The organism is Chelativorans sp. YIM 93263 (genome assembly GCF_028767125.1).
In the GTDB taxonomy this organism is placed as follows: Bacteria; Pseudomonadota; Alphaproteobacteria; order Rhizobiales; family Rhizobiaceae; genus Chelativorans.
This window is the reverse complement of sequence record NZ_JAKCWP010000012.1, coordinates 1-86,682: the sequence shown is the minus strand read 5'-3', so window position 1 is coordinate 86,682 and position 86,682 is coordinate 1. Positions and strand designations below refer to the sequence as shown.

The window sequence follows — 86,682 nt, the reverse complement described above, 5'->3', positions numbered from 1 at the left end:
AAGCTGCTCAAGCGCCTGTTCAAGAGCGGTGGGTTCCATCATGCGTCTCCCTCGGAAGTAGCCTTCGCCGCCTTGCGCGCTAGCTCCGGCGCCACGTCGAGGCCAGGCTCCGTTCCCCTGGCGGCCGGGGAGACTTCACGATCCACCTCCTCCGCGGCGAAAGCCGGATGCACCACCCTGCCCTCATGGGTCAGCATGGTAGCTTTAACCAACTCATCCTCCGGATCGATGGCTAAGGCCTTGGCCTCCTTATCAACGATCGTCTCAAGGAAGGCGTAAAGGTTCTTGGCATAAAGCAGCGAGGACGAAGCCGCCACACGTCCCGGCATGTTAAGATGGCCAAGGATTTTCACACCACTGTTCGTCGTCACCACCTCGCCAGCCACCGCGCCTTCGACATTGCCGCCGCGTTCGACGGCGAGGTCGACGATGACGGAGCCGGGCTTCATTGAGGCGACCATCTCTGCCGAGATCAGACGCGGCGCCGGGCTGCCTGGGATCAGCGCCGTAGTGATTACGATATCCTGCTTGGCGATGTGCTCGGCTATCAATGCGGCCTGCTTGGCCTGGTATTCCTTTGACATCTCCTTGGCGTAGCCGCCCGCTGTCTCGGCCGCCTTAAACTCTTCGTCCTCCACGGCTATGAACTTCGCGCCCAGCGAGGCGACCTGCTCCTTGGCGGCCGGCCGCACGTCGGTCGCCGTCACCACCGCACCGAGCCGTCTGGCAGTGGCGATTGCCTGCAGGCCGGCCACACCCGCGCCCATGACGAAGACCTTGGCTGCCGGAACGGTGCCGGCCGCCGTCATCATCATCGGCAGTGCGCGGTCATATTCGGCGGCTGCGTCGATAACAGCCTGATAGCCGGCCAGATTGGCCTGCGACGAAAGCACGTCCATCGACTGCGCGCGCGTGATGCGCGGCATGAACTCCATGGCAAACGCCGTGACGCCGGCCTTGCCCATGGCCGCCACGGCCGCCTTGTTGTCATAGGGATCCATCGTCGCGATAATCAGCGCGCCCTTCTTGTAGGTCTCGAGCTCCGCCTCGCTCGGCCGCCGCACCTTCAGCACCACATCGGCTTTGGCGGCATCGGAAGCCTTGCCGATAGAAGCCCCCGCCCTCTCGAACTCAGCATCGGTGATACGAGAGGCTAACCCCGCTCCCGTCTCCACTGCCACGTCCAATCCTAGCCCAACCAACCGCTTCACCGTTTCCGGCGAAGCGGCCACGCGCGGTTCGCCGCTCAGGATTTCAGTTGGAACGAATGCACTGATCATGATTGCAGCCCTGTGTATGCTCGGGATCTGGCCCGGGCCGTTCGCCGAACGAACGTGGAGCAGCCTCGCAAGGTTATGGTTTCCCTGCGCTGGGACGGTGCGACCGTTACGAAGCCAGCCGCTGCCCCGATTCGGCTTCCGGAAAAGTCGGGTAGAGCCCCTTCACACGCCCCATCTGTTGGGCGAGCGCCAAGACACTATCGATGAATGGCGTCTCAAAACCGCCAAGACGCCCCATCTCCTGAACTGAGGACAGAAGGGCATCAAGTTCGATGGGGCGCCCAATGGTGACATCCTGCAGCATCGACGTTCGATGCGCGCCAACACCGGCGGCGCCGTTGATACGACGCTCCACATCGACGCGGAACGAGGCGCCGAAATGTTCGGCGATGCGCTGCGCCTCGATCATCATGTTGCGGGCGAGAACCCGTGTGCCCGGGTCCGTGGCCACCACATCCAATGTTGCGCCAGTCAGCGCCGAAATCGGATTGAAGCAAAGATTGCCCCACAATTTGATCCAGATGTCGTTACGGATGTCTTCGTAGAACCGCGGCTTCAAGCCGCCCGCCTCCAGCACCGAAGCCAACGCCGCGACGCGCGCGCTCTCGCTGCGATCGGGCTCGCCGAGGCCGAATTGGTTGCCGTAGATATGCTTGATGACGCCCGGCTCGACGATCTCGGTGGCCGGATAGACGGTCGCCCCAATGGCGCGCTGCGGACCGATCAGGTTCCATTGCCGGTTGCCCGGATCTACGCTCTGTAACCGCATATCCGAGAACGCCGAACCGAGACCATAGAAGTACCACCAGGGCAGACCGTTCTGCGCTGTCACTACGGAAGTGCCTTCATGGAGCAGCGGAGCCATGTCGGCGGCGGATTCCCATGCTTGGTGTGCCTTTAGCGCAACGATGACATAGTCCTGCGGGCCCATGTCGCTCGGGGTTCTGCTTGCCGGCATGCGTTCGACGATTTCCTCACCGTCGAGCAGCAGCTTGAGGCCGTTCTCCTGAATAGCCTTGAGATGCGGGCCGCGTGCGATTAGCGAGACGTCGGCGCCGCCGCGCTTTAGCATCACCGCCATATAGCCGCCGATCGCGCCCGCGCCAAAAATGCAGATTTTCATGATTTCCTCCTCGGCCAGTCATGGGGGCGCCGGGCATCGCAACCATGTTGGTATTTCTGGTATACATAATTCCAATCTCGTGCCGAGTCAAGAAAAGGTTCAGCCGGAGCACCGGATTGTATCTCGCGCCTCTCGTCGTGCGGTACAAGAAAGCTGGATCTTTAAGCCCCCTCTGGGCAGCGAAACGCACGCCCTCGGAGCGGCTTATGCAGCTTCATCGAGGAAGTGCTGTTTGGTCCTCGGCGCGCTTATGTGCGCCAGCATGAACTGAACGAGATTCTATCTGCCGCCCGCCTATCGCTCGATGTGGGAGGCAATATGAAGAGCACAGGCCCGTTGTCGACAATGCGGGAATCACCCTGAGCTGAGAGCACGCAATCGATAATTATCGAGACGGATGTCGAGGAGCGAGCGGCTTCATATGAGCAGCACGCGGAACTTGAGTGCTGCCCTTGTCAAAAAAAGGGCCCCGTGGGCCCTTTCTGGTTTCGAGTCGCGTGATCAGTACAGTCAGGTAAGGAACTGCAGATAGAGAACATACAAGCTGATTACGGCCAGGCCGATCATACCGGCCCAGGCCCAAGCGAACATGAACTTGGACGGCATGAACTCCAGATCCGGCCCGGAGAAATTGTCCTTGATGGCTTTGATGTTCATCCAGAACAGAAGCGGCGAGAACAAGAGCGCAAGCACAGACGCGACCTGTACGACGAAGATTGGCCGCGGCAGGCCGAAGATAATCGCCGTTCCAGCCACGATCCATAGGATCTGGAACCCGCGGTAGATGAGCTGGCGCGTCTGCGGATCATCCCATCTCCGCCGCAGCCGAACGCAGCATTCCTCGAAGATGCGCGCCTGCCCGTCGAAATAGGTGAAGACGGTCGAGAACAATGCCGCAACGCCACCGGCGATGATCACCGGAAAGATCCAAGCTCCGAACGTATCCGTGTAGATGCGGGCGATGGTCAGGCCCATTTCGCGGCTTTCCGGCACCAGCCCGATCGGATTGAGGACCACGGCGCCGACGATCAGGAACGCCATGCCAGTCACCATTGAGATGACATAGCTGATGTTCATGTCGCGCTTGAAAAGCTTCATGTAGTTGCGCATGTAGCTCGGAGCCATGTTGACCTTATAGCCCTGCCGCTCCAGCTCTCGGACCCTCACCATTCCGCTTTTCTTGTCGACGGCCCAGTTCGATTGCATGGGCGCGACTTCGACCGTGGTGGGGAAATAGCCGAACATGGCGCCGAAGAGGAGCGCCGCACCAATCGGTGGAAGGGTCGGTAACAGACGCGTCATATACTCGGTCGGGTTCGGCGCCTGCAGGACGAAGGCGGTGAGAGAGGCAAGCGCGAAGACGATGATTGCCAGTTTCACAGCGCTTTCGAGGGCGGCGTACTTGCCCGCCCATAGAATGCCCACGCAGGTGACCAGGATCAGGACCGCCCATACCTGCAGCGGAAGAAACGGGAACGCCGCCCAGAGCAATGCTGCGCACCCCAGTGCCCTGCCGGCAATGCCGAACGTGTTCGCCAGGGACTGGAAGCCCAGATACCATAGCGGCCATTTGCCGAAACGCTCGTAAGCCTCCATGATGCTTTCGCCGCGGACAAGTGTGTAGCGGTGGGCGAATTCAAAGGCGCAATACTTCAACAGATACGCCACGGGAATAATCCACAGCAAGGCGTAGCCGTATTGTGCGCCCGCCGTGGGCGCGTGCATGAGATGGCTGGCGCCGATGCCGGTCATGGCGGCAGCAATGCCGGGGCCCATTGCTTTCCAGGTATCTCTCGCCCCCGTGCCCGGAGCCTCAAGATTTATGACGCGGTCCTTGCCAGGAAGCACCGTACTTTCGACGCCGCTGGTGTCTCTCGGAAATACATTTGCATCCGATGATGATGTCGTGTCGCTCATGTGATGAAATCCTCCTCCTACTCCTCCAGTAAAATGCTTATTCCTATGCTGAATGGCTCCTTCGCTGCCCACGATCTTGGTATAATGTATTCTAATCGTGACGGTCAGGCAACGCGTTTTTTCGTATTCGGCTAAGTAGCACCCTTCATCAGCCAATTCTTGCAAGCAAGTTTCCGGTTGACAGCTCCCGCTTGTGGAATACAAAATACCAGAGTTCTGCACAATGGCGGCTTCGGGCTGTCGGCCCTGCAGGCTTATGCCAATTCCGCCGCGTCAGAGGAGACGTAGGCGCCCACCCAAGGAGGAGGAGGATCATGCTCGACAAAACCGTCGTCCGTAACGTTCTGGAAACGGTGCGAACAGAGGGCCGCCAAGCGCTCACGGCTCCCGAAGGCAAGATGCTGTGCGATGCCTACGGGATCACTGTTCCCAAGGAAGGGCTGGCCGCAAATGCCGATGAAGCAGCGAAGCTCGCCTCCGACATCGGCTTTCCGGTGGTGATGAAGATCGTCTCCCCCGATATCCTGCACAAGACGGAAGCCGGCGGGGTCGTCGTGGGAGTCAACTCCGCCGAAGAGGCGCGGGAAAACTACGACAAGATCGTCGCCAACGCCCGCTCCTACAAGTCCGATGCCAAGATAGACGGCGTTCAGGTGCAGCAAATGCTCACCGGTGGCCAAGAGGTCATCATCGGCGCCGTCACCGACGGCAGCTTTGGCAAGCTGGTCGCCTTCGGACTCGGCGGCATTCTCGTGGAAGTCCTGAAGGACGTCACCTTCCGCCTCGCGCCGGTGACAAAGAGCGAGGCGCTATCCATGCTCGACAGCATTCAGGCTGCCGAGATGCTTAAGGGCGTTCGCGGAGGTGACCCGGTCAATCGTGAGGCGCTTGCCGACATGATCGTCCGCGTTTCCGAACTCGTAAACGACTATCCGGAGATTTCCGAACTCGACCTCAACCCGGTCTTTGCCACCGAAGACGGCGCGATAGCCGCTGACGTGCGCATTGTAGTCGATTACGATCAGCCCGAGCCCCGTCATCGCCCGAGCCAGGACGAGATCGTTGAGGCGATGAACCGCATCATGCGACCCAAGGCCGTGGCAGTGATCGGCGCCTCTGCCGAGGACGGCAAGATCGGCAACTCGGTCATGAAGAACCTCATCAACGGAGGTTACAAGGGACAGATCTACCCGATCCACCCCAAAGCCGAGGAAATTCTGGGCCACAAAGTCTATCGCAGCGTCAAGGACGTGCCGGGTGAGATCGATACCGCGATATTTGCTATCCCCGCCAAGCTGGTTGCCAATGCGCTAACCGACTGCGGCGAGAAGGGCATCCCGGGTGCGGTTCTCATCCCCTCCGGCTTCGCGGAAGCCGGCGCCCCGGAACTGCAGGATGAGATCGTCAAAATCGGCCGCAAGTACAACATCCGAATGATGGGGCCGAACATCTACGGCTTCTATTATACGCCGGAGAACCTCTGCGCCACCTTCTGCACCGCCTATGACGTGAAGGGCTCTGCCGCCCTCTCCTCTCAGTCTGGCGGGATCGGCATGGCCATTATCGGCTTCTCCCGCTCGGCCCAGATGGGCGTGTCGGCCATTGTCGGCCTCGGCAACAAGTCGGATATTGACGAGGACGACCTGCTTGCCTTCTTCGAGCAGGACGACAATACGAAAATCATCGCCCAGCATTGCGAGGATTTGAAGGACGGGCGCGCCTTCGCGGAAGTCGCAAAGCGCGTCTCGAAGACCAAGCCCGTGGTCGTGCTCAAGGCGGGCCGCACCTCCGCCGGCGCCAAGGCCGCATCCTCTCACACCGGTGCGCTCGCCGGCGACGACAAGATCTACGAGGATGTCTTCAAGCAGTGCGGCGTCATCCGTGCCCGGTCCCTTCGTCAGCTTCTGGAATTCGCCCGTGGCGTTCCCGTTCTGCCGACGCCGAAGGGCGAAAACGTCGTCATCATCACCGGGGCGGGCGGTTCCGGCGTGCTCCTGTCGGATGCCTGCGTCGATAACGGGCTGGACCTGATGTCGATGCCGGACGACCTTGACGCGGCTTTCCGCAAGTTCATCCCGCCTTTCGGCGCGGCTGGAAATCCGGTCGACATCACCGGTGGCGAGCCGCCCCAGACGTATAAGAACACGGTCAAGCTCGGTCTCGAGGACGACCGCATTCATGCGCTGATCCTGGGCTACTGGCATACCATCGTCACCCCACCCATGGTCTTTGCCAAGCTGATGGTCGAAGTAAAGGAGGAGATGGCGGCGAAGGGCATTGAAAAGCCGATGGTCGCATCCCTGGCCGGCGATGTCGAGGTGGAGGAAGCTGCGGAGTATCTCTACCAGCACGGTATCCCGGCCTACGCCTATTCGACCGAACTGCCGGTCGAGGTCCTGGGCGCCAAATACAAATGGGCGCGCGGCGCAGGCCTTCTGTGATCATCCCAAGCCGGGTTCCGGCCAGTTCCCGGGCGATCTCCCGGGCCAGGCCACAACTGGGCCAGAACCCGGCCTCCGGACTCTTCCGGTGTTATGGAGAGGTAACATCTCGATGCATATTCATGAGTATCAGGCGAAGTCCGTGCTGAAGAGCTTCGGCGTCCCGGTGCCCAATGGCGCGCCGGCAATGGACGCCGAGGAGGCGGTGGGAGTGGCCGCCGGGCTCGAAGGTCCGGTTTTCGTTGTTAAATCGCAAATTCACGCAGGCGGGCGCGGCAAGGGCAAGTTCAAGGAGCTCGGCGCTGACGCCAAAGGCGGCGTGCGACTTGCCGAAACAACCGCCGAAGTACGCGCGCATGCCGTAGAAATGCTGGGCAACACACTAGTCACCGTGCAGACGGGACCGGACGGCAAGGAGGTCAATCGCCTCTACGTGGAGAACGGCTCACGGATCGAAAGTGAATTTTACATCTCGCTCCTGATTGACCGTTCCACGAGCCGCGTTGCGTTCGTCGTCTCCACCGAGGGCGGCATGGACATCGAGACCGTTGCCGCCGACACGCCGGAAAAAGTGATTACACTGACTGTCGATCCGGCCACCGGCTTCATGCCTTATCACGGCCGTCTGGTTGCGAAGGCGCTCGGACTTCAGGGCGATCTCGCAAAGCAGGCGGGTATTTTGGCCCAGCAGCTTTACGCGGCCTTCACCGCCACCGACATGGAGATGCTGGAGATCAACCCTCTGGTGTTGACCAATGAGGGGCGGCTTGTCTGCCTCGATGCGAAGGTCGGCTTCGATTCCAATGCATTGGAGCGGCGGCCTGAACTCGCCAACCTGCGCGACGAGACAGAGGAGGATGCCAAGGAACTCGCCGCCTCCCGCTACGATCTTTCCTATATCGCGCTCGATGGCGATATCGGCTGCATGGTCAACGGCGCCGGCCTTGCCATGGCAACAATGGATATCATCAAGCATCATGGCGGCGAGCCGGCGAATTTTCTCGACGTCGGTGGCGGCGCTACAGCGGAGAAGGTGGCGGCAGCCTTCAAGATCATCACCAGCGACTCGAATGTAAAAGGCATTCTGATCAATATCTTCGGCGGCATCATGCGATGCGATGTGATCGCCGAGGGCGTGGTAAGCGCTGTCAGGGAAGTGGGCCTCGAGGTTCCGCTGGTGGTGCGGCTCGAAGGCACGAATGTCCTCGAAGGCAAAAAGATAATCGAGGAGTCGGGGCTGAACGTGATTGCCGCCGACGATCTTGACGATGCCGCGCGAAAAATCGTTGCTGCGGCCAAGGGAGGAAACTGATGTCGATTCTGGTGAACAAGGACACCCGTCTGCTCTGTCAGGGATTTACAGGAAAAACCGCCACCTTCCACTCCGAGCAGGCTATCGAATACGGCACGCAGATGGTCGGCGGCGTCTCGCCCGGCAAGGGCGGCGCAACGCATCTCGGGTTGCCCGTTTTCGATACCGTGAAGGAAGCACGCGCGGCGACCGACGCCGACGCCACGGTGATTTATGTGCCGCCCTTCGGCGCGGCTGATGCTATTTGCGAGGCGATTGACGCGGAAATCCCGCTAATCGTCTGCATTACCGAGGGGATCCCCGTGCTCGACATGCAGCGGGTCAAACGGGCGCTTGACGCATCCCACTCGCGCCTGATCGGTCCCAACTGCCCGGGTGTGATTACCGCCGGTGAATGCAAGATCGGGATCATGCCGGGTTCCATCTTTCGAAAGGGGTCCGTCGGTATCGTCTCACGCTCCGGCACGCTCACCTATGAGGCCGTCTTTCAGACGTCGCGCAAGAGCCTTGGCCAGACCACGGCCGTGGGTATAGGCGGCGATCCAATAAAGGGCACCGAATTCGTCGACGTCCTTGAAATGTTCCTGGCCGATCCGCAAACCGAATCGATCGTCATGATCGGCGAGATCGGCGGCCAGGCAGAGGAGGAAGCCGCGGCCTTCCTGCTGGACGAGCGGAGACATGGCAGGAGCAAACCGACAATCGGCTTTATTGCCGGCCGCACCGCGCCTCCAGGAAGGCGCATGGGCCATGCCGGTGCGATTATCGCTGGCGGCAAGGGGGGCGCGGAAGACAAGATCGAGGCCATGCGGATGGCTGGCATCCGCATCGCGCCAACTCCGGCCCAGCTTGGCGATACGCTTCTGGAACTGCTCGGTGGGCAGCCGGAAAGTAGCCCTCTGGAAGTCGCATAGAAGCTACCTTGCACCGACTGGAAGGCGGGATGACCAGCAGGCGACCCTTGCATCCGTTGAGAAAGCGCTCCATTGAAGTCTATGGTATTATAGGTTCCAAAATAAATAGCAGGAGACTGATGTGAGCACGAGAAGCCAGTCGCGCTGGCCGATAGCTGGAGAGAGCACTCCGGAACTTGTCCTCGAGCCCGTCTCGGTAGAGCCGAATATCAAGGCGAGAGTCTATGTGACGCTCAAGCGCGCCATCGCCGACATGGACATATATAGCACGCAGGATAATACTTGGCTCGACGAGCGCCTGCTTGCCGAACGTCTCAATGTCAGCCGGACACCGATTCGCGAGGCGATTGCCATGCTGGAGCAGCAGGGTTTCGTCAAATCGATCCCGCGCCGCGGCATCATCGTCCTGCGCAAAACCAAGCGCGAGATCATCGAAATGATCCAGGTCTGGGCAGCGCTCGAAGGCATGGCCGCCCGCCTCATTTCGCTCAACGCGAGCCGCAAGGAAATAGACCAGCTGCGCGAGATTTTCGAGGAGTTCCATGAAGGCCATACACCGGGCGATCACCTGAGCGATTATTCGGAGGCCAATCTGCGCTTCCACCAGACGCTGATTCAGATGACCGGCTCGCAGACATTGAAGCAGATGACCGAGAATATTGTGCTGCATGTGCGCGGCATTCGCAAGATCACCATCGGCCGAGACGACCGGGCAAGCCAGTCGATCAAGGATCACCTGGCTATTATCGACGCTCTTGAAAAGCGCGAGACCGAGCTGGCCGAACAACTCTGCCGCGATCATACGCTCGGCCTTGCCGGTTATGTCGAGAGGCACAGCGAAGGCATTTTCGACTAAAGACCGTGCCATAGGAGAGTGTCTTGACCGTGCTTCCGAAAACCATGTTGGCCGTCTCCATCAGCGAAGCCGGCGGGCCGGAGGTTCTGCATCTGGAAACCGTGCCCGTCCCCTCGCCCGGCCCCACCGAGATCCTGGTTCGCGTGGCGGCGGCCGGCGTGAACAGGCCTGACCTTCTGCAGCGCGCCGGGCTCTATCCGCCCCCGAAAGGGGCATCGGAGATCCCCGGGTTGGAAGTGGCTGGTACAGTGCAGGCGGTGGGTAGCGCCGTTTCGCGCTGGCAGCCCGGCGACCTCGTCTGCGCCCTGGCACCAGGCGGCGGCTACGCCGAATATGCGCTGGTTGATGGATCGAACGCGCTGCCGGTTCCCTCCGGGCTGTCGCTGAAGGAAGCAGCGGCCATTCCCGAAACCTTCTTCACGGTGTGGCACAACGTTTTCGAGCGCGGCGCCCTCAAGTCCGGCGAGACATTGCTTGTCCACGGCGGCGGTTCGGGGATCGGCACGACAGCGATCATGCTGGGCAAGGCACTCGGCGCCACGGTTATCGTCACCGCCGGCTCGGACGAGAAATGCGAGGCTTGCCGGCGACTGGGCGCCGACAAGGCCATCAACTATCGCGAGGAAGACTGGGTCGCCGTCGTCAAGGACGTGACGGGAAACCGCGGCGCCGATGTCATTCTCGATATGGTAGGCGGTCCCTATATCGCAAAGAACTATCAGGCTGCGGCAGTCGATGGCCGCATCGTCAACATTGCCTTCCTGCAGGGTTCACGTGTCGAGGTGGATTATATGCGCCTGATGCTCAAGCGGCTCACGCATACCGGATCGACCTTGCGTGCCCAACCGGTCGAGGCCAAGGCTCAGATTGCGATGCAACTGGAGGAAAAGGTCTGGCCGCTACTTGCCGAAGGAAAATGCCGGCCCTTGATCCACAAAAGCTATCCGCTTGCCGATGTCGCTCAGGCGCATGCGCTCATGGAGAGCAATGCGCATATCGGGAAGATTGTCCTGACGCTCGATTGATGGTGAGTGTTGCGGTGGTCTTCGCTCGCGGAGCCGCCGTTACTGTTACCAAGGTCGTCTAACAACGCCGCAGACTCGGCCCGAGCAGCCATTACGCCGCGCCAAAGGCGCGTGTGGCCAGTGTACCGCTGCCGTTCACGGCGGAGGACGTGCGGCGTCGGTGCCAGAGCGCACATTCACACAAGCCGGACCGGTGCGGACGACTTGATGGCTGCGCTACGCCCATGCCTCAAGCGCTGCGATCGTCGGGAAAATGCTCTCTTGCCGACCTTCCTCCTTACCGCCCCCCAATCCGAGATTCTGCAGATATCCGGCGCGCACCAGGTCGCGACGGGAGCCGGAAAAGGCATTGACTGTACCATATGGACGGTATATGTACCGTCTGGACGGTTAAGCTACAGAGCGATGCAACGACCTCCCAAGGCGTCGCCGTTCGGGAATGCGGGCACGGTTCCGCATTCCCGATTCTTTCACTTGGAGGCGCGACACGAATAGGACCGCCATCCAAACGCTATGCAAGCAGGTGCTGCAGAAGGGCACACGGCAGTGACGAACGAAACGACCAACATGACGGCGCGGGCAGACCGACGCGCCTCGAAGTCCCGCGACGAGATCCTCGATGCCGCCCAGCGCATCGTGGAGCGCGACGGTGCCGGTAATCTGACAATCGACGGCGTGGCACGCGAAGCGGGCTTCAGCAAGGGCGGCGTGCTCTACAATTTCCCCAACAAAGAATGCCTGCTCAAGGGCATGCTCAATCGGATGCTGCAGAACAAAATGCCGCAACTCGATGCCTATCGCGAGGAGTTTGCCGGCGGCCCCCACCCCACGCTGAGGGCCATCATCAAAACAACGGCGAACAAGGAGTGTCTCGATCCGGCGCTCAGCAGGGCCATCCTGGCCGTAGCGGCGGAAGACCCGGACATGCTTGCCCCCCTACATGCTGAACTCGCGAGGCGGTGGGAGCAGGTTCGGGAGGAGTGCGCGGATCGCGACATGGCCGCTCTCTTATGGGCCGCAGCCGACGGTCTCATGTACCATGCGCTAATGGATATCGGCATCTTCCCGCCCGAAAAACGGGCCGAACTTCTCCAGAAACTCGACGAACTCGCTGCAACCGCCTGTAAATAGGATAGGTTCCATGTCCGTATTCTATCGCTCCGGCGCGCTCGCGCTGACTGCCCTTCTTCTTGCTGCTTGCTCGGAAAGCGAGGCCAACAAAGCCGCGGAACCCCAGGTCCAGACCGTGGCGATCGAGCCGGTCTCGCAGTCCACGGCTGTGGGCACGCGCAATTTCGTCGGCCGGCTGGCACCCGTCAGCACGGTCGACGTATCTTTCCGCGTCGGCGGCGAGTTGATCGACCTGCCGGTCAGCGAAGGCGCGACGGTCAAGAAGGGCGCTCTCCTTGCCGCCCTCGACCCGGCTGACTATGAACTTGCCCTGCGCCAGGCACAGCTCTCGGCCGAACTGGCCAAGTCCGATTTCGAGCGCAAGGAAAAGCTACTCGCCACGAGTTCCATCTCGCGCGCCGTTTTCGACCAGTCGAAAACCGACCATAATCTGAAGGAGGTGGCGGTCGAGAATGCCGAGCGCGACCTTTCCGACACTACAATCAAGGCCCCCTTCGACGCGCTGATCACCCGCCGCCTGACCGACGCTTATACGAACGTGCAGCCCGGCCAGCAGGTCCTGCGTATCCAAAATATCAGTGAATTCCGGGTCAAGATCTCCGTGCCGGAAGACGTCCTCCGGTTGGCCGGCGACCCCGAACTTATCCAAGCCGAGGCGGCGATCCCGGGGACGGACAAGCGCTATCCGCTCGAATATCGCGAGCACAATACCGAGGCCGACAGTGTCGCTCAGACCTATGAGGTGACTTTCGGCATGGCGCCGCCTGCTGACATTAATCTATTGCCCGGCATGACCGTCTCCGTCGCTGTCAAACGCGTGGCGCCGCGACCTGAGGAGGCCTATTCGGTGCCGATCGGGGCAGTCGACACCAGTGCCGATGGCGGGTTCCGGGTCTGGGTCTATGATGACGAGACCGGTGCCGTCAGCCTGCGCAACGTCGAAATCGGCATGCTCTCCAGCGACCGGGTGCCGGTGCTTTCGGGCCTCAATCTCGGCGACAAAATTGTGGCCGCCGGCGGACAGCTTCTGCGCGAAGGCATGATCGTGCGTCCGATGGACGCTTTCTGACCGCCGGTATCGTTTAAACCTTTCATATTATTGAAAGTTTCACGCCATGAACATTGCGCGTCTCGCGATCGCACGCCCGATCTATACCTGGATGATCGTTCTCCTCTGCCTTTTGGGCGGGCTCTGGGGCCTGAGCAGCGTCGGCCGCTTGGAGGACCCCGCCTTCACCATCAAGCAGGCTGTCATCGTCACGCCTTACCCCGGCGCCACGGCCGAGGAGGTCGAGCAGGAGGTCACCGAGGCTCTCGAGTCGGCCGTCCAGCAGATGCCGCAGCTCGATTTCGTGACCTCGAAATCGACGCCCGGCACCTCCCAGCTCGAGGTGGAGATAAAGTCGACCTACGACGGCTCCGAAATCCCGCAGATATGGGACGAGCTCAGGCGCAAGATCAACGATGCCCAGAGCTTACTGCCGGACGGTGCCGGCCCCTCAACTGTCAATGACGACTTCGGCGATGTTTTCGGCCTTTTCTACGCCGTCACCGCACCGGGTTTTTCCGACGCCGACAAGCGCGAGGTCGCCACCTTCCTGCGCCGCGAGCTTCTGACTGTGCCAAATGTGGCGAAGGTAACGACCGCCGGCGAGCCGACCGAAACCATCTATATCGAGATTTCCAACGAGCGCCTTGCCCGTTTCGGCATCCCCATCTCGCAGGTGCTTTCCACCATCCAGAGCGAAAATGCGGTGGAGAATGCCGGCGCGGTCCGGATCGGCGACCGTCACGTACGCATCTCCATGCAGCCCTCCTTCGATTCGGTGGCGGCGATCGAGGCACTCAGGGTCGGCCGGCCCGGCACGACCGAGCAGATCAGCCTGCTCGACGTGGCCAAAGTCGTCCGTGCGCCCACCGAAGTGCCGGACGAACTGATCCGCTTCAACGGCCAGGAGGCCTTCACACTTGCCATCGCCGGCGTGGCCGACGCCAACATCGTGGAGGTTGGCCAGGGCGTGGATGCAAAGCTCGCCGACCTTTCCTCGCGCATTCCGCTTGGTGTCGAGATCAATCCTATCTACCAGCAGCATGTGGTGGTGGACCAGGCGATCAACGATTTCATGGTAAACCTGGCCATGTCGGTCGCCATCGTCATTGGCGTGCTGTGCATCTTCATGGGCTGGCGCGTCGGCATCGTCGTCGGCGTCACGCTGCTTCTGACGGTGCTCGGCACAGTGTTCTTCATGGCCGTCTTCGGCATCGAAATGGAGCGCATCTCTCTTGGCGCGCTCATCATTGCCATGGGCATGCTGGTCGACAACGCCATCGTGATTGCCGAAGGCATGCTCATCAACATGCAGAGAGGCATGAACGCCGAGACGGCCGCTGACGACGCGGCCCGGCGCACGCAGATCCCGCTTCTGGGCGCCACCGTCATCGGCATCATGGCCTTTGCCGGCATCGGCCTCTCGCCGGACGCGACGGGCGAGTTCCTCTTCTCGCTCTTTGCCGTCATCGGCATATCGCTGCTCTTGAGTTGGGTGCTCGCCATAACGGTGACGCCTCTGTTCGGTAACTACCTGTTGAAGACCGCAGCGGGCTCGGCCGACAACGACCCCTATCGCGGCCCGATCTACGGCACCTACCGCGCTTTCCTGCGCGGGGCCCTGCGCCTGCGCGGACTCACTGTTATCGTGCTCATCCTTCTGACAGGCGCTTCCTTCTACGGTTTCGGCCTGGTGAAGCAGCAGTTCTTTCCCGATTCCAACACGCCGCTCTTCTACGTCAACTACATCCTGCCGCAGGGCTCCGACATCCGCGCCACGGCGCGCGACATGGGCGATATCGAGGAGATCATCAAGGACAAGGCCGGTGTGACGGCCGTTGCCACCTTCATCGGCCGCGGCGCCAGCCGCTTCATGCTCACCTATGCTCCCGAGCAGCCCAATACGGCCTATGGCCAGTTCATCGTAGAGATGGAGGATCGCAGCCAGATCGACGCGCTGGCTGCCGAGTTGCGCGAGGAACTGGGACAGCGGTACCCAAATGCCGAGATCCGCACAGAGCGGTTGATCTTCGGCCCCGGCGGCGGAGCTAAGGTGGAAGCGCGTTTCTCGGGCAACGACCCGGCCGTGCTGCGCCGCCTCGCCGACGAAGCCATCGCTCTCATGCACAACAGCGGCACGCTCACGGACATCCGTCACAATTGGCGTCAGCGCGAACTTGTCATCGCGCCCGAGATCAACGAGGAGCGCGCGCGCATTTCCGGCATCAGCCGTACCGATGTGGCCGAGACGCTCGCCTTCGCCACAACCGGCGTCCAGGCCGGCACCTATCGTGAGAGCGACCGGGCGATCCCCATCGTGGCGCGCCCGCCGGCCGAGGAGCGGCTCGATGTGGGGCGCCTGCAAGACCGGCTCGTGTGGAGCTCGGGCGAGAATGCCTACGTGCCGATCACCCAAGTCGTCAGCAGCTTCGGGACGGAGCCTCAGGAGGTGCTGATCCGCCGCCGCAACCGGGAGCGCACGCTCACGGTGCAGGCCGAGCCGATAGCCGACCTGACGCCGACGGATGCTCTGAACAGCGTCCGCACATCGATCGAGGCTATGTCCTTGCCACCTGGCTACCAACTCGAATGGGGCGGAGAATACGAGAATTCGCGCGATGCGCAGGAGTCGCTGGGCAGACAGCTGCCGCTCAGCTTCCTCGTCATGTTGGTTATCTCCGTCCTGCTGTTCGGCAAGATCCGCCAGCCGCTGATCATCTGGCTCGTGGTTCCCATGGCCGTGTGCGGCGTGGTCGCCGGCCTCCTGTTCACCGGTTTGCCGTTCAGCTTCACCGCGCTGCTGGGCCTTTTGAGCCTGTCAGGCATGCTGATGAAGAACGGCATCGTTCTGGTCGACGAGATCGATGCGCAGATCGCCTCGGGTATCGCGCCCGAGGCGGCCGTGGTGAATGGCAGCGTCAGCCGCCTGCGGCCCGTCTTTCTGGCCGCCGTCACCACTGTGCTCGGCATGATCCCGCTTCTGTCCGACGCCTTCTTCGCTTCCATGGCGGTGACCATCATGGGCGGTCTCGCCTTCGCCACCCTGCTCACCCTCATCGCCGTGCCGGTGTTCTACGCGCTGTTCTTCCGCATCCGCATCGGTACCGCGAGCAAGGAAAAGGAAGATGGCGTCGGCCCTCTCCAACGGCACACAGGCGAACACATCAAAGGTCCTGTCGTTCCGGATGCCGCTCCCGTGCACTAATGCTTGAGACCGCCTCAAGAAAGTGCACGCGCTCAGACCTGCTCGTCATCAACAAGACCAACCTTGCACCAGTAGGCAGCGATCTCGCCGTGATCGGACCGACACGGAAAAGTACGCGAAGGCTGTCCCTATGTGATGGCGTGCTGCAGCCGCAAGTCATTGAAACGAGCTCGTGCGGCGCGGCTTGCGGCCCTCATTGGCCGCAGCGGACCCGCCGGAGAAGGGTGAGTCCTATGCCGTCAACATGGTCCCGCTAGAGGGCAAATCGTTGGAGGGTTATTTTTGCACAGTCGAGGTCATGTGCTTGTCACTGTCGTGCTATTATTCACCTGTTACCGCGATAACGCGCCCCGATTAAGCGATGGAGGTTTCCAATGTCCTGTATCAAGACGCTGACCGCCGGCCTGGCGCTTGCCCTAGTCTCCACCGCTCTCGCCGTCGCTGAGGACGGTACCGTCGTCGAGACCGGCGTCCGCCCGCTTTATCTGATCGACAGAATGGATGACGGCCCTCTGAAGGAGGAGCTCCTGTCCTGCGCCGGCCAGCCGGTGGGCCAGACGCAATTTTCGATCGGTCATCGCGGTGCGCCCCTCATGTTCCCCGAGCACACGGTTGAATCAAACACCGCTGCGGCACAACAGGGTGCGGGCATTCTCGAATGCGATGTAACCTTTACGGCCGACAAGGAACTGGTCTGCCGCCACGCACAGAACGACCTGCACACGACGACGAACATTCTGGTTACCGATCTGGCAGATAAGTGTACGACGCCATTCTCGCCTGCCTCGGGCGATACTGCGGCGAGCGCTGAATGCCGGGCCTCGGACCTGACGCTGGCCGAGTTCCGTACCCTGACCCCGAAGATGGACAGCGCAGACGACGGCGCGACCACGCCCGAGGCCTATCAGAACGGCACCGCCGCCTGGCGCACCGATCTCTACGCGATCGAGCCGGCAACGCTGATGACCCACAAGGAATCGATCGAGCTGTTCCAGTCGCTCGGCGTAAAATTCACCCCCGAGCTCAAGACGCCGGTCGTCGACATGCCTTTCGATGGTTTCAGCCGGGAGGACTACGCCCAGAAGCTGATTGACGAGTACAAGGAGGCCGATGTTCCGCCGTCGGACGTCTGGCCGCAGAGCTTCGACATCGCCGATGTGCGCTACTGGATCGCCAATGAACCGGAGTTTGGTGCCCAGGCGGTTTACCTGATCGACGACAGCAGCATTGAAGGTCTGGACGGGATGGATCCAGAGACATGGGGGTTCGAACCTGCGGAGTTGAAGGCCGAAGGCGTGAACTATGTAGCCCCGGCAATCCCATTCCTGCTGACCCTGGACGAGAACGGCGAAATCATCCCCTCGCAGCTCGCGACTGCCCTGAACGAGGCCGATATCGACATCATAACCTGGACGCTGGAACGCTCTGGACCCCTGACAGATGGCGGCGGTTGGTATTTCCACACGATCACCGATGCAATCGACGGCGGTGGCGACTACTATGAAGTACTGAATGTGCTCGCGCAGGATGTGGGCGTCGTCGGCGTCTTCAGCGACTGGCCGGCGACGGTGAGCTATTACGCGAGCTGCATGGGGCTCGAGTAAAGGACTGACCCTCGGTTCAGTTATCTGTCATCGTCTTTAACGCTAGGTCGATTGCAGGCGTTCGAACTCGGCAGCAGGCCCTTCCATTAGAAGAGGGCCTGCGCCTGGTTTTATATTATCCCTTCACGCCCGATGACAGCATCACGGCTTCGGTAACTCTTTTCTGGAAAATCAGATAGGCGATCGCAACCGGCATTGCTCCCAAGAGGGCGACCGACATCAGCCGCGCATAGAAGACACCGAACGCGTCATTGACCTGAGTTATGCCGACCGGAATGGTCATCATGTCTTCCGTCGTCACGACGAGGAAGGGCCACAGGAACTGGTTCCAGGCCATGATGAAGGTAATGATGGCAAGCGCGGTTGTGATGCCCCAGTTGAGCGGCAGATATATCCGGAACAAAAGCGCGTACTCCCCCCCACCATCAAGCACCACGGCTTCGCGCATTTCCCTCGGCACTGCATCGAAGAACTGCTTGTAGACGATAATCACCACAGGGACGATGAGCTGCGGCAGAATGATACCCGCCCAGGTGTTGATCAGGCCCAGGCTGTTCATGAGGATAAACTGTGTAACCACGAGCGCCTGAGTGGGAACCATGAAGCTCGCCAGCACGACACCATAAAGGATGCGCCGCCCCGGGAACCGCATCTGGGAAATCGCGTAAGCGCACATCATCCCCGATACAATCACCACGAATGTTATGATGAATGAAGTGACGATTGAATTCAGGTACCAGTTCAGCAGCTTGGTATTGAAGATCACATCCACATAGGATGCGAAGTTGAACTCGTCCGGAATAAGACCGGCTTCGTCGCTAACAACTCTGTCCTCGCTGCGGATCGAAGTGACAAAGGACCAGTAGAGCGGGAAATCCAAAGCGCGGCCCCAATAATGGTTATAGCCGTGAGAACCCAGCTCTCGATCTGCCGCATCGTGCTCATCGCCGCGCTCCCAGCCTGAGTACCTGAAACTGGAGGACCGAGACAACCACGATCAGAACGAAAAATACGACCGCGATAGCCGACGCATAGCCGCCTCGATCGAGTTGAAAAGCTTCACGATAGACCTGCAGGAGCAGAACGTAGGAGGAGTTGAACGGCCCACCTCCACTCATCAGATAGACCTGGTCGAAGAGATTCAGTTGCAGGATGAGCTGCAGCGTCAGGACGAGCGTTGTGACGGGCCACAGAAGTGGCCAGGTGACGCGAAAGAATTGCTGCGTCTTGGTTGCACCGTCGAGAGCCGCAGCTTCGTAGAGCCTGCGGAATGTTGCGCAGGCCCGCGATGAAGAGCAGCACGTGTCGCAGCGGAGGCGGGGAGCTACTTTCACGGTCCTGCTAGCACAACCAAGCCGGCGGTTGCTCCGGGGACTTGCCGCTGCAAGCTGCTTCTACGCAAGCAAGAAGGCTGCCGATCCGAACGCCGCGCCCGATGAGACCCGGTGCATAATGCGCATACTTCCCGGAGTTGGTCATCAGCGTTTTGACGGTCCCCGGGACCACTGGCTCATCAAGCATGCACCAGCATGTGTCGGTAACGAACTGAACGCCGAAGGCTTCAGCGACTTCAACATGTCCAGCCTGGACGGCGGCTTCGTAGATGGCCCGGCCGCAGGTCACGACCACCGCAACGTCCGGCGATTTGGTTCTTCCACGCACCAGCGTGGCCAACCGGGCGCATTCGTTGAGGGAAAAATGGGGATTACCCAAAGCGACAAGCTCGACCTCCGGCGAGGTGGCCGTATTCAGATCCCGCCAAGCACGACGTAGTTCCTCCAGGTCAACGCACAGTCGACGTTCCGCCTCCTGCCCGTCCGCTTCGGGCGTAATTCCCGCAATGTGGAACATGGGGGCAGCCGCCACCGTGGCGAAGGCTGCACCGAACGCCTTCAACTCGTCAGGCCCGGCCTCACTCGTCTCGAGTCCTCGGATCAAAGGAATCTCACTGCCGCAGACAGACCCGCAGCAATAGCCAAGCAGCGGCCAGAAGATATCGTCGACTCCTTCCGGCATTTCGGCCTCAAGAACGAGCGTTGCGCGCCTCCCGGCATCAAGATGGCATCCCGCCATTGGCGCGCGCCCTGTCAAGGCGATGCAGATGTCCAGGTAGTCCGGATACTTCATCGACCGCGCCCCGATGACGCTGTTGGCGTAGACGACGGCATTCGACTCCGCCCAACCAACCTGCTCTGCAAATCCGGGAGCGCTCGCAAGCAAATATGGAGCGCATGTGAAGCTGGGTTGGGCACCCATGGCGAGGTAGGCGTCTGCAAGCTGGGTCGCCGGAACCGCGAAGTCCTCGCCCACGCCTTGCGCGTGCCATCGGCGCTTGTCCACGGAGATAGAGTTGAGCGTGGTCGGAACGCGCAATCGCGCTTGTCTACCGACCAGCCATTGCGCGAAACGCAGACTCGCGGGTCCAGTATAGACGCAGCCATCGATATGAACCTGGGATACACCTATGAAGCTTTCCGCCTCCTGAAGTGCCGCCATTCGCAGCAACAAGCGCATGGCGAACTGCGCCGCCGTTCCATGCTGCCCGGAGAGCAGAGCTTGATCCTCCGCATCCAGCCGCACCGTCGTATTCTCGTCGCGCACCGGTCGCCCGGATGCCGCCTTCCAGCCATCGTGTGGTGGCTCGCCGAAAAGCTGAAGACTATCTTTCCCCACCCTGGCGTGCCTAAACGCACCGATGTGGGCAAATACCTTCCGCTCGACTTGCAGAACGGGTATCGACCGATCGAACACCAACTCCGCTACAAGGGCCCCCAAGGTCAGGATCTGCTCGCGCTCGCATACAACGACCGCCGCCGGCGCATGCCCATTCAGGATCAGTTCCAGCAGAACGCCGCTCCCGGAGCACGAGCCACGCCCACTCGGAATCGCGAGGACACGGCCGGCGAGGCACTCGCCGTGTAGGGGATGATGCCGATCGATGATGATGCCGGTCGCCGGATCGACGCCGCCCCAGAAGCTGAGGCCCACCTCGGCGCACAGCAAATCCCCCTCGGACTCGCCCTCGACCAACGATTTTCCGCGACTGACGCGTTCCACGAGCCACGCTCTCCGCAAGCGATTTACCCGCGAGCTTTGTCATGTGCGGGTTTCACGCGCAAGGCACCGCTGCCAAAAGCTGCTTCCGTCAAAGCAGCACAGCCGCGCTCACATATCCGTCGTCCTTCGCGGAGAAAGTGCACCGCTCAATCGCGCAACTGAACCAAAGTTTCGCGCGCTCGGCTCGTAGCCATCGTAAGATCCGAGCCTATCGAAATCCAGGAATAGCCGGCCTCGATCATGCGCCGGGCCATGGCGGCATCGGATACGAGAATGCCGCAGGGCTTGCCGGCCGCACGGCAGGCTTTCGCCGCGTCGACAAGCGTCTCCTGCACCGTTTCGTGGCCGATCTGGCCGATCAGCCCGAGGCTTGCGGAAATATCGCTCGGACCGATGAACAGCGAGTCCACCCCTTCGACTGCGGCGATATCCGGCAGACATTTCAATGCCTCCACCGTCTCGACTTGGAGCGTGACGCAAATCTCCTCCTCGGCACGGCTGAAATAATTCTCAACAGCGCCGAAACGCGAGGCACGGCTCATGCCGGCGGCTCCGCGAATGCCGCGCGGTGGATAGCGCGTCGCGGCAACCGCAGCCTTCGCAGCCTCAACCGACTCGATGAAGGGAAACATCAGGCTTTGGGCGCCGCAATCAAGAATTCGCTTGACGGTGACGGCGTCGTTCCATGGCAGACGTGTGAGGCAGGCGGCGGGCGTGCCGGCGAGCGCCTGAAGAACCGACAGTGCCTGTGGGACGTCGTTTGGCGTGTGCTCCATGTCGAGTACGACGAAATCATAGCCGCAACAGCCGAGAGCCTCGGCCATGACGGGGCTTGCGCTCATGCTCCATGTCCCGATCATCGGCGGGGTGCGGGACAGGTCGCGCTTGAACGTGTTCTTTGGTAGCTCCATAGATATCTCCCTCAGCCATTTGCTATTTTGATCAGAAGCGGTTTTCGCCTCGTGGATCCGTCGTCCCGCACCTTTATCGTCTGCCACTAGAGACGCCTGTTGTCACCTCCTTCGGCAAAGTGGAGGACCGGCCGGCGCTCTTCATCGGCCCGATCACCCGTGGGAACTGACAAAGGAAGCGGCAAGGGAGATCGGCGCGGCATATGGTGACCACTCATGCTGAATGCGGTCGCTGGTTGCGTTTGATCGCGATCGGCTGAAACCTTCTGAAACCGAGATGACAACTGGCTTGAAGATGCCGATCCACTGAGAGCCTGACCTAAAAGTTGTTGCGCGCACGGGCTTTAGATTCAGGCTCTGAAGCCGGACGGAACCGTTGCGCCGTCAAAAGGGCCCCGGCAGCGATCAGTACCATCCCGGCCGCTTCCCGAGTGCTCGGGGTCTCGCCGAAGAAGATCACGCTCCACATGGCAGCAAAGAGAAGATACGCATTGTCAAATACGCCGACGACCGGAGAGGGGGCCAGTCGATAAGCCTGTATGTGGCGATAACCGCAAGAACAACGCCGAGGATGCCGACGAGTAGCCAGTCCTGCGGCGTGATGCCGGGCCAGACTGATAGCACAAAGGTTTCTGCATCGGCGGATGGAAACAGAGCCAGACCTAAGATAGCGATGCCTCCGGCGATCGCGAGAGTAACGTTTAGATTCAACGCCATCGATAGTGACGTCTCGTTTTGGCATCGGCTCCACGTGATGATCGCCGCCAGCGCGTAGAGAAACGCCGCGGTCAACGGGAGGGCCACCACGGCCGATATGGTCCCGGCCGTCGGATTGACGGCCAGCACGACACCTCCGAGCGCCAGCAGGATAGCGAACCAGCGCTGGCCGCCGACAGGTTCGCCCAGAACGAAGCGCGACAGGAGGGCCATCCACGCAGGCGACGTATAGTAACAGGCAGCGGCCAGGGCGAAAGACATCGGCGGTAGGGAAGCGTAGTAACAAAGCCACATGGCCGTTAGACTCAGACTGCGCGCCCATACCCAGAAGGGTCGTCGCAAGCGCAGCCGCTCCACTCCCAGGAAAACGACGACACCGCCTGAAATTAGCAGTGCCGCGAATGCCGACCGCAGAAAGACAATCTGTCCTAAGCCGAGGCGATCCCCCGCACTCTTCACGAGTGCATCAGACAGCGACAGCAGGAACACCGCGACTATGATGGCGACGATGCCCTGGCCGCGGCGGCCAAGCATACTCGATAGTGAGGGTTTCCATTCCATAAGGGATAGAATGCAATCCAATACCTCCTATAAAAGTGTATTATCGTCTTTGATGCATGAGTATATGGCATGGATGATTTCGCACGAGCTTTGCCACCTCTGTCCCGCCTTAGACCTTTCGAGGCCGCCGCACGGCTGGAAAGCTTCACTATGGCTGCGGCCGAGTTGGGTTTAACCCAGACAGCAGTGAGCAAACAGGTCGCGGCGCTCGAACGCGATCTCGGCACGGCGCTCTTTGATCGGCGCAACCGCGCCGTGTTCCTGACCGAGGAAGGCCGTCGGTTCGGCCGCATCGTTAGTGCCGCGCTCGCCGACATCGCGACCGAGGCCGCCCACCTGCGCGGCGCGGACCTGCCCGGCGGACTGGTGCTTCACTGTCAGCTCTGCGAAGCTTTTACTGGCTCATGCCGCGACTCTCCCGCTTTCACGAACAGCATCCGGACATCGAGGTTCGGGTCGTCAGCGCACTTGCGCCGCTGACCCAAACGCCGGAAGCTTTCGACGTCGCGATCCAGACGACAGGCCGTCCGTCTGGTGCAGCACGCCTAGTCTTCACAGCATCCGACGAAGTCTTTCCGGTTTGCGCTCCAGGATTGCTGGCCGAAATGCCGCGGCCGATCCCGCCGGCCGACCTCTCTGCGTTTTTACTGCTGTCCCACAGGGTCTTGCCGCAGGACTGGATGGACTGGCCGGAATGGTTCGATGCGATAGGTTGGCGCTTGCCGCAGGACGCGCGCATCGTTCACTTCGACAGCTTCCCCCTGGTCCTTCAGGCAGCAGTCGCCGGACAGGGCATTGCTTTAGGCTGGCGGCGCACTGTCACCGGCCTGATCGACGAAGGCAAGCTAATCCGCGCTTCGAGGAGACAGTTCGACGGCCCACGGAAATTTCGGTCTTTCGCGGCGCACGACGGGGCAATCACGCCGAAACTCAAGCGCTTCTCGATTGGCTGCGGCAGGAGTTGAACGGACAGGACTAGCGCCTCAACAGCTTGTGGCGTCGATGCCTGCATCACGAATGCAGATATAGCAGCCGGCCGCTTCCATCGCGGCCACCTGCCTCTACGACCCTAACTCGACGGACCGCTTCTTCGCTGCTGTTACGGCCTCACTCATCAACTCCCTCAGCCTGCCGTCGCCCATGAGGACGTCAAGCGCGGCGGCAGTGGTCCCGTTGGGGCTCGTCACCTGTTCGCGCAGCTTGCCGGGGTCCTCGCCGCTCTCCCGTGTCAGGCAGGCGGCGCCATAGACCGTCTGCGTGGCGAGAAGCCGGGCTGTTTCGCTCGGCAGGCCGGCCTTCTCCGCGGCGTCCGTCAGACATTCTATAAAGTGGAAGACGTAGGCCGGGCCGGAGCCGGAAACCGCGGTGACGGCATCCATCAGGCTTTCGTCATCCACCGTGGCGACCTTGCCGCTGGCCGACAAAAGATCCTGTACAAACGTTTCCGTTTCGGCTGTCACATGCTCGTTCGAGAAAGTGACCATCATGCCCTTGCCGATGGCGGCCGGCGTGTTCGGCATGCAGCGGATTACGGCCGCCTGCGGTCCCAGAATATCCGTGAATACCGCCACGCCAATCCCTGCCGCCACGCTGCAGAAGGCGGCATTCTCCGCGAAGCGGCGATAGGCAGGCAGGACGGAGCGCATCACCTGCGGCTTTACGGCGAAGATGACGAGATCGGCGCCATCCACCGCATCCACGCTCTCCACCGCCTTTACGCCATGACCGTCAGACCGTTCGCGCAGAGCCTCATTCGGCTCGACAACCGTGAGGTCACCCGGCGCGAGCTTGCCAGTATCGAGCCAGCCACGCAGCATGGCGTAGCCCATATTTCCGCAGCCAACCAGAATAACGCGCTTGCCCATACCTGCGTCCTCGCTTTTCGCGGCTAAAATGCCAGCACCAGCGTCGAGCCGATTGCCATCAGCGTGGCCACCACGACGAGTATGATGAATGTACGAGGGCGGTCAAAGAACACCGCATGCCCGGAAATCCAAGCGGCGGTCGCCGCTCCCAGCGCAAAGAAGAAAGCATCCCGCTCACCGAAAGCCATCGCAGCAGCCATCAGGCCACCGATGACCAGCGCGCCGAACACGATGATGATCGCGACGGCATAGGTATCGTATTGTTCGTTCATCTCCGGTCCCTTGTTGAAGCTGGGGCCACCCCTCCGCCACCGTACAGGCGGAACCCCGATCGCACATTCACGCATCACAGGAAATAGCATGGTGTAGATGATTCCGCGATTCGTCCAAGCAAAAGAGGTCGAAATTCCCGCGGTGCAGAAATGCGGTCACACCATGCGCAAACTTGCGTCATACCCGTCGAACGCATATTTGCGTTGCGGAACGATGGCCTCGAAGGGATGAAGACGTGTCGGCATTGACTAGATTTCTGGGCGATACGCCGCTTCGCGTGCTTGTGAAGCTTGTTGTCATATCACTCATCGTCGGCTTCATCATGAGCGTTTTCCACTGGACGCCATGGGATCTTCTCAGCGGTGTCCGGGATATGGTGCTGCATCTATGGCACACCGGTTTTGCCGCCGTATCGGATTTCATCAACTACATTCTGATCGGCGCGGTGATCGTGGTGCCGATATTCGTCATTTCGCGCATTCTCAGCTACAGGCGATAGCCTCCTGCTGGCCGCTTTGCGGACGGCATGTGAAGAAAGCACACGGCGAGCGCATAGCACCGTCCGGGGTCATTCTGTGGATCACGTTACATCGGAAAAAGCTGCGGTCCTGCCGTTCGAGGTAACGAACCGGCGTGTTTTCGCCATCGCCGTGCCGATGACGCTTGCCTATCTGACGACGCCGCTTCTGGGGATCACCGACACCGCGGTCGTGGGGCAGTTCGGCGATGCCGCGCTTCTGGGCGGGCTTGCGGCAGGCGCGATCGTTTTCGACGTCGTGTTCAACACGTTCAATGCGCTCCGCTCCAGCACGACTGGGCTGGTTGCGCAGGCACTCGGGCGGAGCGACGTGCGGGAAGAGCAGGCCACATTTTTGCGCTCCCTTATCGCTGCGGTTTCGGTGGGGCTTATGCTCATTCTGCTGACGCCGATGGTGGCCGCCCTCGGTATCTGGTTCATCAATCCGGAGCCGGACGTTGCCGAGGCAATGATGACCTATATCGGCATCCGCATGATGGCCGCGCCGCTCACGCTTACCAATTTCTCCATTCTCGGTTATGTGCTCGGGCGCGGCGAAGGCGGGCTCGGCCTCCTGCTCCAGGCGTTACTCAACGGCAGCAACATCGCCCTTTCCATCCTGTTCGGACTCCATTGGGGTTGGGGACTTGAAGGCGTTGCCTGGGGGACGGTCGGCGGTGAGTTCCTCGGCGTTATTGCAGCGCTGATCATCCTGGCGCCTCGCTTTTCCAGCGGTAAGCGGCCGCGATTGGCGCAAGTCTTCAATCTGTCGGCGATCATACGTATGGTGATGCTCAACGGCGATATCATGATCCGCTCCTTTTCGCTGCTGGCCGCCTTTGCGCTCTTCACCCGCCAAGGTGCGCAGCTCGGGACCGTGACGCTCGCCGCCAATGCGGTTCTGATGAATTTCTTCTTCGTCTCAGGGTATTTCCTGGACGGCTTTGCCACGGCCGCGGAGCAACTTGCCGGCCGCGCCGTGGGCGCACGCTATGAGCCAGCCTTCCGCAGAACAATTTGGCTGACCGCGCTGTGGGGTTTTGTCCTCGCCTTTCTCGCCAGCCTCGTTTTCCTTGCCTTTGGAGGCCTCTTCATCAACTTCGTAACCACCGCGCCGGAGGTGCGCTCGCTGGCATCGGTTTTCTTGCCCTGGGCCGCGCTGACAGCGGTCAGCGGCGTGCTGGCTTTCCAGATGGATGGGATCTATATCGGCGCAACGTGGTCGCGTGATATGCGCAACATGATGCTGCTTTCGCTGGCCGTTTTCATCCTGTGGGTCGCCGTGTTCGGCAATGCGCTGGGCAATCACGGCCTCTGGGCCGCCATCCACATTTTTCTGATCATGCGGGGCTTAAGCCTGCTTTTCATCCTGCCACGGCGCATGCGCGCGACCTTTGGCTGATTTTCAGCCGAGCGGGCGGGCGGCCCATTTGTCCAGGTGACGGTCACGCAATTCAGTGATGGATGCCCGCCCTTCGGCCGCCATGTGACTGTCCAAAGCCTCAATAATGCGCGCGGGCAGCCCCGGCCCCTCGTAAATCATGCCGGTGTAAAGCTGCACGAGGTCGGCGCCTGCGCGGATCTTCTCAATTGCGGTCTCGGCCGAGTTCACGCCGCCCACGCCGATGATGGGAAAGGCTGGGCCGAGGAGTTGACGCATCTTGGCAAGCACAATGGTCGAGCGCTCGAACAGCGGCGTTCCCGAAAGGCCGCCGGTCTCCCGCGCCGCCGTGCTCTGCAGGCCTTCCCGCGCCAGCGTCGTGTTTGAGACGATCAGCCCGTCCATCCCCTTTGCGGTAAGCTCTCCGGCAATATCGGACAGTTCCTCCTCCGAGAGATCGGGCGCAATCTTCAGGAAAACGGGGACCTCGCTCTCGGTTGCCGCGCGTGCTTGCATCACCCGATCGAGAAGCTCCGCCAGGCTTTCACGGCCTTGCAAAGCACGCAAGCCTGTTGTGTTCGGCGAGGAAATGTTGACAGCAAGATACGAGGCCAGGGGAGCGAATGTCTTCACGCCTTCCTCGTAATCGGCCATGCGGTCGGGGCTGTCGCGATTGGCGCCGATGTTGATACCGACGATGCCGCCCCTGCCGGCGCGGGCAGAAAGCCGTCGCAGCGCGGCTTCATGGCCTTCATTGTTGAAGCCCAGCCGGTTGATGACCGCGCGATCGTCGGGAAGGCGGAAGATGCGCGGCTTCGGATTGCCGGACTGTGGTTTCGGGGTCACCGTTCCGCATTCGGCAAAACCGAAACCGAGGCTCAGAAGCGCATCGGGAACTTCCGCGTTCTTGTCGAAGCCCGCGGCCATGCCGAGCGGATTGGGAAAGTGAAGTCCGGCGATCTCCACGGCAAGCCGCGGCCGCGCACTTGGCGCGGGGCAAAGCGGAACGCCTGATTTCAAGGCGGCGATGGAAAGCGCGTGCGCGCGCTCAGGATCCAGCGCGAACAGGAAGGGCCGGGATATTGTGTCCAGCAGGCGCTTCATGCGTCGAGCGGCGGAAAGAGGTGATCGCCCTCCGGTCCAAGCGGCAGATCCTTCACCCACACCACCGCTTCGAGCGAAAGGGGCGCATAAAGATGCGGGAACGGCTGATCGCCGCGCGAGATCTCATACCTCAACGCCGGCCCGAGGCGTTTTGCGTCCACAGCCACCAGCACGAGGTTGTCCTTGCCAGCGAAATGCTTGGCCGCGGTTTCACGCACCTGCGCGGCGGTGGAAAAATGGATGTAGCCGTCAGCCAGGTCGATCGCAGCACCCTCATAGAGGCCACTTTCTTCGGCTTTCCGCCATTCGTCAGCGGGTGAGATCTTGTAAATCAAATTTGCCATACCCGCGCTATAATCCGAACCGGCTGGCAGCGAAAGGGCTTGGTATTTGGCCACGTGCGTTTTATCTCGAAACTCAATTGCGGCGCATTTTTGCGTTAACTGCACGCCAATGATCTTAGGAGTCGATCCAATGCGAACGATGATTGCGGCGATAGCGGGCCTCTGTGTGACGCCTCTTCTTCTCACCCAGGCGCCAGCCGAGGACCGTTTTCGCCTGGAGCGGACCGAGAACGGCTATGTGCGGATGGATACCGAGACGGGGACAATGTCTCTTTGCCGCGAGCAATCCGGCGAGCTTGTCTGCCAGTCGGCCGCGGAAGAGCAGCAAGCGCTTGAAAACGAAAACGGGAACTTGCGCGAGCGGGTGTCAAGGCTCGAGGAGCGTGTGGACGCACTGGAGGGAGACACCGCGGCAGATCTTTCGGTCGAGCAGGAATTCGAACAAGCCATGGGGATGATGGAGCGCTTCTTCCGCCGTTTCATGGATATGGTTCAGGGTTTCGAACAGGAACAAGAAGAGCCGCTGCAGAACGGCGGGACCGAGCAGCCGGACCGGACCTGAGGCCCGCAGCCCCTCCAAAGAGAAGCGCCAGCGCAGGAACTTGCAAAGCTGCGCAATCCCCGCATAATCCTTGGCAGCCCCGGGCCAGGGAGAATAAGATGGGCTCGTGGGCGATAGGGGAGGAAATTTTGCCGGGCTACCGCTTCGTGGTCGCTGACGACCATCCGCTTTTCCGTGGCGCCTTGCAACAGGCGCTGGGGGAGCTTGGCGACAGCACAATTCTGGAGACAGGCGATTTCGAGGGCGTCAAGGCATTGGTTGCCAAGGACGCCGATATCGATCTCGTACTGCTCGATCTTGCAATGCCGGGGGGCAGCGGCCTGTCCGGCCTTGTGGCCCTCCGCGCGCTCAACCCCGCGATACCCATCGTTGTCGTCTCCGCGTATGACGAGCCGCAAAACATACGCCGCGCGCTGGAGCTCGGTGCGTCGGGTTTCATCTCCAAGTCATTGCGCATGGATGAGTTGCGCGAGGCAGTCCGAACCGTGCTCGCGGGCGAGATCTACGTGCCCGCCGAAGTGGAGCTCGGCGAGGAAAGAGACCCGGAGATCTCCGATCTCATCGCGCGAATCTGCACGTTGACGCCCCAGCAGACGCGGGTTTTATCCATGCTCGCCGAAGGCTTGCTCAACAAGCAGATCGCCTACGAATTGAACGTCTCGGAAGCGACCATCAAGGCGCATGTCTCCGCCATTTTGCACAAGCTTGGCGTGGACAGCCGCACGCAGGCTGTCATCCGCCTATCGCGCATCGGCACGGACCCGTTGACGGAGGAGGTCTGAGCTATTCCGCCGCCAGTACCTGCCGGTGGCGCATCATCAGCGCGCGCAGGGCTGCGGGTTTCACCGGTTTATACAAAACGGCGATATCCATCGCATTCGCCGCCGCGCGGATTTCATTCGATCTGTCGGCGGTGATCAGGACGGCCGGGAGATCCGCACGCCAGGCACGCCGCAGTTGCTCCACCGCTTTAAGGCCGTTGTCTCGATCCAGGTGATAATCCACCAGAACGATATCCGGCGGTTTTTGCAGAAGGTCCGGAACGGGAGCGCTGAGCAAGGTGCGAACACCACAGCCCCAGCCCTCAAGCAGCAGGCGCATGCCGTCAAGAACCTGCTGATCATTGTCAATGCAAAGGACATCGAGATCATTGACCATGACTTGGGACGGTGCCGGAACGGGTGCTCCCTTCTCCGAGAGCTCAACGGGCGCGGTGCTGATCGGCAGAAGGCTTGAAAAACGCGTTCCCCGGCCCGGCTCCGAATTCAGGCGCAGTTCCAGCCGTAGGACCCGCGCAATGCGATCGACGATAGAGAGCCCGAGGCCGAGACCCTGCGCCTCGCGCGCGCCTTCGTCCAGCCGGGTGAATTCGCGAAAGACGGCGTCGAGCTTGTCGCCGGCAATACCGATCCCCGTGTCGAACACCTGAAGCTCGACAAGTTCCCCGCGCCGGCGTGCGCCGACCAGAATACGGCCGTTACGCGTGTATTTGATCGCATTGGAGACCAGATTCTGCACCAGTCGGCGGAAGAGATTGCGATCCGTCTTCACCGCGATCGAGGAAGGGACGATGGCGAGCCGCAAGTTCTTCTTCGCCGCAAGCGGTTCGAAATCGGTGGCTATCTGCTGCAAGAGCCTGTCCAGCCGGAACACACTTTCCGAAGGCTTCAGCACACCTGTATCCAGCCGGGAGATATCCAGTACAGCGCCGAGAATCGTTTCCACCGAATCGAGCGATGATTCGATATTGCCGACGAGATCGCTCATTTCACCTTCATCCGCCTTTTCCCGCAACGGAGCGCAATAGAGCCGGGCGGCATTCAAGGGCTGGAGAATGTCGTGCCCGGCGCCGGCCAGGAACTGCGTCTTGCTGACGTTCGCTTCCTCGGCCAGCTTCTGCGCCTGCGCCAGTTCGGCATTCAGCCGCACCAGCTCCGCCGTGCGGTCGGCGACGCGCTGCTCCAGCGTCTCGTTAGCACGTTTCAGCGCCATATCCGCTTCCACCCGCGCGGTGATATCCGTGTAGGTGGTGACGATGCCGCCGCCGGGCATCGGATTTGAGCGTATCTCGAGAATGCGTCCGCTGTTCTCCAGCCGCAGTTCCCAGGGCGTGTTGAAGGAGCTCAAGCGGTCGAGCAGCGTCGCCTCCGCCTCATGGCTGAGACTGCCGCAGGCGATCAGGTGGTTGACGATCTGCCCGAGCGAGACACCCACCTGCCCCATCGAATCCGGCAAGTCGAAAAGCTTGCGGAACTGCTGGTTCCAACAGGTCAGGCGGAAATCATTGTCGAAAACGGTGATGCCTTCTTCCATCTGGTCCAGTGCCGTCTGCAACAGGCCGCGATTGTGCTGCAGCGCCATGGAGGCGTCATCGAGCAGCTTCATCGCTTCGCGCGGCGAGCTGTCGCTGCGTTGGAACAGCAAAGAGAGAATGAGGCGTGCCGAGGATGAGCCGACCGCGCTCGCGAGGAGCTGTTCAGAAAACCGTATGACGGCCATGCTGGCCTGTTCGCCACCGCTCAGGTGTGTGTCATGTTCCGCCTCGAAACGCAGAAAGGATCGCTCCGTCCGCTCCACACCGAGATAGCGCGAGATTGTGTCCTTCAGTTCGTCGACGGTGACAGCAGGGCGGAAACGGCGCAGACTCGGCATGGGGGCGGTTTCACGCGGGACGAAGATCGAGGCCTGTATTCGCTCCAGCGGGGTCGCCGTGCGCGAGAGCGATCCAAGAACGAAGAAAAGCAGATTGATGGACAGGCTCCATAGAACACCATGATTGAGCGGCTCGGCCTCTGTGCCGAACAGCGCCTGCGGACGCAGCGCCTCTATGCCGAACGGTCCTTCAGTGACGAGCGGCATACCCGGTGGTGCGAGGGAGGGGAACAGGAGCGTATAGCCCCAGGCCGTGAAGCCGGCGCACATACCCAAAAGCGCGCCGCGGCTGTTCGCACCGCGCCAGATGAGTCCGCCGAAAAATGCCGGACCGAACTGCGCGATGGCTGCAAAGGAGATCAGCCCGATGGATGCCAGCCGCGTATTTCCGGTGATGCCCCGGTAGTAGAGAAACGCGACGAACAGGATAAGGAAAATCGCGGCGCGACGGATGTTGAGGATGACGGCCGACCAGTCCTCCCGCTCTCGATAGTCCGGGCGCAGGAGGCGACGTACGAAGAGCGGAATGACGAGGTCGTTCGAAATCATGATGGAAAGCGCCACGCTGGCGACAATCACCATGGCCGTCGCCGCAGAGAGCCCGCCGATAAACGCGAACATGGCCAACGTCTCGTGCCCGGAAAGCAGAGGCACCGCCAGAACATAAAGATCGGCGTTGGTGCGATCGCCGACGAGGTGGAGCCCGGCGAAAGTGATCGGGATCACGAAGAGGTTGATCAGGACGAGATAGAGAGGGAAGAGCCACACTGCCTTCTTCAGTTCGTCCGGCCCCTTGTTTTCCACGAAGGTGACATAGAACTGCCGCGGCAGCATGATGACGGCGCAGGCGCTGAGCATGGTTGCGACGATCCACGTGCCGAGCGGGGTCGGCTCGCTCAGCGCCTTGATGACCTGTGGTTCGCTGGCGACGCGCTCCATCAGCGCAATCGGACTGCCGAAAAGCACGAAGGTGACAGCAACACCGATGGCCAGGAACGCGGCCAGCTTGATGACCGATTCTACGGCGACGGCGAGGACTAAACCGTCCTGATGTTCCGTTGCATCCGCATGGCGCGTTCCAAAGAGCACGGCGAACAGTGCCAGAAGCGTTGCGATCAGAAGCGAAATGTCACCGAAGACGAAATCGATCCTGGGCGGCGCTCCATTGTAGTGCTCCACCATGAGGCCGACCGAGTCCGAAATCGCCTTCAATTGCAAAGCGATATAAGGGACGGTACCACAAGTGGCGATCAGCGTGGCGACCGATGCCACCGCGAAGCTCTTGCCGTAGCGGGCGGCCAGGAAGTCCGCGATGGAGGTGATCTTTTCGCTCTTCGCCAACTGGACGATGCGCGCCAGCAGCCTGTGCCCGAAGAGGAAGACGAGCACTGGCCCGATATAGATGGTCAGAAACTCGAAGGCACGTTCGGAAGCGAGCCCGACCGAGCCGAAAAACGTCCACGAGGTACAATAGATCGCCAGACTTAACGCATAGATGAACGGTCGCGACGCGCCCTTCCCACGAATGGCGGCGCGCCGGTCACCATGGCTTGCGATCGCGAAAAGCAGCGTCACATAGCCAATCGCGATGATTGCTATGACCCACCCTTGCACCGTAGAGCCTCATCCTCCCTTAGCGAGAGCCAAGCACGGCCGAGGCACTGAATGCAATGCTTCTTTGGTCTGGCCGGTAGCGGAAGACGCGTTTTCTCCGCTTAGCGAAAGATCCGCGCGGCAAGCAGCACGCGCGCGGTCGCGGTGTAGAGTGTCAGTGCGGCAAATATATAAGCGAGTACCGGAAACTGGTCCGGGAGAATACATGCGAGCAGAAAGAAGATCAGCGTTTCGCCTGCCTCCGCAAGGCCGGTGGTGAAAAAGAAGGATTTTTCGCCTCGCGCGTCGGTCGACATGCCGCGCTTTTCCGCCACGGCCGCAAAGGCGAGGAAGCTTGCACCGTTGACATAGAAGGCGAAGAGGATGACGGCGCCGGCTATCCCATTGGCGCCGGGATCGTAAAGAACGAAGCCAAGCGGCACCGCGCCATAATAGAAGAAGTCGAAGACGATATCGAGATAGCCGCCAAGATCCGTCCCGCCCGTGATGCGCGCCACCGCACCGTCCAGCCCGTCACCAAGCCGGCTTAAAAGAACGAGCACGAGCGCCAGCCAGAAGTGGCCAGTTGCAATGGCTGCGCCGGCGCCGACCCCCAGGGCCAGACCCGCAATGGACACGGCGTTTGCCGAGATGCCGGCGGAGGCAAGCCAGCGCGCGAGGCTGACGAGCAGCGGTTCCAGCGTCTTCCGTCCCCATCCGTCGATCACGTGGATACTCCCGTTTCGTGCAGATTCGGATTGATCTATACCGCCGCGGGACACATATGACCTGTCACAATGTCGTCAGAGAACGAGCCGCGCAGGCGTCGGTCCGGAGTGTGCAGATGTACCGAGCCGTCACTCACGATATCGAGGTGAGCGTCGAACCCTTCTTCCTGTCGGATCACTCGGACCCGGAGGAAAACCGCTTCGTCTGGGCCTATCAGGTGACCATCGCCAACAACTCTGCCGAGACCGTGAAGCTTATCTCGCGCTATTGGCACATCACGGACGGCATCGGCCGGATGCAGGAAATCCGGGGCGAAGGTGTGGTGGGCGAGCAGCCGGTGCTCGAACCGGGCGACAGCTATCAATATACCTCCGGCTGCCCGCTGGAGACCTCATCGGGGATCATGGTCGGCCGCTACACAATACAGAGCGAGCGGGGCAATCTTTTCGATGTGGATATACCGGCCTTCTCGCTCGACTTTCCCGGCGAGCAGGTCTCGATCAACTAATACCAAGGAAGATAATTATTTCTCGAACTCGTTCGGATCGAAAACGTATTCCGTCGAGCAGAATTCGCAGCTGACGCTAATGGTCGCGTCTTTCGTGCTTTCCTCGATCTCCTCGGCAGTAAAACCGTCGAGAATGGCCTTGATCTTCTCGCGCGAGCAGGAGCACTCCTCGACGACATTCGTGCCGTCGTAAACGCGCACGCCCTGCTCGTGGAAGAGTCGGTATAGCAACCGCTCGGTACCGACCATCGGGTCAAGAAGCTCGTCCGCCTCGACCGTGCCAAGAAGCATCAGGGCTTCCTGCCAGGCGTTGTCCTCCGGATGGCCGCCATTGATATCGTCTTCATCGCCGTCGCCGCCCGGCAGATCGGTCATGCGGCTGCGTTCCGGCGAGGCGGGCAGGAACTGAAGCAGAATGCCGCCGGCGCGCCAGCGCTCCTCGTTTCCGTTTTCGCCGGGAACAACCATTTTGGCCACGCCGAGGCGAACTTCCGTCGGGATCTGCTCCGACTGACGGAAATAGGTGCGCGCCACATCCTCCAGCGTCGAGCCGTCGAGTTGCACGACACCTTGATAACGCTGCATGTATTGTCCCTGATCGATGGTCAGTGCCAGAACGCCTTCGCCGAGAAGCTGTTCTGGCGCATTCTCGCCGCGGGCGACCGCCTCGTTCAGCCGCTCCTCGTCGAAACGTGCATAGGCACGCACGGAACCGGGCGTCGAGAAATCCGTGACCAGCATGTCCACCGGCCCTTCGGAGCGGGTCTGGACGATGAACTTGCCGTCGAACTTGAGTGAGCTGCCGAGCAGGATCGTAAGCACGACGACTTCCGCCAGAAGCCGGGCGACGGGCTCCGGGTAGTCGTGGCGCGCAAGAATCCGGTCGAGCATCGTCCCGACCTGGACGGCGCGGCCGCGCACATCCAGCGCGTCGACGTCGAACGGCACGACATGATCGTCGCCGGCGAAGCCGAACTCCCCGAGTCTGGCAGCGCGTTCGCTCACGGATTCAGGCACCAGGCGAGAATGGCCTTCTGCGCATGAAGCCGGTTTTCCGCTTCGTCAAAGACAACAGAATGCGGACCGTCGATCACGGCGTCGGTCACCTCCTCGCCGCGATGGGCGGGCAGGCAATGCATGAAAAGCGCGTCTTTTCGCGCGTGGCGCATCAGTTCCTCGTTGACCTGATAAGGTTGAAACACATTATGGCCGCGTGCACGGTGCTCCTGGCCCATGGAAACCCAGGTGTCGGTGACCACGCAGTCCGCTTCGCGCACAGCCTCTTGCGGCGACTGGGTCAGCATCACGCGGCCACCGTTGGCCTTAGCCCACTCCAGATAGGGTGCGTGCGGCTCGCTGCCAACCGGGACAGCGATATTCAGGCGAAATTCGAAACGGGCCGAGGCTTCGATGAGCGAATGCAGGACGTTGTTGCCGTCGCCGGTCCAGGCAAAAAGCTTGTCCTTCACGCTGCCGCGCTGCTCCTCGAAGGTCATCACGTCAGCCATGATCTGGCAGGGATGCGTGTCGTCCGTCAGCCCGTTGATGACTGGGACCGTGGCATTTTCGGCCAGTTCCGTCAGCCTTTCATGGCTGGTGGTCCGGATCATGATGATATCGACGTATCGCGAAAGCACTTTCGCCGTATCAGCGATGGTTTCGCTGCGGCCAAGCTGCATTTCCGCGCCCGTCAGCATGATGGTCTCGCCGCCAAGCTGACGCATGCCGACATCGAACGAGACACGCGTGCGGGTGGAGGGCTTGTCGAAAACCATGGCGAGCACTTTTCCGGCAAAGGGCTTTTCGCTCGCTCCTCCCTTAAGACGGTCCTTGCGCGTGCGCGCATCGTCCAGCATGGCGCGCAGATCCGCCGCCGAAACAGCCGAGAGATCTATAAAATGACGCGGTGCGTTCATGATCCCTTTTCCTCTCCGTCAGCCCCGTCTGTACCGGGTGAAACCGCCCGCATGGCGCTTTCAAGCCGCTCCAGAGCGTTGCTGATTTCCTCTTCGCTTACGATCAGCGGCGGCAGCAGACGCACGACATTTTCGCCGGCCGGCGCACCGAGGATCTTTTCCTCACGCATGGCCTTCTGAAGGTCCGTGTTGGGAACTTTGCAACGGATACCGAGCATCAGCCCTTCGCCGCGGATTTCCTCGACGACATCCGGATAGCGGTCGGCCAGCGCCATCAGGCCCTGCTTCAGCTGAAGTCCCTTCCGCGCGACGGCTTCGAAAAAGTCCTCTTCGAGCAAGATATCAAGGACCGCGTTACCGACCGCCATCGCCAGCGGGTTACCGCCAAATGTGGTGCCGTGCACGCCGGGCACCATGCCGCTCGCCGCCTCCTCCGTGGCCAGGCACGCGCCCATGGGGAAGCCCCCGCCGATGCCTTTGGCGATTGCGGCGATATCCGGTGTGATCCCCGACCACTCATGGGCGAACAGCTTGCCCGTGCGCCCGACGCCGCTTTGCACCTCGTCGAGGACGAGCAGCAGCCCGTGCTTGTCGCACAGTTCTCGCAGGCGGCGCAGCACGCTGGAGGAAAGCACGCGAATACCCCCTTCGCCCTGGATCGGCTCCACGAGCACGGCGGCCGTTTCCGGCGTAACGGCTTCTTCAACAGCCTTGAGATCACCGAAAGGCACCTGGTCGAAGCCTTCCATCTTCGGGCCGAAACCCTCAAGATACTTCTTTTGGCCGCCGGCGGCGATCGTCGCCATCGTGCGCCCGTGGAAAGCGCCCTCGAAGGTGATGATGCGCACGCGCTCTTCTGCGCCTTTGGCGTAGTGATAGCGCCGCGCCGTCTTGATGGCACATTCCAGCGCCTCGGCACCGGAATTGGTGAAGAATGCCTTGTCGGCAAAGCTGTTCTCGACAAGACGCTCGCCGAGGCGGCTCTGGCCGGGTATCTCGTACAGGTTGGAGACGTGCCACAGCTTACCGGCCTGGCCGACCAGCGCGGCGACCAGATGCGGATGGGCGTGACCCAGGGAGTTGACCGCGATCCCGGCGGCAAAGTCCAGATATCGCTCGCCGTCCTCCGCAATCAACCAGACGCCTTCGCCGCGTTCGAAGGCAAGGGGATTGCGGGCATAGGTATCGTAAAGCGCTGAGCCGCTCATGGACACGTTCTCCGGGATTACTGGCGAAACCGGCGGCGGAACCGCCGGCCGATGAAACCAAAATGCCGCCCCAAGGGCGGCACATGTTCTATATCAGGCTTTTCCGGCGCGAAGTCAACGCGAGCGGCACATGGTGGCCGGGAGGGTGTTTGGCGTCAAGTTGGGGAAAAGCGATTCGTAGCGCAAGGCGGACTCTTGTCACGGAGTCAACCAATAAGGTAGTTTCTCTGCGTAACGACTAGATTTCGTGCGGCGGACCATTTTACCCGAGCAGATGTGGTGCCTACTCGCATATGCGAGCTGGGGAGGATGGGGGATTCCGCCGATTGCACAGGAGCGTGCCCCTATGAACTGGACAGACGAACGCGTCGACCTTTTGAAAAAGCTCTGGGCTGAGGGCCTGAGCGCCAGCCAGATTGCGGCACAATTGGGCGGGGTCAGCCGAAACGCGGTTATCGGCAAGGTGCATCGGCTGAAATTGTCGAGCCGGGGCCGGGCTACCAGCAGCGCGCCGCGGCAAAAGAAACCAACGGCCGGCAGCAGTGGCAGCACCGCCGCCAAGAAGACATCGCGCAGCACGCGCACCGTAACCGCCTCCGTCGGTGCGACGGCTCTCAAGGTGGAGTTCGAGGAAGAAGCGGTCGTGTATCAGGATCGCCGCCCGGTGCAAGACGTAGTCGTTCCGATCTCGCGCAATCTGGAGCTCGTGCAGCTCACCGAGCGCACCTGCAAATGGCCGAACGGCGATCCCCTTTCGGAAGATTTCAGCTTCTGCGGCAGCGATACGGGCGACTCCGGCCCATACTGCACATACCACTCCAAGCTGGCATACCAACCGGTTTCGGAGCGCCGCCGCAGCAGATAGGGGGCGGGGCAAACACAAGCGGACCAAAACAGCTGAGGCGGCGCAAGCCGCCTCTTTTTTCTTGCGATGCGTTAGATTTTGCCGGTGTCATCGCCAGGCGGCGCCGCCACCACCGCGTGGCTCCTGTCTTCTTTCGGCCGCTCCGGCGGCATGGTCTCGCCGGTGATGATATGGTAGACGGTTTCGGCAATGTTGGTGGCGTGATCGCCGATACGCTCGAGGTTTTTCGCGCAAAAGACCAAATGCGTGCACGCCGTGATGTTGCGTGGATCTTCCATCATATAGGTCAATAGCTCGCGGAAGAGCGATGTATACACGGCATCGATCTCCTCGTCGCTGTCGCGCGTACGGCCGATCTTCTCGGCCGAGCGCGAAGCATAAGCGTCCAGCACGTCCTTCAACTGCGTGAGTGCCAGATCGGACAAGGTGGAGACACCGCGGAAGAGACGTGCCGCCTGGCGCGTTTCAGCAACGGCCGGGGTGCGCTTTGCAATGTTCTTGCCGAGATCCCCGATCCGCTCCAGGTCGCCGGAAATGCGGATCGCACCGACGATTTCACGCAGGTCGCCCGCCATGGGTTGACGCTTCGCGATAATGACTACGGCCTTCTCGCCGATTTCGCGCTCCCGCTCGTCAAGATAAACATCGTCGGCAACCACCTTACGGGCCAAATCGGTGTCGCCGCTGACCAGGGCGGCGACCGCCTGGTCCACCATGCGTTCGGCATAACCGCCCATCCTGCCGATCTGGTTGGTCAGCGAGCGCAGTTCCTCGTCGAATGTCCGCATGATGTGCTCGTTCTGCATGGTGGCCTTATCCTCTAGGTGCAAATCACCCCCACGGTCATTTTTAGGCTACGTAGATGACGTTCGGAAGAAACCAAGCGCTCGATTGCGCCACCGTTGGTAATACACGAAAAGGAAGCTATCGCGAAAGCGGCGGAAAGTGCACGGTGAAGGAGGAGCCTTCACCGAGGCGTGATTTCACCGAAAGACGGGCATCGTGCCGGGTGAGGATGTGTTTGACGATGGAAAGGCCGAGGCCAGTGCCCTTCTGGGCGCGGCTCGTCTCGACGTCCACGCGGTAAAAGCGCTCGGTAATGCGTGGAAGATGCTCTTCGGGAATTCCCGGGCCAAAGTCGGTGATGGTCACCGCCTTTTCGCCGGTCGCTTCCGCAGCCGCCGAAACAAGAACCCGCCCGCCCGAGCTGCCGTATTTGCAGGCGTTTTCCAGGAGATTCTCGAAAACCTGAACAAGTTCGTCGCGATTGCCCGCCACCTCGAACGGTCCTTCGGGCAAGTCGCGTTCGATGGTCACGCCGGCCTCCTGGGCCTGGTGCGACAGGGACTCCGCCACCCCCTCGAGGAGATCGTGAAGATCCACGCGCTCGGTCGGCTTGCCGTAAGCCTTCATTTCGAGACGGGAGAGCGAAAGCAGATCGTCTATCAGCCGCGCCATGCGCGCGGTCTGGTTTTCCATGATCTGCAAAAAGTTCTCACGCGCCTTCGCGTCATCACGCGCCGGTCCGCGCAAGGTCTCTATGAAACCGGCGACGGAAGCGAGCGGGGTTCTCAACTCATGACTGGCATTGGCAATGAAATCCGCGCGCATGCGATCGATGCGGCGGGTTTCGCTCTGGTCCTTGAAAAGGAGAACGAACAGGCCGGGCGCCTCACCGATCGGCATGGTCGAAACGCGATAAGCCCGCTCGAGCGGCACTCGCTCCGTATATTCGACAGAAAGTGGCCCCTCCCCGTCCGAAAGGACATGTTCGATGAAATCGTGCATTTCCGGGGCGCGGAATTTGAGCTGAAGCGACGTGCCCGGTGCGGTGGCGCCGAAGGCGTTCGCGGCAGCATCATTGGCGTAGAGCACTGCTCCGCTTTTATCGAAGATATAAAGCGGGTCCTGGACTGCGGCGGCGAGATGACCCGCAGAAAGAGTCGCCATGGTGTGCCCCTGCACCTCGCTTCTGCGCACCTTGTTCTCGCGGCCGCCGGCTGAAGGCAGCAACGCAGCCGACGCAATCAGGAGAAGGATCAGAAGCAACGCCATAAGCCCGTGGCCGCCTCCATAAAGGTCGAGCACCAGGAATCCAGCGGATGCCAGTGCCAGCACGAGGCGGTGGGTATGCAACCGCTCGACCGCCACACCGCGCCGGGAAGGCGGAGGGCTCGTCACGTCGTCGACCATGCAAATTACCTGCGCTATGCGATTCGAAATCTTTCCATAGCATCAATCTACCGCGGCGGCGAAACCGCTTTGTGAAGGGGTTTCGGCGCGGTGGGATTGGGCCGCGAAGGGATGCCGCGTTCCAGCGGTGCCCGCGCAGATCGGCTGGGTTTATGCGGTGTCTTCGCCCAGTGATGCGGCCGGCGGTAGAGCGACCAAAGTGCGCGCCAGGCGCCCACCGACATCAAAAGCCAATAAGGGGGCATCATAAGCATGTGCTTCCATAGTCCACGCCGTTTGGTGGGCGGCAGGGTCCACCAACCAAGCGCCAGGAAAGCGCCGTGGCCGAAAACAATGTTTATGAGATCGATCGCGAGAAGTACGTTGTGCGCGCCCGGAAGCGGTCCGTCGAGCGCCATGGAGGAAACGAGCCCCGCAATCGTCAGCACGAAAACGGGATAAGCGAGCGCGGAGATCAGCATGCCGGCGATCAGAATCTGCATGACAAGAAACGAAGTCGGGCCGAGTTCCCGCCACAGGCGCGGCACGTCGCGCATGTGCACCAGCCAGGTTTGCGCCCAGCCCTTGAACCAGCGCGTGCGCTGCGGCAGCCAGATCCGCGCGCGCGTTGGCGCGTCCTCGAATGTCGGGTACGCGATGGTTCCTGTCCGGTAGCCCAGCCGCGCCAGCCTGACGCCGAGATCCGCATCCTCCGTGACGTTGCACGGGTCCCATCCGCCGATGCGCTCCAGGATGGCACGGCGGAAATGATTGGAAGTGCCCCCGAGCGGGAGCATCAGGCCGCGGCGCGCCAGCCAGGGCAGAATGCCGCTGAAGAGCGCCGAATACTCGAAGGCGAACATGTTTGAAATCCAGCTCTCGTGCCGGTTCGAGATGACGAGAGGGGCCTGAAGGCAGGCAAGGTCGTCCGGGCTTTGCCGGAAGCGCTGCCATGCTTCGACGAGCTGAAACGGGTGCGGCTTATCCTCCGCATCGAACAGGACAACGAATTCTCCCGTACTCATCGGCAGAGCGTAGGAAAGCGCCTTCGGCTTTGTGCGCGGCCCCCCTGGCGGCACTTCGATCACCTCGATGTAGGAGCGGAGCTCCTGCGATCGTATAGCATTCAGCGTCTCGCGATCGTCGCTCTCGCAAACGAGCTTGATTTCCAGCTTGCTGCGCGGCCAGACAATGCGCCCCAGCGCCATTATCAGGTCGGGCACGATCTCCGCCTCTTTGTAAAGCGCAACGAGCACCGTGTAGACGGGCATCTCTTCGGCGCGGATTTCCCCGAGCAGCGGGGGCGGTCCGGACGTCTTGCGGACCGCCTCGCCGGCTACAAGGCGCAGGAGAATACAAGCGAAAAACGCTAGAGACAGAAAGCAGTGCAGGATAAGCAAGGACGGTGCAGTCCACAGAAACAGGCTCAGCCCCAGCGTGGCGACAAACGCGCCGATGACCACGCCTTGCCAGGCAGTGACCACATAGCGCGCCGAAAAGCGCGGCGAGGCCTCGAACAACCCACCATTTGCAATGCGCAGCAAGCTGTTCCTGGCCCGCTCCCGTACCGCGCGGCGGAGCACCGATGGCGGCGCGATGCTCATACGTTCTGCCAGCCGGGGATAGCGCCACAAGTACCGACGCATCTGAAAAAGGTCGATCCGCCCGGGAGCAATCAGCACCATTGTTCCTCCCGCGCCATCAAGCGCCTGGACGGTGTGCACCCCGTCCGGCCGGCGCAGGGCCTCCACAGCCTCGTGCGAACGCATGAGCAATTGCTCGGGAGCGAGCCTGTCGACAAAACCGAGATGGAGGTGCGCGGCGAGTGCGCGGTACAGCTCGACCTCGTCGACCATTCCGGACGCCAGGAGTTCGGTCTGGAAGGAAACGCCGGTCAGGTACGCCCGCTGCTCCACTGCCAACAACTCGCGATAGGAAAGGCTCATTGTTTCGAGAACGGGCCACCACTCCGCCAGGCCCGAGGGCGAGATTGTAGGGCTGCCTAGTTTCCTGGCGCCCCGTTCCGGTGTGGAACCGAAACTGCGCGGTACTTCTAGGGATGCGTTTATATTATCCGGGCTCGCCGGGCGCTTCCGAGCGGGAGAAAAATGGATACTCATTGTGAACCAGACTACAGAGATACCCGTCAGGCGGGCGGGATAGGAAAACGGTATGCGTGTTGCAGCATGCGCCGATCAGCAGGACTGTGGTCCCGAGAAGATTAGAGAACGGCCGATTTCCGGCTGGGCGGCCGCACAGCGCCTTGTGGCCCAGACACACGTTCCCCCGTTCGGCAGCGGCAAAAACGCCCCTGCCGGCTCTTTACAGATCCAGTCTGCATGTTGCCCCCTCTCCTAGATTTTAGGACCCCCTGTCCGCGCGTATTTATGTTGAAGTTCACGCGCCTCGTCAATGCCTGGTTGCAATTCGTCGCACACCACCCGTGTCGCGGTCATTTTACTTCAGGGCATGGGATCCAAATTTGGAACCGATCTTCCGGAGCAGGTTTAATTCCAAATTCGAACCTGATGCTCTAAGACTACGCCGTTGCGCAAACATGATGAAAGAACAGGGGATCTCTTGAGGGTAGATCAATTTTCGACCAGCTCGAACTATTCTGCCGGAGTGGGTTTGGGCCAAGATCAAAGGGTATGGCGAAAGCCGTATTGGAAATGCGGTCGCGCCGAAGCCCGCCGCAATCGGGCCAAACCGGCCCGGCCGAATAGTTCAAGCTGGTCAAAGGTTGCCCTAATCCTGACAGCGCTCTTTTTTCTCGCAACAAGCGGGTTGGCGGGCGCACAACCCGCAATTCCGCATTTTGACGATGCGCAAACCAGCCGGGCAAAGCCCGACCTTTCCACCCTCACCCGGCTGCGCTTCCTGACGTCAACGGAATTCTTTCCGTTCAACTTTCTTGACGACCGTGACCAGCTTGTTGGCTTCCACGTCGACCTCGCGCGAGCGATCTGCCGAGAACTCCAGATCATCGACCGCTGCCAGATTCAGGTGCTACCGTTCGAGGAACTACGAGATACACTTTACGACGGAGGGGGCGAGGCGATCATCGCCGGGATTGCGATCACCGACGAAAGCCGAGGCGAGTATCTCTTCTCCCGGCCTTACCTGCAATTTCCGGCGCGCTTTCTCACAGGCAGCGATGTGGCGGAAACATTCATGGACGAGCCGATGGCCGGAAAGCGCGTCGGGGTCCTGGCAGATACCGCGCATGAAGAAATGCTGCGGGATCTGTTTTCCGAGGTTCAAGTCGTCACCTATTCGCGAGAGGAGTGGCTTTTCGCGGATCTGAAGCAGGAACGGATAGCGGCAGCCTTCGGCGATGGGATGCGGTTTGCTTTCTGGCTTGCCGGCGATGAACCGGAAGATTGCTGTGCATTCTCCGGCGGACCTTATCTGGCGCCGGAGTATCTGGGCCACGGTCTGGCCATTGCGGTGCGCCCGGATCTGCCCGCGCTGGCCAGCGCCATTGACTACGCCTTGCAGAGAATTGAAACCGGCAGCACCTTTTCGGAGCTTTACCTGCGCTCATTCCCCGTCAGCTTTTACTGACCGCGCCTGCCCCTTGGTATGAGGCCGGAAGGGAAGCACCAGCGCCCAGAACAGCCGCGCAGCGGACAGCCCGCGATATTCGCTTAGGCCGATCTCGACGCCCTTATGGCCGCGGCCGGGCTGAGGCCGGTAGGTGCGAAATAGCCGATCCCAGAACGGGAAGTTGAAGCCGTAATTGGAATCGGTTTCCCGCGGAATGCTGGAGTGATGCACCCGGTGCATGTCCGGCGTGACGACGAACCACCGCAAGAGGCGGTCGAGCGGCCGGGGGATGTCGATATTTGCATGGTTGAACATGGATGTGCCGTTGAGGACGATCTCGAACACAAGCACCGCAAGCACAGGCGCGCCCAGGGCGATCACGACAACCGCTTTCCAGACCATGGAGATGAGAATCTCCAGAGGATGGAAACGCAACCCGGTCGTGACATCCAATCCGTTGTCCGCGTGGTGTATGCGGTGGATACGCCATAGCAGCGGGATCTTGTGGCTGGCGAGGTGTTCTCCCCAAATCGCGAGATCGAGCAGGACAAAGGAGATAAGCCCGGCCAGCAGCCCGTGGATTCCGATCTGGTGGAAAAGGCCAATCCCATTTGCTTCCGCCCAAAGTGCCGCGCCAACCGCTGCGGCGGGAAAAATGACCCGCAAAACCGCCGAGGAAACGATGAGAAGCGAGAGATTGGTCATCCAGCGCCGGGCCTTGAGCGCACCCAGCATTTCGTCCCGCTCCAGCCGCGGTGACAAGAGTTCATAGGCGGCCATGGCGACGAAGATCGTCACGAAAGCGAGAAGGCGAGCGCCCACCTCCGAAAGTAAATATTCGTCCATGCCCCTAATGTCGCGTCCGAAGCGGCTTTTCGCCAATCACGTCCGCTTGAAGTCGGGCAGACTGCGGTGGCGTGCCCGCGCGGCGCGCTCGATCGCGACCGCCACCAGGTGCTCCAGTCCCAGCCGGCTGCGCACGACCTGCAGCATGTGCCTTTCCTCCGGCTCCACATAAAGATCCGCCGCAGCCACTTCGACAGCCAGCGCATAGGCTGTATCATGAAGCTCTGCAGGGACGTTGTCGCGCACGATATCAAGAACCCGGTCGGGACCGTTGTCCTGTTGCAGGATTTGCTGGCACTGTCTCGCCACATCGATAATGCGGTTTTCATCGAAGCCGTCGAAGACGGGAAGCGTGCGGATGACGCTGCCGATCCGGCCAAGCTCCGCGTCGGTCATATCGCGATCCGCAGCCGACATGACGACCATCAGATAGATGAGTGCTTCGTGGGGCGAAGGCTTCATGGTCATGCAGCTAATTCCTCTTCGTTGCCTGGAATCGAGGGTAGGCGCCGCCACCGCCGGCTGCAACGAAAAATCCGAGGCCTGATTGACGCGTCGCCCGGGCAGGCTTACACGCCTAATCTTTACCCGCCAGCCGTCGCTCGGAAGCTCTCCGGTGCATCTGGCGCTGAAAATCGACACCATTGGAAGCGAAAAATGACGACGTCTGAAAACGCGCTCAAACTCTCCTCCGACGTGCTGCAAGTTGCCGCCGAGAGCAAGGCATGGCCGTTCGAAGAGGCGCGCAAGATCGTCAAACGCTATGAGGGGCGCGACTTCCCGGACACCGTGGTGTTCGAGACCGGCTATGGGCCCTCCGGCCTGCCGCATATCGGCACCTTTGGCGAGGTGGCGCGGACCTCCATGGTGCGCCATGCTTTCCGCGTCATCACCGAAGATCGCGTTAAGACGAAGATTATCTGTTTCTCCGACGACATGGACGGACTGCGCAAGGTGCCGGACAACGTGCCCAATCCGGACATGCTGCGGGCTCATCTCGGCAAGCCGCTGACGCGTGTGCCAGACCCGTTCTCAAACGAATACCCGTCGTTCGGCGCGGCCAACAATGCGCGCCTCAGGGCGTTTCTCGATCAGTTCGGGTTCGACTACGCGTTTGCCTCCTCGACGGAGTATTACGGATCCGGCCGCTTTGACGAGGCGCTCTTGAAGGTGCTCGAGCGCTATGACGAGGTCATGGCGATTATGCTGCCGTCGCTGCGCGAGGAGCGTGCGCAGAGCTATTCGCCCTTCCTGCCGATCCACCCCGAGACCGGTATCGTGATGCAGGTGCCAATCGAGGAACGCAACGTCGATGCCGGCACGATCGTCTGGAGCGACCCCGACAGCGGCAAACGGTTCGAGACGCCGGTGACCGGTGGCCACGCCAAGCTGCAATGGAAGCCCGACTGGGCTATGCGCTGGGCGGCACTTGGGGTCGACTACGAGATGTCGGGCAAGGACCTGATCGACAGCGTCAAGCTGGCGGCGAAGATCTGCAAGGCGCTCGACGCCCTGCCGCCCGACGGTTTCAATTACGAGCTGTTTCTGGACGAGACCGGTCAGAAGATTTCCAAGTCGAAAGGCAATGGGCTCACCATCGATGAATGGCTGACCTATGCGCCTACGGAAAGCCTCTCACTCTACATGTTCCAGAAGCCGAAGGCTGCCAAGAAGCTTTATTTCGACGTCATCCCGAAGGCGGTGGACGAGTATTATTCATTCCTTTCCGCTTACCGGAAACAGGACTGGAAAACCCGGCTTGGCAATCCGGTCTGGCATATCCACGACGGCAACCCGCCCGAGATAGAACTGCCGGTGCCCTTCGCGCTGCTTCTCAACCTCGTCAGCGCTTCAAATGCGCACGAAAAGGACGTGCTTTGGGGTTTTATTTCCCGTTATGCGCCCGGGGTGACGCCTCAGACGCACCCCGAACTCGACCGGTTGACGGGCTACGCGCTGCGCTATTTCGAGGATTTCGTGAAGCCGGCGAAGAGCTTCCGCTCGCCCGACGAGGTGGAGCGGCAAGCGCTCGAAGAACTCTCCCATGCGTTGGCCGCGCTGTCCGCGGATGCGGATGGCAAAGCCATCCAGAACGCCGCACTCGACGTGGCGCGCGGTATCGAGCGCTATCAGGACCACAAGAAGCAAAGCCCGACCGGCGGGCCCGGCGTCTCTGTCGCCTTCTTCCAGATGCTTTACCAGGTCCTTATCGGGCAGGAACGAGGCCCACGCTTCGGCTCTTTTGCTGCGCTTTACGGGGTGGTGGAGACTCGCGCCCTGATCGAGAAGGCCTTGGCAGGAGAACTGGCGCAATAGAGCGTTCTGCAGGCAAGCGGAATCACTTGCAGTCGCACAATGGCGGCGAAAACCAGCCTATTGGGTGGCCCAGACGATCCGGGCCATCCAGTCTACTTCGTCCTGGGTGAAGGTCCGGTTCGGGTGCTCGGGATTGAGCGATAGCAGCTCGATCTTCCGCGTGGTCTGGCGCTCCAGAACCTTGGCCATGACTTCGCCATCCATGGTTCTTACGACGACGCGGTCGCCACGGCGAACCTTCGCGGCCGGGTCCACCACCAGCACGTCGCCATCGCGATAAAGCGGCAGCATGGAGTCGCCCTGCACCTGCAGCGCATAGGCGCCATCGCGAACCTGGCCCGGAAGCTCGATCTCCTCCCATCCCTGACCGACCGGAAAACCGGCATCGGTAAAGAAGCCGCCTGCCCCCGCCTGTGCAAAGCCGATCAGCGGCACGCTGGCGCGTGGCGGAGAAGCAGTCGCGTCGCCGTCCACCAAATGCGCAAAGCCGCTAAGCGACTCGCCCGTCGCCTCCATCACCTTGGCGATGGATTCGGTCGAGGGCCAGCGTGGGCGCCCGTCGGCAGCACATCTCTTGGAGCGATTGAAGGCAGTGGAGTCGAGCCCGGCTTTCTTTGCCAGCCCGGAGGCGGAGAGGGAATTCCGCGCGGCAAGCGCGTCTATCGCAGCCCAGACTTTCTCGTGCGAAAGCACCCTTCACCTCCGCTTTGAACACTGTATAAGGAAAAAATGCCTGTATACCGGTTCTAACCCGCCCGACGCTCCTTGTCCATAAACCGCTCCGAGGAAAAGGTCTTCCGGGCACTCGTCAAGGCGTGGTCGAGATACTCGATCCGATCCTGCCCCCAAAATACCTCCCCGTTCAGAACGTAGGCGGGAGCGCCGACCGCATCGGCCGCTATCGCATCCTGCGTGTTACGGGCGTAGATCTCGGCTGTTTGAGGCGCTTCGGCGGCCGGCAGAATTGTCTCGGAATCGAACCCCGATTCGCGAAGATGCGCGGCAAGCACGGCGCGATCGGCAATATCCTCCTCATTCACCCACAACGCAGCGAAAACGCGCTCCATGTAGTCGAGCGGATCGTGCCCCGAATCGATGACCGCGATGATCGTGCGGTCGGCAAGCGCCGGATCGACCGGCCAGTAACTCGGCTTCGGGTTGATCGGCAGGCCACGGTAATCAGCGACGCGCTGCAACTCCACGAAGCGGTAGCGTTGGCGCACCAAGGGTCGCTTGCCAGGCGGGACAGCCCCCGAATGGGCAAAAATGTCGAACAGCTTGAAGGGCTTGGCATTGAGCGTTGCCCCATGCTTCTCCGCCACGGCGCGCAACGCCTTGTGGCCGAGATAGGAAAAGGGCGACAAGGACGTCACGTAATAGTCGATTGTCGTGGGCATAGGACCTCCTCTGTTCGCGTGTCCGACAGCGTAGAGGGCTCGTGCGGTCTAGGAAAGTCCCACATTCGCTTTCTTCGCCATCTCGCGCAAACCCTGATGCGAATCCATGAAAGCTTGTTCCTCGTCGCTCGGCGGGCGCGGAGGTGCATCAATGCCGATGGTGGCCATGACTTCATCGATCGGAACGAAGCGCCGATTGGCGAAATCATAAACGCCGCCGGTGGTCAGAATGATCGCCGCCGTGCGGCTGTCGTCGAGCACGAAACGATGCCGGCCGACGATCTGCCGCTCATGCCAGGTCTCCACGGTAGATACCAGGGTGAAACGCTTCCAGAGGCGAATCTCGCGCACATAGGCAACCTGAAGCCCGCCGAGCAGCGGGCCCCAGCGGCGTTTGCGCGATTCCGTCACCAGCCCGCTGCGCAGGAAAATGTCGATCCGCCCCATGTCTGCCAGCATCATGTAGCGGGCATTGTTGAGGTGGAGATTCATGTCGATGTCAGTGGGCAGGCAGCGAAACGCCAGCCTGCTTTCGCTGTCCGCGGTAAACCGGCCGCGACGCCGATACGTCGCGGCCACGCGCATGAGACGAAGCCAGGTATACATTGGCGGTCAGGCGGCCTTCCGTGCTCCGCTCGCGTCCGTCGGCGGAAACTGTTCGTAGAAGGTGGTTCCGCTCTCGGCCATCTCCACGAGCAGCTTGGGCGGCTTGAACTGTTTGCCGAACTTCCTTTGCAGGCGTTTGGCATGCCCCACGAAGCGGGCCGTGCCGATACCGTCGATATAGGAGAGAACGCCGCCCGTATACGGAGCGAAACCGAAGGACAGGATAGAGCCGACATCGGCCTCGCGCGGATCGCTGACAACTCCTTGCTGGATCAGCCGCGCAGCCTCCAGCGCCATCGCATAGAGAAGCCTGTCCTTCAACTCCTGCACGTCGATCCCATCCGGATCCCGTTGCGGATAAAGATCCTTCAGGCCGGGCCACAGGCGCTTCTTGGCAGGCTTTGCGGGGTAGTCGTAAAAGCCCTTGCCGTTCTTGCGACCTAGGCGTCCAAACTTGTCGACCATAGTATCGATCAGCACCACCTGGCGCGGGTCGACCGCCTTATCTCCAAGATCGCGGACGGTCTGCTTCATGATCTTCTGGGCGAGATCGATAGCCGTTTCGTCCGTCAGCGCCAACGGCCCGACCGGCATGCCGGCCATCTTCGCCGCGTTTTCGATCATGGCTGGGGGCACGCCCTCGATCAGCATGGAATAGGCTTCCTGCATGTAGCGCAGGACGCAGCGATTGACGAAGAAGCCGCGCGTGTCGTTGACGATGATGGGCGTCTTCTTGATAGCCCGCGCATAGTCCATCGCCGCCGCCAGCGCCTTGTCGGAAGTGTCCTTGCCCAGAATCACCTCGACAAGCTTCATCTTGTCGACGGGCGAGAAGAAGTGAACGCCGATGAAATTCTTCGGCCGCTTGGAGAACTCCGCCAGATTGGTGATCGGGATGGTGGAGGTGTTCGAGGCGAAGATTGCAGAAGGTTTCAGGACCGCCTCGGCCTTCTCGATCACCTCCTTTTTCACGTCCGAATCCTCGAATACCGCCTCGATGACCATGTCGACGTCTTTCAGTTCGGCATAATCGGTGGTGGCGGTGATACGTGAAAGCAGCTTTTCCTTGTCAGCCTTGGTCGCACGGCCCTTTTCGATGAGCTTGTCCATCAGGCCGGCCGAATGTGCCTTGCCCTTGTCGGTTGCCGCTTGATCCCGGTCGATCAGCACGACGGGAATACCCGCCTCGGCCATGACATAGGCGATGCCGGCGCCCATGAAGCCGGCGCCCAGAACGCCCACTTTCGCGAATTTCTTGACCGGCACGGCTTCCGGCCGGCGCGCGCCCTTGTTGAGTTCCTGGAGCGACACGAAAAGCGAGCGGATCATCGCCGCCGCCTCGCCCGACTGGAGGATCTCGGTGAAATAGCGCTGCTCAACCGTCAGGCCCGTATCAAAGGGAACGAGCAACCCTTCGTACACGCTCTTCAGGATCGCCGCCGCGGCGGGGTAATTGCCGTAGGTTTCGCGTCGCAGAATAGCGATAGCCGGCGGCCAGAGATTGGCACCCGCGGGCGAATAGACCGGCCCGCCCGGAAGCTTGAAACCCTTCTCGTCCCAAGGCTGAACCGATGTCAGCCCGTCCTTGATCATCTTTTTTGCGGCATCGACGAGTTGCCCCGGCGCCACCACCTCGTGGACAAGCCCCATGGCCTTCGCCTTTTCGGGCGAAAGGCTCCGGCCCGTCGTCATCATCTGCAAGGCGTCCTGTGGGTTCGCCAGGCGCGGCACGCGCTGCGTTCCGCCCGCGCCGGGGAAGATGCCGACTTTCACTTCCGGCAGCGCCATCTTCACCGCGTCGCTATCAGCCACCACCCGGCCATGGCAGGCCAGCGACAGCTCGAATGCGCCGCCCATGCAGGTGCCGTTGATTGCGGCAACCCAAGGCTTGCCGGAGGTTTCCAGCTTGCGCCAGAGCCAGCTCATTCGCCCGGCATCGTCGAAAAGCTGCTTCACCGCTTTCTTGCGGTCCTTTGCCTTCTGCTTCTCAAACCGCGCCAGGATCTTCTGCAACATGGTGAGATCGGCACCGCCGGAGAAGCTTTCCTTGCCGGAGGTGATGACCGCGCCTTTAGTTTTGTCGTCTCCGGCCACTCGTTCGATGATCGCCTCCAGTTCGTCCATCACCTCTTCGGTGAAGACGTTCATGGAGCGCTCCGGCATGTCCCAGGTGACGAGCGCGACTCCGGCGGCGTCCGTGTCCAGGGTGAAGTTCTTGTACTCGGACATTGTGTGATCCTTCCCTTATACCCGCTCGATGATCGTCGCCGTGCCCATCCCGGCTCCGATGCAGAGCGTGACCAGGGCGGTGTTGAGATCGCGCCGCTCCATCTCATCGAGCACCGTGCCGAAGATCATGGCGCCGGTCGCGCCCAGCGGATGCCCCATGGCGATGGCGCCGCCATTCACATTGATCTTCTCGCGGTCGATGTCGTAGGCGTGGATGTAGCGCAGGACGACCGCGGCGAAGGCCTCGTTCAGCTCGAACAAATCGATGTCCGAGAGCTTCATCTTCGCCTTCGTCAGAAGCTTCTTCGTTACGTCCACCGGCCCGGTCAGCATGATGGCCGGCTCTGAGCCGATATTGGTATAGGCGCGGATTTTCGCGCGCGGCTTCAGCCCCAGCGCCTTGCCTGCTTTCTTCGAGCCAAGCAGAACAGCCGCCGCGCCGTCGACGATGCCGGAGGAATTGCCCGCGTGGTGAACGTGGTCGATAGCCTCCAGCTCCGGGTAGCGCTGAATGGCTACGGCGTCGAAGCCGCCCATTTCGCCCGGCTTGACGAATGAAGGATCGAGCGACGCCAGAGACTGCATGTCCGTTTCGGGGCGCATGTGCTCGTCACGGTCCAGAATGGTGAGCCCGTTCTGGTCCTCGACGGGGATGACGGATTTTTTGAAATAACCCTTGTCCCAGGCGTTTTTCGCCCGCTTCTGGCTCTCCACTGCATAGGCGTCCACATCGTCGCGGGAGAAGCCGTACTTGGTGGCGATCAGGTCGGCCGAAACGCCCTGCGGCATGAAATAGGCGGGCAGCCCCACCGATGGATCCATGAACCAGGCGCCGCCCGACATGCCCATGCCGACGCGTGACATGGATTCCACCCCGCCGGCAATGACGATCTGGTCCGATCCGCCGGTGATCTTCGCCGCCCCAAGATTGATGGCGTCGAGCCCTGAGGCGCAGAAGCGGGAAATCTGCATCCCCGGCGCCGTGTCGTCATAGCCGGCCTCGAAAGCGGCCGCGCGGGGGATCACCGATCCTGCTTCGCCCACGGGGTCAACGCAGCCGAATATGATGTCGTCAACCAGCGCGGTGTCGAGGCCGTTCCTCTCACGCACTGCTTTCAGTGTCTTTGCCGCCAGGCGGACCGCCGGCACCTCGTGCAGCGCACCGTCCTTCTTCCCGCGCCCACGCGGTGTACGCACGGCGTCATAGACATATGCTCCAGCCATTTCCGTTACCTCCGGTCAAATGCGAATCTCAGCCCGCGTGCGGCGGCACTTTAGAACGCCTCTGTCGGCAGTGCCATCGCCATTCCACACCGCAAATGCGGATCGGGCATTCTCGAGGAAGCGTTCCACACCCAATCGGTCCTTCACCGGCATTTTTGCGGCCCTACGGATCTAATTATTTTTTACGTGATCGTAAACGTCAAATGCGATTTTCCCGCATCACAATACGGCGAGAAGAGAATTAACCTGCTGTTTACCACGATCATCGATTGTTCCTGCATCGGGATTCCAGGCGCCTTTGGGACGATGGGATTCGCGGTCGGGGATATAGGAGCCGGTTTCAGCCAAGCGTGCTTCCAAGAGTATCCCCGTAGATGTCTTAGCGGCGAAGGCGGGCGTTCTGATGAATAGCAAGCGGTCCCAACTGGATCCCCTTACCACCGGGCGGCAGCGTTCCGGAAGCGCATTTGAGGAAATCAACCGAACCCTCGACAACCTCGCCGAAAGGCTCGAGAGCGCGCTTGAAAGCCGCGAATCCACCCCCCGGTCGAGCGGAGCGGAGAGAAAGCCGCTGACAGCGCGGGTTGGCGGGGAAGATCTTCCACGCGCGACCCTGGAGCGGATCGCCGCGGAAGTCGAAGCGCTGCGGCACCGCGACGGTGAAAGCGTGTCCGCCGAGAAGCTGTCCAACGAACTCAACACCCTGCGCGAGGACGTGCAGGCCATGGTCAATTTCGGGGTTCGCCGGGAGATCGGCGCGCTCCGCGAAGAAATAGCAAGTCTCCTTGCGAACATACCCGCGGCGTTCGTCAGCCCGGAACTCAGCGCCGAGTTCGACCGTCTTTCGGCTGCGATCAGCCGGCTGGCGGAGCGCAGCGATGACAAGAACGCCAAGGTGCTGCGGCTGGAACTGGAGCAGGTCAGATCCGCCCTCACAGAGCTTTTGCGCGACGACGCTCCCCCGGCCAAAGGGCAAGAAGACATATCCGATACGGCAATGGGCCGGCTGCATTCGCGGATTGAGGATATCAGTGCCGCGATCGGAAAACTGCCCGACACCAAGTCCCTGCGCACACTCGAGGATAAAGTCGGCGAGCTGAGCAAATCACTCGTGCAATTCGCCGAGACCCATACGCCCGATCAGTCGGATCTGCATACGCTCATCGAAGAGCGGCTGGACGAAATCTCCCGCGCGATAACGGCCTCGACGGCGGTCATCCGCTCGCAAAGCGTCGACCCCGCGCCACTGGAGCGCGTGGAAGCGCGTATCGCCTCGCTGGCCAGCCAGATCGACGAACTGGTGCAGGAGAAAAGTGGTAGCGTCATTGTCGAGCGTCTCAATACGCTGTCGGACCGCGTCGATGAGATCGCACAGCAGACGGGCGTGCCCGAGCAGCTTGTGGAACACCTGACGGGACACATCGCGGAGCTGTCGAGAAAACTCGATTCGGTACCCCACGAGCGCGAATCCGAGCTCATGGCGGCGCTGGAAAACCGGTTCTCGGAGCTTTTCGTCCATCTGGAGAAGCGTCAGGACGAAGCTTTCCATCAGGAGCAGAGCCAGTTCGAGGCACTTCAGGCCCGGCTTGGCGAGGTCATCGAGCGGCTGGACCAGCCCGGAGAGAGCGAACCGGGCTTGGGCGAGGCTCTGGACAAGCGGTTCAATGAATTGTCGGAGCGCATCGAGGCGCTGCGTGAGGCCACCCAGGACAACCCGGAATTGCGGGCCCTGCAGGCGCGGCTGGATGAAATAGCCGCCCGGCTGCAGGAAGAACCGCAGCCTGTGTCCGGCATCGATCTGGGAATGATCCAGAATCTGGAAGCACAGATAAGCGCGCTTGCGGGCCAGCTTGCCAGCACGGATTCCCAGGCGGCAACAGGCGAGGCGATCGCACCACGCCTGGAAAATATCGAGCATTCCATCAGCGCATATCACGCCGAGATGCTGGAGGCGGCACGGCAAGCCGCGGAGCAGGCCGTTCGGAAAACGTCGGAGAAAGCGGATACGCGCAACGACAGCCAGTTGACGGAAGAGCTGCAGAAGCTGGAAGCGCTGACGCGCAAGTCCGACGAGCGTAACGCCCGCACATTCGAGGCGGTGCATGACACGCTTTTGAAAATCGTCGCGCGTCTCGGCGAACTCGAAGCAGGCGGCAAGGCGGAAGCTGTGGCGGATCGGAACGTTGCCGTCGAAAGCACCCCCTCGATCGATCCGTACGAAGGGTTCTCCGACGAGGATACCGCGGCCTTCGAGGAAGAATTCCACCAGCGCAGTCCGGCTGAAGCGGCTGCGAAGGCTGCCGAGGCGGCGCTTCGAGAGGACGATGAAGCCGCACCTTCCAAGAATACGATGTTGGGCGGTCTTTCCAAGGCGCTTTCCGGCCAGAGCGAAGCCGATTCCGAAGTCGATGCCGATTTCGAAGTCGATGCCGAGCCGGAAGAACCATTGACGATGGAAACCGGCGAAACGGACTGGACGTACGAGGAGACAGCCCCGGAACCCGAAATCGACCCCGAGCGCATCAACGAGCCGCTGGAGCCAGGCTCCGGCGCACCGGACCTCAATGCCATATTGCGCCGGGTGCGTGACGAGGGCGACGAGGCGGAGAAGTCCGAGACGGATACCGCCCAGTCAGATTTTGTTGCGGCTGCGCGGCGCGCCGCAAAGGCCGCGGCGGCGGAAGCGGAAATCTCCAAACAAAACCGCTCGACGTCCGCGGAGAAGGGGCGCAAATCGGGCCTTGGGGGACTTTTCCGGCGGCGCAACAAGGCACTGCTCACGTTAACGGGCATCGCAATACTCGCCGGAAGCGGCGTGTATTTCGGAAAATCTATGCTTCCCGACAGCTTGCAGAAGGCCTTCGTATCGGGAACAGATGCCCCGGCGGAAGAAACGGAGATCTCTCAAGAGGAACCCACCGAGGCGGATCGGACGGTACAGGCAGAACCCGCTTCCATCGAACAGGACGAAACCGTTACGGGGACTATTCCCGAGCAATCCACCCCCGTGCGGCAGGCCGTACCGCAGGCAGCGGACTCGACCGGTCCCGACCCGCTTTCAACCGCATCGAAGCCGCCGGCGGGCCTCGATTCGGTGCCACCCGCGTCGATCACGGCCGCATCGCTGCGACAGGACGAGTCGGCAGACGCACCGGTCGAGAGCGTCACCGCCATTCCGGTAATTCCGGAGGAGATCGGCCCGGCGGCCCTGCGCCATGCTGCGGCCGGGGGCAATCCCGAGGCACTTTTCGAAATCGCCCAACGCTATTCCAACGGCGAGGGCGTGGAAGCGGATCTGGCTGAGGCGGCCGAGTGGTATCGCCTGAGCGCTGAGCGGGGTCTTGCGCCCGCGCAGTATCGGCTGGGAAACATTCATGAAAAAGGACTCGGCGTCGATCGCGACATCGAGGAGGCCAAGACCTGGTATTTGAAGGCCGCAAAACAGGGCAACGCCAGCGCCATGCACAATCTCGGCGTGCTCTTCGCGGTTGGAACCAACGGATCGGCCGACAATGACTCCGCGGCGCGCTGGTTTCTGAAAGCGGCGGAGCTCGGCGTACCGGACAGTCAGGTCAACGTCGGCATCCTTTCGGCAAAGGGCGTCGGCATGCCACGCGACTTGGCAGAAGCCTACAAATGGTTTGCCATCGCCGCAGAATCGGGAGACGGGGACGCCGCCGCCAAGCGCGATGAGATCGCAAGCGCGGTTCCGGAAGAGGAGCTTGAAAGGGCCAAGGCCAAAGCCGAGCTGTGGCAGGCGCACGAGGCGGATGCTCAGGCGAATGTCGTCGATATTCCCGCCGCGTGGAAGCTCGATCGGGAAAGCACGGCCGGCGTGGACATGAAGCGTGCGATCACGAACGTCCAGCTCATTCTCAACAATGCCGGGTTCGATGCCGGGCCGCCCGACGGGATCATGGGCGAAAAGACACGCACGGCGATCAAGACCTTCCAGGAACAGAATAACCTGAAAGCGACGGGTGAAATTGACGAAGCGCTGGTGCGCGCCCTGCTTGAACAGAACGAAAGCAACGGGTAGCTGCGGCGGAATTTTCCGCAAGTTTTCAAAGTTTTCCGCCCGACGGGTTTGACTTTCGCCCCGGTATGGGCGCAAGAACAGGCATGAGATAAGCACGCGCGGCGGTCCGGTCGCGCATAACGAATTTTGGTGTCGCGGGTGGGCATCTATCTCCCGATCGCGGAAATGTCCGTTAACATGGTGATCCTGCTCGCCATGGGCGGCGCGGTCGGCTTTCTGTCAGGCCTGTTCGGGGTCGGCGGCGGTTTTCTCATCACACCGCTGCTCATCTTCTACAACATCCCTCCGGCCATAGCCGTCGCCACCGGTGCGAACCAGGTGGTCGCGTCGTCCTTTTCCGGTGCGCTCGCCCATTTCAAGCGCGGTACGCTGGATCTGAAGCTTGGCACGATGCTTCTCGCCGGCGGCATCGTCGGCGCTTCCGGCGGTATCTACATTTTTGCCTATTTGCGCCGGCTGGGACAGCTCGATCTCATCATCTCTCTGCTTTACGTCGCCTTTCTCGGCTCGGTCGGCGGGCTGATGCTGGTGGAAAGCGTCAACGCCATCCGCCGCTCACGCAGCGGCGGATCAACCTCGCTCCGCCGTCCCGGCCAGCACAACTGGATTCACCGGCTGCCGCTCAAGATGCGCTTTCGCACATCGAAGCTCTTCGTCAGCGTCATTCCGGTTCTGGGGTTGGGAGCCATCATCGGACTCCTGGCATCGATCATGGGCGTGGGCGGCGGGTTCATCATGGTGCCGGCGCTGATCTATCTGCTCAAAGTGCCGACGAACGTTGTCATCGGCACCTCGCTTTTCCAGATCATCTTCGTAGCGGCCTTCACCACCGTCGTGCATGCGACAGCCAACCATACGGTCGACGTTGTCCTGGCCTTCCTGCTCATGGTGGGTGGCGTGGCTGGCGCACAGTACGGCGCCCAGATTGGCCAGAGGTTGCGCGGCGAGCAGCTGCGCGCGCTCCTGGCGGCGCTGGTGATCGCCGTTGCGTTGCGGCTCGCCTTCGAACTTTTCGTGCGCCCGCAAAGCGTCTACTCGCTGGCTACGGGGGCGGGAGCATGACCGCAGCTCATGTCCTTGCATGCCTCGCGCTTTTCATGCTCGCGTTCGTCGTGCGCGGCCACACACAACCCATGCTCTCGGAGGACATCGAAATCGGCCTTTCGACCGATACGGTTTCGATCACCTCGGATTTTTCCGGCGCGAACCTCACGATCTTCGGTGCGCTGGATAATGTCGATCCGCTCATCAGCAGCCAGGGCGGCTACGATATCGTGGTTATCCTCGAAGGCCCGCGTCAAACGCTGACCGTTCGCAAAAAGACGCGTGTGCTAGGTATGTGGATCAACACGCAATCGATGATTTTTCGCGACGTGCCTGCGTCCTATTCCGTAGCAATGACCCGCCCGCCGCAGGACATCACCGAAATATCCAGCTACGAGACTCTGGCGCTGCGCCCGCGTGACGTTCGCCTGCGGCCGCTCGATCCGAGCGAAACATCGGCACGGATTCAGGAATTCAGCACCGCGCTTCGAGCGCGAAAGGAAGCCTCGGGACTTTACGTGGAGCGGGTCGGCGGCGTCGAGTTTCTGTCGCGCAGCCTGTTTCGGGCAACACTGCGGCTCGCCCCCAATGTCCCCGTCGGAACACACCGGGCACGCGCTTTTCTCTTCCGCAAGGGCGTTTTCGTTCAGGATACCTCCGCGCCCCTGTCTATTCGCAAGGCGGGTTTTGAACAGCGCGTTTTCGCGTTCGCGTACCAGCAAAGCTTCATCTACGGCGTACTGTCGGCGCTGCTGGCGGTCGTGACCGGCTGGGCGGGGAGGATGATCTTCCGGAAAGACTAGAGGCTGTCAGGATCACGCAGGCCGCAGCAGATCGGCGGAGATGGGATAGACGCGGTCCTTCCCCATCATGTAGGCGGTGAGCGCCTCGTGCAGGAACAGCCCCGCGAAGGCCCGGTCGAGCACATTGAGCGCGCCCGTCAGACTGCCGAAGGCCGGCATGATGAGCCGGGAGCCGTCACAGGCGAAGCAGGCGCGGCGAACGGAACGGCCGCGCCGCACGATGCGCGCGCCGGGATGCAGGTGCCCGGCGATCTCGCCTTCCACCCCCGACGTTGGTTCGTGCCGGAAGACGAGGCTTCCAAGTGCGAGTTCATCGATCCACCGCCCGGGCAGGCCTTCGGGCGGCGCGGGATCGTGATTGCCGGCCACCCAGAACCATTCGCGCCCCGACATCAGTCCCAGAAGATGCTCGCGGAAAGCCTCTGGCATGCGGCCCGCGCCGCCTCCGTCATGGAAGCTGTCGCCCAGGCTCACCACCATCGAAGGCCGATAGTGGGCTATGACCGCGCCGAGGCGGTGCAGCGTGGCCAGCGTGTCATAGGGCGGGAGGAAACTGCCGCGGCGGGCATAGGACGATCCTTTTTCCAGATGAAGATCGGAAACCACGAGCAACCCGTCCGCGGGCAGGAAGAGCGCGCCCGAAGGATCGCAGACGGCGCATTCCCCGGCGACCGTGATCTCCGCCGTCCGGGGCACAACGTCAATGCGGCTCATTACATTCATGCGCTGCCCATGGCCTCCTCGATCAGGGTCTCGGCCGCCTCGCCCAGGAGCGATTCGTTCGCGCTGCCGGCGACCGGCTCCTTTCCGATCTCCAGCATCACCGGAACGGCGAGCGGCGAGATCTGCTCAAGGTCTTTATGCACGATTCGGCCACGGGTGCGCGACAGCATTTCGCCGAGGCGCGCTATGTCGAGCAAGCCCGTGGCCGCATCCCGCCATGTTGCCTGAAGCAGGATGTGGTCGGGCTCGTGCCCGCGTAAAACGTCATAAATAAGGTCGGCGGAGACGGTCACCTGGCGTCCCGTCTTCTCCCGCCCGGGGTGACGCTTCTCGATGAGGCCGGAAATCACGGCGCAGCTGCGAAAGGTGCGTTTCAAAAGCCAGCTATCGGCCAGCCAGGTTTCCAGATCGTCGCCCAGCATATCCTCGTCAAAGAGCCGCGAGAGCGGAAGTTCGCCGCGCCGAATCATCCCGCCCATATCGCCAAGGCTCCAGATAGCGAGAGAATAATCCGTCGCCACGAAACCGAGCGGCCGCGCACCCGCACGCTCCAGCCGCCGGGTCAAAAGCATACCGAGCGTCTGGTGCGCCAGCCGGCCTTCGAAGGGATAAGCGACCATGTAGAAGCGATCGGCCTGTGGAAAGGTCTCGACCAGCAAGTCTTTCTCTTGCGGCAGGATGGATTTTTCCTGCTGGATTCGCAGCCAGTCCGCCACCGGCTCCGGCAGGGCGCGCCAGCGCGCCGGGTCGGCCAGCATGCCGCGCACTTCCTTCGCCAGATAGGTCGATAGCGGAAACTTACCGCCCTCATAGGAGGGCACCATCGCATCCTGACCGGCCGCACTCGTGACGAAGCACTCGTTCTCCCGGATGCCCTCGAAACGCAGCACCCGGCCAGAGAAGAGAAACGTGTCCCCCGGCGCCAGCGATTCCAGAAAATACTTCTCCACCTGCCCGAGCATCTTGCCGCCCCTGGAGGAACCGAGCGACCCGCGCCGGCGCACAAGGCGCACTGCAAGCATCGGCGCCTCGATGATCGTGCCGACATTCAGCCGGTATTGCTGCGCCACGCTTGGGTGAGAAATACGCCAGAGCCCGTCTTTCGTGCGGCGGATGCGGGCATAACGCTCATAGGTCTTCAGCGCATAGCCGCCGGTGGCGACGAATTCCACCACTCGGCCGAAGGTGGCGCGGTCGAGTCCCGCATAGGGTTCTGCACTCACCACCTCCGCATAGAATTCGTCCTCGTCGAACGGCCCCGCGCAGGCGCGGCCCCAGATGTGCTGCGCCAGCACGTCGAGCGCGCCTTCACCCAGCGGCGGTGTATCTTGCGCGCCCAGATAGTTGGCCTCGAGCGCGGCGCGGCACTCCATCACCTCGAAGCGGTTGGCCGGAACGAGGATGGCGCGGCTCGGCTCATCCATGCGGTGGTTGGAGCGGCCGATTCGCTGGGCGAGCCGGCTTGCCCCCTTCGGCGCGCCGACATGGACGACGAGATCCACGTCGCCCCAGTCGATGCCGAGGTCGAGCGTGGACGTGGCGACGATCGCGCTGAGGCTGTTCGTCTCCATGGCCTTTTCCACGCGCCGCCGCTGCCCCACATCCAGTGAGCCATGATGCAGCGCGATGGCTAGGTTTTCCTCGTTGATATGCCAAAGCTCGCGGAACAGAAGCTCGGCCTGGCTGCGCGTGTTGACGAAGAGAAGCGTCATCCGGTGGCGCTTGATCGCCTCGTAGACCGCGGGAATAGCGTAGCGCGCCGAGTGCCCCGACCAGGGCACACGCTCGTCTGTTTCAAGGATCGTGATCTCCGGTTTCGCGCCGCCGGCCACAGTGACGACATCGGCCATCGTGCCCGGCCGATCCTGCGCCACGAGCCAGCGCCGCAGCGCTTCCGGCTCAGCGACGGTGGCCGAGAGGCCTATGCTCGTCGTCTCCGGCGCCAACCGCCGCAACCGTGCCAGACCGAGCGCGAGCAACTGGCCGCGCTTGGAGGTGACCAGCGAATGCAGTTCATCAAGCACGATGTATTTCAGGTCGGCGAAAAAGCGCTCCGCATCGGGCGAGGCGATCAGCAGCGCGAGTTGCTCGGGCGTGGTCAGCAGAATGTCCGGCGGCAGGTGCTTCTGGCGCTGGCGCTTGTGGGAAGGGGTGTCCCCCGTGCGCGTCTCGATGCGGATATCGAGCCCCATCTCACCGACTGGTTGGGAAAGGTTGCGCTGAATATCGACGGCGAGCGCCTTCAGCGGCGAGATATAGAGCGTGTGCACCCCCCGCCGCCGCTCGCCCGGCTTCGGCCTTTTCCGCCCGGCGAGATCGGTCAATGAAGGCAGGAAGCCCGCCAATGTCTTTCCCGCCCCCGTCGGCGCGATCAGTAGCACCGAGCGCCCCTCCCGCGTGCGGGTCAGAAGGTCGATCTGGTGCGGCCGCGGTGTCCACCCGCGCGCGGCGAACCACGCCTGAAAAGACGCGGGCAGAAGGGCGCTGATTTCGCCGCTCGTATTGGTTTCCTCGTTCACGACGGCTAGAACTAAAGCAGAACAGAAGCGCCGCCAACCATTTCCACGCCAGAAAGAGAGCCTATCTACTATTGATGATGAATGCGCGCGACCTGCTCCGCTCCCGGCCCGAGGGGCTTTGCTGCCCGAAAGCCGGCTTCTTTATCGACCCGACGCGCCCGGTCGAGCGCGCGCTGATTACCCATGGGCACGCCGATCATGCGCGCGCCGGGCATGGTGCGGTGCTCGCCACGCGGGAGACGCTCGACATCATGGCGCTGCGGTACGGCCCGGATTTCGCGGGCTCCGTGCAGGAGGTCAACCTGGGTGAGACGATCACGCTTGACGGTATCCGTGTCACTTGCCATCCGGCAGGCCATGTGCTGGGTTCCGCACAAATCGCTGTGGAGGCAGACGGCATGCGCATCGTTGCTTCCGGCGATTACAAGCGCGCAGCCGATCCCACCTGCGCCCCCTTCGAGACCGTGCCATGCGATGTCTTCATCACCGAGGCCACCTTCGCCCTGCCGGTCTTCACCCATCCCGATGCCGCGCGGGAAATCGAACGGCTTTTGACCTCCCTCCAGCAGTTCCCCGAGCGCACCCATGTTGTCGGCGCCTATGGGCTGGGCAAGGCACAGCGTGTGATCGCGCTTCTGCGCGCGGCGGGCTATCGCAAGCCCATCTATCTCCACGGCGCGCTGGAAAAACTCTGCCACTACTACGAGGGCGCGGGCGTCGCGCTCGGCCCCTTGCGCCCCGCAACCGTGGAGGAAAAGGACGCCGCCCCGCCGGCAGGCGCGATCGTCATCGCGCCTCCTTCGGCCATCGACGACCGCTGGTCCCGCCGCTTCGCCGATCCGCTCGCGTGTTTCGCGTCGGGCTGGATGCGCATTCGCCAGCGCGCGCGCCAGCGGGGCGTGGAACTGCCGCTCATCATTTCCGATCATGCCGACTGGCCGGAGCTGACACAGACCATTCAGGAGACCGGCGCAGGCGAAGTCTGGGTCACCCATGGGCGCGAAGAGGCATTGGTGCGCTGGTGTGAGCTCAACGGCATTATCGCGCAGCCGCTGCACATCGCCGGTTACGAGGACGAGGCCGAATAGTGGAACGCTTCGCCGAACTCCTCGACCGGCTCGTGCTCACGCCATCGCGCAACGGCAAGCTGCGGCTTATGCTCGACTACTTTGCCGGTGTGCCCGACCCGGATCGCGGCTATGGCCTCGCCGGGCTCACCGGCGGGCTTGATTTCCCCGCCGTAAAGCCCGCCATGCTGCGTACGCTCGTCATGGAGCGTGTCGATCCCGTGCTATTCGACTATTCCTATGATTACGTGGGCGATCTCGCCGAGACGGTCTCGCTCATCTGGCCGGCCGGCGCTGAGGCCGGTGCGCCCAGCCTGACGGAAGTGGTCGAGCGTCTTTCCACCGCAAGCCGGTCCGATGCGCCCGCAACCATGGCGCGGCTACTCGACCAGCTTTCTCCATCCGGGCGCTTTGCCGCAATCAAACTTGCCACCGGGGGCCTGCGCGTGGGCGTTTCGGCGCGGCTTGCCAAGCAAGCGCTTGCGAGCTTTGGCAACGTGGATGTGCAGGAGATCGAGGAACTCTGGCACGGCCTCGCGCCACCTTACACGGCGCTTTTTGCGTGGCTTGAGGGTCGCGGACCAAAACCGGAGAATGCGGCAAAGGCGCCCTTCCGTCCGGTCATGCTGTCCCACGCCGCCACAGAGACCGATTTTGCCGCTCTCGAGCCCGCCGACTACGTGGCCGAATGGAAGTGGGACGGCATTCGCGTTCAGACCGTGGCGGAGGGTGAGGTGCGGCGGCTCTACTCCCGCACGGGCGACGATATCTCCGGCGCCTTTCCCGATCTGGTGGACGCGATGGATTTCGATGCAGCCATCGACGGCGAGCTTCTGGTCGGCGACCCGCGCGAGCGCACCGGCACTTTTTCCGACCTGCAGCAGCGGCTCAACCGCAAGACGGTTTCGCGCGCGATGCTGCGCGATTATCCGGTCTTCGTGCGCTGTTACGACCTGCTGGTTCTCGACGGGCGCGATACCCGCGCTCTGCCCTTTCTCGAACGGCGAAAGCTTCTGGAAGATTTCGTCGGCACGCTTCCGGCCGACCGTTTCGACCTTTCACCGCTCGTCCCCTTCGAGCGTTGGGATGAGCTTGACGACAAGCGCTGCAACCCGCCGCATCCGGTTATCGAGGGGCTGATGCTCAAGCGCAAGGATTCGGCTTATCTCCCTGGCCGCCCCAAGGGCCCGTGGTTCAAGTGGAAGCGCGACCCGTTCACGGTCGATGCGGTGCTCATGTACGCCCAGCGCGGCCACGGGAAGCGTTCCAGCTTTTACTCCGATTACACGTTCGGCGTCTGGTCCGGGCCGCAGGACGATCCCGCGCTGGTGCCTGTTGGAAAGGCCTATTTCGGCTTCACGGACGAGGAGTTGCGTCAGATCGACCGCTATGTCCGCGAAAACACCATCGAGCGCTTCGGCCCCGTGCGTGCCGTCCGCGCCGACCGGGAGCACGGGCTGGTGATCGAGGTCGCGTTCGAAGGGCTTAACCGCTCGACACGGCACAAGTCGGGCATCGCCATGCGTTTTCCCCGCGTCTCACGGCTGCGCTGGGACAAGCCGACCCATGAAGCAGACCGCATCGAGACGCTGGAAGAGCTGCTGGACGAGAACAGAGCTAAAAGAGCGGTCGCGGGGAATAGGCCAGAATCTGCTCTCCGGACGTGATGTCCGAGACGGTAAAATATGTAAGGCCAGTGGCGCCGGCGCGGCTGTATTGGCACGAAGCGGGGATAAAATCGGCGCCTCAGACATTTTTATCACCAGCTAACCATCTGTTTTTGCGCAATATCAGAAAAAAGTTCGAACTTTTTTCCCGCCTGTTTATCCCGCCCTCTCAGCCGCTCTTATCATCCAACCCATCGCTCTCGCGGGAACTGGATGCGCACCGGGTGTTCGGGAGGNCCCGCCCTCTCAGCCGCTCTTATCATCCAACCCATCGCTCTCGCGGGAACTGGATGCGCACCGGGTGTTCGGGAGGGCGGCGGTGGCGAGCCTTTGGGCGGCGGGACCGAGACCCGCAATTCGAAGGTTCCGCGACAGGCCGGTGCCCCCGGCCGGTCGGGTGGTTACGATCCCGAGCCTCTCTCGGAGGCTGAGACAGGAGGTCGCCCGGCGGATATGTCAACGGGGGTCAAGCCGCAAGCAGGGTCCCGGGTACGGGCCTTTTGCGAGCGGCCGGCCGACGGCGGCGATGTCTACCGGCGGGGCGCGTGCAAACGTGCCTGACATAGAAGTGAGAAGTCCGGAGCACGCGCCCCGCTTCCCGCTTTCTCAACAATGGCCAGACGGCGAAATCCGGGCGTGGCGGCGATGCCGCGCGCCCGCTTCCCTCTCGATAGCGGAGGGAATGGCGCCGTGTTACTCGGCGGTTACCCGCAGGGAGAAGATGTCGAGCGCGCGACCCTGGCCTTCGATATCCGGTACGATGGTGATGGTGCCACCACCTCCCGGATCGGCATCCGGCAACTCGACCTCGAGGAGATAGTCCGCCGGTTGCGGTCCGACGACATAGCGCGTGCGCCCGCAGCCGCCGAGCGCGGCCAGGTTACAGGAAATGGAGATTTGGGTTTCCTCACCCTCCGCGCCGCGGGCGTTCAAACTAAAGACCGCACGCCGCCCCGCAATTTCTTCGAGGACACCCCGGCCGATATCGAAGGAGAGGGGGGCTTCGCCCGCCTCACCGCTGACGGTCAGGAATCTGCCCTCGCCATTGTCCATGACCTGCGCGGACATGCCCGTACGGGTCGTAACCGTGGTCGGATCGTCGGGGGAGAAGACGGATATCCAGCCCTCATCCTCATCCGCGTCCGCGAACTGCGCTGGCCCCCCAACGGTTTCTACGCCTTGCTGGTTGGAATCGGAGGCGATGATATCCTCGACCGACTGCCCCATGCCACCCTGCAGAATGAACCAGATGCCGAAACCGGCAGCGGCAAGCAGAATCGCGATCACCAGAATGAGCAGCCCGTAGCGCCGCTTTTTCAAACCGGAGCCGGCGAAGGCACGGTCCTCTCGTGCAGAAGGCATATCCCGCCCCGGTTCATCCGGGCCGTGCAGCCGGTCGCCCCGGTCCACACTCGGTGTGAACGCCGCCTCTTCGGCCGGGTGCGCCGCGGGCTGGAGCACAGGTTCAGGAGGGGACACGGGTTCGGGCGGTGGGGCAGCCGGCGGGGCTTCCGCGGAAGCCCCGCGAAAGCCGCGCTCGATGTCGACAATCACAGCCTTGACCTGCTCGCGCTGGCGCCGCACCTCCTCGGCCGAAAGATCCGTTCTCGACTGCAAGGAGTGATCGAGCGCCGTAAAAGTCTGCCGGTAAACCTTTTCGCGAAAGGCCCGGTCCTGCGCGTCACCTTTTTCCAGGGCCCGTGTAATTGCCTGTCTGACTGCTTCCAATGGACACCCCGAGTGTTGCCTTGTTTACCGTTAACCGTGACAGCGCGCGCGATCAACGGCATTTATCCGGGTCCTGTAGGCCTGGACCAATGAAGCCGGCTTGACAGTCGGGCCCGACAACGGCAGCTATCGGCCAAATCTGACGGAGCCCTGAAATGCTGAAAACACCCTATCTGCTCTTTCTCGGCGATGCGCCGGATGCACTCGCCGCAAAGGTTGCGCAGGGAATCAGGGACTGGCGGCCGGAATTCTGTGTCGGCCAGTTGCGCCTTGAAGGCTGCAAGGCCGACCTCGGCATTCCCGACATGACGATTGCGCAGGCCCGGGCCGCCGGCGCGAAGACGCTGGTGGTTGGCGCAGCCAACCGCGGCGGCGTCATTTCGCCGAGCTGGCTTGCCACGCTGACCGAGGCCGCCGACGCCGGCATGGACATCGCCTCGGGCCTGCACAACCGGCTCACCGCGCTACCGGAGCTCGTGGGTACGGCGGAGAAGGCAGGCGTGCAGCTGTTCGACGTGCGCGTTCCGCAGCATGATTATCCTATCGCGGACGGCAAGAAGCGCGCCGGCAAGCGGTGCCTGGCCGTCGGCACGGATTGCTCCGTGGGAAAGATGTACACCGCACTCGCCATGGAGCGGGAGATGCGCGCCCAGGGCATGAAGGCGACGTTTCGCGCCACCGGTCAGACCGGCATTCTGGTCACCGGTTCGGGCGTGCCGCTCGATGCGGTCGTGGCGGACTTCATGGCCGGTGCTGTGGAATGGCTTTCGCCGGACAACGAGCCCGACCACTGGGATCTGATCGAAGGCCAGGGGAGCCTCTTCCACCCCTCCTTTTCCGGCGTGACTATGGCGTTGATCCACGGCGGCCAGCCCGACGCGCTCGTGCTTTGCCACGAGCCGACGCGTACGCACATGCGGGGCCTGCCGCACTACAGCCTTCCGTCGCTGGAAGCCCTGCGCGATCTCGCTCTGGAGACAGCGCGTATCGTCAATCCCGACGTCCGAGTGACCGGGATCTCAGTCAACACCGCCGCTCTGCCGGATGAAGAAGCGCGGATGTGCCTGGAAGAAATCGAGGCGCGGATGGGAATTCCGACAACCGATCCCTTCCGCAATGGCGCGGCGCGGCTGGTCGAGGCGTTATAATTCAGACTGGCGCCGACCTACAGCCGCAGCGTCGGCTTTTCTACACCACCAACACCGGACAGGCGGCTAGGCTCGTCACCTTGTGGGAGACGCTGCCCAGTAGATAACCTTCACGGTCGCCCAAACCGCGGCTGCCGAGGACGATGAGATCTGCCTCCCGCTCCTTGGCGAACTTGACGATGGTGCGGGCGGGCGGACCGTTCTTGACGAAGGCGCGGGGGGCATTCGCCCCCTGCTCTATGGCATGCTTCTTGGCCGCGTCGGCCACTGCCTTTGCGTGACCGCGGAGCGCCTCATCGATACTGCCCGGGTCCTCGGGGCGCACCATCGAGGTCGAGTGCTCAAGAAGGCTGTGGTGGCGAAAGACGGTGAGCAGCAGCAGTTCGGCTTCAGTGCCCTTCTGTAGCTGGATGGCCATGTCGAGCGCTTTCGTAGCACCGTGGGAGCCATCCATCGGGACGAGGATCCGTTTGAACAAGGCTTGCCTCCCAATCTACCTGAACGCCATGTCGCGCAGGAACAGCGCGATCTGCGGGAAAAAGATGAGCGCGGCGGAAACGCACAACAGGATCAGGATGAAGGGCGGCGTACCGCGCACGACATCCATGTAGGGCCGCTTGAACACCGCGATGGCGGTAAAGATGTCGCACCCGAACGGTGGCGTGGCCGAACCAATGGCGACCTGCAGCGTGATGATCGTTCCCACAAGCACTGGATCGAGACCGACCGCGTCCACCACCGGTGCGAAGATCGGCACGAGCACGAGGATCACCACGATCGGATCCACGAACATGCAGCCAATGAAAAATGCAATGGAGATGACGACGAGAACGCCGATCTGACCCATCTGGTCGATACCGATGCCGGCGAGAATCTCCTGCGGGATCTGTGCGAAGGAGATGACCCAGGAAAAGGCCGCTCCGGCACCGACGAGGATGAAGACCACCGCCGTGATGAGGCCCGTGGATTTCGCCGTGTCGTAGAGGCCTTTCATGTCGAGCTCGCGGAACACGACCATTTCAAGAAAGATCGCATAGAGCACGCAGGCGGCGGCCGCTTCCGTGGGGCTGAAGATGCCGCCATAGATGCCGCCGATGATAATGACCGGAAAGCCCAGCGGCCAAAGCGCGTCCCGCACCGCTATGAGACGCTCGCGCCAGCTTGCCTTTTCTTCCGTCGGAACATTGTTGCGCACGGCATAGATCCAAGAATAGATCGAGAAAAGGACCAGGATCAGGAGGCCGGGCCCGACGCCGGCGATGAAAAGCTCGGCGATCGACGTGTTCGACACCACGCCATAAATAATCATGCCGATCGACGGCGGGATCAGGAAGGCGATGTCGGAGGAATTGACGATCAGGGCAAGGATGAAGCTATCCTTGTAGCCGGCTTTGAGCATGCGCGGGCGCAGGGGCGAACCGATGGCAACGACGGTTGCCTGCGTCGAGCCGGATACGGCACCGAACATGGTGCAGGCGGCTGCGGTCGAAACGGCGAGGCCGCCGCGCAGGTGGCCCACGAAGGACATGACCAGGTTGATGAGGCGCCCGGCCGATTGGCCGCGCGTCATGATGTCGGCCGCGAAGATGAACATGGGAACGGCGATCAGCGAGGCCGGGCGGATGCCGGCCATCATCTGCTGCACCATCGTCTCCATTTGCGCCATTCCGCCGAACAGCGAATAGAAGCCGACGAAGGCGCCGATGATCAGCGGGATCATCATCGGGAAGCCCAGCAGCAGGAGGACGATCATGATGGAAAAGATAGTTACAGCCATGACCCGCCCTCAGACCTCGATCTCTTCGTCGTCGTAGCCCTCGATCACGTTGGTCGAGAGATAAATATCCTTTTCCAGCATGTTCTTGATCGCCGTCAGAATGTACTGAAGTCCGGTCATAAAGAAGCCGATAGGGACCCAAAGGTAGATGAGCCAGACCGGGATCTGTAGCGATGGCAGCACACGCCCCCGCCCGTGCAGGGTCAGGATGTATTGGGTCGAGTACCAGGCCAGTCCGAGCATGAAGACCGCCGTGATGAGCGCGATGATGATCATCAGCGGCTTGCGCAGCGCCGACGGAAGCGCGTCGTAAATGGCGGACATGCGGATATGCCGGCCCTGGCGGGCAGCGTAGCTGATTCCGGCAAAGGTAATCAGGATGATAAGAATGCGATTGAGCTCTTCGGAAAAGAAGAGGCTGCTTTGAAAGACGAAGCGGCCAATGACATTGGCGCTGGTGTTGGCCGCCAGAAGCAGCACGCCGGCAGCCAAAAACATCGATTCTAAACGGCCGATGACCGTGTCGACCGTCCCGAGAACGCCCGGCAGATCGGACTTGTATGGACCTGTGGCAACGTCGTCGACCGCAGTCGTATCCGTCTGCGACTGCAGCTGCGATTCGTTATGATCTTGCGGCACTTTTGTTGTTCCCCGCTCTTCTTTCAAAGCACCGGCCGGACGCCCCCCCGCGCCCGGCCGGGAATGTCGGCGGCTAGTTGCCTTGCGCCTGAGCCAGATCTTCCTTCATCTGGTTGAGGATCTCCTGACCGCTTTCGCCGGTCATTTCGACGAACTCCTCTTCAACCTGCGAGGCTGCTTCGATGAAGGGCTGGCGCTCCTCCTCAGACAGGATGTTTATCTGCACGTCGTCACCAGCGTCCTGCCTGATCTTATCCAGCGACTCCTCATGCAGACCCTTCTGGTATTCCACAATATGGTCGAACGCCGCGTCGGCCGCGTTCTGGACCACCTGCTGATCCTCTTCCGAAAGTCCGTCGAAGAAGTCTTTGTTGGCCATAACCGCAGTGGTGAAGTTGTTGTGGCCGAGACAGGTGATGACGGGGCTAACCTCGTACATGTTGGTCGACTCGATCCAGAAGACCGGATTTTCCTGGCCCTGAATGATGCCGGTCTGCAGAGCGCCGTAGACTTCGCCCCAGGGGAGCGGCGTCGGCGTGGCATTCCAGGCACGGTAGCTTTCAACCAGAAGCGGGTTGGTCATGACCCGGATCTTCACCTCGTTAAGGTCGTCCGGGCTGTGCACCGGCTCCTGCGTCGTTATGCAGACATCACCCTCCGGGAACATCTTCAGCAACTCGAGTCCCTGCTCGGCGTAGAGATCGGGGAACATGTCGTTAATGGCGACCGAGTTGCGGAAGAAGTCGACGAGGGTCTCGTGATCCTGCGGCAGGAGGTAAGGTACGAAGAAGACCTGCGCTTCCGGGATCAGGGCGCCCGTAAATCCTGGTGATTGATCGACGAATTCGAGGATGCCGGCCTGGGCCTGCTCCATAATGTCGGCGGATTCACCCAGCGTGCCGAAGGGGAAGAGCTGGATCTCGTGATCCGAGTTCGCCTCGATCTCCTCCTTGAACTTCTGGGCGTAGACGCCCTGAACGTCGGTCATCGCCTCTTCAAAGGCATATTTCCACGTCTCGGCAGACGCGGATCCAGCAGCAGCAGCCATTGCCACGGCCCCCGCGACACCTGCCAAAAGGTGGCTCTTGTATGACCTCATGATGTTCTCCTCTGTTGGTGAGTAGTATGTTTGCCTGCTTGCTGCAGACATGTCGCCACACTGATTCAGAGCAAATCAGCGGGCAGGCAACCAGCCCGGAACCGTGGCGAAACCCGGCGTGCGGACCGTCATGCGCGTCCTACCCCGCCCCGCATTATAGAGGCGGGCATTCCCGACGGTTCGAGAAGGGCTAAGCAGGAATTGAAAGAAGGTCTCGACCGCGCACCTTGCCGGCGCGAGAGAGCCGCCGCGCGGCTCCGATAACGGCCATTTCTGGTTTCGAATTTCGGGTGCGGTCAACCGCCCCTCCCTGCTCCTACGCTACATTTGCATCTAAACGTGAAACAGAGAAGGTGCGGAGTCAAATAGTTAATTAATCTCTCGGAATATTTTGTGACCTGCTCGCCGCGTCTTCATCGCGACACCAAAGACAAGAAAGGTTCACGCACGCGCTGAAGCTTGCCGGCTCAATACCTTCTTCAGATTGAACGCTGCCTCCATCAGGTCGCGCGTATATTCGCTTGCCGGCGCCCGGAAAACATCGCCGGTCGGCCCCTCTTCCACCACCCTCCCGGTGCGCATCACAATGGTGTAGTCGGACAACGCCTTTACCACCGCCAGGTCATGGCTGATGAAAATGTAGGACAGGCGATATCTCGCCTGTATATCCCGCAAAAGCGCGATAATCTGCTTCTGCACCGAGCGGTCCAGCGCAGAGGTCGGCTCATCCAGTACGATCACGGTCGGCTTCAGAACCACTGCGCGCGCGATCGCGATGCGCTGGCGCTGGCCTCCGGAAAATTCGTGCGGAAAGCGGTTGCGCACTGCCGGCTCGAGGCCAACCTCCCTCAGGGCTTGGGTGGCCGCCTCCTCGCGCTCGCGCCGTGTCATCTGCGGCTCATGAACCAGCAGGCCTTCGGTGATGATGTCGCCCACCGTCATGCGCGGACTTAAGCTGCCGAACGGGTCCTGGAACACCATTTGCAGGTTGCGCCGGTAGGGCCGCATGGCGGCCCTGTCGAAACCTTGAATCGGGGTGCCCTGGTACACCACGCGGCCTTCCGACGGCAGCAATTGCAGGAGAGCGCGGCCGAGCGTCGACTTGCCGGACCCGGACTCGCCGACAATACCGATCGTCTGCCCTTCGCGCAGGCTCAGTGTTACGTTCTGCACGGCTTTCAGCTCGAAACGCGGGGAAAGAAACCCGCTCGGCATCGAGAAGGTTACCGAGACGTCGTTCGCGTCGAGCAGGATCGGTGCCGTATCGGGCACCGGCGGTTTGCTGCCCTCTGGCTCGGCCGCCAGGAGCATTTTGGTGTAGTCCCTGGTCGGGCGCTGAAAAATGTCCTCGGTCTTTCCCTCCTCGACCACATTGCCGTGCTGCATCACATAAACGCGATCGGCAAAGGCCTCCACGATGGTGAGATCGTGCGTGATGAAGAGGATGGAGGTACCGAGCTTCTTCTGCAACTCCGCCAGCAGCCCGAGGATTTCGGCCTGAATGGTGACGTCCAGCGCCGTGGTCGGCTCATCGGCGATCAGGAGATCCGGATCGTTGGCCAGCGCCATGGCAATCATCACGCGCTGGCGCTGACCGCCGGAAAGCTCGTGCGGATAGGATTTCAGCCGGCGTTCCGGATCGGGGATATGGACGAGCTTCAGGAGCTCAAGCGCCCGCGCCCGCGCGGCGGATGCCGACAGCCCGCCATGTACGCGCAGCGGCTCGCTGATCTGCCGTTCGATCGTGTAGAGCGGGTCGAGCGATGTCATCGGCTCCTGAAAGATCATGGTGACCTTGGCGCCGCGAATGCGGTTGAGCTTTTCCCGCGGCATGCCGATGAGTTCCTGGCCGCGATAGGTGACGGAGCCCTCCACCCGGCCGTTGGAAGCCAGAAGCCCCATGGCCGCCATCATGATCTGGCTCTTGCCGGAGCCGGATTCGCCCACGACCGCGACGGTCTCGCCTGCCTTCACGTTCATATCGACACCGCGCACCGCTTCGACCGCGCCGTCGGGCGTCGCGAAGGTCACGCGGATATCGCGGATGTCGAAGATCGTTTCGGATGTGTCGGTCATCTCAGCGATCCTTCGGGTCTAGGGCGTCGCGCAGACCGTCGCCCAGAAAGTTCAATGCGAAGAGGAGGAGCGTCAGCGCCAGCGACGGGTAGAGCAGCATGTAGGCCGCGCCGCGCATGTTTCGCGCTCCCTCGGAGATCAGCACGCCCAGGCTCGTCAGAGGCTCCTGTACGCCCAGCCCCAGGAAGGAGAGAAAGCTTTCCAGGAGGATCACCTTGGGAATGAGCAGGGTCATGTAGACGATGACCGGACCCAGCGTGTTCGGGATGATGTGGCGGCGCAGAATGCCGCCCGAGTTGACGCCCAGCGCCTCGGCAGCCTGTACGAATTCGCGCCTTCTCAGCGAGATCGTCTGCCCGCGTACGATGCGTGCCATATCCAGCCACTCAACCGCGCCCACGGCGATGAACATGAGCACGATATTGCGCCCGAAGAACACAACGAGCAGGATGGCGAAAAACGTGAAGGGCAGCGCATAGAGAATATCGACGACGCGCATCATTGCGTTGTCGATACGCCCGCCGAGGAAGCCCGCCGTGGCGCCGTAGAGCACGCCGATGAGCAGGGCGACACCCGTCGCCAGCACTCCGATCATCAGCGAAATCCGAACGGAAATAAGTATCCGCGCCAAGAGATCGCGCCCGTTCGCATCCGTGCCGAAGATGAAATGCAGACGCTCGACGTCGGCCGCCAACACGATGGACCGACCGTTGCTGCTCTGCTCCACGACGCGCGCATTCGAAAACAGGTCCGAGCGATCGAAATAACGGGTCACGCGCGGGTCTATTTCCCGGCTTGAGTTGGCCTCCACACGCAGCGTGCTCCCGTCGAGCTCGACAGAGCCCAGATCGAGGCGGGCGCGTGTCACGACGCTTTCGATTTCCGGAATGATGGCATCCTCTCGCGGATAGGCTTCGAGGCTGGCGGGTACCTTCACGAAATCCGGGTAGACCTTGGCGTAGTGATGGGGCGCCAGCATCGGGCCGAAAACACCCGCGAAGATGAAAATGACGAGGAGACAGAGGCTCGCCATCGCGGCCTTGTTGCGGCGCAGCCGCAACAAGGCTGTGGCCCACAACGAGCGGCTGGCCATCTGGCCGTCCGCAGCTGCCTCGGGTACGTTGGTTGCAATATCAGTCATAACGCACTCTCGGATCCAGGGCGGCGTAGAGCAGATCGACGATCAAATTGAAGATAACCACGAAAACCGCGATGATGATCACGGTGCCCATCACCAGCGTGTAGTCGCGGTTGAGCGCACCCTGCACGAAATATCGGCCGATGCCGGGAAGGCCGAAGATGGTTTCCACGACAACGGAACCGGTCAACAATGCCGCCGCCGCCGGCCCCAGATACGAGACCACCGGCAGACAGGCCGCACGCAGGGAATGCACACCGACAATCATGCGCATGGGCAGTCCATAGGCGCGCGCGGTACGGACATGGTCGGAGCGCAGCGCCTCGATCATGGAGCCGCGGATCAGCCGTGCGACGATGGCCACCTGGGGCAATGCCAGCGTGATAACCGGCAGGATCATGCTTGACGGTCCGCCCCAGCCGCCGGCGGGAAGCATACTCAGCCACACACCGAAGATCAGCGACAGCACGGGGGCGACTACAAAGTTCGGGACGGTGATGCCGAAAGTCGCCACCGCCGTCACGCCGTAGTCGATCCAGGAGTTCTGCCGCAGCGCGGCTATGCAGCCGAGCAGCGATCCGACCAGGAGCGCGACAAGCAAAGCCATGCCGCCAAGCTGGATGGATACCGGCAGGCCGTTGCCGAGCAACTGCTGCACGGAGAAGTCACGATAGATGAAGCTCGGTCCCAGGTCGCCGCGCGCCAGATTGCCGAGATAGTAGAAGTACTGCTCCCACAGGGGACGGTCCAGGTGGAAGACGCGGTTCAAGTTCTCCAGCACCTTGGCTTCCAGCGCGCGCTCGCGGTCGAACGGACCGCCGGGTGCGACGCGCATGAGGAAGAAGGCGAAGGTGATGACAAGAAACAGCGTCGGGATCGCCCCGAGCAGGCGCCGCAACACATAGCGGAGCATTGGCTCGCCTCTCTTGCTGTACGACCGGGGGCCACCCCAAGGGGCAGCCCCCGCCCGTGACTCTCTTACTCAGAGATGCTCATGAAGCGGGTGGCATGGACGTTTTGAATATTGTCCTTCCAGCCCTCGAGCTTGGGCGAAACCAGCGAGTGAGAGGAATAGTAAAGCAGAGGGATATAGGGCGTGTCGCGAACGAAGATCTCTTCCGCCTGACGCAGAATTTGCGCCCGCTTCTCCAGATCGGTTTCCTCCGCTGCCTGATCCAGCAGGGCGTCATACTCCGGGTTGTCGTACTTGGCGTAGTTGAAGCCCGGATTGTCGCTGCGGACCAGGAACAGGAAATTCTGCGGATCCGAATAGTCACCGATCCAGCCGGCGCGCGCTACCTCGTAATCGTCGCTGTCACGCAGATGCGCGTAGTGAGCAGAGGCGTCGCGAACGTTGAAGGTCACATTGACGCCGAGCGGCGCCCACATGTCGGCAATTGCAGTGGCGGTGTTCTTATGGTTTTCGGAATTGTTATAGGACAGCTCCAGCTCGAGCGGATTGTCGGGGCCGTACCCGGCTTCCTCCATCAGCGCGATCGCCTGATCCTCGCGGTCGAGAATCGAGAGATCTGCCCATTCCGGCTTGACGGGCTCGACATCATAATTGCCGATTCCGGGCGGAACCAGACCGAACGCCGGGATCATCGAGCCGGACCAGATTTCATCGGCAACGAAGTCACGGTCGATCACCATCGACAGCGCCTGGCGTACGCGCGGGTCTTTGAGCGACTCTTTCTGGGTGTTGAGCGAATAGTAGTAGGTGCCAAGATAAGGGGGAGTCCGGACCTGGTCGCCAAGCCGCTCCTTGATGGATTCCAGCTGGTCGGCGGGAAGATCGGAACAGCTATGCACCTCGCCCGCCTCGAAACGGCGCACGCAGTTAGCCCTGTCCTCGAACGGGATATACTCGATGCGGTCGATGGAGACGCTGTCGGCCTCGCGGAACTCGGGGTTCTTTTCCATCACGATCTTGTCGTTGGGCGTGAAGGAGACGAGCGTATAGGCGCCGTTTGACACCATGTTTTCCGGCCGGACGAAATCGGAGCCATGTTCCTCGACGCTTGCCGGATTAACAGGAAGGCCCGTCTGGTGCGTCAACAGCTCCAGGAAGTAAGGTGTCGGGCGCTCGAGCGTGATCTCCAGCGTCTTCTCATCGACAGCTTCCACGCCGAGTTCGCTCGGATCGAGTCCGCCGGTGTGAATCTGTTCCGCGTTCTTAATTGGATAGAGAATATTGGCGTATTTCGCGCCGGTATCGGGCGTCATTATGCGTTGGAACGAATAGACGAAATCCTCTGCCTTGACCGGATCGCCATTGGACCAGCTTGCGTCTTCGCGCAGATGGAACGTGTAGGTGCGTCCGTCATCGGAAACGTCCCAACTTTCCGCCACGCCGGGGATAACGTTGGCTTCCGGGTCATAGATCACAAGCCCTTCATAAAGGTCGCGCAGGAGATGCGCTTCCGAAATGGTTGAGGTCTTGTGCTGGTCGAGCGTCTCGGGGTCCCCGTCATTGCCGCGGACGTAGGTGGTCTGCGCGAGCGCGGCGGTTGCCATCGCCAACACGCCGGTCGCGGCAAGCGTACCGGTCAGTACAGATCGAAATCGGTCTATTCCCATGATCATCACTCCCAGTTCTTCGCATTCAGCGATTTTTGTCGATCTGGCTGTTCGCGACTGCGCCAAACTTCCGCCCCTGCCACGCGACAGGGCTCCGGGCGGCCTTTTTCCCCTTTTCAAGGACGGACGATCGGTAGGCCGGAACGGCTGAAAATGCGCGGCGCCCGTCTTCGCCTGGGCTGGTCGAAAACGCCTGTTGCATTTCCCCGATTTTCCCTCCCCAAAAGCAGCCCGACTGCTTGTGCGGATACTGGTGCGCTCGTGAATGAGCCAAGGTTGAAATGCGATTACGCACACAAATTCCGTACACGTCAAACAAAAATAGGGAAAAACCTGAACGGGAAAGAACCGCTCCAAAACTCAACCGCAATTGTAATGAAATTTCCGAAGCCCGTCTCACTCGGGAACGAAACTGCGCTGCTGCCCACGGGCGCCGGCAGACAACCCTAGCGCGAGTTCAGTGCGTGTTCCCCCTCCCCCGGTATGCAACTGGGCGGTTTTCCGCCGTGGAGCTGATTGCCCAATCCAAGCGGTTGGCGCTAGAAAGAGGAACCATTCACCTTCCTAAAAATTATCTTTGTCGCTGTGGGAACATTTCGCCGACACGCCGGGGGCTCGATGATCGATACCGTTAAGAATGACGCGCGTCCTATGCCTCAGGGGGATGGGGGAATATATCGGCTCCTCGTGGAGGCGATCACCGACTATGCTGTCTACATGCTGGATAAAGACGGGTTCGTAATCAGCTGGAATTCTGGAGCGACGAGAATCACGGGATACGAATCCGCCGACGTTGTCGGAAAGCACTTCTCACGTTTCTTTACACCCGAGGACCTAGACGTTGAAGTGCCGGGTAGGGCCATTGCTACCGCAGCCCTGGAAGGCAGATACGATATCGAGGGCTGGAGCGTCCGGAAGGACGGGACGCGGTTTTGGAGCCATCTTGCCATCGATCCCATCCGCGATCCCACGGGCGAGTTGATCGGCTATGCCACCATCACGCGCGACCTTACCGAGCGAAAAGCAGCCGAGGTCGCACTCAAGCGCAGCGAAGAACAATTTCGACTCCTCGTTCAAAGCGTCACCGATTACGCGATTTACATGCTCGATCCCGACGGACACATCGTCAGTTGGAATACAGGTGCGCAAAAGATCAAGGGCTATCTGCCCAGGGAGATCATCGGCGAGCACTTTTCACGCTTCTACACTGAGGAGGAGCGGCAACGCGGTGAGCCGCAACGCGGGCTCCGCATCGCTGCCGAACATGGGAGATTTGAGAAGGAGGGCTGGCGCGTTCGCAAAGATGGCACTCAGTTCTGGGCGAGCGTCGTCATCGACGCGATCCGGGACGAGCAAGGCGAACATGTCGGATTCGCGAAGATTACACGCGACATCACCGAGAAGAAGGAAGCGCAGGACGCACTGGAAGAAACGCGAGAGGCGCTATTCCAGTCTCAGAAGCTGGAGTCCATTGGCCAGCTTACTGGCGGAGTCGCGCATGATTTCAATAATCTGCTCATGGTGATCCTAAGCAGCCTCGATCTCATACGAAAGCGCCTGCCGCGGGACGATAGCAGGCTTACTTCCCTCGTGGAAAACGCCGTTCAGGCGGCGCAGCGCGGGGCCAGTTTGACAAAGCGGATGCTGGCTTTCGCCCGCCGTCAGGAGATGGATCGCAAGGCGGTCGACCTGCCGAAGCTTGTGCAAGGGATCAGCGAACTCCTGCAACGCTCACTCGGGCCGTCAATCCAGATCAAGACCCGGTTCCCGGCAGCGCTTCCGAAGGTTTACACGGATGCCAACCAATTGGAGACGGCGATATTGAACCTTGCTGTCAATGCACGCGATGCCATGCCGGACGGCGGTCCTTTGCTCTTGTCGGCGCAGGAGGACGTTATAGAGGCGCACCACCGGACGAAGCTTCCTTCCGGGCGGTACGTCCGCTTTTCCGTTAAGGATGCGGGCGGAGGTATGGACCAAGAAACCGCCTCGCGCTCTATCGAACCGTTCTTTTCCACGAAGGGCACCGGTAAGGGTACCGGACTTGGCTTGCCGATGGTTCACGGATTTGCCGAGCAGTCCGGTGGGCGCCTTGCAATCAGGAGCGAAATCGGCGTCGGCACGACCGTCGACTTATGGCTGCCTACCGCCGAAGCCGCTGAGGAGGAGGAGCAGGAAAAGGTTCCTTCCTCCGATGATACAGATCGCGGGCTACAGAATCTTGTGGTGCTTGCCGTTGATGACGACGCACTCGTCCTGACGAACACTGCAGCGATCCTGGAGGACCTCGGGCATGTCGTTTTCGAAGCGACATCGGGCCAAGAAGCGCTTGAAGTGCTCAAGAAGGAGCAGGTCGACGTTGTTGTCACCGACCAGGCGATGCCTCGAATGACTGGCGCGCAACTTGCCAAAAGAATTGAGGCCGAGCGGACGGACCTGCCAATCGTCCTGGCAACCGGCTATGCTGAACTTTCGGATGGAGTAGGACACGGTCTCCCGCGCCTTGCAAAACCATTCACACAGAAGGAGCTCGCACAGGCGATCGACGAAGCCCTTCTGCAAAAAGGCCGCAAGCCCCAGCTCTAGCCGCTAGTCCGGCGGCGGGGCTCTTAGTGCTTGGGCAGGCTGACGCGATACGCCTTCGAGCGTAGCCTCTCCGCATGGCCGGCCACGGTCGCAAATGGAACTCTGATCTAGTCGCGTCCGGCTTCTTCGCTGCCGGGCCCGTGTCGCTTGCCATCTTCCTGCTGCTGATCGCTCTTACCATCCGTCTTGTCGCCCTTTTTGGGCCCAGACTTCTTCAACTGGCGATCAACTGCCTCACGTGAACCTTCGGCCGGGTTTTCGGGATGCGGGGTCGTTGGCATGGGACTTCCTCCATTGGGAATGATCCAACCAGCGCGCCAGTGCAAAAGTTCCCCTTTCGCCGCGTCCTGCTTCCGCTTCATCGCCACGCGCTGGCCAGCCTGCTAATCTATCGACGCCAAAACGGTGAAAGCGCTACTTTTTCAGCGCGTCCCTCACGGCGTCTTTAGCCTTGCCGACGCCCTTCTGGATCTTCCCTTCAGACTTGTCGGCTTTCCCGTCGGTGCGTAGCTTTTCATCACCGGTGGCCTTTCCGGCGGCTTCTTTCGCGGTGCCGCGCATATTCTTAGCGGAACCCTTTGCCTCGTCCTTGTGCATTTCGCTCGTCCTTGTTCGTCTCCGGCTGAACGCCGAGTGCATTCTAACAAGCGCAAACGCAGATTGTTCAGCATCAGTCTGTGCTGCGGAGCTTTTTCTTGCCTTTGAGGACACGGGACTCCGAGCCTGGCTGCCCGTAAGAAAAGGGCAGCCTTTGAAGCTGCCCTCATCTATGTACCAACGGGTGCTAGTCGCGGCGCTCGTGTCTCAGCCACCTGCGACGACGCTCGTCGCGAAAATCTCGGCGCTCGTCGCGTACATCTCTTCGGGCCTCCCGACCGTCTCTACGATCCGCGCGGTCGCGGTCCCCACGGTCCCAGCGGTCACCATCCCGGTCTCTACCACGATCCCAGCGGTCACCATCCCGATCCCTGCCGCGATCCCCCCGGTCAGCTTGGCGGTCACGGTCGCGGTCCCAGCGGTCACGGTCGCGATCGCGATCCCAACGGTCGCGGTCATGGTCACGGCGATGGTCCCAGCGATCGCGGTCACGGTAGAAGGAGCGACCGCGATAGTGGTTGTCCCAATAGCTTCCGAACGAGAATGTGATGGCCGGAGCTCTCGACGCGGTTACCGCACCTGCGCCCGTGTAGCGTCTACCGCTTTCCAGAAACGCCAGATAGCTCGACGACATCCAGCCGCGCTGCCCTGCGTATCTCACGTCGCACCACGACCTGTTGCTGAGGCAACCTACCACGCTCACATTGTCTCCATTGCCGACGACGTTGACTACCGGATAATTTGTGGAAGGACCGGCGCGAAGATTTACGTCTGCGGTCGCGATGGCCGATGCCGCCAGAGCCATGCCCGGCGTGGCGATGGCGGCTACAAAGACTGCCGCTCCAATGGTTTTTTGTAACATACGAACCTCTCTTGTTGGTCAGCCTGTTAACGCGCAGGCGATTGGATGGTTCGTATTACCGCAGTCTACATGACCCTATGCTGAATGGGCCGTTCAACAACAATTCAACGGTACTGCCTTCGTTATGCCGCGTCCTCCCGCTCTTCGCCTCGCGCTGACGCCGGCGCTCATTGCGCTTCTGCGCCAGGACTCGGCTCCGTCCACCTCGACGCGGTCAATGACACTCTTCCGGCCGGCATTCCTCTGGCATTGCTCAGGACGCTTTCGCCTCGAACGCCGGCGGGAAATCGCCGAGCGCCTTCGCTTCGTTGATCCGCGCGCCGATATCCCCCTCGATTATCGACTCAAGCTGAGCGAAGCTGTCGATGACGTAGTAGATCGGCTGGACAATATCGATCCGGTAAGGTGTGCGCAGCACGGTCATCAGGTCGAAGGGCCGGAACTCGCAGTCTGTCGATTCCATGGCGTTATGCGTCTCGCTCGGCGACGACACGACACCCGCGCCGTAGCAGCGCCGGCCTTTAGGCGTGTCGATCAGCCCGAACTCCACCGTAAACCAGAAGATGCGGAACAGGTGCCACGAGTAGCCCTTGCCGAGCTTGACGGCCTTTTCTCCGAAGCGGCGGACAAAGTTGGCGTAGCTTTGGTTGGTAAGCATCGGGCAGTGGCCGAAGACCTCGTGAAAAAGGTCGGGTTCCTCGATGTAGTCGATATGCTCGCGCCGTCGCATGAAGGTGGCGAGTGGGAACTTGCCCTGCGAAAGCAACTCGTAAAAGCGTGAGGGCGGGATGAGGGCCGGCACGCCTTCGACGCCGAAGCCTGTGCTTTCGTTGAGCCGCTGGTTCACGTCCTTGAGTTGTGGAACCTTATCCGGTCTTAGACCCAGCGTCCGAACCCCTTCGAGGTATTCGTCGCAGGCTTTGTCGGCGAGCAGCGCCATCTGCCTCCGGTAGAGCTCGCCCCAGATCGCATCCTCCTCGGGCGTGTATAGATAGGTGCCGTCCGGCTCCGGAAGTTTGGCGGTATAGGTACTTTCCTTGGTCATGACGCCTCCTCATCGTCAGGACAGATTGCTGTTGCAATTATAGCCGTGGCGGGCTGAGTATTTGTTTCAGATTTGCCAGCTATCGACCCACTGGCGGGAGGATTTTTCAGAATGCCGTCAAACATGAACGAGCGTTTTCAACCGCTGCGTCGGTTACTTCGGCTAATCCAATCCGATAGCGACCAGTCGCTTGCGGAACTGGCGGAACAAGCCGGCATGTCGCAGAGCTCGGCCTGGCGCAGGCTCCAGGAGTTGGAAGCCGAGGGCGTGATCCGAAAGCGCGTCGCGCTGCTAGATCCGGCCAGGCTCAACCTGAAACTCTGCATCATCGCGCATGTGACGCTGGAGTATCATCATGACGAGGCGCTCGCCTCCTTTTCTGCCGTCGTCAGGGATCGCCCGGAAATCATGGAGTGCTATGCGCTCTCAGGCACCTTCGACTACATGCTGAAAATACGCGCGGTTGATGTCGAAAGCTATGAAGCGTTCATGACGCGTTACCTGATGCGCAATCCGCATGTTCGAACGGTCGTATCGAGTTTCGTACTGCGGGAACTCAAATCGACGACCGAACTGCCGATTTAAAAGTCGGGACGTTGGCAGGTGACGCGTGTGTGTATACCAAGGGTATTACATTCTCGCTCGGACGAAATGACAGGGTGGAGTTCTCGCGTCGGAGCTCCCGGTTTGTGATGGGGTGATATCCTAAAGCGCTCGATTGCAGGAAATCCGCGTATCTTGAAAAAGAAGCGGAGTTTCATGGAATACCTACCGCAGAGATTGTGCTTGTTCGCGCCAATGCTAGCTGGCGTGAGGCGATTCGGCCAGGCAGGAGTTCGACTGCCTAGGTCCTGCTATCGCTTCTGCGCCCGGTGATTAAACGTCGAATTACTCGGGGGCTGTTATGGCGAAGAAGATCGCATCCGCGGGCGCTGCCAATGTGCGCAATGAACAGGCGATCTCTGCGAGGAGCGTAAATCGAACCCTCATATCGCCTCTTCTGCTGGCTGCCGGCCTTATGTTCACTGCGGCGCCGACACAGGCTGCCGACTATGCGACTGGCGGGAGCAGCGAGTATCGCGACGACGTCCTGTGGCTCACCTGGAGTGATTCCGCCACATACAGCAGCTCCAACAGGCCGGAGCTCAATGTTGGCGCCACGACCTCTGCGAGTATTCCCGTTGCCGGCGGCATCTCGCTCGATGTCACCTGCTCCCTGTCCAGCATCACTCATGACCCCGGCGGTGACGAGCAGCTCTACGCCTATCGCCCCGGCGATTGGACGGGCGACAGCCTGGACGATCTTTACAACATCGGCGGCACCGGCACGAGCAATCAGCTCATAAACGGCATCATGCGGTCTGACGGCCGCTCGACCTTCACGGTGAGTTGTACCGCCACGCTTGGCAGCGACCCCTATCCGCTGCAGGGCCTGGTGATGGCCGATGCCGAGTCGATCAACAACGGCCCCGAATATGTGCAGTCCACCGCCGACGGTAAATGGTTCGCGGTGGAGATGCGCAAAAATGTCAGCGCCGGCGCCTACTACGCTGAAAAAAGCGCAGACGGGCGGACGATCCGCTTCGGTCCCGGCAATGACGACAACACCGCCGCGATATCCTTTCTGGCCTTCGACACGCCCGCGCCAAATGTCAGTATGGACTTCGACATCGAGGGCGGCGGAAACACGGCGATCGCGATCGGTCTGCTCGCGCCTTATGCGGACTTCAGCGATGCGCCCGCCAGCTATGGCGAGGTCATGCACCTCGTTTCCGATCTACGGTTCGACTCCGACAATATTCCCGAAGACGGAAACCAGTACGACATCAACACCAACAGCTATGAGCCCGGTGGCATTCTCCCGCCCGGCAACGACTATCTCGGCACGCGAGGACCGGATACCGAGTTGGAGGCCTCGCATACCGACGGGGCTGACGGAGAGACTGCGGAGGAGGAAGATGCCTGGCCTGAAAACTACATCATCAGCGTGTTGCAGGCCGGCGAGGAACTGACCGAAACCATTCAGTGTACCGGCACGGGCACGGTCGCCGGCTGGATCGACTTCGACCGCAGCGGCACCTTCGACAATCCCCACGAGAGAACCGATGCCCAGTGCTCCGGCGGCGAGGCGGTGCTGACCTGGACCATTGCGCAGGATCTCACCGTCGGTGTCAGCTATGTCCGCCTGCGTTACTCGAACAACCCGACCTCCCTTGCCGATCCCACCGGCACCGCAACCGACGGCGAGGTCGAAGATCATTCGCTTACCGTGATCGCCCCCAGCCTTGCGATCTCGAAGAGCAGCAATGCCGCGGGCGATGTCTGGCAGGTGGACGAGGCCGGTACGTCCTACCAGTTTACTGTCACCAATCAGGGCGCCGTCGGCACGGGCGATCCCGCCAACGGCGTCGATCCGGCCGAGGTCACGGTGCTGGACCAGTTGCCGGACGGCATTCTGCCAGACTGGACGGGCACGCACACGAGCAGTGGCTGGACCTGCACCTTTTCCGGCCAGCTCGTCACCTGCACCACCGACCAGCTCATCGCCGCCAGCGGCGATGCGGGGGATACGGTGCAGTTTGACGTGCCGGTCCAGTTGACCGCCGCCGCGGTGGGCGATCAGGTCAACCATGCCAGCGTCGGTGGCGGGCGCGACCCATTCAACGACGGAAATCCGCCGACCCCCGGCCCAAGCTGCACCGACCATTGTGCGCAGTACACGGTCACCATCGAAGCCTCGCCGGCAGTGGAAGTGGAGAAGACGGTCGATCAGACCAGCATCAACGCGCCGGCTACACTCAACTACACCATCGTTCTGCGCAACACCGGGAATATTCCTCTCACCGATGTCCAGCCCACGGACACGCTGCCCGACGGGCAGGCGGGCGCTCTTGCCGGGCCTGCGGGGGACACTGACGGCGATGGCGAGCTCGATCTCGACGAAGAGTGGGAATACACCGCGACCTACGACGCCACCCAGGCCGACATCGATGCCGGCGATACCCTCGTCAACACCGTCTCGGTGGCGGCCAATGAGCTGACCGGACCGGTAGTGGACACCGCCGACACCACCATTACGCATGTGCCGGCCCTTACCATCGAAAAGAGCAGCACGCTCAACGATCCGGATGGTGATGGGATCGCCGAGGCCGGTGAGACGATCTCCTACAGCTTCGAGGTGGAGAACATCGGCAACACCACCCTGACGGACGTCACGGTGGACGATGCGCTGGTGAATGTCGCCGAGGCGCCGCAGACGCTTGCGCCGGGTGACACCTTCATCTTCAACGCCGAATACACGCTGACCCAAGCGGACGTCGATGCCAGCAGGGTGGATAACACGGCCACCGCCACCGGAACCGATCCGAATGGCGATCCGGTGGATAGCCCTCCCGATTCCGCGATAACCCAACTGGAGGTTCAGCCGGGCCTGGATATCGAAAAGTCGGGTGCATGGAACGATGCCGACGGCGATGGAGTGGCCGATGTCGGCGAGACCATCACCTACAGCTTCCTGGTCGAGAACGTCGGCAACGTCACCCTCACCGACGTCACGGTGGACGATGCGATCGTGACGGTCAACGAAGCGGCGCAGACGCTTCAGCAGGGCGAAAGCTTTACCTTCAGCGCCGACTACACGCTCACTCAGGACGATTTGAATACCGGGCGGGTGATAAATACCGCCACCGCCACAGGAACCGATCCGGGCGGCGATCCTGTGGAAAGTCCCGAAGACGGTACAGAGACGCTGCTGCCGTCACAGCCGGAGCTTCTCCTGGAGAAGACGGGAAGCTGGAACGATGAGGACGGCGATGATCTGGCCGACGCGGGCGAGACCATCACCTACAACCTGCGGGTCGAGAACACCGGCACCGTGACCGTCGAGAACGTCACCGTGAACGATCCCATGGTCACGGTGAACGAGGCGCCACAGACGCTTGCTCCGGGCGACGCCTTCACGTTTACCGCCGACTACACACTCACCCAGGACGATGTGGACACCGGCGAGGTGGAGAACACCGCACAGGCGACGGGCACGACACCTGGCGGCGACCCGGTGGACAGCCCCGAGGACACGGCGGAAACCACGCTGCCCCAGGAGCCCGCGCTCGCGATCGAAAAGGAGGGCGCGTGGCAGGACACCAATGGTGACGGCTTCACCGGCGCGGATGACGAGATCGTCTATTCGCTGCGTGTCGAGAACACCGGCAATATGACAATCGAGAGCGTCGAACCCGTCGATCCGGGTCCGCTCTTCAACGGTCAGCAGGGCAGCGGCACGTTCTCGGCCTTCTCGCCGGAGTCGCTCACCCTGGCGCCGGGCGAGTCACAGGTCTTCGTCGCTACTTACCGGCTTTCCCAGTCGGACGTCGGCGCGGCGGCGGGCCAGGACAGCGGCGTCACGAATGAGGCCCGCGCCACGGGTGTCACGCCGGCGGGTGGCCGCACTGCGGTCCAACAAGTGGAGTCGGATGTCGGCGCCTCGATCCTTTCACTGCCGGCGGCGGTCAGCCGCATCTCCGTCGTGAAGATCGCGAACCTCCGACAGATCCGCCGGGGTGAGCAGGTGCCGTTCACGATCCGGGT

The 86,682-nt window shown here is 61.4% G+C and carries 69 protein-coding genes and 2 pseudogenes; 28 read left to right on the top strand and 43 right to left on the bottom strand.

Annotation, left to right across the window (positions count from 1 at the left end):
* Window positions 1-38: 38 nt before the first annotated feature.
* The 3 genes from LY631_RS19395 to LY631_RS19385 form a co-directional block, all read right to left on the bottom strand.
* Complete coding sequence (locus LY631_RS19395; protein ID WP_274427246.1) at window positions 39-1,280, bottom strand: Re/Si-specific NAD(P)(+) transhydrogenase subunit alpha; 1,242 nt, start codon at window positions 1,278-1,280, stop codon at window positions 39-41.
* Between the two features lie 106 nt (window positions 1,281-1,386).
* A complete protein-coding gene (locus tag LY631_RS19390; RefSeq protein ID WP_274427245.1) occupies window positions 1,387-2,403 on the bottom strand; it encodes a 2-dehydropantoate 2-reductase in 1,017 nt (338 codons plus the stop codon).
* Between the two features lie 510 nt (window positions 2,404-2,913).
* Window positions 2,914-4,320, bottom strand: a complete 1,407-nt coding sequence (locus LY631_RS19385; RefSeq protein WP_274427244.1) for an Nramp family divalent metal transporter — start codon at window positions 4,318-4,320, stop codon at window positions 2,914-2,916.
* A 314-nt stretch (window positions 4,321-4,634) separates the two neighbouring features.
* Here LY631_RS19385 and LY631_RS19380 point away from each other — a divergent pair, with 314 nt between their 5' ends.
* The 9 genes from LY631_RS19380 to LY631_RS19340 all read left to right on the top strand — a co-directional run bounded on the left by LY631_RS19380 (window position 4,635) and on the right by LY631_RS19340 (window position 17,856).
* Window positions 4,635-6,761 (top strand): acetate--CoA ligase family protein, encoded by a 2,127-nt coding sequence (locus LY631_RS19380; protein ID WP_274427243.1) that lies wholly within the window; start codon window positions 4,635-4,637, stop codon window positions 6,759-6,761.
* A gap of 112 nt (window positions 6,762-6,873) precedes the next feature.
* Entirely contained in the window at window positions 6,874-8,073 is a 1,200-nt protein-coding gene (gene sucC, locus LY631_RS19375; protein ID WP_274427242.1) for an ADP-forming succinate--CoA ligase subunit beta, read from the top strand.
* Complete coding sequence (gene sucD, locus LY631_RS19370; protein ID WP_274427241.1) at window positions 8,073-8,987, top strand: succinate--CoA ligase subunit alpha; 915 nt, start codon at window positions 8,073-8,075, stop codon at window positions 8,985-8,987. Before sucC ends, sucD begins: the two co-directional genes overlap by 1 nt.
* Window positions 8,988-9,108: 121 nt before the next feature.
* The gene (locus LY631_RS19365) at window positions 9,109-9,843 is read left to right on the top strand and encodes a GntR family transcriptional regulator (protein WP_274427240.1); all 735 of its coding nucleotides are present in this window, start codon (window positions 9,109-9,111) and stop codon (window positions 9,841-9,843) included.
* A gap of 23 nt (window positions 9,844-9,866) precedes the next feature.
* Complete coding sequence (locus LY631_RS19360; RefSeq protein WP_274427239.1) at window positions 9,867-10,868, top strand: NAD(P)H-quinone oxidoreductase; 1,002 nt, start codon at window positions 9,867-9,869, stop codon at window positions 10,866-10,868.
* Between the two features lie 546 nt (window positions 10,869-11,414).
* Complete coding sequence (locus LY631_RS19355; protein WP_274427238.1) at window positions 11,415-11,999, top strand: TetR/AcrR family transcriptional regulator; 585 nt, start codon at window positions 11,415-11,417, stop codon at window positions 11,997-11,999.
* A gap of 10 nt (window positions 12,000-12,009) precedes the next feature.
* The gene (locus tag LY631_RS19350; protein ID WP_274427237.1) at window positions 12,010-13,068 is read left to right on the top strand and encodes an efflux RND transporter periplasmic adaptor subunit; all 1,059 of its coding nucleotides are present in this window, start codon (window positions 12,010-12,012) and stop codon (window positions 13,066-13,068) included.
* Window positions 13,069-13,114: 46 nt separating this feature from the next.
* The gene (locus LY631_RS19345; RefSeq protein WP_274427236.1) at window positions 13,115-16,252 is read left to right on the top strand and encodes an efflux RND transporter permease subunit; all 3,138 of its coding nucleotides are present in this window, start codon (window positions 13,115-13,117) and stop codon (window positions 16,250-16,252) included.
* A gap of 374 nt (window positions 16,253-16,626) precedes the next feature.
* Window positions 16,627-17,856: a glycerophosphodiester phosphodiesterase family protein gene (locus tag LY631_RS19340; RefSeq protein WP_274427235.1), complete on the top strand. Its 1,230-nt coding sequence runs from the start codon at window positions 16,627-16,629 to the stop codon at window positions 17,854-17,856.
* A 115-nt stretch (window positions 17,857-17,971) separates the two neighbouring features.
* Here LY631_RS19340 and LY631_RS19335 read toward each other — a convergent pair.
* The 5 genes and pseudogenes from LY631_RS19335 to LY631_RS19315 all read right to left on the bottom strand — a co-directional run bounded on the left by LY631_RS19335 (window position 17,972) and on the right by LY631_RS19315 (window position 23,102).
* Window positions 17,972-18,792 (bottom strand): annotated as a pseudogene (locus LY631_RS19335) (carbohydrate ABC transporter permease).
* 5 nt (window positions 18,793-18,797) lie between these two features.
* Window positions 18,798-19,161: pseudogene (locus LY631_RS19330) on the bottom strand (carbohydrate ABC transporter permease); the annotation flags it as partial.
* A 36-nt stretch (window positions 19,162-19,197) separates the two neighbouring features.
* The gene (lhpI, locus tag LY631_RS19325; protein ID WP_274427234.1) at window positions 19,198-20,913 is read right to left on the bottom strand and encodes a cis-3-hydroxy-L-proline dehydratase; all 1,716 of its coding nucleotides are present in this window, start codon (window positions 20,911-20,913) and stop codon (window positions 19,198-19,200) included.
* A gap of 146 nt (window positions 20,914-21,059) precedes the next feature.
* Window positions 21,060-21,824, bottom strand: a complete 765-nt coding sequence (locus LY631_RS19320; RefSeq protein ID WP_274427233.1) for an HpcH/HpaI aldolase family protein — start codon at window positions 21,822-21,824, stop codon at window positions 21,060-21,062.
* A 456-nt stretch (window positions 21,825-22,280) separates the two neighbouring features.
* Complete coding sequence (locus tag LY631_RS19315; RefSeq protein ID WP_274427232.1) at window positions 22,281-23,102, bottom strand: DMT family transporter; 822 nt, start codon at window positions 23,100-23,102, stop codon at window positions 22,281-22,283.
* A 69-nt stretch (window positions 23,103-23,171) separates the two neighbouring features.
* Here LY631_RS19315 and LY631_RS19310 point away from each other — a divergent pair, with 69 nt between their 5' ends.
* Both LY631_RS19310 and LY631_RS19305 read left to right on the top strand, forming a co-directional pair.
* Window positions 23,172-23,582: a LysR family transcriptional regulator gene (locus LY631_RS19310; protein ID WP_338000450.1), complete on the top strand. Its 411-nt coding sequence runs from the start codon at window positions 23,172-23,174 to the stop codon at window positions 23,580-23,582.
* Window positions 23,507-24,067 (top strand): LysR substrate-binding domain-containing protein, encoded by a 561-nt coding sequence (locus LY631_RS19305; protein WP_274427230.1) that lies wholly within the window; start codon window positions 23,507-23,509, stop codon window positions 24,065-24,067. Before LY631_RS19310 ends, LY631_RS19305 begins: the two co-directional genes overlap by 76 nt.
* 96 nt (window positions 24,068-24,163) lie before the next feature.
* Here LY631_RS19305 and proC read toward each other — a convergent pair whose 3' ends face one another.
* Window positions 24,164-24,967 carry a pyrroline-5-carboxylate reductase gene (gene proC, locus LY631_RS19300; protein ID WP_274427229.1) on the bottom strand — a complete coding sequence of 268 codons (804 nt, stop codon included), beginning with the start codon at window positions 24,965-24,967 and terminating at the stop codon, window positions 24,164-24,166.
* A gap of 23 nt (window positions 24,968-24,990) precedes the next feature.
* Window positions 24,991-25,239 carry a hypothetical protein gene (locus tag LY631_RS19295; protein ID WP_274427228.1) on the bottom strand — a complete coding sequence of 83 codons (249 nt, stop codon included), beginning with the start codon at window positions 25,237-25,239 and terminating at the stop codon, window positions 24,991-24,993.
* A gap of 236 nt (window positions 25,240-25,475) precedes the next feature.
* On the opposite strand from LY631_RS19295, the gene LY631_RS19290 reads away from it, so the two are divergent.
* Together LY631_RS19290 and LY631_RS19285 are read left to right on the top strand one after the other, a co-directional pair.
* The gene (locus LY631_RS19290; RefSeq protein ID WP_274427227.1) at window positions 25,476-25,739 is read left to right on the top strand and encodes a DUF6460 domain-containing protein; all 264 of its coding nucleotides are present in this window, start codon (window positions 25,476-25,478) and stop codon (window positions 25,737-25,739) included.
* Between the two features lie 157 nt (window positions 25,740-25,896).
* Window positions 25,897-27,159, top strand: coding sequence for an MATE family efflux transporter (locus tag LY631_RS19285; RefSeq protein WP_274427251.1), 1,263 nt, complete (start codon window positions 25,897-25,899; stop codon window positions 27,157-27,159).
* A 3-nt stretch (window positions 27,160-27,162) separates the two neighbouring features.
* On the opposite strand, the gene LY631_RS19280 is transcribed toward LY631_RS19285, so the two are convergent.
* Window positions 27,163-28,242 (bottom strand): quinone-dependent dihydroorotate dehydrogenase, encoded by a 1,080-nt coding sequence (locus LY631_RS19280; RefSeq protein WP_274427226.1) that lies wholly within the window; start codon window positions 28,240-28,242, stop codon window positions 27,163-27,165.
* Entirely contained in the window at window positions 28,239-28,586 is a 348-nt protein-coding gene (locus tag LY631_RS19275; RefSeq protein ID WP_274427225.1) for a DUF952 domain-containing protein, read from the bottom strand. Before LY631_RS19275 ends, LY631_RS19280 begins: the two co-directional genes overlap by 4 nt.
* A 130-nt stretch (window positions 28,587-28,716) precedes the next feature.
* On the opposite strand from LY631_RS19275, the gene LY631_RS19270 reads away from it, so the two are divergent.
* Complete coding sequence (locus LY631_RS19270; protein WP_274427224.1) at window positions 28,717-29,148, top strand: hypothetical protein; 432 nt, start codon at window positions 28,717-28,719, stop codon at window positions 29,146-29,148.
* A 98-nt stretch (window positions 29,149-29,246) separates the two neighbouring features.
* Entirely contained in the window at window positions 29,247-29,930 is a 684-nt protein-coding gene (locus LY631_RS19265) for a response regulator (RefSeq protein WP_445082919.1), read from the top strand.
* Between the two features lies 1 nt (window position 29,931).
* Here LY631_RS19265 and LY631_RS19260 read toward each other — a convergent pair whose 3' ends face one another.
* Complete coding sequence (locus tag LY631_RS19260) at window positions 29,932-33,414, bottom strand: hybrid sensor histidine kinase/response regulator (protein WP_274427223.1); 3,483 nt, start codon at window positions 33,412-33,414, stop codon at window positions 29,932-29,934.
* A gap of 101 nt (window positions 33,415-33,515) precedes the next feature.
* The gene (locus LY631_RS19255; RefSeq protein ID WP_274427222.1) at window positions 33,516-34,121 is read right to left on the bottom strand and encodes a CDP-alcohol phosphatidyltransferase family protein; all 606 of its coding nucleotides are present in this window, start codon (window positions 34,119-34,121) and stop codon (window positions 33,516-33,518) included.
* Between the two features lie 116 nt (window positions 34,122-34,237).
* On the opposite strand from LY631_RS19255, the gene apaG reads away from it, so the two are divergent.
* A complete protein-coding gene (gene apaG / locus LY631_RS19250) occupies window positions 34,238-34,630 on the top strand; it encodes a Co2+/Mg2+ efflux protein ApaG (RefSeq protein WP_274427221.1) in 393 nt (130 codons plus the stop codon).
* 15 nt (window positions 34,631-34,645) lie between these two features.
* Here the strand turns inward: apaG and LY631_RS19245 are convergent, their stop codons facing one another.
* The 3 genes from LY631_RS19245 to LY631_RS19235 are packed head-to-tail and all read right to left on the bottom strand — an operon-like array spanning window position 34,646 to window position 37,754.
* Window positions 34,646-35,635: an Hsp33 family molecular chaperone gene (locus LY631_RS19245; RefSeq protein ID WP_274427220.1), complete on the bottom strand. Its 990-nt coding sequence runs from the start codon at window positions 35,633-35,635 to the stop codon at window positions 34,646-34,648.
* Window positions 35,632-36,546: an ornithine carbamoyltransferase gene (argF, locus tag LY631_RS19240; protein WP_274427219.1), complete on the bottom strand. Its 915-nt coding sequence runs from the start codon at window positions 36,544-36,546 to the stop codon at window positions 35,632-35,634. Before argF ends, LY631_RS19245 begins: the two co-directional genes overlap by 4 nt.
* Complete coding sequence (locus tag LY631_RS19235; protein ID WP_274427218.1) at window positions 36,543-37,754, bottom strand: aspartate aminotransferase family protein; 1,212 nt, start codon at window positions 37,752-37,754, stop codon at window positions 36,543-36,545. The genes argF and LY631_RS19235 overlap by 4 nt, the downstream gene beginning before the upstream one ends.
* A 346-nt stretch (window positions 37,755-38,100) precedes the next feature.
* Between LY631_RS19235 and LY631_RS19230 the strand changes: the two genes are divergently transcribed.
* On the top strand, window positions 38,101-38,619 hold the full coding sequence (locus LY631_RS19230; RefSeq protein ID WP_274427217.1) for a GcrA family cell cycle regulator: 519 nt from the start codon (window positions 38,101-38,103) through the stop codon (window positions 38,617-38,619).
* Window positions 38,620-38,690: 71 nt separating this feature from the next.
* Here the strand turns inward: LY631_RS19230 and phoU are convergent, their stop codons facing one another.
* The 3 genes from phoU to LY631_RS19215 form a co-directional block, all read right to left on the bottom strand.
* Window positions 38,691-39,425: a phosphate signaling complex protein PhoU gene (gene phoU / locus LY631_RS19225; RefSeq protein WP_274427216.1), complete on the bottom strand. Its 735-nt coding sequence runs from the start codon at window positions 39,423-39,425 to the stop codon at window positions 38,691-38,693.
* 118 nt (window positions 39,426-39,543) lie between these two features.
* Window positions 39,544-40,812 carry a sensor histidine kinase gene (locus LY631_RS19220; protein WP_274427215.1) on the bottom strand — a complete coding sequence of 423 codons (1,269 nt, stop codon included), beginning with the start codon at window positions 40,810-40,812 and terminating at the stop codon, window positions 39,544-39,546.
* Between the two features lie 47 nt (window positions 40,813-40,859).
* Complete coding sequence (locus LY631_RS19215) at window positions 40,860-42,737, bottom strand: glycosyltransferase (protein WP_274427214.1); 1,878 nt, start codon at window positions 42,735-42,737, stop codon at window positions 40,860-40,862.
* A gap of 841 nt (window positions 42,738-43,578) precedes the next feature.
* Here LY631_RS19215 and LY631_RS19210 point away from each other — a divergent pair.
* Window positions 43,579-44,358 (top strand): transporter substrate-binding domain-containing protein, encoded by a 780-nt coding sequence (locus LY631_RS19210; protein ID WP_274427213.1) that lies wholly within the window; start codon window positions 43,579-43,581, stop codon window positions 44,356-44,358.
* Here LY631_RS19210 and LY631_RS19205 read toward each other — a convergent pair.
* Both LY631_RS19205 and LY631_RS19200 read right to left on the bottom strand, forming a co-directional pair.
* Window positions 44,335-45,186 (bottom strand): sterol desaturase family protein, encoded by an 852-nt coding sequence (locus LY631_RS19205; protein WP_274427212.1) that lies wholly within the window; start codon window positions 45,184-45,186, stop codon window positions 44,335-44,337. The two genes, LY631_RS19210 and LY631_RS19205, sit on opposite strands and share 24 nt — an antisense overlap.
* Before the next feature lie 36 nt (window positions 45,187-45,222).
* On the bottom strand, window positions 45,223-45,654 hold the full coding sequence (locus LY631_RS19200; RefSeq protein WP_274427211.1) for a tellurite resistance TerB family protein: 432 nt from the start codon (window positions 45,652-45,654) through the stop codon (window positions 45,223-45,225).
* 189 nt (window positions 45,655-45,843) lie between these two features.
* On the opposite strand from LY631_RS19200, the gene LY631_RS19195 reads away from it, so the two are divergent.
* Window positions 45,844-47,502: a lysine--tRNA ligase gene (locus LY631_RS19195; RefSeq protein ID WP_274427210.1), complete on the top strand. Its 1,659-nt coding sequence runs from the start codon at window positions 45,844-45,846 to the stop codon at window positions 47,500-47,502.
* Window positions 47,503-47,559: 57 nt separating this feature from the next.
* On the opposite strand, the gene LY631_RS19190 is transcribed toward LY631_RS19195, so the two are convergent.
* From LY631_RS19190 to LY631_RS19165, 6 genes are all read right to left on the bottom strand, one after another.
* Window positions 47,560-48,195 (bottom strand): S24 family peptidase, encoded by a 636-nt coding sequence (locus LY631_RS19190; protein WP_274427209.1) that lies wholly within the window; start codon window positions 48,193-48,195, stop codon window positions 47,560-47,562.
* A gap of 53 nt (window positions 48,196-48,248) precedes the next feature.
* On the bottom strand, window positions 48,249-48,899 hold the full coding sequence (locus LY631_RS19185; protein WP_274427208.1) for a 2-hydroxychromene-2-carboxylate isomerase: 651 nt from the start codon (window positions 48,897-48,899) through the stop codon (window positions 48,249-48,251).
* Window positions 48,900-48,947: 48 nt separating this feature from the next.
* Window positions 48,948-49,505: a thioesterase family protein gene (locus LY631_RS19180; protein WP_274427207.1), complete on the bottom strand. Its 558-nt coding sequence runs from the start codon at window positions 49,503-49,505 to the stop codon at window positions 48,948-48,950.
* A 6-nt stretch (window positions 49,506-49,511) separates the two neighbouring features.
* On the bottom strand, window positions 49,512-51,734 hold the full coding sequence (locus LY631_RS19175) for a 3-hydroxyacyl-CoA dehydrogenase NAD-binding domain-containing protein (protein ID WP_274427206.1): 2,223 nt from the start codon (window positions 51,732-51,734) through the stop codon (window positions 49,512-49,514).
* 15 nt (window positions 51,735-51,749) lie between these two features.
* Window positions 51,750-52,958 carry an acetyl-CoA C-acetyltransferase gene (locus tag LY631_RS19170; RefSeq protein WP_274427205.1) on the bottom strand — a complete coding sequence of 403 codons (1,209 nt, stop codon included), beginning with the start codon at window positions 52,956-52,958 and terminating at the stop codon, window positions 51,750-51,752.
* A 219-nt stretch (window positions 52,959-53,177) separates the two neighbouring features.
* The gene (locus LY631_RS19165) at window positions 53,178-53,306 is read right to left on the bottom strand and encodes a hypothetical protein (protein ID WP_274427204.1); all 129 of its coding nucleotides are present in this window, start codon (window positions 53,304-53,306) and stop codon (window positions 53,178-53,180) included.
* 55 nt (window positions 53,307-53,361) lie between these two features.
* On the opposite strand from LY631_RS19165, the gene LY631_RS19160 reads away from it, so the two are divergent.
* From LY631_RS19160 to LY631_RS19150, 3 genes are all read left to right on the top strand, one after another.
* A complete protein-coding gene (locus tag LY631_RS19160; RefSeq protein ID WP_274427203.1) occupies window positions 53,362-56,997 on the top strand; it encodes a peptidoglycan-binding protein in 3,636 nt (1,211 codons plus the stop codon).
* A gap of 138 nt (window positions 56,998-57,135) precedes the next feature.
* A complete protein-coding gene (locus LY631_RS19155; protein ID WP_274427202.1) occupies window positions 57,136-58,059 on the top strand; it encodes a sulfite exporter TauE/SafE family protein in 924 nt (307 codons plus the stop codon).
* Complete coding sequence (locus tag LY631_RS19150; protein WP_274427201.1) at window positions 58,056-58,844, top strand: TIGR02186 family protein; 789 nt, start codon at window positions 58,056-58,058, stop codon at window positions 58,842-58,844. Before LY631_RS19155 ends, LY631_RS19150 begins: the two co-directional genes overlap by 4 nt.
* A gap of 12 nt (window positions 58,845-58,856) precedes the next feature.
* Here LY631_RS19150 and pdeM read toward each other — a convergent pair whose 3' ends face one another.
* Window positions 58,857-59,567, bottom strand: a complete 711-nt coding sequence (pdeM, locus tag LY631_RS19145; protein WP_445082918.1) for a ligase-associated DNA damage response endonuclease PdeM — start codon at window positions 59,565-59,567, stop codon at window positions 58,857-58,859.
* Entirely contained in the window at window positions 59,564-62,086 is a 2,523-nt protein-coding gene (locus LY631_RS19140) for a ligase-associated DNA damage response DEXH box helicase (RefSeq protein ID WP_274427200.1), read from the bottom strand. The genes pdeM and LY631_RS19140 overlap by 4 nt, the downstream gene beginning before the upstream one ends.
* Window positions 62,087-62,163: 77 nt before the next feature.
* On the opposite strand from LY631_RS19140, the gene LY631_RS19135 reads away from it, so the two are divergent.
* Entirely contained in the window at window positions 62,164-63,174 is a 1,011-nt protein-coding gene (locus tag LY631_RS19135; protein WP_274427248.1) for a ligase-associated DNA damage response exonuclease, read from the top strand.
* The gene (locus LY631_RS19130; RefSeq protein ID WP_274427199.1) at window positions 63,174-64,820 is read left to right on the top strand and encodes a cisplatin damage response ATP-dependent DNA ligase; all 1,647 of its coding nucleotides are present in this window, start codon (window positions 63,174-63,176) and stop codon (window positions 64,818-64,820) included. The genes LY631_RS19135 and LY631_RS19130 overlap by 1 nt, the downstream gene beginning before the upstream one ends.
* 693 nt (window positions 64,821-65,513) lie before the next feature.
* Here LY631_RS19130 and LY631_RS19125 read toward each other — a convergent pair.
* Entirely contained in the window at window positions 65,514-66,548 is a 1,035-nt protein-coding gene (locus LY631_RS19125) for a hypothetical protein (RefSeq protein ID WP_274427198.1), read from the bottom strand.
* 155 nt (window positions 66,549-66,703) lie between these two features.
* Between LY631_RS19125 and dgcN the strand changes: the two genes are divergently transcribed.
* A complete protein-coding gene (gene dgcN, locus LY631_RS19120) occupies window positions 66,704-67,696 on the top strand; it encodes an N-acetyltransferase DgcN (protein ID WP_274427197.1) in 993 nt (330 codons plus the stop codon).
* Between the two features lie 40 nt (window positions 67,697-67,736).
* On the opposite strand, the gene LY631_RS19115 is transcribed toward dgcN, so the two are convergent.
* From LY631_RS19115 to LY631_RS19080, 8 genes are all read right to left on the bottom strand, one after another.
* Window positions 67,737-68,174 (bottom strand): universal stress protein, encoded by a 438-nt coding sequence (locus LY631_RS19115; protein ID WP_274427196.1) that lies wholly within the window; start codon window positions 68,172-68,174, stop codon window positions 67,737-67,739.
* Window positions 68,175-68,189: 15 nt separating this feature from the next.
* Complete coding sequence (locus tag LY631_RS19110) at window positions 68,190-69,473, bottom strand: TRAP transporter large permease (RefSeq protein ID WP_274427195.1); 1,284 nt, start codon at window positions 69,471-69,473, stop codon at window positions 68,190-68,192.
* 9 nt (window positions 69,474-69,482) lie between these two features.
* On the bottom strand, window positions 69,483-70,112 hold the full coding sequence (locus LY631_RS19105; protein ID WP_274427194.1) for a TRAP transporter small permease: 630 nt from the start codon (window positions 70,110-70,112) through the stop codon (window positions 69,483-69,485).
* A 73-nt stretch (window positions 70,113-70,185) separates the two neighbouring features.
* Window positions 70,186-71,211 carry a TRAP transporter substrate-binding protein gene (locus LY631_RS19100; protein WP_274427192.1) on the bottom strand — a complete coding sequence of 342 codons (1,026 nt, stop codon included), beginning with the start codon at window positions 71,209-71,211 and terminating at the stop codon, window positions 70,186-70,188.
* Between the two features lie 441 nt (window positions 71,212-71,652).
* On the bottom strand, window positions 71,653-73,287 hold the full coding sequence (locus tag LY631_RS19095; protein WP_274427191.1) for an ABC transporter ATP-binding protein: 1,635 nt from the start codon (window positions 73,285-73,287) through the stop codon (window positions 71,653-71,655).
* 1 nt (window position 73,288) lies between these two features.
* Complete coding sequence (locus tag LY631_RS19090) at window positions 73,289-74,428, bottom strand: ABC transporter permease (RefSeq protein ID WP_274427190.1); 1,140 nt, start codon at window positions 74,426-74,428, stop codon at window positions 73,289-73,291.
* Entirely contained in the window at window positions 74,421-75,338 is a 918-nt protein-coding gene (oppB, locus tag LY631_RS19085) for an oligopeptide ABC transporter permease OppB (protein ID WP_274427189.1), read from the bottom strand. Before oppB ends, LY631_RS19090 begins: the two co-directional genes overlap by 8 nt.
* 65 nt (window positions 75,339-75,403) lie before the next feature.
* Window positions 75,404-77,005, bottom strand: a complete 1,602-nt coding sequence (locus LY631_RS19080) for a peptide ABC transporter substrate-binding protein (protein ID WP_274427188.1) — start codon at window positions 77,003-77,005, stop codon at window positions 75,404-75,406.
* 618 nt (window positions 77,006-77,623) lie between these two features.
* Here LY631_RS19080 and LY631_RS19075 point away from each other — a divergent pair.
* A complete protein-coding gene (locus tag LY631_RS19075) occupies window positions 77,624-79,591 on the top strand; it encodes a hybrid sensor histidine kinase/response regulator (protein ID WP_274427187.1) in 1,968 nt (655 codons plus the stop codon).
* Between the two features lie 107 nt (window positions 79,592-79,698).
* On the opposite strand, the gene LY631_RS19070 is transcribed toward LY631_RS19075, so the two are convergent.
* From LY631_RS19070 to LY631_RS19055, 4 genes are all read right to left on the bottom strand, one after another.
* Window positions 79,699-79,872: a hypothetical protein gene (locus tag LY631_RS19070; protein ID WP_274427186.1), complete on the bottom strand. Its 174-nt coding sequence runs from the start codon at window positions 79,870-79,872 to the stop codon at window positions 79,699-79,701.
* 133 nt (window positions 79,873-80,005) lie between these two features.
* Window positions 80,006-80,188, bottom strand: a complete 183-nt coding sequence (locus LY631_RS19065) for a CsbD family protein (RefSeq protein WP_274427185.1) — start codon at window positions 80,186-80,188, stop codon at window positions 80,006-80,008.
* Between the two features lie 187 nt (window positions 80,189-80,375).
* Window positions 80,376-81,050 carry an SH3 domain-containing protein gene (locus LY631_RS19060; RefSeq protein WP_274427184.1) on the bottom strand — a complete coding sequence of 225 codons (675 nt, stop codon included), beginning with the start codon at window positions 81,048-81,050 and terminating at the stop codon, window positions 80,376-80,378.
* A 253-nt stretch (window positions 81,051-81,303) separates the two neighbouring features.
* Window positions 81,304-82,095 carry a phenylalanine 4-monooxygenase gene (locus tag LY631_RS19055; protein WP_274427183.1) on the bottom strand — a complete coding sequence of 264 codons (792 nt, stop codon included), beginning with the start codon at window positions 82,093-82,095 and terminating at the stop codon, window positions 81,304-81,306.
* 111 nt (window positions 82,096-82,206) lie between these two features.
* Here LY631_RS19055 and LY631_RS19050 point away from each other — a divergent pair, with 111 nt between their 5' ends.
* Window positions 82,207-82,680 (top strand): Lrp/AsnC family transcriptional regulator, encoded by a 474-nt coding sequence (locus LY631_RS19050; RefSeq protein ID WP_445082917.1) that lies wholly within the window; start codon window positions 82,207-82,209, stop codon window positions 82,678-82,680.
* A gap of 319 nt (window positions 82,681-82,999) precedes the next feature.
* Window positions 83,000-86,682, top strand: a 3,683-nt coding sequence (locus LY631_RS19045) for a CshA/CshB family fibrillar adhesin-related protein (RefSeq protein WP_274427182.1), incomplete at its 3' end; no start/stop codon positions are given.

Excerpts from the sequence above, each read along its gene's own strand:
- LY631_RS19395 (WP_274427246.1), bottom strand. The coding sequence starts at position 1,280 with ATGATCAGTGCATTCGTTCCAACTGAAATCCTGAGCGGCGAACCGCGC.
- LY631_RS19390 (WP_274427245.1), bottom strand. The coding sequence starts at position 2,403 with ATGAAAATCTGCATTTTTGGCGCGGGCGCGATCGGCGGCTATATGGCG.
- LY631_RS19385 (WP_274427244.1), bottom strand. The coding sequence starts at position 4,320 with ATGAGCGACACGACATCATCATCGGATGCAAATGTATTTCCGAGAGAC.
- LY631_RS19380 (WP_274427243.1), top strand. The coding sequence starts at position 4,635 with ATGCTCGACAAAACCGTCGTCCGTAACGTTCTGGAAACGGTGCGAACA.
- sucC (WP_274427242.1), top strand. The coding sequence starts at position 6,874 with ATGCATATTCATGAGTATCAGGCGAAGTCCGTGCTGAAGAGCTTCGGC.
- sucD (WP_274427241.1), top strand. The coding sequence starts at position 8,073 with ATGTCGATTCTGGTGAACAAGGACACCCGTCTGCTCTGTCAGGGATTT.
- LY631_RS19350 (WP_274427237.1), top strand. The coding sequence starts at position 12,010 with ATGTCCGTATTCTATCGCTCCGGCGCGCTCGCGCTGACTGCCCTTCTT.
- LY631_RS19345 (WP_274427236.1), top strand. The coding sequence starts at position 13,115 with ATGAACATTGCGCGTCTCGCGATCGCACGCCCGATCTATACCTGGATG.
- LY631_RS19340 (WP_274427235.1), top strand. The coding sequence starts at position 16,627 with ATGTCCTGTATCAAGACGCTGACCGCCGGCCTGGCGCTTGCCCTAGTC.
- LY631_RS19320 (WP_274427233.1), bottom strand. The coding sequence starts at position 21,824 with ATGGAGCTACCAAAGAACACGTTCAAGCGCGACCTGTCCCGCACCCCG.
- LY631_RS19315 (WP_274427232.1), bottom strand. The coding sequence starts at position 23,102 with ATGGAATGGAAACCCTCACTATCGAGTATGCTTGGCCGCCGCGGCCAG.
- LY631_RS19310 (WP_338000450.1), top strand. The coding sequence starts at position 23,172 with ATGGATGATTTCGCACGAGCTTTGCCACCTCTGTCCCGCCTTAGACCT.
- LY631_RS19305 (WP_274427230.1), top strand. The coding sequence starts at position 23,507 with ATGCCGCGACTCTCCCGCTTTCACGAACAGCATCCGGACATCGAGGTT.
- proC (WP_274427229.1), bottom strand. The coding sequence starts at position 24,967 with ATGGGCAAGCGCGTTATTCTGGTTGGCTGCGGAAATATGGGCTACGCC.
- LY631_RS19295 (WP_274427228.1), bottom strand. The coding sequence starts at position 25,239 with ATGAACGAACAATACGATACCTATGCCGTCGCGATCATCATCGTGTTC.
- LY631_RS19285 (WP_274427251.1), top strand. The coding sequence starts at position 25,897 with ATGACGCTTGCCTATCTGACGACGCCGCTTCTGGGGATCACCGACACC.
- LY631_RS19280 (WP_274427226.1), bottom strand. The coding sequence starts at position 28,242 with ATGAAGCGCCTGCTGGACACAATATCCCGGCCCTTCCTGTTCGCGCTG.
- LY631_RS19275 (WP_274427225.1), bottom strand. The coding sequence starts at position 28,586 with ATGGCAAATTTGATTTACAAGATCTCACCCGCTGACGAATGGCGGAAA.
- LY631_RS19270 (WP_274427224.1), top strand. The coding sequence starts at position 28,717 with ATGCGAACGATGATTGCGGCGATAGCGGGCCTCTGTGTGACGCCTCTT.
- LY631_RS19265 (WP_445082919.1), top strand. The coding sequence starts at position 29,247 with ATGGGCTCGTGGGCGATAGGGGAGGAAATTTTGCCGGGCTACCGCTTC.
- apaG (WP_274427221.1), top strand. The coding sequence starts at position 34,238 with ATGTACCGAGCCGTCACTCACGATATCGAGGTGAGCGTCGAACCCTTC.
- argF (WP_274427219.1), bottom strand. The coding sequence starts at position 36,546 with ATGAACGCACCGCGTCATTTTATAGATCTCTCGGCTGTTTCGGCGGCG.
- LY631_RS19235 (WP_274427218.1), bottom strand. The coding sequence starts at position 37,754 with ATGAGCGGCTCAGCGCTTTACGATACCTATGCCCGCAATCCCCTTGCC.
- LY631_RS19230 (WP_274427217.1), top strand. The coding sequence starts at position 38,101 with ATGAACTGGACAGACGAACGCGTCGACCTTTTGAAAAAGCTCTGGGCT.
- phoU (WP_274427216.1), bottom strand. The coding sequence starts at position 39,425 with ATGCAGAACGAGCACATCATGCGGACATTCGACGAGGAACTGCGCTCG.
- LY631_RS19220 (WP_274427215.1), bottom strand. The coding sequence starts at position 40,812 with ATGGTCGACGACGTGACGAGCCCTCCGCCTTCCCGGCGCGGTGTGGCG.
- LY631_RS19215 (WP_274427214.1), bottom strand. The coding sequence starts at position 42,737 with ATGAGCCTTTCCTATCGCGAGTTGTTGGCAGTGGAGCAGCGGGCGTAC.
- LY631_RS19205 (WP_274427212.1), bottom strand. The coding sequence starts at position 45,186 with ATGGACGAATATTTACTTTCGGAGGTGGGCGCTCGCCTTCTCGCTTTC.
- LY631_RS19200 (WP_274427211.1), bottom strand. The coding sequence starts at position 45,654 with ATGACCATGAAGCCTTCGCCCCACGAAGCACTCATCTATCTGATGGTC.
- LY631_RS19195 (WP_274427210.1), top strand. The coding sequence starts at position 45,844 with ATGACGACGTCTGAAAACGCGCTCAAACTCTCCTCCGACGTGCTGCAA.
- LY631_RS19185 (WP_274427208.1), bottom strand. The coding sequence starts at position 48,899 with ATGCCCACGACAATCGACTATTACGTGACGTCCTTGTCGCCCTTTTCC.
- LY631_RS19180 (WP_274427207.1), bottom strand. The coding sequence starts at position 49,505 with ATGTATACCTGGCTTCGTCTCATGCGCGTGGCCGCGACGTATCGGCGT.
- LY631_RS19175 (WP_274427206.1), bottom strand. The coding sequence starts at position 51,734 with ATGTCCGAGTACAAGAACTTCACCCTGGACACGGACGCCGCCGGAGTC.
- LY631_RS19170 (WP_274427205.1), bottom strand. The coding sequence starts at position 52,958 with ATGGCTGGAGCATATGTCTATGACGCCGTGCGTACACCGCGTGGGCGC.
- LY631_RS19160 (WP_274427203.1), top strand. The coding sequence starts at position 53,362 with ATGAATAGCAAGCGGTCCCAACTGGATCCCCTTACCACCGGGCGGCAG.
- LY631_RS19150 (WP_274427201.1), top strand. The coding sequence starts at position 58,056 with ATGACCGCAGCTCATGTCCTTGCATGCCTCGCGCTTTTCATGCTCGCG.
- pdeM (WP_445082918.1), bottom strand. The coding sequence starts at position 59,567 with ATGAATGTAATGAGCCGCATTGACGTTGTGCCCCGGACGGCGGAGATC.
- LY631_RS19135 (WP_274427248.1), top strand. The coding sequence starts at position 62,164 with ATGAATGCGCGCGACCTGCTCCGCTCCCGGCCCGAGGGGCTTTGCTGC.
- dgcN (WP_274427197.1), top strand. The coding sequence starts at position 66,704 with ATGCTGAAAACACCCTATCTGCTCTTTCTCGGCGATGCGCCGGATGCA.
- LY631_RS19110 (WP_274427195.1), bottom strand. The coding sequence starts at position 69,473 with ATGGCTGTAACTATCTTTTCCATCATGATCGTCCTCCTGCTGCTGGGC.
- LY631_RS19100 (WP_274427192.1), bottom strand. The coding sequence starts at position 71,211 with ATGAGGTCATACAAGAGCCACCTTTTGGCAGGTGTCGCGGGGGCCGTG.
- LY631_RS19095 (WP_274427191.1), bottom strand. The coding sequence starts at position 73,287 with ATGACCGACACATCCGAAACGATCTTCGACATCCGCGATATCCGCGTG.
- LY631_RS19090 (WP_274427190.1), bottom strand. The coding sequence starts at position 74,428 with ATGACTGATATTGCAACCAACGTACCCGAGGCAGCTGCGGACGGCCAG.
- oppB (WP_274427189.1), bottom strand. The coding sequence starts at position 75,338 with ATGCTCCGCTATGTGTTGCGGCGCCTGCTCGGGGCGATCCCGACGCTG.
- LY631_RS19080 (WP_274427188.1), bottom strand. The coding sequence starts at position 77,005 with ATGGGAATAGACCGATTTCGATCTGTACTGACCGGTACGCTTGCCGCG.
- LY631_RS19075 (WP_274427187.1), top strand. The coding sequence starts at position 77,624 with ATGATCGATACCGTTAAGAATGACGCGCGTCCTATGCCTCAGGGGGAT.
- LY631_RS19070 (WP_274427186.1), bottom strand. The coding sequence starts at position 79,872 with ATGCCAACGACCCCGCATCCCGAAAACCCGGCCGAAGGTTCACGTGAG.
- LY631_RS19065 (WP_274427185.1), bottom strand. The coding sequence starts at position 80,188 with ATGCACAAGGACGAGGCAAAGGGTTCCGCTAAGAATATGCGCGGCACC.
- LY631_RS19060 (WP_274427184.1), bottom strand. The coding sequence starts at position 81,050 with ATGTTACAAAAAACCATTGGAGCGGCAGTCTTTGTAGCCGCCATCGCC.
- LY631_RS19055 (WP_274427183.1), bottom strand. The coding sequence starts at position 82,095 with ATGACCAAGGAAAGTACCTATACCGCCAAACTTCCGGAGCCGGACGGC.
- LY631_RS19050 (WP_445082917.1), top strand. The coding sequence starts at position 82,207 with ATGCCGTCAAACATGAACGAGCGTTTTCAACCGCTGCGTCGGTTACTT.